Raw genomic sequence first — 113,762 nt, forward strand, 5'->3', positions numbered from 1 at the left:
CTTCCCCGGGCACGGCGACACGGCGGTCGACTCGCACCACGCGCTGCCCCGCATCGACGTGGACCTGGACACGTTGCACGCCCGTGAGCTGGTGCCTTTCCGGGCCGCCATCGCGGCGGGTTCCCGGTCGGTCATGAGCGCGCACATCCTGCTCCCCGCACTCGACCCGACCCGGCCCGCCACCCTGAGCCCGCAGATCCTCACCGGACTCCTGCGCCAGGAACTGGGGTACGAGGGCCTGATCGTCACGGACGGCATGGAGATGGACGCCATCGCCGGTACGTACGGCATCGAGCGCGGCTCCGTCCTCGCGATCGCGGCGGGCGCCGACGCCATCTGCGTCGGCGGCGGGCTCGCCGACGAGGAGACCGTACTGAGGCTGCGCGACGCGCTCGTCACGGCGGTGCGGACGGGTGAACTGCCCGAGGAGCGGCTGGCCGACGCCGCCGCACGTGTACGGGCTCTCGCGTCCTGGACGCAGAGGGCCAGGGGGGCTGCCTCGGCGCCGGGCGCGGACACGCAGGAGGGGACCGCGCCCGGCACCGGAGCCGGCATCGGGCTGATCGCGGCCCGCCGCGCCGTGACGGTCACGGGCGCCGCCGAACCGCTGGACGCACCGCCCTACGTCGCCGCCCTCACCCCGGTCGCGAACATCGCGGTCGGCGAGGAGACCCCGTGGGGTGTCGCGGCGGAGCTGGCCCGGCTGCTGCCCGGCACCGCGACGGACACCTACGGCGGTGAGCACGGTTCACCCGCGGCCGAGGTGCTGCGGACGGCGGGGGAGCGGCGCGTGGTCGCCGTCGTCCGCGACGCCCACCGGCACGCGTGGATGGGCGAGGCGCTGGACACGCTGGTGGCGGCGCGCCCGGACACGATCGTGGTCGAGATGGGCCTGCCGGTGGCGCCGCCCCGGGGCGCGCTCCACATCGCCACCCACGGCGCCGCACGGGTGTGCGGGGTCGCGGCGGCGGAGACGATCACGGGTACCCGCGCCGGATAGCCCGCGGACCGCACGAGGGCCGGGCCACCGAAGACGGTGACCCGGCCCTCTCGCGTGCGGGGAGGTCCTACAGGCCCTGCCACCGCGGCTTCGCCGCGTAGGTGGCACGGAAGTAGTCCGCCAGCTTCAGCTTCGACGCGGCGGCCTCGTCGACCACCACCGTGGCGTGCGGGTGCAGCTGCAGGGCCGAGGCCGGCACGATCGAGGCCACCGGGCCCTCGACGGTGCGGGCCACCGCGTCGGCCTTGCCCTCGCCGGTGGCCAGCAGGATCGGGTGACGGGACTCCAGGATCGTGCCGATGCCCTGGGTGATGACGTGGTGGGGCACCTGGTCGATGTCGTCGTCGAAGAAGCGCGCGTTGTCGATCCGGGTCTGCTCGGTCAGCGTCTTGATGCGCGTGCGGGAGGCGAGCGACGAGCAGGGCTCGTTGAAGCCGATGTGCCCGTCGGTACCGATGCCGAGCAGCTGGAGGTCGACACCGCCCGCCTCGGCGAGCGCCCTGTCGTACGCCTCGCAGGCGGCCTGGACGTCCTCGGCCGTGCCGTCCGGGCCCATGAAGGACTTCTCGGACAGGCCCAGCGGCTCGACGACCTCGCGCAGGACGACCGAGCGGTAGGACTCGGGGTGGCCGGCCGGCAGCCCGACGTACTCGTCGAGCTGGCAGATGCGGGCACGCGAGGCGTCCACCGCGCCGGATCGGACCTTCGCCGCCAGGGCCTGGTAGACGGGCAGCGGGGTCGATCCGGTGGCAACGCCGAGAAGTGCGTCGGGCCTGCGGCTCAGCAGGGCGCCGATGGCCTCCGCGATGAGCTCGCCGCCTGCCGTGGCGTCCGGGACGATGACAACTTCCACGCTGTGCCTGCCGATCTGAAGAGTGGCGTCATGTGGTATAGACCAATCTCGGACCAATCTAGCAGAACGGGGCGGCCGGGAGGTGAACCGTCCGGCTTCGCGTCGATGACTGTCGCCCCGTCGGCGGACATCCGGCCCGCGCGCGCGGAATGCCCCCGGAAACACCCGCGGGCCGCGGCGCCGGGACGGGACCCTCAGCCCGTCCGGCACCGCAGCCCGGAGCTTCCTGGCCGGCGGTGTGCGGTGCCTCCGGCCATGTGGGGCACCGGCGCAGTCAGGGCAGAGAGCGCCGGGTACCCCGGTCCGCCCTCCTGTGCGGGGAGAGCGGAGGTCTTGTCGCGTACGGATCATGTCCTGTGCATGGCGTCCGCACCTCGCATTGTGGACTAGACCAATAGGCCCTGTCCATCCGTGAGGACGGACATTCTCCGCGGCCCGTCCCCCCGCCCAGTGTCACGCATCGGCGGCCCGATCGGTTCGGAACCTCGTCATCCGCGCGGGTACGCTCGCACACGTGCCCTCCATGAACGACCTCGTCCACCAGCACACAGCCCTGAGTGACACCGACCTCGAGTGGCTCCATCTGCTGGTCTCGGAGTGGCAGCTGCTCTCCGACCTGTCCTTCGCCGACCTCGTCCTGTGGGTGCCCACCCGCGACGGGACCCGCTATGTGTCCGTGGCGCAGATGCGGCCCAACACCGGCCCCACCTCCTACCAGGACGACATGGTCGGGCACCTGGTGCCGCGCGGCCGCCGCCCGCTGCTGGACGCCGCCCTGGACGAGGGCCGGATCGTGCGGGAGGGCGACCCCGAGTGGCGGGAGGAGGTGCCCGTACGGGTCGAGTCGATCCCCGTACGGCGCGAGGGCCGGATCCTCGGGGTGATCGCCCGCAACACCAACCTGCTCACCGTGCGGACCCCCTCCCGGCTGGAGCTCACCTACCTCCAGTCCGCGTCCGACCTGGCCCAGATGATCGCCGCCGGCACCTTCCCCTTCCCCGGCCAGCAGGTCGACATGGACGCCTCGCCACGCGTGGGGGACGGACTGATCAGGCTCGACGCGGACGGCGTGGTCCAGTACGCCAGCCCGAACGGCCTCTCGGCGTACCACCGGCTCGGTCTGGCATCGGACCTCGTCGGCCACCACCTGGGCGCGACGACCGCCGAACTCGCGCCGTCGCGCGGCCCGGTCGACGAGGCCCTGGTCAAGGTGGCGAGCGGATACGCCCCCAGGGAGTTCGAGGTGGAGGGCGCCGGCGGGGTCATCCAGCTGCGGGCCATCCCGCTGAAGCCCAAGGGTGTGCGCATCGGTTCGCTGGTGCTCCTGCGCGACGTCACGGAACTCCGGCGCCGCGAGCGGGAATTGATCACGAAGGACGCCACCATCCGGGAGATCCACCACCGGGTGAAGAACAACCTCCAGACGGTGGCCGCCCTGTTGCGCCTCCAGGCGCGCCGGATGGACTCCGAGCGGGGCCGCGAGGCGCTCAACGAGGCGGTGCGGCGCGTCGGCTCGATCGCGATCGTCCATGAGACGCTGTCCCAGAACCTGGACGAGCGGGTGCAGTTCGACGAGATCGCCGACCGCGTGATCGCCATGGTCGCCGAGATCTCGCCCGGAAAGGTGACCTGCCGACGATCGGGCCGCTTCGGGATTCTCGACGCCGAGGTGGCGACGCCGCTGTCGATGGTGCTGACCGAGGTGCTGCAGAACGCACTGGAACACGCGTTCACCGTGGCCGAGCAGGGCACGGTCGAGGTCTCCGCGGTGCGCGGCGGGTCACCCTCCGAGGGCCGGCTGCTGATCACCGTCACGGACGACGGACGTGGGCTGCCCGAGGGATTCGACCCGCAGCGCGCCGGGAACCTGGGTCTCCAGATCGTGCGGACGCTGGTCGAGGGCGAGTTGGGCGGCACGTTCGGCATGGTCCCCGCGCCGGAGCGTGGCACCCAGGTGGTCCTGGACGTCCCCGTCCGGAACGACAAGTAGCGGCGCGGCCGTCACCGCACAGCAGTGGGCCCGGACCGTGGTGACGGTCCGGGCCCACTGCGTGGTGCTCACGGTGCGATGCGCTTCGGGGGTACTGCGCGCTGCGACTCGAAGGCGGGGCTGTGCGTACGCTCTGTACGCGCCGCCGGGCTGAGGCTCGTCGTGCGGGGGGCGTCGGTCAGGCGCTGGCGTTACGCGCCCGGTTGCGAGCGGCGCGGCGCTTCATTGCGCGGCGCTCGTCCTCGCTGAGGCCACCCCAGACGCCGGAGTCCTGACCGGACTCGAGCGCCCACTGCAGGCACTGCTCCATGACGGGGCAGCGACGGCAGACGGCCTTGGCTTCCTCGATCTGCAGCAGCGCAGGACCGGTGTTGCCGATGGGGAAGAACAGCTCGGGGTCTTCCTCACGACAAACGGCGTTGTGACGCCAGTCCATGGCTGCTACCTCTCCTTGGTATTACATGCTGGTGCTTGTGAATGTGAACGCTTTCACGAATCCCCCCGCGGCCGAAGGTCCGACGTCCAGAAGAACTGGATGTGGTCCTGTTGTGGTGAGGAGGGGTTCTGGCTCTCAGTGGAGGCCGATGTTGCGGGCCGTCCCGATCGCCATGTAGAGATTCCCAAACCTCGGCGACGGATACAACCCCTTCTGGAAAGTTTTTTTTGATTCCTCGGTGTCGACTAGGTCACAGCCGTACTTCTAAGGGGTGGGGGCCAGCCCAAACGTTCGAGTTAAAGGACTTTCGCCCCTTCCACTCACACAATCACACGCAGTGCACGGCGAACGCCTGTGAACGTCACGCTCGTACGCAGTCCGAGGTGGTCACCGTCCATCTGGAAGGGCAGCGGGACCTTTGAATGCAAGGTGAAGTCCGTGAGGTCATGCATGGAGACGGCGTGCTTACCGTGTGGACCCTTTTCGGGACTGGAAGTGAGCAACTGGGTGGCGTACCGGGTAACGGCAGGCGTCGAAAGACGCTTCAGGCCGAGGATGTCCAGGGCGGTGTCGAACGAGGCCCTCGGGGACGCGTATATCGGGCGGTTTCCCAGGTAGGTCCAGGGTGCGGTGTTGCAGATTATCGACAGCGCGAGGTCCGTGACCGGGTCCTGGCCGGGCACCTCCAGGGTGATCTGGCCGCTGCGCCGGTGCGGCTCGTCCAGGAACTGCTTCAGGACCTGCCGCACGTACAGCGCGTGGGTCGAGCGTTTGCCCAGCTCGCGCTTCTGTTCGACCCGTCCGATGACGCCCGCGTCGAACCCGAGGCCCGCGCAGAAGGTGAACCAGCGGCCCGGGACCGCCTCGTCCGCACTGCCCGGGGTGCCGGCCGCGAGGCCGAGGCCCACCGTGCGCTCGCTGCGGGCGGCCAGGGCGTCCAGGATCGCGCCGGTCGCCTCCACGGCGTCGTTGGGGATGCCCAGGGCGCGGGCGAACACATTGGTGGAACCGCCGGGCACCACCGCGAGACTCGGCAGGCCCTCGGGGTCGGGACCGTGGTGGAGCAGGCCGTTGACCACCTCGTTGACCGTGCCGTCGCCGCCCAGGGCGACCACCAGATCGACGTCGTCGGAGTCCGCGGCCCGTCGCCCCAGGTCCCGGGCGTGCCCCCGGTACTCCGTGGTCACGGTCTCGATCTTCATCTCGCTCGCGAGGGCGTGGATCAGCACGTCACGCGTCCGCGCACTGGTAGTGGTGGCAGCTGGGTTGACCACGAGAAGTGCGCGCATGCAGGCCAGGGTACCCACCACGCCGTACGGCCCCGAAGCCGCGCTCCACCGGGTCCGCGTACGGTCACCGAGCGTGACGGCGCGGGAATCGCCGCGGCCCCGGCTTCACGGTCCGATGCCCGGGATGTCAGTCTGAAAGACGTGAGCACTCAGCAGAACATCCCCCCGTCGTCGCCCCCGGCCGGCCCGGAGAAGCCCGCCCGGATCGCGCTCGTGGCCGCGCTCTGCGGTCTGGAGGCCGCCGCGCTCGTCGTCGGCGGGATCTACATGCTGGTCATGGGCCTGCTCGGCCGCCCCGACAGCCCGCAGCAGGCCGAGACGGGAGGGCTGACGCTGATCGTGCTCGGTCTCATCCCGCTCCTCGCCGCCCGGGGTCTGCTGAGGCGGCGCAGCTGGAGCCGGGGACCCGCGCTCATCACCCAGCTCATGGCGCTGCCGGTGGCCTGGACCCTGCTGAGGGCGCAGGGCGCGCTGATCCCGGCCGGGATCGCCCTCTCCGTGGTCGCGGTGACCGCGCTCGTGCTGCTGCTCGCCCCGGCGACCACCAAGGCCCTGGGGATCCGGGTGCAGCGGACGACGCCCGACGCCTGAGCCCTCGCGCGGCGACCCCACGGGGCCGCCGCGTCCGGCCTCCGGCTCTCGCTACTCCTCGACGAGCAGCCGCTCGCGCAGCTGCGCGAGCGTGCGTGCCAGGAGGCGCGAGACGTGCATCTGGGAGATGCCGACCTCCTGGGCGATCTGCGACTGGGTCATGTTGCCGAAGAAGCGCAGCAGCAGGATCCGCTTCTCGCGCGGCGGGAGGTCCTCCAGGAGCGGCTTGAGCGACTCGCGGTACTCCACGCCCTCCAGGGCCTCGTCCTCGGAGCCCAGGGTGTCCGCCACGGCCGGCGACTCGTCGTCCGTGTCGGGCACGTCCAGCGACAGGGTGCTGTACGCGTTGGCGGACTCCAGCCCTTCCAGCACCTCCTCCTCGGAGATGCCCAGGCGCTCCGCCAGCTCGTGCACGGTGGGCGAGCGGCCGTGCTGCTGGGAGAGCTCCGCGGTAGCCGTGGTCAGCGACAGCCGCAGCTCCTGGAGACGCCGCGGAACGCGTACCGCCCAGCCCTTGTCGCGGAAGTGGCGCTTGATCTCACCGACGACCGTGGGGGTCGCGTACGTCGAGAACTCCACCCCGCGGTCGGGGTCGAACCGGTCCACCGACTTGATCAGGCCGATCGTGGCGACCTGGGTCAGGTCGTCGAGCGGCTCGCCCCTGTTGCGGAACCTGCGGGCCAGGTGCTCGACGAGCGGCAGGTGCATCCGCACCAGCCGGTTGCGCAGCTCGGCCTTCTCCACCGAACCGTCGGGGAGCGCCCGCAGCTCGATGAACAGCGCCCGCGCCCCGCTGCGGTCCCGTGGATCGTGGTGCCCGTGCTCGCTCATCTGGCCCGCCCGCTCCGCCTGCGACTGCTCCACCGCGACCGGACGGCCCTGAACCCCGTCCGCACCGTCCGCGTCCGCACCGTCCACCGGATGCGGCCGGGCCTGCTGCTCCGGGACGGCTGCTGGGCGCACCGCCCCGGACCGGATCGTCTCGTCCCGCACAGGACCGTCCCCGTTCCCCTCGCTCACGCCGGCCCGGGTCCCGCGCCGCGCTGTTTGTAGAGGCTGATACTGACCGTCCGGTCGTCCGCGACCGTCGAGTCGACCTTGCCGGCCAGTGCGGAGAGCACCGTCCAGGCGAAGGTGTCGCGCTCGGGCGCACGACCGTCGGTCGTGGGCGCCGAGACGGTCACCTCGAGGGAATCCCCCACGAGGCGGAAGACGCAGCTGAGGACGGAACCCGGCACGGCCTGCTGGAGCAGGATCGCGCAGGCCTCGTCGACCGCGATGCGGAGATCCTCGATCTCGTCGAGAGTGAAGTCCAAGCGCGCTGCGAGGCCGGCCGTGGCCGTACGCAGCACCGACAGGTAGGCACCCGCAGCGGGCAGCCGGACCTCAACGAAGTCCTGGTTCCCGGGCTCGCCTGCGATCTGGGACACCCTCACCTCCAAGGTGGCACAAACTCGTTCGGGGCTCCGGGGTGTGTGCCCGGGGCCGTGCGGTCCGTCGTCGGTCCTGTGGCTCGGCGACGCTATCGCGCCCCATGATGCCGTGTCGCCGGGACCTCCTACCCACCGTTACGCATGGTAGGCATGCGCGTACACACGGTGGCTAGAGGTCTGCGGCGGTCAATTGAGAAGAACCGGCGCCGGTTTGACGTACCCAGACGTCAGACGATCGAACCGTCCACGAAGCACCAGCGCCAGCTGTCCATGCAGTCGAAGCTGCGCATCACCGGATGTCCGGTCTCCTCGAAGTGCGCCGTGGCGTGTTTCAGGGGCGACGAATCGCAGCAGCCCACGTGCCCGCACTCGAGGCAGAGGCGCAGCTGCACGGGATGGGTACCCGCGGCCAGACACTCCGGACAGGTCTTGTCGAGCGGGGTGGGCTCGGGGCGCGGCAGCTCGTCAACATGGAGGCACTCACTCATGATGGCCACGGTACGTCGGATACGAGGACGGTGAGATGGACGCATTGCCGCTGGTGGCGCTTGTCGCTGTCAGTGCGGTGGTCGCGGGGGCGGCGCGCCGGACCCCTGTGCCCGCGCCCCTGCTGCTGGTCGCCGCCGGGCTGGTGGCCTCCTATCTGCCCGGGGTGCCGAGCTACACGCTGGACGCGCACGTCGTGCTGCCCCTGCTGCTTCCGCCGTTGCTGTACACGGCCGCCGTCGACAGTTCGTACCTGGACCTGCGGGCCAATGTGCGGCCCGTCGCGCTGCTCTCCGTGGGGTACGTCCTCTTCGCGACGGTCGCCGTGGGCTGGCTGGCCTATCTGCTGGTCCCGGACCTGCCGCTGACCGCCGCACTGGTCCTGGGAGCCGTGGTGGCCCCGCCGGACGCGGTCACCGCCGCGGCGATCGCCCGGCGGGTGGGCCTGCCCGCCCGGATCACCACGATCCTCCAGGGCGAGTCGCTGGTGAACGACGCCACCGCCATCACCGCCTTCAAGGTGGTCCTCGCCGCCGCGGTCGGCGAGGGCATGAACTGGGGCGAGGGCATCGGCGAGTTCCTGGTGGCGTCCGTCGGCGGCGTCGGGGTCGGCCTCCTGCTGATGGTCCCGCTGCACTGGCTGCGCACGCACCTCAAGGAGGCGCTGCTCCAGAACACCCTGTCGCTGCTCATCCCCTTCGTGGCGTACGCCGCCGCCGAACGGGTGCACGCCTCCGGAGTGCTCGCCGTGGTCGTCGTCGCGCTGTACCTGGGGCACCGCTCCTGGCAGGTCGACTTCGCGACCCGGCTGCAGGAGGCCGCGGTATGGAAGATGGTGGCGTTCATCCTGGAGTCCGCCGTCTTCGCGCTGATCGGCCTGCAGCTGCCCTTCGTCCTGCGGGAGCTGGGGGAGTACAGCGTGGGCGAGGCGCTCCAGTACGCGGTCCTCGTGTTCATCGCCGTGGTCGCGGTCCGCTTCCTCTGGGTGTACCCCGCGAGCTACCTGCCGCTGTGGCTGTCCCGGCGTGTCCGGGAGCGCGAGGGGCCGCTGCCGTGGACGTCCCCGCTGATCATCAGCTGGGCGGGGATGAGGGGCGTCGTCTCGCTCGCCATCGTGTTCTCCATCCCCCTGCTCACCCCCGACGGCGAGAAGTTCCCGGCACGCAACCTCGTGCTGTTCCTGACCTTCACGACGGTCATCGGGACCCTGGTCCTCCAGGGGCTCAGCCTGCCCCTCCTGGTACGTGTGCTGAAGCTGCCGGGCCGGGACACGCGCGGGGAGACGCTGGCGGAGGCGCAGGCCCAGAGCGAGGCGTCCACGGCCGCGGACTCCAGGCTGGACGCGCTGCTGACCGACCCCGCCAACGAACTGCCCGATCCGCTGACCCAGCGGCTGCGCGCCGTGATGGAGCGCCGCCGCAACGCCGTCTGGGAGCGCCTCGGCCGGCCCAATCCGGTCACCGGGGAGTCCGCCGACGACACCTACCGGCGGCTGGCGAGGGCGATGATCGACGCCGAGCGCGAGGTCTTCGTGCGGCTCAGGGACGAACGGCGGATCGACGACGAGATGATGCGTGCCCTGCTGCGCCGGCTGGATCTGGAGGAGGCGGCCGCCTACCGGGAGTCCGACCGCGACTGAGGGCCGTCCCGTGTCTCCGGCCGACGCCACGAGGCGGCCCTAAGGGCCGTCGGACTCCGGTGCGGGACGGCCGGTGATGACGGCGGTCACCGAGGAACCGGCGGCGAAGGCGCCCTCGGCCGCGAGGACGGTCAGCCCGTACAGGAGTTTGGCCACATAGAGCCGCTCCACGGGCAGCCCGTGCCGGTCCTCGAACGCGTCGGCGAAGGCGTGCAGCTCCGGAGTCGTACGGGCGTACCCGCCGAAGTGGAAGCGCTCGTCCAGCGACCACCGCCCGGCCGGGCCGCCGAACGCCTCCTGCTGGAGGCCGCGCACGGTCCCGGCCAGGAAGCCGCCGCGCAGGACCGGGATGCCGAGGGCGCGCCGGCCCGGTCCGAGTCCGGCGGCGAGGCCCGCCAGGGTGCCGCCCGTGCCGCAGGCGACGGCGGCCGTGCCGCCCACGCCGCGCAGTTCGCGGCCGAGCTCCGTGCAGCCCTGTGCGGCGAGGGCGTTGCTGCCGCCCTCCGGGATGACCGCGCAGTCCCCGAAGAGGCTCAGCAGGCCGTCCAGGACGCCCGGAGTGGTCTTCGCGCGGTAGGTCGCCCGGTCCACGAAGTGCAGGCGCATCCCGTCGGCCGCGCAGCGCGCGAGGGAGGGGTTCAGCGGGCGCCCGGCCAGCTCGTCGCCCCGTACGACGCCGACGGTGGGGAAGCCCAGCAGGCGTCCCGCGGCGGCGGTGGCGCGCAGGTGGTTGGAGTAGGCCCCGCCGAAGGTCAGCACGGTACGCCCGGCCGCGGCCCGGATGTTGGGGGCGAGTTTCCGCCACTTGTTGCCGGGCAGGTCGGGGTGGATCAGATCGTCGCGCTTGAGCAGCAGCGTCACGCCGTGCCGGGCGAAGCGCTCGTCCTCGACCGGCTGCAGGGGTGAGGGGAGTACCGGCCGCAGCCGGTCGGGGTCGAGTGCTTCGCCGCGCATGACGTCATTGTGTGCCGCCCCGCGCCGGTCTACTTCAGCCGGTCGTGGATCCGGTTGCGCATCCCGGTCATCGAGAATCCGAGCGGGTCGACCTTGCCGGGCTGCCACTCCCGGTGCCCGATGACCGACGGGGCGTCCCAGCCGTGGAATCTGCAGACCGCGGCGGCCGCCTTCTCGACGGCCTCGAGCTGGACGGCGGGCCAGGGGTCCTCGCCGTCGCCGAGGTTCTCGCACTCGAAGCCGTAGAAGTGCCGGTTGCCGTCCGTGTTCGACTCGTTGTCCGACGGCAGGTGCTTCTCGGCGATCACGGCGCGCAGGACGTCGTCGTCGCCGAGGCCGGCGTGGTTGGCGCGGCCGTAGCCGACCAGGTGGACCCGCCCGTCCTTGGCGATCACGCCGTGGCAGAGCGGGCCCGGGAGACCGGAGTAGCCGTCCCGGCAGATCTCGACGGTGCGGGCGGTGCCGCGGGTGACGGTGTGGTGGAGCATCACCCCGTGCACCGGCCCCCACGGGCCCTTGTGGTTGCGGTTGTGCGTGCGCCAGTCGCCGACCTGGACGACGGTGAGTCCTTCGTCCTTCAGGGCCTTGAGGAATTGGCTCGCGGACATCGGTGAGGACATGGCCGGCTCCTTCGGTGCGGGGGAGTGGATCCGTACAGCGCTTGTACCGGAACATGAGGCTCCGCCAAACCTGTTCGGGAAATGTGCGAGCGGATCCGGACATTCTCCGGGTGCCGGCCGGCGCGTGCCTCAGTCCTGGGCGAGCCACATGTCGGGGCCGAACACCTCGTAGTGGATGTCGGCAGCGGCCACCCCCTTGGCCAGGAGCTGGGAGCGGACGGCCCTCATGAACGGCAGGGGGCCGCAGAGGTAGGCGCGGGTGCCCGGGGCGACCGGCAGGGCGCTCAGGTCGACGCGTCCGGTGCGCTCGGCGGGGTGGCCGGGCTCCGGGTCCTCGTACCAGAAGTGGGCGGCGGCGTCGGGGAGCTTTTCGGTCAGCGCCGCGTGGTCGGCGCGCAGGGCGTGGTCCGCCGGGGTCCGGTCCCCGTGCACGACGGTCACCCTCGCCCGGTGCCCCTCGGCGGCAAGGTGCTCCAGCATCGACAGGACCGGGGTGCAGCCGATGCCGGCGGAGGCGAGCAGCAGGGGCGCACCGGAGTCGTCGAGCACCAGATCGCCGTACGGGGCCGAGAGCCGCAGCCGGTCGCCCTCACGCAGCCTCGCGTGCAGGTGCGCGGAGACCTCGCCGTCGGGGCCCTCCCCGCCCCGTACCCGCTTGACGGAGAAGGAGCGCGGGCCGGTGCCGGGTGCCCCGGTGAGGCTGTACTGGCGGATCTGGCGGGCTCCGTCCGGGAGTTCCACCTGTACGGAGACGTACTGGCCCGGCCGGAAGGCGGGTGCGGGCGAGCCGTCGGCGGGGGTGAGCCGGAAGGTGGCCACGGCCGGGGTGTCCTCGGTGCGCGAGAGGACCGTCCACTCACGCCAGACGTCACCCGCGAGCACGCCCTGCTGTGCGTAGAGGCGTTCCTCGATGGCGATGAGGGCGTTGGCCATCAGCCAGTAGACCTCGTCCCAGGCCGCGGCGACCTCCGGGGTGACCGCGTCGCCCAGCACCTCGGCGATCGCGGCGAAGAGATGGGTGTGCACGATCGCGTACTGCGGGGCCGTGATGCCGAGGGACGCGTGCTTGTTCGCGATGCGGCCGAGCATCGCGTCCGGCCGGGTGCCCGGGTGCTCGACGAGCTGGGTGGCGAAGGCGGCGATGGATCCGGCGAGCGCGCTGCGCTGGGTGCCGGAGGCCTGGTTGCCCCGGTTGAAGAGGTCCCGCAGCAGCTCCGGGTGGGCGTCGAACAGCTTCCGGTAGAAGAGGTCCGCTATGTCCCCGATGGCCGCTCCGACGGCGGGGAGCGTGGCGCGGACGGTTGCGGTCGACGTCTCGGAGAGCATCGGGTGACTCCTCGTGTACGTGGGGCGGTCGTGGCCGTCCCGGCTTTATTGGAATATGAGATGCGTATTTTTGTTCGCGCGGGAGGGGGTGTGCGGGAGCAGGTCGGCGCAGGTCGTGGAGAAGTGCCCGCGGTGTGCGCGGTGCGGTCGGTGGGGCGTGGTCCGCGGTTCGGGGAGGTGTGCTTCTTCGAGACGTGTGGGGGGTCAGCCGGGCGCCGGCCTGCCGGCGCTGATGCCGACCAGCAGCGGTCCGGTGGGGGAGGAGACGAGGTCGCCGACGGTCAGGGGGTCGAGCGAGGCGTAGAACGCCTCTTCGGCCCGGCGCAGCGCGGTGCGGAGCCGGCAGGCGGACCGCAGGGGGCAAGGGGTGCTCCCCTCGCACTCCACGACTTCCCCCGGTCCCTCCAGTTCGCGCACCAGGGTGCCGACCGAGGCGGAGCGTCCGGCCTGGGTGAGGGTGAGGCCGCCGCCCCGGCCGCGCCGTGCGTCGACCAGGCCGAGGTGCTGGAGGCGGGCGACGACCTTCGCCGCGTGGGTGTACGGCACCTGCATGGTGGCCGCCACATCGCGGGTGGTCGGCGGGTCCTCGCCGTCCTTCGTGACGGTCAGGCGCATGAGCACCCGGAGTGCCACGTCGGTGAATCGCGTCAGCCGCATGGCGGTCAGCCTAGGTAAGTTGCATCGTGGATGCAACTTAAGGGCTGGGTTAGATGCCGTCCTCCGTGACGGTGCGCGCTCCCCCGGGACGGTGCCCGCCCTCCCACGGCCTGCGCCGCCCCCCGGGGCTACGCCTGCCTCCTGTGGCGGGGCGCTTGCCTCCGGGGCCGGGGGTCGCTTCCGGGGCCGAGGGCCGCCTCCGGGGAGCGCGCGCCATGATGGAGGGTGCGGCTCCGCGGCAGGTGCGGGGCTCGCAAGCGCACGAAAGGTGGTCAGCGGCCGTGCCGAAGCCGAACGCAGCCGACGGGATACCGGCGAGCCGGGTCATCACGGACCCGGACAGTCTGGGCCGCTACGCGCACGACGAGGCGGAATGGGCTCCGGCCGGATCGCCCCTCGCCGTCGTGCGGCCCCAGGACACCGCCGAGGTGGCCGCCGTCGTCGCCCACTGCGCCGAGCACCGCATCCCGGTCGTCCCGCGCGGCGCGGGAACCGGCCTGTCGGGCGGCGCCAACGCGGTCGACGGGGCGGTCGTCCTCTCCTTCGAGGACATGAACAGCATCCTGCGCATCGACCCGGTGGAGCGCCTCGCCGTTTGGTCCAGCCGGGAGTGGTGAACGACGACCTGCGCGCGGCGTGCGCCGAACAGGGCCTCTGGTATCCGCCGGACCCCGCCAGTTCCCCCTGGTCGACGATCGGCGGCAACGCCGCCACCAACGCCGGCGGCATGTGCTGCGTCAAGTACGGCGTGACCCGGGACTACGTGCTCGGACTGGAGGCCGTCAACGGGCTCGGCGAGGTCGTGCGGGTGGGCCGGCGGACCGCGAAGGGGGTCGCGGGCTACGACCTGTGCGGGCTCCTCGTCGGCTCGGAGGGCACCCTCGGTGTGATCACGGAGATCACCGTGAAGCTGCGGGGGGCCCGGCCCGCCGAACGCACCGTGGCCGGGTTCTTCGATTCGGTCGTGGCCGCCGGGGACGCGGTGAGCCGGGTGACGGCGGCGGGCATCGTGCCCTCCGCCCTCGAACTCCTCGACAAGCACTGCCTGAAGGCCGTCGACGCGTGGAAGAACATGGGGCTGTCGGCGGACGCGGACGCGATCCTCCTCGGCCGCGTGGACACCCCCGGAGCCGCCGGCGATGCCGAGGCGGAGGCCATGCGGGCCTGTTTCGCCGAGGCGGGCGCGGCCTGGGCCGAGGTCTCGACCGACCAGGCGGAGGCGGACGCGCTCTTCCAGGCCCGCCGCCTCGCCTACCCGGCGCTGGAGCGGCTCGGCCCGGTACTCACCGAGGACGTGGTGGTCCCGCGGTCGCAGGTGCCGCGGATGCTGGCGCGCGTCGAGGAGATCTCCCGTGAACACGACGTCCTCATCGCCAACATCGCCCATGCCGGTGACGGCAACCTCCACCCGCTCATCATCACCGAACCGGGCGACGAGGCGGCCCGGAGCCGCGCCCAGCTCGCCTTCGAGGACATCCTCGACGCGGCGATCGCCCTCGGCGGCACGGTCACCGGCGAACACGGCGTGGGGCTGCTGAAGATGGGCGGCATGAACCGCGAGATCGGTGCCGTCAACCTCGCCATGCAGCGCGCGGTCAAGGCGGCCCTGGACCCCCACGGCATCCTCAACCCCGGGAAGGTCGTCGACTCGGGGGCACCGCTGGCCGTCTGAGCCCGGCGAGTGAGGTCACCGCCGCATGGTCGGGCCGGCGCCCGGCCGTGCCTGGCGGTGCCCTGCCGGGTCCGACGGTGCCCGGAGCCGCCGTCGAGGCCGTTGCGCCGGCCGAGGTGAGGGCCGATCCGGGCCGACCGCGATCACCGGGTGTGTCGGTCCGCCGGCCACCCCGGCCATCCCGGTCGTCCCGGTCGTCCCCGCCGTCCCGGCCGTCCCGGTCGTCCCCGGCAGGCCGACAGGGCCGCCGCCGGAGGGGTGCCTCGCGCGAGGGGGCCGGTGCAGGGGGGCGAAGTCCTGCTCCCTGAGGCCCGGTTGCGCCGGACCGGCTCCGCGCCGGGCCGCCTCCGGCCGGCGGCGCCATGCCCGTACGCGCGTCCGCGGAGCGGTGACGTGCCCCGACCGTGGCCCGATTAGTCACACTCTTTTGTGTAATAGCGCGCGGTGTACTCGTGCTGGAAGTGTTCCTCTCGCAGGTCAGCCCATGATCGAGAGGATGTCGGATGTCCGTTGGTGAAGAGGTTCGCGACACGCAGCCGCCGCAGCAGAGTCTCGGCACAGCGGCTGCGCGGAACCTCGCGACGACGACCAAATCCGCACCGCAGATGCAGGAGATCACCTCCCGCTGGCTGCTGCGGATGCTGCCCTGGGTGCAGGTGCAGGGCGGGACCTACCGGGTGAACCGCAGGCTCAGCTACTCCGTCGGGGACGGCCGGGTGACCTTCGTCCAGACCGGCGACCGGGTCGCGGTCATCCCCGCCGAGCTCGGCGAACTCCCCGCCCTGCGCGACTTCGCGGACGAGGAGGTGCTGGCCGAGCTGGCGCGCAGGTGCGAGCAGCGCGACGTCGCGGCCGGCGAGGTGCTCGCCGCGTCGGGCGACGCCGCGGACCGGGTCCACCTGCTGGCCCACGGCAAGATCGAGAAGGTCGGCACCGGCCCGTACGGCGACGAGACGGTGCTGGGCGTCCTGGCCGACGGCGCCTACTTCGGTGACCAGGCGCTGATCGACGGCGACGCGACCTGGGAGTACACGGCACGTGCCGTCACCGCCTGCACCCTGCTGACCCTGCGCAGGTCGGACGTGCTCAACCTCGCGGCCCGCGCCGACTCGCTCCGCGACCACCTCGCCGGACTGCTCGCGATCCCGCACCAGCGCACCAACACCTACGGCGAGGCGGAGATCGACCTCTCGGCGGGGCACGTGGGGGAGGCCGTCGTCCCGCACACCTTCGTCGACTACGAGTCGGCGCCGCGCGAGTACGAACTGAGCGTCGTCCAGACCGTGCTGAAGGTGCACAGCAGGGTGGCCGACCTCTACAACCAGCCGATGAACCAGACCGAGCAGCAGCTGCGGCTCACGGTCGAGGCGCTCCGCGAGCGCCAGGAACACGAGCTGGTCAACAACCGCGAGTTCGGGCTGCTCAACAACTGCGACTACGGCCAGCGGCTCCAGCCGCACGACGGAGCGCCCGGCCCCGACGACATGGACGAACTCCTGTCGCGGCGGCGCGGATCCAACCTGTTCCTGGCCCACCCGCGGGCGATCGCCGCCTTCGGCCGTGAGTGCAACAAGCGCGGGCTCGTCCCGGAGAGCGTGGAGGTCGGGGGCCATCACGTCCCGGCCTGGCGCGGGGTGCCGATCTTCCCGTGCAACAAGATCCCGGTCACCGACGCCCGCACCACGTCGATCATCTGCATGCGGACGGGTGAGGCGGACCAGGGAGTCATCGGCCTCCAGCAGAGCGGCATCCCGGACGAGATCGAGCCGAGCCTGTCCGCCCGCTTCATGGGCATCGACGAGCAGGCGATCATCTCCTACCTGGTCACCGCGTACTACTCCGCCGCCGTCCTCGTCCCCGACGCGCTCGGCGTCCTGGAGAACGTGGAGGTCAGCCGCTGGCGGTGACGCTTCCCCGGGCCCGGGTGACAGTCCGCCCGGGCCCCGCAGGCGAGTACCGGGATCAAGGTGCCCTGTGGCGCCCGGGAAGGAGTGACCGTGACCATGATGAGTACGGACGCCGCGATGGGGGAGCACAAGGCCGCAGCCCTCCTGGAGCGGACCCGTGACGCCGTCGACCCGCACCTGCGAGCAGCCGTGGAGACGCTGCCCGGGGCCATGCGCCGGGTCGCGAAGTACCACTTCGGCTGGCAGAACGCCGACGGGACCCCCGCCTCCGGCCAGGCGGGCAAAGCCATCAGGCCCGCCCTCGTCCTGGCCGCCGCCCAAGCTCTCGGGGGCGACCCGGACGCGGCCGTACGGGCGGCCGTCGCCGTCGAACTCGCCCACAACTTCACCCTGCTCCACGACGACGTCATCGACGAGGACACCACGCGCCGCCACCGGCCGACGGCCTGGGCGGTGTTCGGGGTGCCGGACGCCGTGATCACGGGTGACGCCATGCTCGCCCTCGCGCTGAGACTGCTGGCGGACGACCCGCACCCCGCGTCCGCCCACGCCTCGGTCCGGCTCGCCACCTGTGTCGTCGAACTCTGCGCGGGACAGCAGGCGGACTGCGCGCTGGAGGACCGCGGCCCCGACGACGTCACGCTGGACGAGTGCGTGGCCATGGCCACGGCCAAGACGGGCGCCCTGCTCGGCTGCGCCTGCGCCCTGGGCGCGCTCTACGCCGGGGCCGGGGAGCGCGCGGTCGTGGCCATGGACGGTTTCGGCAGGGAGGCGGGCCTCGCGTTCCAGCTCATCGACGACCTCATCGGTATCTGGGGGGACACCGAGCGCACGGGAAAGCCGGTCGGCGCGGACCTGATCGCGCACAAGAAGTCGCTGCCGGTGGTCGCGGCCCTCACCTCGGGAACCCCGGCCGCCGCCGAACTCACCGCGCTCTACCGGGGCGCGATGAACACTCCGGAGGAGGTGCGTGCCGCGGCCGACGCGGTCGACCGGGCAGGGGGCCGGGACTGGGCGCAGATGACCGCGGGGGACCGGATGGCCCGTGCCGTCCACCACCTGTCCCGCGCGGTGCCCGGCGCCGCCGACGGTGGCGACCTGCTGGCCCTCGCGGAGTTCGTCACCCGCAGAACACACTGAATCGCAGTGGCTCAGGACCGGGCCCTCGACTCAACTCTAGTATTCAGTAGGTCGGTTGAGATCATCACGGGTGCGAGGGGGCGGGGCCGGTCATGGGCGTACGCATACGGCAGGCGGACCAGGGCGACAGGGACCAGGTCGTACGGATACTGGACGAGGCGTTCCACGACGATCCGGTGAGCAGTTGGGTCTTCCCCGACGAGGACCACCGGCGAGCCGTGCACGGCGCGTTTCTGGGCGTGTTCGCCGACATCACGCTGGCGAACGGCCGCATCGACATCCTGGAGGACGGCACGGCCACCGCCCTCTGGCTCCCCGTACCCGCCGGAGCGCCGGAGGGCACCGACGACACCCCCGCGCTCATGCGGGAGACGGCCGACCCGGACAACGAACGGGCGGAGCTGGTCGGCAGGCTGACGGGCGCCGTGCACCCGCACGACCGCGCCCACGAATACCTGCTGATGATCGGGGTCAGCCCGCAGAGGCAGGGGGAAGGCATCGGCGAGGCGCTGATGAGCGGAGTCCTGGAGCGGTGCGACCGCGAGGGCGTCCCCGCCTACCTGGAGGCGAGCAGCGAGCGCAGCCGCCGGCTGTACGAACGGCTCGGATTCCGTTTCATGGGCAAGGCCGTGGAACTCCCCGAGGGTCCCTTGATGTGGCCCATGTGGCGTGAGCCGCAGGAGGGCTGATCACCAATCGGCCCTCAGGCGGAGCGAAGGGGAGGGTGGCACCGGGCTGGTGCGGGGCACGGACTACAGTCCCTGCTCATGACAGATGAGTCGTGGGCAGGCTGGTACCGGGACCGGCAGGGTTCCGAGGCCGTCATTCTCACCACGGACGGACAGCAGCTCCGCATCCGCGTACGCGGGACGGACTTCGAGGGCACGAGCTTCGACGGTCTCGCCCCGGCGGCCGGTGTGACGGTCCGGGACGGTGCGTTCGACCTGACGGACGGTGTGCTCGGCGACTGCGTACTGGAGTGGGACCTCCCGCTTCCGGTGCTGGTGTCCGGGACGGTCCGCCAGGCCACGCTCGGCTGTCTGCTGTCCCTGCGCAGGGCCGACCCCGACCTGTATCTCGCCCTCCACCTGGACGGCGCCGTGTACGAGTCGAATCGCGCGGAGGGCGACTTCGCCGCAGCGATGGCCACGATCCAGCGGATCCTGCCGCCGGACATGCACCTGCAGACCTGCATAGCCTGCGCCTTCTCCGACTACTTCCCGGCGCCCGTCCGCGGGCTCTCCGGCGGACTCGCCTGCTTCCGGGGCGCCAAGGACGCCTACCGGGACGTGGCCGGCGGGGAGGAGGTCGCGGGTCTCTGGGACCGGCGCACCGGATTCGTCCAGGAGATCTGGAGCTGCCGGGAGTTCGAACCCCGTCCGGCCCACGGTGCCGGTACCGGTCACCGGGGCGCGTTCCCGCTGGAGCTTGCCTGACCGCTCATGCCTCAGGGGCCGCCCCGCGACGGCGGGACGGCCCCTGAGCGGTGCGCCGGGTGTCAGGAGGTGGTGCGGGCGAGCGCGGCCGCGAGGCCGTTCTGCCAGAGGGAGTTCACCCGGGAACGCTCGGTGGCGTTCGGGTAGGCGTTCGTGCAGGACGTGCCGGGACCGCCGCCCGACATGAGCTCGCTGCACGGGCCGGTGTAGTGGTCCGGCAGCCCGAGGACGTGGCCGGTCTCGTGGGCGGTGACACGGGTCGAGTTGTACTGCCGGTTCTGCGCGTAGTCCAGGAAGATGTAGCCGCTGCCGTGCCCGTTCGTGCTCGCGTACGAGCCCCGGGAGTCGTTGCCCTCGCGGTAGGTGAAGTCGGGGTTCGAGCCCTCCTGCAGCTTGACGTTGGAGACGGAGCTGTTCCAGATGCTCGTGCTGCTGGCTATCTGACTGCGGAAGCTGGGGGCGTTGGTGGTGCTGTAGACGACGGTGACGGCCGCGGCGCCCGGGTTCGCGGCCCGCTTCTGCGCGACCGACGCCATGACGGCGTCGAAGAACGCCTTGTTCGCGGCGGCGTTCTCGCTCGATCCGGCGTAGGCGGCGTAACCCGCCTGGGCGGCGGCGGTGCTGGTGGGAGCGGCAGGTGCCGGTGCGGCGGCGACCGCGGGGGTGGTGCCGAGCGCCGCGGCGAGTCCGAGACCGGCCACGGCCGACATCACGGCAGTCCTGAGGTGTCTCATGGGGGGTTCTCCTACCTGTCCGATGAACCCCGTCCGGCGGCCGGACGGGTAACGGGTGGGGGGTACGGAGAGAGTGTCGGGGCAGCAGGGGGCCCGGCGGATGATGTCAACCGGCGATAGCGCCGCCCTATCGCCCCCACGGGAACCCCACACAACCGGCACCCGAAGGTCGCCCCAACAGCACCTGAATGACGGTGTTTAGCGGGGTTGCGCCATCTGGTGCTCGGCGTGCGAACAGCCATACGCTCCCCGTCATGGACCTCGAGGTGAGACACCTCAAGGCGCTCTGCGCCATCGCCGACACGGGCAGCCTGCACCAGGCGGCACGGCGGCTCGGCGTCAGCCAGCCCTCCCTGACCACCCAGCTCCAGCGCATCGAGCGGACCATGGGGGCGGAGCTGTTCCGCCGCGAGAGGACCGGTTGCCGGCCCACCCTCCTGGGCCGCGTCCTCCTCAGCCGCGCCCGCCCCCTGGTGGACGGCATGTCCACCCTGGTGGGTGCGGCGATGGCCGAGGCCGAAGCGGCCAGGGCCGGAGCCCCCGGGCTGCGCATCGGCTCCACCGCCAGCCGCGTCATCGGCGACTGGCTGCGCAGGCTGCGGATCCTGCTGCCCGGCACGGACATCTCGCTGCGGGTGGACGTCTCGGCCCGGGAGCTCCTGGGGGCGGTGGCCGCCGGCCGGCTGGACGTGGCCTTCGTCCACGAGGTGGAGGGCTGTCCGATCGTCGTCCCCGACGGTCTGAACAGGCGCGTACTCCTCGACCGGGAACCGCAGTTCATCTCGCTGTCCAAGGACCATCCGGCGGCGGACCTCCCCGTGGTGGACCTCCGCGACCTCGCCGCCGACCGCTGGATGGTCGATCCGTCGGTGGACGGCGAGTGGGACGGGGTGCGCCGGGTCCTCGGCGACGCGGGGCTCGATCCGCCCGTGCTGCACGGTGACTACCTCACGGCCGCCTCCCTCGTCGTGCTCGGCGAGGCGGTCGCTCCCTGCCAGCCGACCACGGGCCCGCGTGACGACATGGTGATCCGCCCCCTGCGCGGCGATCCGCTGGCGGTACGGCTGCTGCTCGTCTCGCGCCCGGAAACGGACATCGAGGCGGTCTACGGGGAACTGGAGGCGGCTTACCGGGACGCGGCCGGACGCGCCGAGGAGTACCACCGGTGGCTGCTGCGGCACCGCAGTCCGCTGGCGCAGGCGGCCTGACCCGGAAGGTTCCCCGTTCTGCCGACAGCGAGCCGCCGTTTCCCGCTCCGAGGCCGGCGGGCAGGGTCATGGCATGAGGCTACTGATGCTGGGCGGCACGGAGTTCGTCGGGCGCGCGGTCACGGATGCCGCGCTCGGCCGGGGGTGGGAGGTCACCGTGTTCCATCGCGGCCGGCACCCTGCCCCGAGCGGCGTGCGGATACTGACGGGTGACCGGACGACGGGCGCGTCCGGTCTCGCCGCGCTGGCCGGCGGCACCTGGGACCTGGTCGTGGACACCTGGAGCGGCGCACCCTCGGCGGTGCGGGACGCCGCGAGGGCGCTGGCGGCCCGAGCCGGGCACTACAGCTACGTCTCCAGCAGGTCGGTGTACGCCCACCCGGCCCCGGCCGGCCTGCCGGAGGACGGCCCGCTGGTCGCGGGAGCCTCGCCCGACGCGGGCCCGGACGTCCCGTACGCCCTGGCCAAGCGGGGCGGGGAGCTGGCGGCGCTCGACGCCTTCGGGGACCGCGCGCTGCTGGCCAGGGCCGGGCTGATCCTCGGCCCCGGAGAGAACATCGGCCGCCTGCCGTGGTGGCTGGCCCGCACGGCCCGGGGCGGCCCGGTGATCGCACCGGGACCACCGGACGCCGCACTGCAGTACATCGACGCGCGCGACCTGGCGGACTGGCTGCTCGACGCGGCGGAGAAGGGCCTGCAAGGGGCCTACAACACGGTGAGCCGCCCCGGGCACACCACCATGGGCGAGCTCCTGGAATCCTGCGTCAGGGTCACCGGTTCGGACGCCGAACTGCGATGGACCGCACCGGAGGTGCTCCTCGCGGCGGGGGTGGAACCCTGGACGGACCTGCCGGTCTGGCTGCCCGCAGGCGAGGACTACGACTCCCTGCACCGGGGCGACGTCACCAAGGCGCACGAGGCCGGGCTGCGGTGCCGGCCCGTCGGTGAGACCGTGGCCGACACCTGGGCATGGATGCGCGGCCTGGGAGGCACCGTCCCCCACCGGCCGGACCGGCCGGCCGTCGGCCTCGACGCGCGGACGGAGGCGAAGCTGCTCGGCGCCCCGGGCAGCGCTTAGCGTGGACGGATGACCGAACAGCTGCTGCACCTCACGGAGAAGCCCCTCTGGGACGCCGCCCGATGCGCGGGCATGTACGAGATGTCGACCCGCGGCAGGACCCTGAGGGAGGAGGGGTTCATCCACTGCTCCCTGCTCCACCAGCTGCCGGCCGTGGCTCGGGCGTTGTACGGACCCGACCCCGCAGACCTGGTGGTCCTGGTCATCGACGGCGAAAGGCTCGGGTCGCCGGTGCGCTTCGAGGCCATGAAGCCCGGTGGTGAGGAGTTCCCGCACATCTACGGACCGATCCCGGTGGACGCGGTCGTGGAGGTGCGCCCGTTCGGCGCGCACACGGCGGGCCAGGGGGGCGAGGCGCCGTGATCAGCCCTCTCGTCGCGGTGACCGGAGCGAGCGGGGCGGTGGGAGGCCGGGTCGCCGCCCGCCTGGCCCGGACCGGGGTCCCCGTACGCCTCCTGGGCCGGGATCCGTCCCGGCTGCCCCGGCTGCCCGGCGCGGTCCTGGCTCCACCGGCTCCCTACGGCGACGGCGAGGCCATGCGCCGTGCGCTCGACGGGGCGCACACGCTGTTCCTCGTCTCGGCGCACGAGAGCCCCGGACGGGTGCTGGAGCACACGACCGCCGTCGGCGCGGCGGTCGCGGCCGGCGTCGAACGCATCGTGTACGTGTCGTTCCTCGGGGCGGCCCCGGACGCGACGTTCACGTTCGCCCGCGACCACTGGCACACGGAGGCGCACATCCGGGTGGCCGAGGTGCGGCACACCTTCCTGCGCGACAGCTGGTACCTGGCCGGTCTCCCCGCGATGACGGGCACCGACGGCGTCCTGCGCGGTCCCGGCGGGGACGGGCGGGTCGCGGCCGTCGCGCACGAGGACATCGCGGACGCGGCGTCAGCCGTCCTGCTGGACGAGGGAACCGGCCACGACGGCGTGACGTACGACCTGACCGGCCCCGAGGCGTTCACCCTCGCGGAGGCGGCGCAGGAGCTGAGCCGGATCACAGGCCGGCCCGTCCGGTACGTCCCGGAGACCAGGGAGGAGGCCTACGCGTCCCGCGCCCACTACGGGGCGCAGGAGTGGGAGGTGGCGGGCTGGGTCACGTCGTACGAGGCCATCGCCGCCGGTGAGATGGACGTCGTCTCGGACGCGGTCCCGCGGCTCACCGGCCGCCCGGCCGAGGGCCTGGCCGCGTACCTGCGGGAGAACCCTGACAGCTGGCGGCACCTCCTCCCGGAGGCGTGACACCTGCGGCCCGGAGCGGTGAGGGCCGGAAGTACGCCGGTACGTACACCGGGGCAACGGCCCGTGTGCTCCGCGCTGGGCAGGTCAGGTGCCGGTCCCGCTGCGTGCGGCTTCCGGGACCCGGGCCCCGCCGGCCCCCGTCCTGGGCCGGACACGACCGCACCCGGCCCGCCGCCCCGCGGGGGAGGCGGCGGACCGGGTGCGGACACCACGGCAGCGCGAGGGCGCGGACCGTGGATCAAGCCTTCTTGGTCTCCCAGAAGATCGTGTCGATCTGGGCGATCAGGTCCAGAGCCTTCTGGCCCGTGGCCGGGTCGTTCGAGCCCTTGGCCGCGGAGAGCGCCTTCAGGGTGTCGTTGACCAGCTGGTGCAGCTCCGGGTACTTCTCGAAGTGCGGGGGCTTGAAGTAGTCGCTCCAGAGCACCGAGACGTGGTGCTTCGCGAGCTCGGCACGCTGCTCCTTGATCAGAACGGCGCGCGTGCGGAAGTCCGCGTCCTCGTTGGCCTGGTACTTCTCCTGGACGGCCTTGACGGACTCCGCCTCGATGCGGGCCTGGGCCGGGTCGTACACACCGCAGGGCAGGTCGCAGTGCGCGCTGACCTTCACCTTGGGGGCAAACAGGCGGGAAAGCATGGGGCTGTCCTTCCTCGTGATCGTCTTCTCAGGTGGGACATTACTCCGTGGGAAGCCGCTTTTTGCGGCTGCCCCCTGGGGCTTAGGCCAAAAGTCCAAGGCGGGAATGCGACCAGTGGCCGAATGCACGGAGCGGTGTACTGGAGGATGGACCGGGAGGTGCCACTGATGCCGGAGCCGGCGCAGGAGCCGTTGAGCGGGCGGACGGCGCGTAAGTCGTTCCAGGTCGTGGAGGTGACGGGGCCTTCGATGGTGCCCACGCTCTACCACGGGGACTGGCTGCTCGTGCAGCACGGGGCACCGGTGCGCCCGGGGGACGTGGTCATCCTGCGCCACCCGTTGCAGCAGGACCTGCTGGTCGTGAAGCGTGCCGCCGAGCGGCGCGGGGCCGGGTGGTGGGTCCTCGGCGACAACTCGTACGCGGGCGGGGACAGTACGGACTACGGGACCGTGCCCGAGGAGCTCGTACTGGCGCGTGCGCGGGCCCGCTACCGGCCGCTGAGGAAGGATCAGCGCTCGGTGCTCGGGCTGCTGGGCTGGGCCGTGTCCGCGGTACGCAGGGTTTCTCCCGACCGCTCCGTCTCCTGGCGCTTGCGGGCCCGGTAGGCGGCCACGTTGGCCCGGGTCGCGCAGCGGTCCGAGCAGTAGCGCCGTGAGCGGTTGGTGGAGGTGTCGAGGTAGGCGTTGCGGCACGGCGCGGCCTCGCACAGGCCGAGCCGGTCCACCCCGTGCGACGTGAGGTGGAAGGCGAGCCCCATCGCCGCGATGGCCGCGTACCCCGCCGTCGCGTTCGACGGATGGTCGGCCAGGTGCATGTGCCAGTCCGGCTTCCCGTCGTCGTCCCGCGTGTCATGTCCGGAGATCTGCGGGCTGACGGGGAACTCCAGCAGCAGCGAGTTCAGCAGGTCGACCGCGAGCGTCTCGTCCCCGCCGTCGGCCGCCTCGAAGACCGTCCGCAGCCGCGCCCGCACGGCACGGAAACGGGTGACGTCCGTGTCCGTCGCCCGTCGCGCCGCCTGGGCGTTGGCGCCGAACAGCTCGCGGACGGACTCGACCGTCGTCAGTGAGTCCTTGCCGCGGGCCGGCTCCTCGGTGTTGACCAGACGCACGGCGTAGTCCGAGTAATAGGCCAGTTCCACTTGTAGTCCTTACGGCGTCGGTCTATGGTCGGGGTGGCGATCAGTGTAATGGGTGGTTGCCGGTAATGAGTATTACGACGTGATCGATGCTGACGGAGGTCGGAGTGACGACGACGGGTACCGACTGGCAGTCCTGGCAGGAGAGCTGGGACCGGCAGCAGGAGTGGTACATGCCGGACCGCGAGGAGCGGTTCCGGGTGATGCTGGACATGGTCGAGGCCGTGGTCGGGCCCGAACCGAGAGTGCTCGACCTCGCGTGCGGTACGGGCAGTATCACGGACCGCCTCCTCAGGAGGTTCCCGAAGGCCACCAGCACGGGCGTCGACCTCGACCCCGCACTGCTCGCCATCGCCCGCGGCACCTTCGCCGGCGACGACCGGGTCACCCTCGTCACCGCCGACCTCAAGGACGCGGCCTGGACCTCACGGCTCCCGCACACCTCGTACGACGCGGTCCTCACCGCCACCGCCCTGCACTGGCTGCACAGCGAGCCACTCGCCGCGCTGTACGGGCAGATCGGCGGCCTGGTCAGGGACGGCGGCGTGTTCATGAACGCCGACCACATGATCGACACCGGCACCCCCCGCATCAACGCGGCCGAACGCGCCCGGCGGCACGCCGTCATGGACCGGGCCAAGGCCGCGGGCGCCGTGGACTGGAGCGAGTGGTGGGCCCTGATGGCGAAGGACCCCGCCCTCGCGGCCCCCACCGCCGAACGGTTCGAGATCTACGGCGAGCACGCGGACGGTGACATGCCCTCCGTCCACTGGCACGCCCGCACCCTCCGCGAGGCCGGCTTCGGGGAGGCCCGGGCGGTCTGGGCCTCACCCTCGGACAGCATGGTCCTGGCCGTGAAGTAGGCCCCGGCGAGGCGGCCTCGGGCCGCGATGCGAGGAGGGCGGTACGGACCAGGTCCGTACCGCCCTCCTCGCATCGCTCCTGCCGGAGCTACAGCACCTTCGACAGGAACGACTTCGTGCGGTCGTGCTGCGGGTTGGTCAGGACGTCGCGCGGGTGGCCGGACTCGACCACGACGCCGTCGTCCATGAAGACCAGCGCGTCGCCGACCTCGCGGGCGAAGCCCATCTCGTGCGTGACGACGACCATCGTCATGCCCTCCTCGGCCAGTCCGCGCATGACGTCCAGGACGTCGCCGACCAGCTCGGGGTCGAGCGCCGACGTCGGCTCGTCGAAGAGCATCAGCTTCGGCTCCATGGCCAGCGCGCGGGCGATCGCCACGCGCTGCTGCTGGCCGCCGGAGAGCTGGGACGGGTAGTTCTTCGCCTTGTCGGACAGGCCGACACGGTCCAGGAGCCTCTCCGCACGAGCCCGGGCGACGGCCTTCGCCTCGCCCTTGACCTGGATCGGGGCCTCCATGACGTTCTCGATCGCCGTCATGTGGGGGAACAGGTTGAAACGCTGGAAGACCATGCCGATGTCCCGGCGCTTCAGCGCGACTTCGCTGTCCTTGAGCTCGTAGAGCTTGTCGCCCTTCTGGCGGTACCCGACCAGCTCGCCGTCGACGTACAGCCGGCCGGCGTTGATCTGCTCCAGGTGGTTGATGCACCTCAGGAACGTCGACTTGCCGGAACCGGACGGACCGATCAGGCAGAACACCTCCCGGGGGGCGACCTCGAGGTCGATGCCCTTGAGGATGTGTGCGGGGCCGAAGGACTTGTGCACGCCCTCGGCCTTCACCATGGCGGTCATGCGGCGCCTCCCTTCGGGCGGCCCAGCGACAGCATGTTGGCCCTGATCTTCTGGAACGGGGTGTCCGGCAGGCTGCGGCTGGAGCCGCGTGCGTAGTAGCGCTCCAGGTAGTACTGGCCGATGCTCAGGATCGAGGTGAGCACCATGTACCAGGCCGCCGCAAGGAACAGCATCTCCACGGTGGCACCCGAGGTCTGCGAGACGTTCTGGGTGGAACGCAGCAGCTCGGTGTACTGGACGGCCACCGCGAGCGACGAGGTCTTCAGCATGTTGATGACCTCGTTGCCGGTCGGCGGCACGATCACGCGCATCGCCTGGGGAACGACGATCCGCCGCAGCGTCTTGCCGTGGCTCATGCCCAGCGCGTGCGCCGCCTCGGTCTGCCCCTCGTCCACCGACTGGAGGCCGGCGCGGCAGATCTCCGCCATGTACGCCGCCTCGTTGAGCCCGAGGCCCAGCAGCGCGCAGAGGAACGGAGTCATGAAGGACGACCACTCGTCCTTGTAGATCGGCCCGAGGTTGATGTACTCGAAGACGATCCCGAGGTTGAACCAGACCAGCAGTTGTACGTAGACCGGGGTTCCGCGGAAGAACCAGATGTAGCCCCAGGCTATGGACGTGGTCACCGGGTTCTTCGAAAGCCGCATCACGGCCAGCACGATGCCCAGCACCACGCCGATGATCATCGAGAGGACCGTGATGATGACGGTGTTCTTGACGCCTTCGAGGATCTGGTGATCGAAGAAGTAGTCCGGGATCGCGCCCCAGTTGATGTCGCCCTGTGCGAACGCGTACACGAGCGCGGCCAGCAGGCCTATGGCGACGACGGCCGAGACGTACCGGCCGTAGTGGCGCACCGGTATGGCCTTGATCGCCTCCGGCCCCGCCGACGGGGTGGGCGGGGTGTCCGCCGGGCCCGCTTCCTTGGTTTCAGTCACAGCTGATGCCTTTCAGCGCCGGTCCCGGTTCAGGACCCGCCGTTGATCTTGGCCTCGGTGACCGCGCCCTCGTCGACGCCCCACTTGGAGATGACCTTCGCGTAGTCGCCGTTCTTGATGACCGCGTTCAGAGCCGCCTCGATCGCCTTGGTGAGCTCGTCGTTGCCCTTGGCCACGGCGATGCCGTACGGGGCCGCCTCGACCTGCTCGCCGACCAGCTGGAAGTCCTTGCCGCCGCCCGAGGTCTTCACCGCGTAGGCGGCGACCGGGAAGTCCGAGGAGCCGGCGTCGGCGCCGCCGCCGCGCAGGCGGGTCTGGGCCTCGAGGTCGTTGTCGAACGCCTCGATGGAGATCTTGCCCTTGCTGCCGCACTTGGTGCTCTCGGCCTTGGCGAGGTCGTGGGAGACCGTGCCGCGCTGGACGACCAGCTTCTTGCCGCAGAGGTCCGACCAGGTGCTGATGCCCTTGTCGTCGCCCTTCTTGGTGTAGATGGAGACGCCCGCGGTGAAGTAGTCGATGAAGTCGACGCCCTCGCCGACCTTCTTCTTCGTCTCGGAGTCGACTCCGTCCTGGCGGTCCTTGGTGTCGGTCATGGCGGACATCGCCAGGTCGTAGCGCTTCGAGCGCAGGCCGGTGAGGAGCGTGTCGAACGTGCCGTTCTCGAAGACGAACTTCACGCCGAGCTGCTTGCCGAGGGCGTCCGCCAGGTCGGGGTCGATACCCACCGTCTTGCCGGACTTGTCCTTGAACTCGACCGGCGGGTAGGCGATGTCGGATCCCACCTTGATCTCGCCCTTGTCCTTGATGGACTGGGGGACGAGGTCGGCGAGGGGGGCGTCCTTGGTCGCGGAGGCGCCCGAGTCCTTCTTGGTGGCGCTGTCGGTCTGGTCGCCGCATGCGGTCAGCAGCAGGGTGCCCGCGACCGCGACTGCGCAGACCGCGGCAATCCGGGACGTTGCGGTCGAACGACAGAGGGTGCTTGCGGTCATGGTCGGAATCCTCCGGCGGTGAGAAGTGCAGGTCAGGTGGTTACGCACGCACCTTCGAGTGTCGCCACCTTGTGTGATTAGGGCATCTTGCCATTCGGACTCACCCATTCAGGGGGCTGGTCATGTCAAAATCGGGTAACGGGAGACCCCCGAACCCCAACGGGCCGGTGCCGCAAGGCGGGACCTTCTGCAGGGAAGTGAGCGTTACTCCGGAGAATCTCCGGTGCGTCTCAACCGACGGACGACCTTTGTGGCCCTTAGTGGACTTGTCCAGATTTTCGGCTATGAGTCATCTCACCGAGTCGATACCGACTCGTAAGAGGCTGGGTCCGTCCGGTAAGAAAGACCTTTACACCCCTCATCCGGGGCTCAGGGCGCGTGTGCGGCGCGCCCGCGCGTATGTGTCTCCCCTGCCGGAGCGGGCCAACCGCTCGGTGCCGGGAACGTACGCGGTGCCCGCCCACCCCTCCTCAACCAGGAGTGGCCACCCTCAAATGATGAAGACTTAAGGGGTCAACACAATGGCAGCGGAGATCGTCAATCCTCGCAGCGACAGCAAGACGCCCGGCCCGGCCGGTGCGGACGGACTCACCGGTGCGGACGAGCCCTTCGACCCGGCCTTCGCCCTCCACCGCGGCGGGAAGATGGCCGTGCAGGCCACCGTTCCGATCCGCGACAAGGACGACCTGTCCCTGGCCTACACGCCCGGCGTCGCGAAGGTGTGCAGCGCCATCGCCGAGCATCCCGAACTCGTCCACGACTACACCTGGAAGTCGCAGGTCGTGGCGGTCGTCACGGACGGCACCGCCGTCCTCGGCCTCGGGGACATCGGCCCCGAGGCGTCCCTCCCGGTGATGGAGGGCAAGGCGATCCTCTTCAAGCAGTTCGGCGGGGTCGACGCGGTGCCGATCGCGCTGGCCACCACCGACGCCGACGAGATCGTCGACACCGTCGTGCGCCTGGCGCCGTCCTTCGGCGGGATCAACCTGGAGGACATCTCGGCACCCCGGTGCTTCGAGATCGAGCGCAAGCTCCAGGAACGCCTCGACATCCCGGTCTTCCACGACGACCAGCACGGCACGGCCGTGGTGACGCTCGCGGCCCTGCGCAACGCCACGAAGCTGTCCGGCCGGACGCTCGGTGACCTGCGCGCTGTCATCTCCGGCGCGGGCGCGGCGGGTGTGGCCATCGCGAAGTTCCTGCTGGAGGCGGGCGTCGGCGACGTCGCCGTCGCCGACCGCAAGGGCATCGTCAGCAGCGACCGCGACGACCTCACCGAGGTCAAGCGCGAGCTGGCGGAGATCACCAACCGGGCCGGGATCACGGGATCCCTGGAGAAGGCGCTCGCGGGCGCCGACGTCTTCATCGGCGTCTCCGGCGGTACGGTCCCCGAGCCGGCCGTCGCCTCCATGGCACCCGGCGCGTTCGTGTTCGCCATGGCCAACCCGAACCCCGAGGTCCACCCCGACATCGCGCACAAGTACGCGGCCGTCGTGGCGACCGGGCGGTCGGACTACCCGAACCAGATCAACAACGTGCTGGCGTTCCCCGGCATCTTCGCGGGTGCGCTGCAGGTCCGCGCCTCGCGGATCACCGAGGGCATGAAGATCGCCGCGGCGAACGCCCTGGCGGACGTCGTCGGGAGCGAGCTCGCCGCGGACTACGTGATCCCGTCGCCGTTCGACGAGCGGGTCGCCCCCGCCGTCACCGCGGCCGTCGCGGCGGCGGCCCGGGCGGAGGGCGTCGCCCGGCGCTGACCCCGGAGAGCGGAGGGCCGGGGCCGCCACGGAACCGCCACGCGCGGAACCGTGGCCCCCGGCCCTTCGCGTTCCCCCCGACCTCCGGTTCTGGGGCGTGTGTCACACCATCGAACGGTTACGTCACGACGCGTCACGGCCTATCGTCGTGGCCATGTTCGCCGCCTATGCAGCCCGCATCGACCGTGACCGGCCCCTCGACGGACTCGAGCTGGGTGAACGCCCGGCCCCCGAGGCGCGGTCCGGGTGGACCACCGTCCAGGTCAGGGCCGCGTCGCTCAATCACCACGACCTCTGGTCCCTGCGCGGCGTGGGGCTCGCCGAGGACAAGCTTCCGATGATCCTCGGCTGCGACGCGGCGGGCGTCGACCAGGACGGCAACGAGGTCGTCCTGCACTCCGTCATCGGCCAGACCGGGCACGGGGTCGGCCCGGGCGAGCCCCGGTCCATCCTCACCGAGCGATACCAGGGCACCTTCGCCGAACAGGTCACCGTCCCCAGCTGGAACGTGCTGCCCAAGCCGAAGGAGCTCACCTTCGAAGAGGCCGCCTGCCTGCCCACCGCCTGGCTGACGGCCTACCGGATGCTGTTCACCAACGCAGGTGTACGGCCCGGCGACTCCGTCCTCGTGCAGGGTGCGGGCGGCGGTGTCGCCACCGCCGCGATCGTGCTCGGCAAGGCCGCCGGTCTCCGCATGTTCGCCACCAGCCGCGACGAGGCCAAGCGCAAGCGGGCGATCGAACTGGGCGCTGTGGACGCCTGTGAGCCCGGGGCGAGGCTGCCCCAGCGGGTGGACGCCGTCATCGAGACGGTGGGGGCCGCGACCTGGTCCCACTCCGTCAAGTCGCTGCGGCCGGGCGGGACCCTGGTCATCTCCGGGGCCACCAGCGGAGACCGCCCCTCGCACGCCGAACTGACCCGCATCTTCTTCCTGGAACTCAAGGTCGTCGGTTCCACCATGGGCTCCAAGGACGAGCTGGAGGACCTCCTCTCGTTCTGCGCGGCCACCGGCGTGCGGCCCGTCATCGACGGGACGCTGCCGCTGGACCGGGCCCGCGAGGGCTTCGAACGCCTCGCCGCTGGGGACCTGTTCGGGAAGATCGTGCTCACCACCTCGTGAGCCCGGCCGACGCGCTGCCCACGCCGGAGGGTCTGCTGCTGCGGCCCTGGCGGTCCGGTGACGCGCCCGCCGTACTCCGCGCCTTCGCGGCGGAGGAGATGGCCCGTCAGGCGGCGCGGCCGGTCACGACCACGGCCGAGGCGCTGGACTGGATCGCCGGCCGGGCCGCCGAACGGGCCGCGGGCACCGGATTCGCCTGGGCCGTCGTCCGGGACGGAGAGGCGCTGGGGTCCGTGGCCGTCACGGCGGTCAGTCACGTCCACGACACCGGCTGGGTGTCGTACTGGACCGCCGGATCGGCCCGGGGGACAGGGGTCGCGGCGGCCGGCGTACGCGAACTGGCGCGCTGGGCCTTCGCCGAACTCGGTCTCCACCGGCTCGAACTCGGGCACCGAACGAACAATTCCGCCTCCTGCTCCGTCGCCCTGCGGGCCGGCTTCGCCCCGGAGGGCGTCGAGCGCGCGAAACTCCGCTACGGGAGTGAGCGCTACGACGTGGAGCGGCACGCCCGCCTCGCCACCGACCCTGTCAATCTCGGTTGACGCGCCCTCTGGTGTCAACGTATGTTGACACCATGACCGAAGCAACGGACCTCGCCGCCCGTGCCGGCGACCACGACCCGCGAGTCGGGCTCCGCGCGGTCGCCGCGCTGCGGCGGCTGCTGGAACAACTCGAAGCCGTCCAGGTGAGAAGCGCCCGCGCGAAGGGCTGGTCGTGGCAGGAGATCGCTGCCGAGCTGGGTGTCAGCAGGCAGGCCGTGCACAAGAAGTACGGGAGGCATTGATGTTCGAGCGATTCACCAAGGGGGCCCGGGCCGCGGTGACGGGCGCGGTGACCCACGCCGAGCGGGCCGGAGCGGACGCGATCACGGAGGAGCACCTGCTGTTCTCCCTGCTGGACCAGGAGGGCAGCCGGGCCTCGTTCGCCGTGGCCGCACTCGGGCTCACCGACCGCAGGGCCTCCATCGAGGCGGCGTTCGCGGAGACCCGCCGCCGCGGCGGGCTCACCAAGGCCGACACGGAGGCGCTGGCGGGCCTGGGCATCGACGTCACCGAGATCGTGGCCCGGGTCGAGGGCGCGCACGGTGCGGGCGTCCTCGCGGGCGACCGCAGGAGCCGGCGGTGGTGGTCGGGTCAACGGCCCTTCACCACGGGGGCGAAAGGCGTGCTGGAGAAGTCGCTGCGCATCGCTCTGGGCCGCCGCGACCGCTTCATCGGCGAGGAACACCTCCTGCTCGCGCTGACGGCCTGCCCCGGATCGGTCGCAGAGGTGCTCGCCGACCACGGCGCGACCTACACGGCGGTGGAACGGGCGCTCTACGGAACCGGCGGGCACGGGCAGGCCCTCGCCGGCTGACCCGGCTGACCCGGCTGACCCGGCTGACCCGGCGGGCACGGCCGGCACGGGGCAGGGCCTGGCCGGTCGACCCGGCCCGGCCGGCGGGAGGCGGCCTGACCGACCGCGCCCACCGGCGAAGCACGGTGTGCCGGGGACCTGCCGGGCGTCAGGAGCGGGGCGCGGCCGGGCACCCGCCCCGGGCTGCAAACCGCACCCCGGGGCGGCGTGCCGCTCACCGGTCCTGCCGGGGCGTCAGGACCCCTTACGGTCCCGGGGCGCCCCGTCCGCGCCCGCAGGTCTCCGCAGAAGCGCCTCGATGCGCGTCGCGGCCGCAGACAGGTGGCCGCGGGCCTCGGTGAGCTGGGCCTCGGTGACGCCCCGGTCCCGCGCCGCGTCCCGGATGTCGTCGCGGAAGCGGTCCAGGAGCCGGTCCAGGTCCCGGGCGGGATCCCCGGTGGACGCGGCATCGGCCGCCCACTCGACGTGCGGCTCCTCGGGGGCGGGCCGGGTGTAGTGCGACCAGGTGCCCGTGCCCGCGAAGCTGCCGAGCCGGCCGGTGATCTCGGCCAGCCCTTCCTGCACGCCCTTAGGCCAGTCGCCCCGCGCGAAGTGCTCCTGCACCTGCCGGGCGGCGTCTCGCATCTGCTCCCGCGCCTTCTCGTGCGCCTCCTTGGCCTGGCGGCGGGCCTGCTCGGCCTCCTCGCGGGCCCGGCGGGACTCGTCCTTCGCCCGGCGGGCCTGCTCCTTCCACTCCTGCTTGGCCTTGCGGAGCTCCTCCTTGGCCGTCCGCCAGGCCTCCTTGTCGGCCGGGCCCGGGTCCCAGCCGGACCGGCCGCCGCCGGAGGGGCGGCGGGACTCGGAGGCCGCCGCACGCATCTCGCTGCGGAGCTGCCCCGCCGCGCCGCGTACGTCGTCGCGTATCTCGGCGGCCAGCTCGGAGACCGAGTCGCGGATCTCCAGCTCCAGATCGGCCAGCTCGCCGCCCCGGCCCGCCAGTTCGGCCCGCCCCGCGTCGGTGATCGAATAGACCTTGCGGCCGCCCTCGGTGGCGTGGGTGACCAGGCCCTCCGCCTCCAGCTTCGCGAGCCGCGGGTAGACCGTGCCCGCCGACGGCGCGTACAGGCCCTGGAAGCGCTCCTCCAGGAGCCTGATCACCTCGTAGCCGTGGCGGGGGGCCTCGTCCAGCAGCTTGAGGAGGTAGAGGCGCAGACGGCCGTGGGCGAATACGGGGGGCATGTCAGAGCACCTTTCCGGTCGGCTCGCCGTCGTGTGGGGCGTCCTGCGCGGGTGGGCGGCGCAGGAGCGCGATGGAGCCCGAGACGGTCGTCGCCTTCAGCTTGCCGGTGCCCGCCCCCAGCGTGCCGGTGATCTTCTTCGCTCCCCACTGCCCGCCGACCCGCAGGTCCTCGAAGGCGTTGGAGACGGTGCCGCTCGCGGTGTTCGCCTCGACCTTCGCGTCCGCCGGGTGCGGCAGGCGGATGGCGATCTCGCCGGAGACCGACGTCAGCCTGATGTCCGTCGGCTTGGGCGAGGTGTCCAGGTCGAGCACCATGTGGCCCGTGACGGACTCCGCCCTCACCGAGGTGCCGGCGCCGTCGACGACCGTCAGATCCCCCGACACGGACTGGAACCGGAGGTCACCGGTGACGTTCTGCGCTTCGAGGCCGCCGGACACGGTCTCGGCGCGGACGCCCCCGTCGAGCCCGACCAGGGTGCTGTCGCCGGAGATGCCCCGGAGCTCCGTGCGTCCCCGGATGCCCGAGACGACGGCGTCGGCGCCGACCACGCCCACCTCCACCGCCGCGCCCGCCGGGACGGCGAGGGAGACGGCGGCGCTGCGCCGCGAGGACCGGCGGTCGAGCCAGGTGAGGAGTCCCTGCCAGGGCAGATCCTCATAGGCGACGGTCAGGACGCCGTCCCGTTGCGTGACGATCAGGGGAGGGCCGTCGATCCCGGACACCTCCAGCCGGGCCGTCGGCCCGTCGGTGCCGACGACATTGACCACGCCGTCGACGATGCGCACCTTGAGTACGGTGACCGGCTCGTCGAAGGCGAGCTTCTGGGGCTCGGCGACGGTCCACGTCGACTCGGGCATGGATCTGACCTCCCGCTGTGCGGCGCGACGCAACATATCGCGTCTTCTGGACAACACGATATATCGCGGATCGGAGAAGTCAAGGGAAAGGCGTCGAGGGGGGACGGTGTGAGGTCGCGGAGTCTCGCTATTCGTTCATATCTGGGCAAATTGCCCTAGCGTATGGGGCATGACCGCGACATCCGTGGGCGCCTTGCTGCTGTGCCGGGCCGCCCCCCTGAGCGTTCGGCCCGTGGCCCACCTCCTGCAGGAGGGCATGTCGCTCGTGCCCGCGGGGGACGGCTGGAGCGTGCTCGTCCCCGAGGGGAAGCCCTGGCGCAGGGACGGGTCGCCGGGTGACGGGGGTGTCGGGGCCGAGCCCGTCGACCGGGTCGTCGGCGGCTGGGCGACCGCCCTGGCTGTGGGATCCACCTGGCCGGTGCTCGCCCTGTGGTGGGACGGCGACCGGTCCGGATACACCCTCGCCGCCGGTTTCCGGCGTCCGGTCGGCTACACCTGGCTGGCCGACGGCACGCCCGTCGGTGAGGACGAGGCCATGCGGACGTTCGGCGTCCGGCTGGGCCTCGACCCCGTCCTCGACGTCCAGGCGCTGGAGGGGCTCACCCGTGCGGACCCGGAGGCGGACGCCGACATCCGGCTGCGCGGGCTGCTGGCCGTGCTGAGCCGGACCGGGGTGGAGCTGCCGCCCGGGCTCACCCCCGGCGAATCCGCCGACCGGCTGCGCTCGGTCGCCGGAATCCTGCCGCAGGCGGAACAGATCGAATGGGCCGGCTGGCGGGACGCCGTCCGCGTGGAACTGGACACCGTGGAGAGCGGGAGCCTCGGCCCCTGGGTGCTCGGACCGAGGGCCCGGGCGATCGCCTCGGCGCAGGTGGCCGCCGGACTGCCGCTCACCCTGTGGGGCGCGCGCCGGCGCAGCGGTGGCTGGGCCGCGGCGGGCCTGCTCCTGCTGGTGCAAGGGCTGCTCGGCTTCGCGTACGACCGTCTCAGGGGGAGCGCGGGAGGCTCCTGGAGCTCCGGCCGGTGAGCGGGGGCGTCAGGCGCCGGTGACTACTCGTCCTCGTCCTCGTCGTCCAGGCGCGCGAGCCAGGTCGCGAGACGCTCGACGGGAACCTCGAAGTCGGGATTGAGGTCGACGAACGTACGAAGCTGCTCGGCGAGCCACTCGAAGGTGACCTCCTCCTCGCCGCGCCGCTTCTCCAGTTCCTCGATGCCACGGTCCGTGAAGTACATGGGACAAGAATAACGAGGTCCGGAAACCCGGGAGCCCGGCCCCGCGCAGATCTCGCGGAGCCGGGCCCTCGGTTGCGTACAGCGGCTGATCAGGCCTCGAAGACCTCGTTGACCAGCTGGGTCTGCTCGGCCTGGTGACGCTTGGCCGAACCGACCGCGGGGGACGAACCGTGCGGCCGCGAGATGCGGCGCAGGCGCTCGCCGTGCGGCACGTCGGCGCCGACGGCCAGGTCCAGGTGGTCGATCAGGTTGAGCGCGATGAACGGCCACGCACCCTGGTTCGCCGGCTCCTCCTGGGCCCAGAGGTACTTCTCGGCGTTCGGGTACTTGGCGATCTCGGCCTGGATCTCCGCACCCGGCAGCGGGTACAGACGCTCCAGACGGATGATCGCCGTCTCCGTGTCACCGCGCTTCTCGCGCTCGGCGTCCAGGTCGTAGTAGAGCTTGCCCGCGCAGAAGACGACCTTGCGGACCGCCTCGGCGTTGACCGACTCGTCACCGATGACCGGACGGAAGCCGCCGGTGGTGAACTCCTCCGCCTTCGAGGCCGCGGCCTTGAGACGCAGCATCGACTTCGGGGTGAAGACGATCAGCGGCTTGTGGTGCGGGTTGTGCACCTGCCACCGCAGGAGGTGGAAGTAGTTCGACGGGAGCGTGGGCATCGCGACCGTCATGTTGTCCTGCGCGCACATCTGCAGGAAACGCTCGGGGCGGGCGGACGAGTGGTCCGGGCCCTGGCCCTCGTAGCCGTGCGGCAGCAGCAGGGTGACGCCGGACGTCTGGCCCCACTTCTGCTCGGCCGAGGAGATGAACTCGTCGACGACGGTCTGGGCGCCGTTGACGAAGTCACCGAACTGCGCCTCCCAGATGACCAGCGACTCCGGGCGGGCCAGCGAGTAGCCGTACTCGAAGCCCATCGCCGCGTACTCGCTGAGGAGCGAGTCGTAGACGTTGTAGCGGGCCTGGTCGTCGGCCAGGTACAGCAGCGGGGTGTAGTCCTCGCCGGTCTTCTGGTCGACGAGGACGGCGTGGCGCTGTCCGAACGTGCCGCGGCGGGTGTCCTGGCCGGCGAGCCGGACCGGGGTGCCCTCCATCAGCAGCGAGCCGATGGCCAGGGTCTCGCCCATGCCCCAGTCGATCGTGCCGTTCTCCACCGAGGCCGCGCGACGCTGCATCTGCGGCATCAGACGGGGGTGGACGGTGATCTCGTCGGGGATGTTGACCTGGGACTCGGCGATCAGCTTCACGACCTCCGAGGAGATCGCGGTGTTCACCGCCACGGGGAACTCGGCCTGGACGTCCGGGACATGCGGCTGGGAAGGCGCCGAGGTGGCCTCGCGGACCTCCGCGAAGACCTTCTCCAGCTGGCCCTGGAAGTCCTGGAGCGCCTGCTCCGCCTCTTCCAGCGTGATGTCGCCGCGACCGATGAGGGACTCGGTGTAGAGCTTGCGCACCGAGCGCTTCTTGTCGATCAGCGTGTACATCTGCGGGTTGGTGAACTCCGGGTTGTCGCCCTCGTTGTGACCGCGGCGGCGGTAGCAGATGAGGTCGATCACGACGTCCTTGTTGAACGTCTGCCGGTACTCGAAGGCGAGCCGCGCGACGCGGACCACGGCCTCCGGGTCGTCGCCGTTGACGTGGATGATCGGCGCCTCGATCATGCGCGCCACGTCCGTGGCGTACATGGACGAGCGCGAGGACTCCGGGGCGGCGGTGAAGCCGACCTGGTTGTTGATCACCACGTGCACGGTGCCGCCGGTGCGGTAGCCGCGCAGCTGGGACATGTTGAGCGTCTCGGCGACGACACCCTGGCCCGCGAAGGCCGCGTCGCCGTGGAGCGCGACGGGCAGGACGGTGAAGTCCGTGCCGCCCTTGTTGATGATGTCCTGCTTGGCGCGCGCGATGCCCTCGAGGACCGGGTCGACGGCCTCCAGGTGCGAGGGGTTGGCGGCCAGCGAGACCTTGATCTGCTCGCCGTCCAGACCGGTGAAGGTGCCCTCGGCGCCCAGGTGGTACTTGACGTCGCCCGAGCCGTGCATCGACCGCGGGTCGAGGTTGCCCTCGAACTCCCGGAAGATCTGGGCGTACGACTTGCCCACGATGTTCGCCAGGACGTTCAGGCGGCCGCGGTGGGCCATGCCGATGACGACCTCGTCGAGGCGGGCCTCGGCGGCGGAGTCGATGACCGCGTCGAGCAGCGGGATGACGGACTCGCCGCCCTCCAGCGAGAACCGCTTCTGGCCGACGTACTTGGTCTGCAGGAACGTCTCGAACGCCTCGGCGGCGTTGAGGCGGCGCAGGATCCGCAGCTGCTCCTCGCGCTCCGGAGCGGGGCGCGGACGCTCCACCCGGTCCTGGAGCCACTTGCGCTCCTTCGGCTCCTGGATGTGCATGAACTCGATGCCGGTGGTGCGGCAGTACGACTCACGCAGGACGCCGAGGATGTCGCGGAGCTTCATCATCGTCTTGCCGGCGAAGCCGCCGACCGCGAAGTCGCGCTCCAGGTCCCACAGGGTGAGGCCGTGCTCGGTGATGTCCAGGTCGGGGTGCTTGCGCTGGCGGTACTCCAGCGGGTCGGTGTCGGCCATGACGTGGCCGCGGACCCGGTAGGAGTGGATCAGCTCGAAGACCCGCGCGGCCTTGGTGACGTCGTCGTCGTGCGAGGCGTCGATGTCCCTGAGCCAGCGGACCGGCTCGTAGGGGATGCGGAGCGCCTTGAAGATCTCGTCGTAGAACTCGTTCTCGCCGAGCAGCAGCTGCGACAGGACGCGGAGGAACTCGCCGGACGCCGCACCCTGGATGACCCGGTGGTCGTACGTCGAGGTCAGCGTCATGACCTTGGAGATGCCCAGCTTGTTCAGGGTGTCCTGCGAGGTGCCCTGGAACTCCGCGGGGTAGTCCATCGCACCGACGCCCATGATGAGGCCCTGTCCGGGCATCAGGCGGGGCACGGAGTGGACGGTGCCGATGCCGCCGGGGTTGGTCAGCGAGGCGGTGACCCCGGAGAAGTCGTCCATGCCGAGCTTGCCGACGCGGGCACGGCGGACGATGTCCTCGTAGGCCTGCCAGAACTCGAAGAAGTTGAGGGTCTCGGCCTTCTTGATGGCCGCGACGACGAGCTGGCGGTCGCCGTTCGGCTTCACCAGGTCGATGGCCAGGCCGAGGTTGACGTGCTCCGGCTTGACCAGGGTCGGCTTGCCGTCCTTGACCGCGAAGGAGTAGTTCATCGACGGCATGGCCTTGAGGGCCTGCACCATCGCGTACCCGATGAGGTGCGTGAAGGAGATCTTCCCGCCGCGGGCGCGCTTCAGGTGGTTGTTGATGACGATGCGGTTGTCGAAGAGCAGCTTCACCGGGACGGCGCGGACGGACGTGGCCGTCGGCAGTTCCAGGGAGGCGTTCATGTTCTTCGCGACGGCGGCCGAGGGGCCGCGCAGCGTCACGTACTCCGGACCGGCGGGGGCCTCGGCCGGGGCGTCGCTCTTCGCCGCGGCCGGAGCGGGCGCGGGGGCTGCCTTCGCGGGAGCGGCGGGAGCCTGCGCGGGAGCCGCGGCCTTGGCCGCGGGAGCGGCCGGAGCCTGCGGCGCGGCCTTCGCGGGTGCGGCGGCGGGTGCTGCCGGAGCCTGCGGCGCGGCCTGTGCCGGAGCCGTGTGGTCGACGGTGTTCGCCACGGTGGTCGCCGGGGGCGGTGTCACCGCTCCCGCGGGTGCCGGGACGGGCTTGTCCGCCGTGCCGGACGCGCCCGGCTTGTAGTCGGCGAAGAAGTCCCACCAGGCGCGGTCGACCGAACTGGGGTCCTGGAGGTACTGCTGGTAGATCTCGTCGACGAGCCACTCATTGGGGCCGAAAGCGGCGGCCGGGTTGGACCCGGAGCCTGCTTCTTGGTCGGTCGAGATACTCGAGTTACTGGGGGACTGAGACGACACGGCGGCAACCGCCCTCTTCCGCTTCACAAGGTGATGGACAGCGGAAATCAAGGCTACGCCTCCCCAGCCGTTACGTGCAGGCCGGGCCGGTCTTCGTCGTGCACATCACATCGGAAGCCGGGTTTCGGCGCATGAAATGGCGGGAAACAAGCAGAGTTCCGCTGCCCTTCGGGTACGAAGGCCAGCGCTGTGGCCCCTTGGACCGTATCTCTTTTCCGGGCAGGGGGAGAACGCGCTCCTCCGCTTCGAACGCGGAGTCAACTACGAGGTCGCGTACTCCCCGGGAGGGTGACCCGGATCCGGCAACCGCGGGCGGATTCGGCCACACCGATCCTCCCGCCGTGCAGATCCACCGCCCAGCGGGCGATCGCCAGCCCCAGCCCCGTGCCGCCGTCGCTCCCCGGTCCGTGCGGGGACGGCGCCTGGCCGCGGTTGAAGCGCTCGAAGACCCGGTGGCGCTCCGCCTCCGGGATGCCGGGCCCCTCGTCGATGACCTCCAGCTCGAGCGACTCGGGGTGCGCCCCGCGCCGCGCGAGCACCGTGACCCTGCCGTGCGGCGGGCTGTGCTTGACGGCGTTGTCGATGAGGTTGGCCACCACCTGATGCAGCCGTTCCGCGTCCGCGTGGGCCGTGAGCTCGGGCGGCGAGACGTCCAGGTGGAGGTGGACGTCCGTACGGGAGTGGTTGCCCGAGCCGGAGGAGAGCCGCCGCTGCGAGGCGGCGAGGTTCGCCTCCTTGAGTACGCCGGAGAGGTACGGCCAGACCTCGAACCGGCGTGCCTTGATCTCGACCACGCCGTTGTCGAGCCGGGACAGGTCGAGGAGTGTCTCCACCAGCCGGCCCAGGCGCTCGGTCTGCTTCAGCGCCGTACGCATCGTCTCCGGGTCGGCGGCGGACACCCCGTCCACCACGTTCTCCAGGACGGCTCTGAGCGCGGCGATGGGGGTGCGCAGCTCATGGGAGACGTTCGCCACCAGCTCCTTGCGGTGCCGGTCCTCCGCCTCCAGGTCCTCCGCCATGCGGTTGATCGTCTGCGCCAGGTCGCCGAGCTCGTCCCGCCGCCCGGCGCCGCTCACCCGCGTCGTGTAGTCGCCGTGCGAGATCGACCGTGCGACGGAGCGCATCTCGTCCAGCGGCGCGGTCAGGCCGTGGGCCACGAACTGCGTGATCAGCAGCGTGGCGATCACGGAGAAGACCGTGATGAACCGGAACTCGGTCCGGGTCCGCAGCGCGACGATCAGCAGTCCGGTCGTGATGAACACCGAGATCACGACCAGTGCGCCCAGCTTGGCCTTGATCGAGAAGGGCCGCAGTCCGGAACCGGGCCTGGTCATGGCGCGGGGGTCTCCAGGGCGTAGCCGACACCGTGCACGGTGCGGATCCGCTCAGCGCCGATCTTCCGGCGCAGCGCCTTGATGTGGCTGTCGACCGTGCGCGTCCCGGAGGCGTCCGCCCAGTCCCAGACCTCGGCCAGCAGCTGCTCCCGGGAGAGCACCGCACGCGGGGTGTTGGCCAGGCAGACCAGCAGGTCGAACTCGGTCGGCGTGAGGTGGACGTCGTCGGCGCGCACCCGGACGCGGCGCTGCGCGTGGTCGATCTCCAGCTCACCCAGGCGCAGGATGCCGCTGCGGGGCGTCACCGCGGCCAGGGCGGCCCGCTCGACCCGGCGCAGCAGGACGTGGACCCGCGCAGCCAGCTCCCGCATGGAGAACGGCTTGGTCATGTAGTCGTCGGCGCCGACCCCGAGCCCGACCAGCATGTCGGTCTCGTCGTCGCGCGCGGTCAGCATCAGCACCGGCACGGGGCGCTGGGCCTGCACGCGGCGGCAGACCTCCAGGCCGTCGAAGCCGGGAAGCATGATGTCGAGCACCATCAGGTCGGGCTGCCACGCCTCGGCCGCGTCCACGGCCGCGGGCCCGTCCAGCGCGGTCTGCACCAGGAAGCCCTCGGCCCGCAGACGGGCGGAGATGGCGTCGACGATCGTCGGGTCGTCCTCGACCACCAGCACCCGGCGCTGAGCCCCGGGGGTGGCCGCGACGCCGTTGTGGGTGGTGTGTGTCTGTTCCATCGCCCCGCCCCTGCCCGTTCTCGCGGAGGCCATTCCCCCGGAGGCACGGTTATCGCTTGTGGATGTCGTCGGTGATCCCTTGTGCCGGACAGAGCGTAAAGGCAGAAGAGGCCTCCCGGCTACGCAGGGTGTTGTCCGTCGTGAAGGTGTTACCCACGGAAAGGGTGTGGATCACCGGCCTCACCGCGTACGTCCCTTGGCGGGGCGGGGCCGCGTATACCGGGAGGGGGTTCACTCGCCCCGGAGTGCGAGATGGACCACGTCCGGCACACCTCGGGCAACGGCTACTTCTTCGGTCGTTACGGCGTGGAATCCGGCATTCCGCAATGCCGGCCCGAACTCCGCGGACGGCTGCGCGGACCACACGGCGAGCACTCCACCGGGGTTCAGACGCGCTCGGCACGCTGCCAGGCCCGTCGGCGAATAGAGGTTTCCGTTGTCCTCGGTGACGGTCCAGTCGGGGCCGTTGTCGATGTCCAGGCACAGTGCGTCGTAACGCTCCGTGGCCGTGCGGAGGTGGGCGATCAGGTCCGTGCGCAGGATCTCCGTACGCGGGTCGGCGAGCGCCGCGCCGGAGATCCGGCCGAGCGGCCCGTCCCGGTGCCAGTCCACGACCGCCTGTTCCCGCTCGACGACCGTGATCCTTCCCCAGCGGGGTTCGGCAGCGGCCCGCACCAGGGAGAAGCCGACACCGAGCCCGCCGATCAGGACCGACGGGGCGGGCCGGTCCGCGGGCAGGGCGGCGAGCGCCGCGTCGACGAGGAGGCGCTCGGAGCGTCCGTCCGAGGTGTCCATCAGGAAGCAGCCGTTCGCGATGATCTCGAAGTCCTCGCCGCGCTCGCGCAGGACGACTTCACCGAACGGTCCGTCCCGGCGGTCGAGCACGACGGGGCGGGGCGTGTCTGTGGTGGACATGTGTGCGGGTCTCCGTTTCTCCGGCAGGCGGCGGCCGGCCGCCGATTCTCCCCGCCGCGACGCCTCCGGACCACCGGATTCCCGCCGCCTCACTCCTGTGCCAGGTGCGCCCTCACCCTCCGCGGACCTCTCGTGCGGCGGCACTTCGGGGTGCGGGGAATGGCGACGGCCCGGGAAGTGCTGCTGTGGAGACGGGGACCGGTGCCGCGGGGGGAGTGGCGCCGTATGCGGCCGGCCGGGGTTCCGGCGGGAGCATCCGGTCTTCACCGGTTCTCCGCAGGCGGGACGGGCTCCGAGGAGTGATCGCCCAGAGCGAACAGGGCGGGGGGAACATTCCCGGGCTCACAAGCATTGAGTGCACATAGCTCAACTTGGCTGCCGAAGGGAAGATCATGACTGCTGAGTCCAAGTCCGAGGCGTTCGCGCCGGTCGACCTGCCCGTGCTGCCGCTCGACGACGAGGTCGTACTGCCCGGCATGGTGGTGCCGCTCGACCTGTCGGAGGCGGAGGTACGCGCCGCCGTGGAGGCCGCGCAGGCCGTCGCCCGGGCCGGCAGCGGAAAGCCCCAGGTGCTGCTCGTGCCGCGCATCGACGGCAACTACACCGGGATCGGCGTCGTCGGCACCGTCGAGCAGGTCGGCCGCCTGGCCGACGGCGACCCCGGGGCGATCATCAGGGCCCGCCACCGCGTGCGCATCGGCGCCGGTACGAGCGGGCCCGGGAACGCGCTGTGGGTGGAGGGCACCCGGATCGACGTGTCCGCACCCGACCCCCTGCCCGGATCCGCCGCCGAGCTGGCCAAGGAGTACAAGGCCCTCGCCACCAGCTGGCTGAAGAAGCGCGGCGCCTGGCAGGTCGTGGACCGGGTGGAGCAGATCGAGGACATCTCCGCGCTCGCGGACAACTCCGGTTACTCGCCCTTCCTCACCATCACCCAGAAGGTCCGGATGCTGGAGACCGCGGACCCGGTCGCCCGGCTGAAGCTCGCCATCCAGTGGCTCGGCGAGCACCTGGCCGAGCAGGACGTCGCCGAATCCATCGCCAAGGACGTCCAGGAGGGCGTCGACAAGCAGCAGCGGGAGTTCCTGCTGCGGCGCCAGCTCGACGCCGTGCGCAAGGAGCTCTCGGAGCTCAACGGCGAGTCCGGCGCCGACGAGTCCGACGACTACCGTGCCCGCGTCGAGTCCGCCGACCTGCCGGAGCACGTCCGCGAGGCCGCGCTCAAGGAGGTCGAGAAGCTGGAGCGCTCCTCCGACCAGAGCCCCGAGGGCTCCTGGATCCGGACCTGGCTGGACACGGTCCTGGAACTCCCGTGGACCGAGCGGACCGAGGACGCCTACGACATCAAGGGCGCCCAGGAGGTCCTGGACGCCGAGCACGCGGGCCTGCAGGACGTGAAGGAGCGCATCACCGAGTACCTCGCGGTGCGCAAGCGGCGCGCCGACCGGGGACTGGGCGTGGTCGGAGGCCGCCGGGGCGGTGCGGTGCTGGCGCTCGTCGGCCCGCCCGGAGTCGGCAAGACCTCCCTCGGCGAGAGCGTCGCGCACGCCATGGGACGCAAGTTCGTCCGGGTCGCCCTCGGCGGCGTCCGGGACGAGGCGGAGATCCGCGGTCACCGGCGTACGTACGTCGGCGCGCTGCCGGGCCGCATCGTGCGCGCCATCAAGGAGGCCGGGTCGATGAACCCGGTCGTCCTGCTCGACGAGATCGACAAGGTCGGCTCGGACTTCCGGGGCGACCCGGCCGCCGCCCTGCTCGAAGTGCTCGACCCGGCACAGAACCACACGTTCCGCGACCACTACCTGGAGGTCGAACTCGACCTGAGCGACGTGGTCTTCCTGGCGACGGCCAACGTCCTCGAAGCCATCCCCGAGGCCCTGCTCGACCGCATGGAGCTGGTCAGGCTGGACGGCTACACCGAGGACGAGAAGGTCGTCATCGCACGCGACCACCTCCTCCCGCGCCAGCTGGAGCGGGCGGGCCTGGAGACGGGCGAGGTCACGCTCGACGAGTCGGCCCTGCGCAAGCTGGCCGGCGAGTACACGCGGGAAGCCGGAGTCCGGAACCTGGAGCGCTCCGTCGCCCGGCTGCTGCGCAAGGTGGCGGCCCAGCACGAGCTGGGGGACCGGGAACTGCCGTTCACGGTGTCCGAGCAGGACCTGCGGGGTCTGATCGGCCGGCCGCACCACGTGCCGGAGTCCGCGCAGGACCCCGCCGAGCGCCGTACCGCGGTGCCGGGCGTGGCGACCGGGCTCGCCGTCACCGGGGCGGGAGGGGACGTGCTCTTCGTCGAGGCGTCGCTCGCCGACCCGGAGACCGGGGCGTCCGGACTGACCCTGACGGGCCAGCTCGGCGACGTGATGAAGGAGTCCGCCCAGATCGCGCTGAGCTTCCTGCGCTCGCACGGCGCGGAACTGGAACTCCCCGTCGCGGACCTCAAGGACCGGGGGGCGCACATCCACTTCCCGGCGGGCGCGGTCCCGAAGGACGGTCCGAGTGCCGGCATCACCATGACGACCGCGCTGGCGTCCCTGCTCTCGGGGCGTCTGGTCCGGACCGACGTGGCGATGACCGGTGAGGTGTCGCTGACCGGGCGGGTGCTGCCGATCGGCGGGCTGAAGCAGAAGCTGCTGGCGGCCCACCGGGCCGGGATCACCACCGTGGTGATCCCCAAGAGGAACGAGGCCGACCTGGACGACGTCCCGGCCGAGGTCCTCGACACCCTGGAGGTCCACCCGGTGACCGACGTCCGCCAGGTCCTGGAGATCGCGCTCGTCCCGGCCACGGCCAGGGCGGGGACAAGGATCCCGGCCGCGGCATAGGTGCCATGGCGTGACGGGCGTGGCACCGCGCGCACGGCCGGTACGGACGGCCCGCTCTCCTCGGAGGGCGGGCCGTTCCGCGTGCGGCGGGGGTCAGGGGCGGTACACCGTGCCGGGTTCCGGCTCGGCCGGGGCCATCAGCTGGGGCACGGTCACGAAGGTGTAGCCCCGCTTCTTCAGGGTGTGGATGATGCCCGGCACCGCGGGGACCGTGCCCTTGTATATGTCGTGCAGGAGGATGATCCCGTCCTTGCCCGCCTGGTCGAGTATCCGCTTCCTGATCAGCGCGGAGTCCGTCGTGGAGTAGTCCTTGGCGGTGGCGCTCCACAGGATCTGCGAGAGCCCGAGCTCCTTCGAGACCTTCGAGACCTCGTCGTCGGTGCGGCCCTGCGGCGGACGCATCAGCCGCGGCTTCCTGCCCGTGACGCTCTCGATCGCGTCCTGGGTCTTCTCCAGTTCGGCGCGTATCTCTCCGGGCTCCTTGCCGGTCAGGATCTCGTGCGACCAGGTGTGGTTGGCGACCTCGTGTCCCTCCGCCCCGATGCGCCGCACGGTGTCCGGGTGCTTCAGGACGTGGTCCCTGCCCAGCAGGAAGAAGGTGGCCGGCACCTTCTCCTCCTTGAGCACGTCCAGCAGGTGCGGGGTGTCGTCGGACGGGCCGGCGTCGAAGGTCAGCGCGATGCACTTGGCCTTGCGGCAGTCAGCCGGGCCGAAGGACCCCTTGGCGTCCGGTGCGGCGTCGGCGCGCGCGGATCCGGGCGCGGTGGTCTGCATCGAGCACCCGCCCAGCGTGAAGGTGAGCACGGTCACAAGGGCCGCGGCCAACCCCGCTCCGAGCGGCTTCGTCCTCACGGATACAACAGACACGACAGGTCCCTCCCCAGTGGCTCGGCGGCACTCCGGCGGTGCGGCACCCAGCGACTATACATAGTGCGTATACGTGGAGTGCATAGAGGGGCCTGGGGCTGAGCCGGGTTCCGGGGCCGGAGGATCCCTCCCGGGACGTGCCGGACGGGCGGACGCCGGCCGGCCGTGCGCCGGTGACATCGAGCGGTCCGGGAGGGCCCGCGTCACCTGGGCGGTCGCCGGCCGTGCCGTGCGGGAGGAGTCCGGTCGGCGCCGGAGGCCGGCGCCTGCGAAATACTGGCCCCGCTGCGGTCATCACCGGAGTCGAGGCAGAAGTCATTCGCGGGGAAGCGTGAGGGGTGCGGACGTGCACGGCAGCGGAAGCGGCGACGGGCCCGGCGTGAGCGGCACAAGCGCCGTGGACCACGAGTTCCTCGCGCTGGAGCGCGAGTTGGCGGTCTTCCTGCGCCGGGCACGCGCCAGCTCCGGGGAGATGGCGCGCGAGGTCCACCCGGATCTGGAGTCCGCCGCGTACGGACTCCTCGTGCGGCTGGAGTCGACCGGGCGGCAGCGGGCCACCGAGCTCGCGGCGTACTTCGGAGTCGGCAAGGCGACCATGAGCCGTCAGCTGCGGGCCCTGGAGGTCCTCGGCCTGGTGGCACGGGAGGCCGATCCGGCGGACGCCCGCGCCTCGCTCGTCCACCTCACCGACGAGGGTCTGGCGCGCTTCCGCACGGTCCGTGACGCGCGGCGCGGCCGGTACGCCCGCAAGCTCGCGGGCTGGGACCGCGCCGAGGTCGCGGAGCTGGCCAGACTGCTGCACCACCTCAACGAGCGCACGGAGAACTGAGGGACGGCCGGCCGACGGGCGGCCCGGGCGCCCGGGCCGCCGCTCACGCGAGCCGGTCCGGCGCGCCTACAGCTCCACGAGGACCGCGGTCGCGTCGTCGTGCCTCTTCGCCCGGCGTAGGTGTACGCGCTCGGCGTCGGCCAGTTCCAGTTCCCGCACCCGGTCGATCAGGCCCTGTGGTCCGGCCTTGCGCAGCAGACCCAGAGCGGCCGTCCAGTCGCCCTGCCGGAACGTCTCCGTCCATCTGCTCGCCCCGTCGGTCATCGCCGCGAGCGCCCGCACCTCGGCGAGGGGGGTCTCCCCGGTCACCGCGCGTGCGGCCACCCCGGGGTCCGCGGCGGCCGTGAAGAAGCCGCCCTCCTTGTTCCGTACGCGCGCGTCCGCGATCTGGTCCGAGGCGAGCGAGCCGGGCGGCAGCCGGTCGAGACGGTCGTCGAGCACGGGGCGCACACGACCGTCGGGTGCCTCGATGAGCAGGGCCGAGTCGGAGAGGACCAGGTGCTCGACACGCCGGCCGTCCCAACGCGCCAGGACCACGGTCGCCTGCGGGGTGCGCGGGTGAGAAAGGTCACACCCGGAACGGTGAACGTCGGCGGTGTGCCGAATGGACAGGGCGAGAATCTCGGGAAGCGTCAGATCCCGCCGCGAAGCGGACAGTTCGACCAGCGATCCACCCAGGCGCGCGGTGAACCAGGGAACCGAGTGCACACAGCCGTCGTCGTGCCGCGGAGGTGTGACTCCGTCCAGCATCACGAGGGTGCCGCCCTGGCCGGCGGCAGGAGCCGCGACCGACACCCAGTCCTCATTGGGGCGTTCGGGGCTTCCTGACCGGGTGGCGAGGTCGATGCGCATCCGGCCAGTCTGCACGATGCCTTCACGGGCCCTGCACGACGGCGTTGTTGGGCCGTACCGGCAGGTCAACGGCGTCACACCGACCGGACGGGATGCCCTGCGCATATGCGGGCGGGCATCCTGCCAAAGCCGGGCCGGAAGTTCCACCCGGCAGTCCGCGCATGGCCCGTGCGGCCCGTGGGGAGACTTGTTCGCCAACTCCGGATTGATGTTCACTCGTTCGAGTGGCGGAGCGGTTGATGCGCGGCCCCCTCCCAAACGCGCTGGAATGGTCGGAAGCCGTACGGCGCACACCAGGGTGGGGTGTTCCACACACGTGACCGTGCGTCACCTCTGCTTCAAGGCGGACGAGTCAAGATTGCGAGCACCGGTGCAGAAGAAGCGGCCTCGGAGCAAGGACGGCACGCGCGAGGAGTCCGGGGCCGTGCCCCAGGAGGCGAGTGCCACCAAGCGGACCGTACGCGTGCGCAACCGGCTCGTCGCCGGTGTCGCCGTCGTGGGGATCACCGTCATAGCCGCGGGTGCCCCCGCGGCCCTGGGCGCCTCCGCCGACCTCAACGAGTCCCAACGGCTGGTCACACTCGCCGCGCTGAACCAGCAGGCCATCACCCTCGCGCACTCCCTGGCCGACGAGCGTGACGGTGTCGTCGCCCACATCGCCGCCGGGCGCGACGAGGCCGGCAAGGACGACACGGCGAGCCTCGCGGCCCGTGTCGACCAGCAGGTCGACGAGATCCGGGAGGCCGCTCCGGCGGCCCTGCGCCGCGAACTCTCCGACATCCCGTCGCTGCGCCGTACCGCGCTCACGGGCAAGGGCTCGGCGACCGAGGCCTACCAGGCGTACTCCGAGGTCCTGGCCAAGCTCCACGACCTCGCGGACGAACTCGCCGAGAAGACCCCGCCGCGCGCCGCCGACGCCACGAGGGCGCCGCTCGCCCTGGGTGCCGCCGTCGAGCAGGCCTCCGCCACCCGCGGTCTCCTGCTGGCCGCACTCGCCGTCCCGGGCACGGAACCCCAGCAGCCGCAGATCGACCCCTTCACCGGCCTGCCCGTCCAGACCCAGGACGAGAGCAGCGGCGAGGACGACCGCACGCGCGACGAGCTGAGTGCCGCCGCCCAGCAGGCCCGGGTACGTGAACTCTCCTCCCTCGCCGACTTCGACCAGGCCGCCGGCGCCTCCGCCAGGGACCGGCTCGCCTCCACGGTCACGGGTCCCCAGGTCACCAGCGCGGAGAAGTACCTCACCCGGTTGACCGACCGGCCCGAACTGTCGGACGCGGACCGGTCGGCCGACCCCAAGAAGGTCGAAGCGGCGCTCTCCGGCCGGATCGACCGCATGCGCGGCGTCGAGTCCGCCCTGGGCACCGCCCAGGTCGAGCGCCTGGAGGCACTGCGCGACGACGACGTCACCGCGCTCGAACTCCGGCTGGCGCTGCTCGGCGGCTGCCTGCTCATCGCCGTGGGCGTCTCCACCGCCGTCGCCCGCACCCTCACCCAGCCGCTGGCCGTCCTGCGCATCGGCGCCGGCCGCATCGCCGCCGAGCCGGAGACCGCCGAACCGGTCCGCTACACCGGGCGCAACGACGAGTTCGCCCAGGTCGTGCGGTCCATCAACGCCCTGCACGGCAGGCTGCACGGGCTGCACCACGACGTCACGGGACGGCTGGAGAGCCTCCAGACCGAGCGCGGGAAACTCGTCGCCGGCCGTGAGGCCCTCACCCTCCAGCGCGCCGAACTGCAGGCGCAGGTCACCGAGCTCGGCTCCCAGCTGGAACGGCTGCGGAACACCGTCCACCACACCTTCGTCAACCTCTCGCTGCGCACGCTCGGCCTCGTCGAGCGCCAGCTCGGCGTGATCGAGGGCATGGAGGAGCGGGAGCAGGACCCGGAGCGCCTCGCCACGCTCTTCAAGCTGGACCACATGGCGACCGTGATGCGCCGGCACAGCGAGAACCTGCTGGTCCTCGCCGGAGCCGACCACGGCCAGGGCCACGTGAACCCGATCCCGCTGGTCGACGTGCTGCGCGCCGCCGTCAGCGAGATCGAGCGGTACGAGCGGGTCACCATCCAGTCCCTGCCGCCGCACGCCCAGATCGCCGGCTTCGCCGCCGACGACTTGAGCCACCTCGTCGCCGAACTGCTGGAGAACGCGACCTCCTTCTCGCCCCCCGACTCCCATGTCGAGCTCTCCGGCTGGCTGCTGGAGACCGGAGAGGTGATGCTCTCGGTCCAGGACGAGGGCATCGGCATGTCGGCGGTCCGGATGGGCGAACTCAATGCCAGGCTGGCGGACCCGGCCTCCTTCGAGGCCGGTGAACAGGCCGCGGACGGGGCAGGTCTGGGGCTTCAGGTGACGTCGCTGCTGGCCGCCCGCCACGGTGTGCGGGTCCAGTTGCGCGAGCAGAAGGGGAACGGGGTGGCAGCGGTCGTGGTGCTTCCGCAGGCCCTGCTGCCCAAGGCCCCGCCGACCGCGACCCCGCCGCCGGTCCAACTGCCGGGCGACGCACCCACGCTGAACCTCCCCGGGTCGGTCGCCGAGGCCAACTCGAATACGCTGCCCGCCCGTTCCGCCCTCCCCGGGGGCGACCCGCTGATCGCCGCCGCCGAGGAGACCCTGCGCACGACGGCCCCCGAGCCGTCGCCCGCGGAACCGGCGCCCGAGGTGTCCGCCCAGCCGACGTCCGAGGCGTCCGCCCAGGCGGGACCCGAGGCGACCACCCCGGCCGAGGCCGCCCCCGAGGTGGCCGCACCGATGGGCGACCCCGCTCCCGGGACCCCGGCCCCCACGGGCGACCCCGCCCCCGAGGCGACCGTCCCGGCCGAGGCCGCTCCCGAGGCCCCCGCCCCGGTGCTGCCGGCCGACGGTGCCGCGCCCGTCGCGGCCCAGGCGGGCCCCGTACGCGAGGAGTCCGAGGCCGAGACCACGATGCAGGTCCGGCTCCCCGTGCAGAAGGACGCGCCGGGCCCGTACGCCATAGGGCCCGACAGCCACGAGCGGGCCGCCGACGCGGCCCCGGCCACCGCGGACGCCGTCCCGGCTCCCGCGGCGGACGCCGTACCCGGCCCCCGGCAGCCGCTGACGGGGCTCGGCGAGGAGGTGCCCGACCCGGCGCCCTTTCCCGAGCGTCTGACCGACAAGGGACTCCCCAAGCGCACGCCCAGGATCGCGGCACCCGCACCGGCCGCGCCCGTCGCGCGTCCGGGCGGCCTGGACAAGGAAGCCCTGCGCCGCCGGCTCGGCGGATTCCACCAGGGAGCCAAGGACGGCCGGCGCGACGTGGAGAGCGAGATCGCCGAGGGCGGCCCGCAGACCGACCACCACGAGCCGGAAGGCCGTACCGACGGCCGCATCGATGAGACGGGGGACACAGTCGAGGAGGCACGCAGTTGACTGCGCCCAGCACGTTCGGGCTGAGTTCCGAGGCCCGTAACCTTCACTGGTTGCTGAGCAATCTCGTGGAGGAGGTGCCAGGGGTCCACTCGGTCACCGTCGTCTCGTCCGACGGACTGATGCTGCTCTCCTCCGATCCGGGACTCGCGGCGGCCAAGGCCGCGGGCGGGCACCGTGGCCCCCGGGGATCGAGCGCCGATCTCGCCACCATCGTCTCCGGCATCGGATCGCTCACGATCGGCGCCGCGAAGCTGATGGACGGCGGCGGCGTCAAACAGACCATGGTCGCGATGGACGAGGGAAGCGTCTTCGTCATGTCGATCAGCGACGGTTCCCTGCTCGGTGTGCACGCCACCCCCGACTGCGACATGAGCGTCATCGCCTACCACATGGCGCTCTTCGTCGGCCGCGCCGGACACGTACTCACCCCCGAACTCCGCAGTGAGCTGCGCAAATCGATGGAGAGCACCCAGTGACGTCAGCTGCTGAACCCGTACGGAAACTGCCGGTCCGGGGCGCCGACCGAAAGGCCGCACGGGTCCGCCCGTACTCCCTGACCGGTGGGCGCACCCGCTTCGGACACGTGCTGCTCGTCGAGACGTTCGTCGCCGCGCTCGAGGCGCCCGAGGAACGCCGGGAGCTCACGAACGGCAACCTCGCCTCGCGGGTCATGCCCGAGCTGCGCGCCATCGTCGAACTCTGCCGCCGCATGCGTACGGTCGCGGAGATCTCGGCCCTGCTGAAGATGCCGCTCGGTGTGGTCCGGGTGCTCCTCAGCGACCTGGCCGACCAGGGAAAGATCCGCGTGTACGGGACCGGTCACGGCGCCGGCCAGCCCGACCGCGCACTGCTCGAAAGGGTTCTCAATGGACTCCGCCGTCTCTGAGGCGCCGCTCTTCACCCCCCGTCAGCCGGGCCCGCGCGAGCAGCCCGAGGAGCCTCCGCAGGACTGGCAGCTCGACCACACGCGTGCGCCGATCGCCACCAAGATCGTGGTCGCGGGCGGCTTCGGCGTGGGCAAGACGACGTTCGTCACCTCGGTCTCCGAGATAACCCCGCTGCAGACCGAAGCGCTGATGACCCGGGCCAGCGAGGAGACCGACGACCTCACGGCCACGCCCGACAAGGTCACCACGACCGTGGCGATGGACTTCGGCCGTCTCACCCTCGACGACGACCTCGTCCTGTACGTCTTCGGCACCCCCGGGCAGCAGCGGTTCTGGTTCATGTGGGACGACCTCGTACGCGGCGCGATCGGCGCGGTCGTCCTCGCCGACACCCGGCGCCTCGCCGACTGCTTCCCGGCCCTCGACTACTTCGAGAGCTGCGGCCTTCCGTACATCGTCGCCGTCAACCACTTCGAGGGCACGGAGGGGTTCGAGGAGGCCGACGTGAGGGAAGCCCTGTCCATTCCGCCGCACGTACCTGTTGTGATCATGGATGCGCGTAACAGGATCACGGTCGTCGAGTCCCTGCTCGCCCTGGTGGGCCACGCATACGACGTCGCGCCCGCGTAACCGCCCACGCACCCAGCACACGTAACGGAGAACCGCGATGCGGAAGATACTGATAGTCGGAGCCGGTCAGTCCGGGCTCCAGCTGGCCCTCGGACTGCAGTCCAACGGCTACGAAGTCACCCTGATGTCCAACCGCACGGCGGACGAGATCCGGTCGGGCCGCGTCATGTCGACGCAGTGCATGTTCCACACGGCTCTCCAGCACGAGCGGGACCTCCAGCTCAACTTCTGGGAGTCGCAGGCGCCGCGGATCGACGGACTCGGTGTCTCGGTCGCCGGGCCCGACTCGTCGCGCGTCATCGACTGGGTGGGCAAGCTCGACGGCTACGCGCAGTCCGTCGACCAGCGCGTGAAGATGGCCGGCTGGATGGACACCTTCGCCCAGCGCGGCGGTCAGCTCGTGATCCACGGCGCGGCCGTGTCCGACCTGGACTACTTCTCCCGCACGTACGACCTGGTGATGGTCTCGGCCGGCAAGGGCGAGCTCGTCTCCATGTTCGGGCGGGACGCGTCCCGTTCGCCGTACGACACCCCCCAGCGGGCGCTGGCCGTCGCGTACGTCCACGGCATGGGCCCGCGCCCGGAGCACCCGGACTTCGACGCGGTCCGCTGCAACCTGGTCCCGGGCGTCGGCGAGCTGTTCGTCATGCCGACCCTGACCACGTCGGGCCGAGCGGACATCCTGTTCTGGGAAGGCGTCCCCGGCGGCCCGCTGGACGCCTTCCAGGGCATCAAGGACCCTTCGGAGCACCTGGCCAGGACGCTGGAGCTCATGGAGAAGTTCACCCCGTGGGAGTACGCGCGCGCCACCAAGGTCGAGCTGACCGACGCCAACGCCACGCTGGCGGGCCGTTACGCCCCGACCGTGCGCAAGCCCGTCGGCCGGCTGCCCGGCGGCGGTCTGGTGCTCGGCGTGGGGGACGTGGTGGTCGCCAACGACCCCATCACCGGGCAGGGTTCGAACACGGCGTCGAAGTGTGCGCACTCCTACCTGAACTCGATCCTCGAACACGGCGACCGCGAGTTCGACGAGGCGTTCATGGAGGCCACCTTCGAGCGGCACTGGGAGAACACCCAGCACGTCGTGAAGTGGACGAACGCGATGCTCGGCCCGCCGCCGGAGCACGTGCTGAACCTGATCGGCGCGGCCGGTCAGCTCCAGCCCGCCGCCGACCGGTTCGCCAACGGGTTCGACAACCCGGCGGACTTCGACAACTTCTTCTTCGAGCCGGAGAAGACGAACGCCTACCTCGGCTCGCTCACCGGCGGCCAGTAGGTCCGCCCCGCGGAGCCCCGTCCGCCCGCGGCCGTCCGTGAGCGGTTCCCGAAGCTCACGGACGGCCGGAACGGACGGGGCTGCCGGCCGTCAGCTCGCCTGCGAGCGCCCCGTCACACGCTGCGTGTCCGTGGGCTCCGCGCCCGCTTCGTCGACGACCGCGTGCTCCATCACCGCGTTGCTCGACAGCAGGGTGCCGCTCGCGCCGTACGCCGTGTCCCGGATGAGGTAGCTGCGCGAGCCGAGGAACGTGAGGTCCTGCTTGTCGAAGACCCATTCGGTGCGGGCGCCGAACGTCTTGTCGTCGCGGGCGATGCCCATGCCGTGGCGGCCGATGGCGTCGTGGGCCGTGGGGGCTTCGGTGACACCCGGGATGGCTGCGGCGGCCCGGTAGAGGGCGGCGGCGGTCTCGGGCGGCATCACCTCACCGACGAGGCCGCCGATCCGGTCGAAGACCGCCTGGTCGCGCTCCTGTCCCTTCACTTCGGGAGTCTTGGCGTACAGGTACGTGAGGAGCTTGTCCGGGTCGGAGGGAAGGGCAGCCAGCCAGCGGTAGGTGGGCCGGGTGAGGCCGGCCGGCGTGCCCTTGGTGTCGCCGAGTTCGGCGTTGACGACGGACGTCTCCCCGTCGGTCCTGACCACGCCGAGCTTGTGCTGCGGCCCGGGCTTCTGCGACGACCAGGCCTCGCGGTTCTCCAGGGGGCCGACCACGGCCTTCCCGCTGGTCAGATCCGCGCCCCTGCCCTTGGACCTGGTGTACGTGAACTGGTCGTCCGCCACCGGCAGGGTGTCGCCCTTGAGCGCGGCGGTCGAGATCTGCTGCAGGAGTACCACGGCGGGCCGCGCCGTGCCGGTGGTCTGGACGGTGTCCGTGGCCTGAGCGGTGGCGGGCTTGCTGTCGTCGGCGGTGAACGCGATGCCCGCGGCGAGCACTCCGCCCAGGGCCAGTGCGGTGACCGGCAGGAGGACGGCGGGGCGCAGCAGCCGTCGGGCGGGGCCGCCGGCCTCGCGGCGGTTCTCGGTGGCCAGATCGTTGTCGATGTGCTGCATCAGGGATTCCTTGTGGCGCAGGTGCTGCTCGTGCGGAAGATCCCACCGGCCCGGGGCCGGCAGGAGCCGGGCAATCTCGTCGGCGTCGGTGCGACGGGGGGCCGAGGCGTTGTCGTTCTTCATGTCGTTTCCTCCCGCATGGGCAGGGCCGCGAGTGCGGCTTCACCTGTCATCTCTCCGTGGCGGGTGCCGGGTTCCGTCCGGGACGGAGTTTTTTCGTCGGCGAGCCTCGCCAGCCTGGCACGGGCGCGCGAGAGGCGTGAGCGCACCGTCCCGACGGGGATGCCGAGCGCGTCGGCGGTCTGCTGGTAGTCGAGCCCGGACCACACGCACAGGGTCAGCACCTCCCTCTCGTGGCGCCGCAGCCGGTCCAGAGCGCCCTGGACGGCCTGGAGCCGGCGGGCGTCGTCGACGCGTCCGGCGACCTCACCGGCGAAGTCCGCGACCACGGGGACCTGCCGCTGCCGGCCGAGGAAGGCGAGCCGGCGTCGTATGCCGCGCCGGGCGTTCTCCGCCTTGTGGGTGGCGATCCCGAGAAGCCACGGGGTGAGCGGGCCCCCCTCGGGTTCCAGGTGCTCCCGTGCCCGCCACGCGGTCAGGAAGGTCTCGGACATGACGTCCTCGGCCGTCGCCCAGTCTGCGGTGAGCCACAGGGCGTGCCGGTAGACGGCCCCGGAGTGCTTCTCGTACAGCTCGGCGAACGCGTCACGGTCGCCCGCCCGTATCCGCGGGCGCAGCTCGTTCTCTGATTCCCTCACACCACTACCTCTCCGCCACGGCAGGGAAGTTCCTGTGACGCGCACCACGGCCGTGGAGCGGGACGAGGAGGGGCCGGGGCGCCGGTGCGCCTCGGATCAGCCGGGAAGGCGAAAAGGGTACCTCGTGGAGGATTTCGGGCGCTTCTCCCCGTCCTTGCGCGCAGGACCGGGCCGGCACCGGCCGTCATCGGGGTCGACGCACATGCCGCCCGGTGCCACGGCCCTCCCGCTCAGCCTTCCGGAGCGTCGTACCCGGTGTCCGTGCCCGCCGTGGCGTCGTCGGGCAGCTCGGGGCGCGTGTAGGCGCTCAGCGGCGAGCCGTCCGGGTCGGGGCGGACCGCCCCCAGCAGCGGGTTGGACGCGAGGGGCGAGACCTTCACCGTGGCGCCCGGCCTGGGTGCCTGCACCACCAGCCCGTCGCCGATGTACAGCGCGACGTGCGTGGCCTTCGGGAAGTAGACCACCAGGTCGCCGGGGCGCAGCGAGGAGACCGGCACCTTCCGGAGCTGCCGCCACTGCTCCTGGGAGGTGCGCGGGATGTCCAGCCCCGCCGCCGACCACGCCTGCGAGGTGAGCCCGGAGCAGTCGTACGACTCGGGTCCCTCGGCGCCCCAGACGTACGGCTTGCCGATCTGCTCGACGGCGTACCGGACGGCCTCCCCGCCCTCCCGGGTCGGCGGGCGGACCGAGCTGAGGGCCCCCGACGCGGTCAGCGCGTCCTGGGCCTCGCCGATGTTCTTCCGCTCCAGCGCCTCCAGTGCGGCGAGCTGTCCCTCCGAGAGAGAGGCGAGCATCGCCTCGATGCCCCTCATCCGGGACCGCACGGTGTCGTGCTGCTTCTTCTGCCGTGCGACCAGCACCCGCTGCCGGTCGCGGAGTGCGCGGGACCTGGCCGCGAGCGCCTCGGCGCGCTTCTCCGCCCCGGTCAGCCGGTCGACCGCGGCGGCCCGTCCCGCCTGGACGCGCTCGATGACGTGGCTCTGTTCCAGGGCGTGCTCCGGGTCCTCGGCGAGCAGCAGCCGCAGGTACACGGAGAAGCCGCTGCCCCCCTGGTACTGGTCGCGCGCGATCCGGCCCGCCTCGCGGCGCCCCGAGTCCAGCGCGGTGCGTGCCCCGGCGAGCCGGGCGTCCAGCTCCGCCGCTTCGGCGGTGCGCTTCCTGAGTTCCTCGGAGGTGCCGGTGTAGAGCTCGCCGGCCTCCTCGGCGCCCTGGTAGAGCGTCTGCAACTGCCTGAGGAGTCCGGCGAGGCCCTGTGGCGCGCCGGCGGCCGGGCCGGGAGCGGGTTCGGGTCCTGCGGGGTCCGCGACCGCGGGGGAGGCCGCGAAGGCCGCGGCCAGCACCGCGGTGCAGAGGGTCCGCGCGAACCTGCGTGCCACGACATCACCTCCGGTGACGGGGGTGATGCCGATTAATCGGACTACCCCACAAGTGCTCGGATCTGGTCCATCCGGTCACTCGGTGCCGTGCGATGCAAGGACCGCCCGGCACGCCGCCGGGAGGATGCCCCGAACGGTGGACGCCGGGACGTCACGTCGCGGTCACTCCACGGGGAAGGCGTAGAAGGCGCGTTCGCGCTGGACGACGGCCGTCCTCCCGGTGGCCAGCACCCGGTACGGCGCGGTCACCGTGGCGCCCTTCGGGTCCTGCGCCCCGATGTCCTGGAACTTCCACAGCCGGCGGCCGTCCGCCGCCCTGAACGCGGTCACCTGCGTGGCGTCGGCGGTGAACAGCGTCCTGGCGCCCGTCCCGAGGGTCAGGGCCGGGATGCCCGAGCCGAGTGGCGCCTCGGTGGAACGCCGCCAGATCAGCCGTCCGGTCGACGGCTCGACCGAGGCGACCTCCTGGTTGCGGTTCGTGACGTGCAGCACCGGTCCCGCCGGCATGGGGGTGCCGAACACCGACGACGCCGTGCCGCCGAGCGTCCAGAGCGGCTTTCCGCTCGCGGTGTCGAAGGCCTGGAGGCCGTCGCCGACCGCGCCGTACAGCCGCCCCTCCTCGTCGCCCGCGGCCGCCCCGGCGGGCGCGAGCGCGCCGAACTGGCGGGCCCAGAGCAGTTTCCCGGTGGCGCGGTCGAAGCCGCGGAAGAGCGCCCTGCCCTTGCCGGCGGTGACGTCCGCGGGGGTCAGCGTCGCGGCGTCCTGGCGCACCACGATGTCGGTGTCACGGACCGCCGCCAGCCGGTAGACGGGGGTGCCGGGCGCCCGCCCCGCGGGCACGGCGACGCGCCAGAGTTCCCTGCGGCGCACCACGTCGTACGCGAAGAACCAGGCCTTGGCGACCTGGACGTCCTTGCCGGGCTTCTTGCCCTTCTCCGGCTTCGGCGCCTTCACGGTGACGGTGTTCGACCCGGTGAACCAGACGACGTCGCCCGACCCGCCGGTGAGCGGGGCGACCTTCATGCCGGGTACGCCGGTGAACTGGTCCAGGAAGCGGACCCGGTGCACGACGCGCCCGTCCTCGGACGACAGCCACAGGAACTCGGCCGGACCCGCCAGGAAGCAGAGGTCCTCGCCCGCGGCCCGGACGGTCTGGGCCCCGGCGGCGTCGGCACGCTGCCAGACCTTCCGACCGGTCCGCAGGTCGACGCCGGTGGCGCCGGCCGCGTCCGTGAGCACCAGCAGTTCGTCCCGCCACACCCCGGCGGTGAGCGGAACGGGTGCGGCCGCGGGGTGGCGGTACACCCAGCGGGGCCGGGGTGCCTGGCCCGGCAGTGGGGGACGGGGTGCCGGCGCGGGCTTGTCGTCGGAGGCGGACGCGCTGTCGTCGCCGGAGCCCAGAGCGGCGACGGCGGTTCCGCCGAGCACCAGGCCGGCCACGCCGGCGCCGGCCGCGGTGAGCAGGGCCCGCCGGCCGGTGGCCGGCGCGGGGGCCGCTGCTGCCGGGGGTGCGGCGGGCAGGGCGAGAGGGCCTGGCGCCGCTGCGTGCCGGGCGTACGGATACGGCTGTGCGGGTGCGGGTGCGGGCGCGGGCGGCAGGGCCGGGGCCTGGGGCGGTACGGGTCCGGTCGCCTCGCGGGGGAGTGCCAGCTGGGTGGTGACCCGGTCGGTCTGCGGCGGGCGCGGCACGGTCCCGAGGAAGTGCGTGGTCCCGCTGTCCCCGCCGGAGGTCCCGCCCTCGGCGGGGAGGGCGGCCGTCCCGTCCCGGGACGCACCGGCCGTGGCCGTCCCCGCCCCGTCCGGTGCCGCATCGCCCACCGCCGCCCCGCCCGGTGCCGGGGTCGGCTCCGTGGCGCGAGCCCGTTCCGCCTGCTCCGACACCGCCGCCGCCAGCGGCCCGGGGAGCCAGCCACCCCGGGCGAGGCCCGCGGCGCCTTCCAGCGCCAGCTCCGCCGCGACGGACCCCGCACTCGGCCGGGCGGCCGGGTCCTTCGCCAGACAGCCCGCGACCAGCGCGCGCAACTCATCGGGTACGGAGCCGAGTTCGGCCGAGCCGTGCGCGATCCGCTCCGCCGCCTCGTCGACGGGGCCGTCGGCCAGCGGGGTCGAGCCGGTCGCCGCGTAGGCCAGCAGCAGTCCCAGGACGAACAGGTCGGAAGCGGGGCCCGCCTCCGCGCCCTCGATCTGCTCGGGAGTGAGGTAGCCGAGCCGTACGGAGAGCTGACCGCCCTCCCTGGCCTCGGCCGCGACCGCCGCACCGAGGGGCCCGAAGGCCGCCAGCCGGGGGCCGTCCCCGGCCAGGAGCACCGTCTCCGGCGCCAGCCCCTGGAGCACGCTCCCCGTCGCGTGGACCCGGGAGAGGGTCTCGGCGAGCCCGGCGCCCAGTATCCGCACGGCACGCTCCGGCAGCGGCCCGGCGAGGGCGATCGCCTCGGCGAGCGTCAGCGCGGGCACGTAGGCCGCCGCCGTCCACAGACCCTCGTCGTCCGGCGGGGTGAGCGGCGGCTGGACCCAGCCGCCGGCCAGCCGCTCGGCGGTGCGCGCCTCGGCGACGAAACGGCGCCGGAACGCGGGCACGGCGGCCAGGGCGGGCCGCGCGGCGGTCACCACCACGAGGCCGTCGCCGTCCGCGTCACGCGCCAGGAAGTGCACCGCGCTCGCACGCTCCCGGAGGCGGGCCAGTGCGGTGTACGGGCCGAAGTGGCGTGGATCGTCCTGACGCAGCGCCTCCATGGCGCACCCCCCTTGTGACCGTCCTCGGCACGTGAGCGCCGATCTTACGGCGACGGGTGCACGCCGGTGTTCAGGACCCGCTCCGGGGCTTCCTCCAGGGCCACTTGGGCTGGAAACGCTCCCGGCCCCCGGGGGCGTACTCGTAGACCCAGCCGCGCTGCAGGCCGAGCCGTTTCGAGTACCCGGCCGGGGTGCGCCGGTAGGCGTGGACGGTGGCGGGGCCGCCGCCGGCGTCCGGCACCGGGACCTCGTACCACTTGGGCGGGTGGCCGGTCGGCCCCAGCAGGATGGGCAGCACCCGCCCGTCCAGGGGTCCGCCGCGGAAGGTCGTGTTCTCGCTTTTCACCCGGCCAGTCTGACCCAGGAGGGCTCAGAGGGGCGGCAGCAGGTGCGCCGCGTGCCCCGCGACGGGGACGACGAGGGCGGCCAGCCGTCCTGCCGGGCCCTCCGCGGTCTCCTGGGCGAGCAGCTCGGCCACCACGGCGGCGGTCTCCTCGTCCGAGGCCGCGGTGGCCGCGAGCAGCGCGATCAGGTGATCGACCAGCCAGCCGCGCAGCTCGGCGGCCGACGGCAGCTTCTCCTCGTCCAGCCAGATCAGGGACGCGGCCTCGACGGCGGCGATCCAGGTGCGCACCATCATCCGCAGCCGGGGCCCGGCGGGCTCCTGCCCCGGGCCGGTGCCACGGCCGAGGTGGAGCAGGATCTGCTCGGCGGCGGCCCTGCGCACCCCGTCCACGATCGCCGTCGTGCGGGAGGTCTCCGCCACGCTGCCGCCGCGCAGCAACGCGCTGAAACCGGCGTCGTGCTCGTCCACGAAGCCGAGGTAGCGGTCCAGGACCCGGCTCACCCGCTCGGTCGGCGGCCCGGCGGCGGGCTCCGCGAAACAGAGCGTGAGCCGGTCGGCGGCCGACCCGAGCGCGGCCTCGTACAACTGCTGCCTGCCGCCCGGGAAGTAGCGGTACACGAGCGGGCGGGAGACCCCGGCCGCAGCCGCCACCTCGTCGATCGAGACGTCGTCCGGCGCCCGGTGCGCGAAGAGAGTGAGTGCCGCGCCGAGCAGTTGGGTGCGGCGCTCCTCGACACCGAGCCGTCGGTACGCGCGGGCCGGCGGTGCTGCGGGTGCGGGGGTCATACTCCGAAGCCTAAGCGCTCCCTCCGGAAGGGGGAGCGGCCTCAGGCCAGCAGACCCGAGCTCTTCCACAGCCTGCGCCCCACTCCGTTGAGCACCCCGATGTCGTCGAAGAAGTCGGTGAGCCGCTTCGCCCCCGTCTGCATGACCTCGGCCCGGTGCCCGCTCGCCTTCACCTGGGCGACGGCCTCGTGGCGGTCCAGGCCGACGTGGTCGTACACCTGCGGGTTGACGAAGCAGACGGAGAAGACGCGGGCGGCCTCCCCGCAGCTCAGCCTGGTCATGCGCCGTTCCCAGGCGGGCGCTGTCACCATCTGGCGGCGCAACTCCTCGCGTGCGTACCGCACATGGCGGGCCTCCTCGACGACGTGGATGCGGGTCACTCCGCGTACGAGCGACTGGACGCGCTCGTCGGGGAAGGTGAGCCGCTGCATCCAGTCCAGGATCTCCTCGCCGAGCAGCGTCGCGGCGAAGGAACCCGGGGTGGTGGAGACCGTCTTCAGTACCCGCGCCAGGTTGTGGTAGCGCGCGGGCACGGGGTAGGCGGGGGCGCCGCCCCACTCGATCATGCGGGCGAACATCATCGAGTGCCGGCACTCGTCGGCTATCTCGGTGAGGGCGTAGCGGACGTGCTTGCTGGTCACGGACTTGTCGTAGATGTGCCGGACGAGCAGCTGCATGAGGATGATCTCGAACCAGATGCCGAGGGAGGCCAGTGACGCCGCCTCGTGGCGCGCCAGTTCCATCCGCTGGTCCTCGGACATCCTCCGCCACAGCGGGGTGTCGTAGAGGGAGACCAGCTCCGGTGGCCAGAACCACTTGCCGTCCTCCACGGCGGAGTCCCAGTCGAGTTCGGTGTCCGGGTCGAAGGAGTGCTTGGCCGAGGCCTCCAGCAGCCGGGCGGCGACCTGTTCGCGGTCCTTGAGCGGGCCGAGCGCGTCGCGCAGGGCCTGGATGTCCTCGTCCGTCACTGTCGTCATGGCTGTGGGCCCCTCGCACCTGGGTTACCGGCGGTCGATTCTCTGCTCAGGATTATGAGACTGCCTGTCAGCAAGCCAGTCAATCCCTTGTGCGCGACTTGTTGACCGCGTGTCTACCAACGTGTGAACCTGCCAACTGACCGCAGCACCACGGAACATACGATCCTCGCCAGGCGAAGGAGCTGTCCGTGTCGACACACGACCTCTACATCACCCCGCCCCCGGCCCCGACGTGGCAGGTCCCTGCCAGCGGCGCCGCCCGGTTCAGCTGGGACTACGACGACGGCCGCGCACGCCTCCTCGCCCTCTACCAGAAGGGCAAGGACAAGCAGTGGGACGGCAACAAGCGCATCGACTGGAGTCTGGAGGTCGACCCCGCCGACCCCCTCGGCACCCCGGACGAGGCCCTCACCCTCTACGGCACGCCGCACTGGGCGAAGATGACCGAGCGGGACCGCGGTGAACTGCGCAAGCACTACACCTCCTGGCAGTTCAGCCAGTTCCTGCACGGCGAGCAGGGCGCCATGGTGTGCGCCGCCCGCATCGTCGAGTCGGTCCCCGACCTGGACGCGAAGTTCTACTCAGCCACCCAGACGATGGACGAGGCGCGGCACGCGGAGATCTACGGCCGCTTCCTGCACGAGAAGATCGGGATGCTCTACCCGGTCAACGACAACCTCCAGGGGCTGCTCGGCGACACCCTGTGCGACTCCCGCTGGGACATGCCCTACCTCGGCATGCAGGTGCTCATCGAAGGGCTCGCGCTGGCCGCGTTCGGCATGATCCGCGACACCACCACCCGGCCGCTGCCCAAGCAGATCCTCGCGTACGTCATGCAGGACGAGGCCCGGCACGTGGCCTTCGGCCGGATGGCACTGCGCGACTACTACAAGCAGCTGAGCGACGCCGAACTGCGTGAGCGCGAGGAGTTCGTCATCGAGGGCTGCCACCTCATGCGCGACCGGCTCAGCGGCGTCGAGGTCCTGGAGAACTTCGGCATCGGCAAGCAGGAGGCCAAGGACCTCTCGGAGCACTCGGAGTACCTGCAGCTCTTCCGCAAGCTGCTCTTCAGCCGGATCGTCCCGTGCGTCAAGGACATCGGTCTCTGGGGCGAGCGGCTCCAGAAGGCCTACGTCGACATGGGCGTCTTCGAGCTGGGCGACTCGAACCTGGACCTCCTGATGGCCCAGGACGAGGAGATCGCCGAGCAGCTCGACCGGGACCGCTTCGCGGTGGAGGAGCGGGAGCGGGTGGCGGAGGTCGCCGACGCGATAGCGGAGGGCCGCGCGCAGGGGTGAACTCCTCGGCGCGCCCCGCATGCCGGGGCGGCGGCGGAGGTGCCGTTCACGGTGGGGCCGCTGATCCGGCGGCACGGGATCACCCCGCCCGCCGGGGCCGGTGGACGAGGCGGCGCAACGGCCGGGTCAGGTGGGCGTGCCGGGCGGCACGTCAGCCGAGCGCGGCCTCCAGGGCGCGCGCGATGCCCAGGAGTCCGACGTCCGTGCCCGGGGCGGACACCAGTTGCAGACCCGCCGGGCAGCCGTCCGGTGTGAAGCCCGCGGGCAGGGTCGCCGCCGGATGACCGCTGAGGTTGAACGCCCAGGTGAGAGCCGTGGAGTACACGTCGCCCGGGCCGTCGTGCCCGTGCGGGCGGTTGGGGGTGACCGGGGTGAGCAGCAGGGGCGTGCGGGCGAAGAACGCGTCGAGGGCCCGGTCGTTGGCGGCGCGCAGACGCGCCGCGGACGCCGGGCGGCCCGCTCGCACCGCCGCCCAGGCGTCGGCGGGGTCGAGCAGGTCGCAGCTTCCCGGCACCAGACGCACCGCCCCCGCCGCCACCAGCCGGTCCACCGCATTCCGGGTCACCTCGGCCACGTCCGGGTCGACGTCGGCGAAGCCCAGGTCCGGGCTGTGGACGGCGGGGACCGGGAGCCGCGCGGGCCGGGGGACGTAACCGTCGAGGACATGGCGCAGGAACGTCTCCGCCCGTGCGGCCGAACTCGCGATCACCCCCGGGGACGCGAGCCCCGTGCGGTCGGGGGAGGGGAGCAGGCCCGCCGTGGTCTTGAGGCCGAACACCCCGCACCAGGCCGCCGGGATGCGCACCGACCCCGCGCCGTCGCCGCCCGTCGCCAGCTCCACCATGCCGGCCGCGACCGCCACGGCCGCTCCCGCCGACGACCCGCCCGGAGTCCGGTCGGCGCGCCACGGGTTGACCGTACGGCCACGCGCCCCCTGCCCCCAGGTCTGCCAGGCCGTGCCCGGGCCGGGGACGGAGGTGGCGCCCACCGGTATCCCGCCCGCCGCCACGAGGCGCCGGGCCGCGTACGAGCGGATGCCGGTGCGGCCCTTCACCGCGAACGGCAGTCCGGCGAGCGGGAGACGGGCCGCCGACTCCGCACGGGCACGCGCCTCCTCGTGCCACACCTCGGTGAACGCGCACAGTCCGGGGTCGAGCAGGTCGATCCGGGCGAGGGCCGCTTCGAGGGGCGAGGTCATGGCCCCAGTCTCAGTCCTCCAGTGCGGCCTCCATCACCGCCCGGGCGATCGGGGCGGCGTCGCCGCCGCCGCTGACGTCCGCCCGGTCGGCGGACGCGTCCTCCACGACCACCGCGACGGCGACCGCCGGCCTGCCGGAGTCCGGTGCCTGCGCCCAGGAGATGAACCAGGCATAGGGGATGCCCGAGTTGCCGACGCCGTGCTGGGCGGTGCCCGTCTTGCCGCCGACCGTCACCCCGTCGACGGCCCCGTTCGTGCCCGTGCCGTTCTCCACGACGTCGACCATCATCCGTTGCAGCTGCTGGGCCGTCGTGGGGTTCATCGCGCGGTGGTACGACTCGTTGCCCTCCTGCCGGACCGTGTCGCCGTCGTCCGTGGTCACCCGGTCCACCAGCCGGGGGCGCATGAGTTCGCCGCCGTTGGCCACGGCCGAGGCGACCATCGCCATCTGCAGCGGGGTCGCGGCCGTGTCGAACTGGCCGATGGAGGACAGGGCCAGCTGGTCGTCGGTCATCTCCGAGTCGAAGTTGCTGCGGGCCACCCGGGAGGGGATCTTGAGGTCGTTGTCGTTGAAGCCGAACCTGCCCACGGTCTCCAGCATCCCCTCCAGCCCCACCTCGACGCCGAGGTGCGCCATCACCGTGTTGCAGGACACCCGGATCGCCTCCGCCAGGGAGGCCTTGCGGCAGCCCCTCGCCTCGTCGGGCAGCACGGTGGACGTGCCGGGCAGGATGTACGGCGACGGGGTGTCGGTGCCGGCTTCCGGGTCGGTGACCACCCGCGCGTCGAGCGCCGCCGCGGCGGTCACGATCTTGAAGGTGGAACCGGGCGGATAGGTCTCCCGGAGCGCGCGGTTGAGCAGCGGCTGGCTCGGCGCGCCGTTGAGACGTACCCAGGCGTCGGTCACGGACGAACCCGTCCCGGAGAGCACCTCGGGGTCGTACGACGGGGAGCTGACCAGGGCCAGGATGCGGCCCGTGGCGGGTTCCAGCGCCGCGACCGCCCCGCGCCGGCCGTCCAGCCCCTCGTAGGCGGCCCGCTGCGCCGAGGCGTCGATCGTGGTCACGACGTCTCCGCCGGGCTGCCGGCTGCGGGTGACGTCGCCCCACAGCGGGAGCGGCGCGAGGATCGGGTCGGTCCCGGAGAGGATGCCGTCCTCGGCGTTCTCCAGCAGCGTGGTGCCGTAGGTCTGCGAGGCGTAGCCGGTCACCGGCGCGTACATCGGACCGTGCCGGTAGGTGCGTTCGTACGCGAGCTGCTCCCCGGTGTCCCGGGAGCCGGTGACGGGGTCGCCGCCCACCAGGATGTTGCCGCGCGGCCGGTCGTAACGGTCGATCGTGGTGCGCCGGTTGGCGGCGTTGGAGTTGAGCTCGTCCGCCTCGAAGATCTGGACGCGGGCGGCGTTCGCGAGGAGGGCCACGAGCAGGAGCAGGCAGAATCCGGCGGCCCGCCGGATGTAGCGGATCACGGTTCCTCCCGCGCGGCGGCGACGGCATCGGGGTCGGGGGTGCGTGCCACGTCGCTGACCCGGATCAGCAGGGCCACGATGATCCAGTTGGTGACGACCGACGACCCGCCCTGCGCCAGGAACGGCATCGGCATCCCGGTCAGCGGGATCAGCCCCATCACCCCGCCCGCGATGACGAAGACCTGGAGCGCCAGGATCGAGGCGAGGCCGATGGACAGCAGCCGTCCGAAGGGGTCCCGCAGGGCCAGGCCGGCCCGGAAGCCGCGGGCCACGAGCAGGGCGTAGAGCATGAAGACGGCGGTCAGGCCCGCTAGGCCGAGTTCCTCGCCCGCGGTGGCCAGGATGAAGTCGGACTTGGCCGCGAAGCCGATGAGGATGGAGTGGCCGAGCCCCAGGCCGGTGCCGAACAGCCCGCCCGCGGCGAACGCGAAGAGGGACTGGGCGAGCTGGCTGGGCCCCTGCCCGGCCTCGATCGTGGCGTACGGGTTCAGCCAGTCCTCCACCCGGCTGTGCACATGGGGTTCGAACGAGCCGACGACGAACGCGCCCGCGGCGGCGAGCAGCAGGCCGACGGCGATCCATCCGGTACGGCCGGTGGCGACGTACAGCAGGATCACGAACAGGCCGAAGAAGAGGAGCGAGGTGCCGAGATCCCGTTCGAGGACGAGGACGCCGACGCTGAACAGCCAGATCGCGACGATCGGGCCCAGTACCCGGCCGGTGGGCAGCTGGAGCTTCCACACCCTGCGCCCGGTGTACGCCAGCGCGTTGCGGTTGGCCGCGAGGTAGGCGGCGAAGAACACGGCGAGCAGGATCTTGGCGAACTCGCCGGGCTGGAAGGAGAGTCCGCCGATCCGGATCCAGATCTTCGCGCCGTTCACCGCGGGGAAGAAGATCGGGACGATCAGCAGCACCAGCGCCACCGCTACCGACAGGTAGGCGTAGCGCTGGAGCACCCGGTGGTCGCGCAGGACGACGACCACGGCGATGAAGAAGGCCACCCCGAGCGTCGACCAGATCAGCTGGGTCGTCGCCGCCTGGTTCCTGGGTGTCTCCAGGTCGAGGCGGTAGATCAGCACCAGGCCGAGACCGTTCAGCAGGACCGCGATGGGCAGCAGCAGCGGATCGGCGAAGGGCGCGCGGAAGCGGACCGCGAGATGGGCGAGCAGGGCGAGGAGACCGAGACCGGCGCCGTACCCGGCGACATCGGGGGGTACGGCGTCGTTCCGGGCGAGGCCGACGGCCGCGTAGCCGTAGACGGAGATGAACACGGCCCCGATCAGGAGCGAGAGCTCCACCCCGCGCCGCTTGGGCAGGCGTAGCTCGGGCGGTCGTGCGTCCGCCGTCGTTGCGGTCATGCCCCGCAACGTAGCAAGCGCCGGGTGTTATTTCCCTTATGTCAGCTTCGTGGCACCCTTCGGCGGGTGTACGGGCCCGGGCTCAGTGCTGGTACGGGTTCTGGCCGGGCGGAGGCGCGAAACCGGGCTGCTGCTGCGCCGCGCCGTACGGATTGCCGTCCTGCCCGCCGTTGCCCGCCTGGGCCAGGAGCCGGTCGGCCTCCTCCTTCGCTATCTTGCGCTCCCCGCCGCAGAAGGTGCACTGGGTCGCGTACTTCGTGGAAAAGGGGAACAGCGGGACGAAGAACAGCGTGAACTTGGTGACCCGCTTGCGCAGGGTGTGCGCGGCGGGGTTCCCGCACCAGCCGCACACCATCGTGAGCACCGCCAACTGGTAGAGGTAGCCCTTGGTGCCGAAAATGATCATGATGTGGATCCCTTCCCCGTGTCTTCCCGAAGTGCCCGCCGGCACAGCGCCAGCAGCTTCTCGTCCTCAAGTGTGTCGTGACTGCCGTAGCCGCCGTCCATCGCGTTGTGACGGCGTACGGAGAGGAGCTCCGCACGCAGCACCCGCGTCGCGTCCGACCCTGCACCAGCGGGCCCCATCCGCGCCAGGCATTCCGCGACCCGGACCCTGACGTGACGGTTCTTCTCCCACGCCGACAGCAGCACCGGCACCACCTCGGCGGTCCGGCCGGAGACCTTCCACAACGCGATCGCCGCCTCGACGCGCAGCCACAGCTCCTCGTGCGCGAGCAGGGCCCTCAGCCGTGGTGCCACCACCCCGGCGCTGCCGCCCAGCGCACCCAGCGCACTCGCGGCCGCCCGGCAGTCGTGCACCTGCTCGGTGCGCAGACCCTCCGCCAGCACCGGGAGCACCGCCCGGGTGTCCCCGGTGACCGCCCACAGGGCCTCGGCCGCCTCCGTCGCGGCCGCGGTGCCCGGCCGGACGATCAGGCGGCGCAGCTCCGGCACGGCGCACTCCGCACCGGGGCCGAACGACCCCAGCGCCCGCAGCGCGGCGGTCCGCAGCCACTCGCCCCGGTACTCGGGAGCCCCCCGCAGCACCCGCAGCACCTCCGGCGCGGCCTCGGCCGCCCGGAGGGCGGTCAGCCCGCCCAGCAGCGGACTCGCCCGGTCGTAGGCGCCCTCGTCCAGGCCGACCTCGCCCAGCCGCCGCCGGAGCACCCCGGCGAGCGGCGCCGCCGCCACCCCGAGGTGACCGATCGCGAACCCGACGTCGTGGGGGACCTCCGGCCGGTCCAGCGCCGCCGCGAGGGCGGGCAGGACGCGGGCGTCGCCGAGCCTGGCCAGCGCCTTCACCGACGAGCCGAGGCCGGGCGGCCCGCTCGCCCACTCCTTCACCCAGGCCCCCGGATCGGCCGCCACCCGCGCGGCCAGCGCGTCGGCCGCCGGCGCCGCCAGGGCGAAGAGTTCCTCCAGCACGTGCGAGGCGGCGTCCGCGAGGCGCGGCTCCGGATCGGCCAGCTGCACACCGACCAGCCGCACCAGGTCCTCGTACGAACCGCGCCAGGCCCGCATCAGCCCGCCGCTCATCCGCACGGCGTCGATGCGCTGCCAGGGATCGGGGCTGCCCAACTGGTCCGCCAGGAGCGCCGTGCGGTCCGCGACCCGGTCGTCCAGGCCGCTGTGCAGGGTCCGCAGCAGGTCGGCGGCCCACGGGGTGCTGCGGCCCGCCGGCTCCTCGGCGGACAGGGCCCGCAGCTGCCCCACCAGGGTGGGCGCCGTGGTCCGGTCGCCCGCCGCGTCGTCCGCGCCCGGCGTGGGTGACGGCGACGGTTCCGGGGCGGCGGGGCGGGAGCGCAGCTCGCGCAGCAGCCCCGACACCACCCGTACGACGTCTCCGGGCAGCGCGTCCGGCGCGCACCTGGCCAGCTGGGCGAGGGCCGCGAGCCGCAGCCCCGGCGGGTGGGCCTCGGCGGCGAGCCTGCTCAGCCAGTCCGCGGCCTGGTCCGCGAGCGGCCGGTGGCGCAGCGCGACCCGGCCCGCGGCCTCGACGAGCGCGAGCCGCACCTCGTCGTCCGTCTCCACCGGGAGCCGCTCCCGCAGCAGGGCGAGCACCCGAACCGGCCGGCCGTGCAGAGTGGCGAGTGCCAGCGGGGCCGCGAGGCGCACCCCGGGGTCCTCGTCGGCGACGAGCTCGAAGAACACCGAGGAGCCGGCGGACACGGCGGCCGCCGCCATCGCGTAGTTCGCGACCCCCTCGATCTCGTCCTCGTCGAGCTCGGCCAGTTCGTCCTCGTCGGTCTCGTCCAGGTCGATGCCGCCGATGCTCGTGAGCAGCTCGACTATGCCGCCCCGGTCGCGTATCGCAGGCTCCGCGGCCAGCTCGAAGAGGAAGGGGATGCAGGCGAGCGTGCAGGCGTACACGTCGCCCTGGTGGTGCACCGCGCCGTACATCCCGTCCAGCGCGCTCTCCCGCTCCGCCGGATCGGCCGAGGCGAGCCCGCGGAGGAGGTCCGGCACATCGTCCGCCGGGCCGTAGGCATGCTCCATCGAGGCCCAGTCGACCTCGTCGATCCCCGCGAACACGCCACACCCTCCCCGTGTCTTGCCTCCGCTCCCGGGAACCGAGTCCGGGAAGCAGCGTCTGGGCAGAGTGTGCACCACCGCCAGGACAGTCCACCCCTCACTTGCGGCGTTTCCCCGCCGCGTCCGCAAGGGCTGTGAACAGGCTGTGTGCGTCCTGCTCCCCTCAGTCGCCGGGCAGGGGCCGGGCCTGCCCCGGATCGTTCAGCGGGGCGAGCAGATCGCCGTACCGGTCCAGCCGCGCGGGCATGTCGCCCGCCAGGAAGACCAGCTCGTCCGGGTCCCGGCACGCCTCGATCTCCTCCCAGGTGACGGGCGCGGACACGGCCGGGCTGCCCTTCGCGCGCAGGGTGTACGGGGCGGCGGTGGTCTTCGCGGCGGCGTTCTGGCTGAAGTCCACGAACACCTTTCCGGGCCGGAGCGCCCGGGTCATCCGGTACACGGCCAGCTCGGGCAGAGCCCCCTGCGCCTCCACTGCCAGGCCCTTCGCGTACGCCGTCACCTCCTCCGAGGGCGTGGGCTCCAGCGGGACGAGCAGATGCAGCCCCTTGGAGCCGGAGGTCTTCCCGTACGAGGACAGCCCGTCGGCGGCGAGCCGCTCGCGCAGCCAGAGGGCGACCGTCCGGCATTCGAGGATGCTCGCGGGCGGTCCGGGATCGAGGTCGAACACCATCAGGTCGGCGCGCGCCGGGGAGTCCTGACGCCACTGATGCGTGTGGAACTCCACCACCAGGTTGGCCGCCCACATCAGCGAGGGAAGGTCCTCCACGAGCACCTGGCGGGCTTCCGGCTCGTCGTGGCGCGGGACGGGGGCCGTACGCACCCAGTCGGGTGTACCCGGCGGTGGATTCTTCGTGAAGAAGCGCAGGCCCTCCGGTCCGTCCGGATATCTGAGGAAGGACAGCGGGCGGCCGCGCAGGTGCGGGAGCATCGCCTGGGCCGCGGTGGCCGCGTAGTAGTGCAGGACCTCGCCCTTGGTGGTCCCGGTCGCCGGGTACAGCACCTTGTCGAGGTTGCTGAGCGCCAGGCGCCGCCCCTCCACCTCCGTGATCGGCGTCATACGATAAGAATCACATGAAATCGTGATGATGCGGTCAGTGCGGGCGTAAGGGGTGAACGGTGAGGTCCATCTGGAACGGCGCCATCTCCTTCGGGCTGGTCAGCATCCCCGTCAAGCTCATGAACGCCACGGAGAACCACGCCATCTCCTTCCGGCAGATCCACCTCTCCGACGGCGGCCGCATCCGTTACCGCAAGGTCTGCGAGCTGGACGAGGAGGAGGTGCCCGCCTCCGAGACGGTCAAGGCCTACGAGGGCGAGGACGGCACGGTGATCCCCGTGACCGACGAGGACCTCGCCTCGCTCCCGCTCCCCACCGCCAAGACCATCGAGATCGAGGGCTTCGTGCCCTCCTCCGCGATCGACCCCCTCCAGCTGGACTCCGCCTACTACCTCCAGGCCAACGGCGTCCCCGCCTCCAAGCCCTACGCCCTGCTGCGCGAGGCGCTCAGGCGCAGCGGGAAGGTGGCCGTGGCGAAGTACGCGCTCCGCGGCCGGGAGCGCCTCGGCATGCTGCGGGTGACCGGTGACGTCATCGCCATGCACGGGCTGCTCTGGCCGGACGAGATCCGTTCCCCCGAGGACATCGCGCCGGACTCCGGAGTCAAGATCCGCGACGCCGAACTCGACCTGGCCGACGCGCTGATGAACACGCTCGGGGAGGCCGACCTCGACACGCTCCACGACGACTACCGCGAGGCGGTCGAGGAACTCGTCGCGGCGAAGGCGGCCGGTGAGCCCGTCACCGAGGAGGAGGCGGAGGAGACCGGCGGCAAGGTGATCGACCTGATGGCGGCGCTGGAGAACAGCGTGCGGGCCGCCGAGGAGTCCAAGGGGGAGCGGGAGGACGGCAAGCACGCCGACGTCCACCCGATGGAGGGCCGCACCCCCCGCTCGGGCGGAAGCGGCGGTGCGGCCGGGAAGAAGGCGGCGCGCGGCGGGAGCGCGCGGAAGAGGAGCACACCCGCGACGTCCGGGGCGAAGAAGGCCGCGGCGAAGAAGGCGCCGGCGAAGAAGGCGGCCACCGGTCGGACGGCGGCGAAGAAGGCCCCGGCCGAGAAGGCGGCCGCCGGGACGGCGGGGAAGAAGACGACGACCGGGGCCGCGGCGAAGAAGGCCGCCACGGGCACCCGGAAGCGTTCTCCCGCCTGAGCCCCGGCACCGGACGGGGAGTCCCGTCGGAGTGCGGTCCCCTCAGCGGAGCAGCGACGCGGGCTTCAGCAGGTCCGGCAGCGACGGAAGGTCCAGCCCGTACTTGTCCCTCTCGACGACGTACGTGCAACTCGTGTACGAGTAACCCGGCTTGACCTTCGAGCCGGAGGCGTAGCTGTCCACCTCGGTCGACACCCCCGTGTCGTGTTTGTACAGGAAGTGGTATTCGCCCGCCGGGAGCCGCAGCCTGGCCTTGGGGTACGAGGTCCCGCCCGCCCGGCAGGCGCGGGCCGCTCCGGTGGCCTCGCTGCTGTACCGGCGGCAGCTTCCGCACGGCTTCAGTTTCACCGTGCCGGTGACCGGGCCGGTGTACAGCACCTCCACGCCGTTGGGTGCGTCGTTGCTGATGACGAGTTCCATACGGGTGCCGCCCGCCCCGCCCGACGGCGGCAGCCGCTTGCCGGCCGCCGGGCGGACCCCGGCTATCTCGGCGGCGACGGCGATGTCCTCGGCGTGCCCACGGCGCTTGTCGCTCCTGTACGCGTCGGCGAAGTCCGTCAGGGTCTGCCGCGCCTCGCCGAACTTGCCGTCCTCGAACTCGTCGACCCCGCAGGCGTACACACCGTCACGCACCCCCGCGGCCGCCTGCGCGCCCAGGGCGGTCGTGGACGTGCCGGGAAGCCCGGCGACCAGATTGCTCGTGCGGCGCAGCCCGTCGGTGACGGCGCACGGGTCCTCGCCCTTGAGGTCCGCCACCTGCTGCCGGATCTTCCCGCTGACCGCCGGAGCCACCTGACCGGCCTGGGCGGACTCGGGGAACGTGCGCAGCAGGGCGGTCAGTTCCGTGCCGCCGGACTCCGTCCCCGAACCGTTCAGCCGGGAGACCCCGCACGCGTACAGCGACTCGGCCAGCGGCGCGTCGGCCCTGCCGGGCAGGTCACCGAGCAGCTTCCGGTCCACCCGCTCGGGCAGGGTCCGCAGAAAGGCCAGCGGGTCGACCGCCGTGCAGTAGTTCTTCGCGCGGTACGGGGTGGAGACGGCGGTGTAGTAGGCCCGCAGGCGCTCGGGCACCAGGGCGGCGGCCCGCGAGCCGGGGTGGTCCTCGCCCAGTTCCCGGTAGATCGCGAGCGCGCTGCGGTAGTCGGGCCCGGACAGGACGAACGCGTTCTTCGAAGCCTTCGTCACCAGCTCGTCCCCCTCCTCCAGGCGGTCGAGCAGCTCCTGCTCCCGCGCCTCGTCGCGTGCCGAGCCGTACGCCGAGGTCGCGGCGACCGGGACGGCGAGCAGCGCCAGCCCCACCGCCGCGGCCACGACCGGCCGGGCCCACCCCGCGAACTCCGTGCGCAGGGCGATGCGGGCCGCGTCGGCGCCCGCGAGGACGAGCAGCACGACGTAGGCGGCCACGAGGAGCGCGGGCACGCCGTCCGGATCGGCGGGCAGCGCCACCAGGAGGAACGCGGCGGTCGCCGCCCAGCTCACCGCGGCCCGAGCCCGGCGCCGCACCAGGACGTGGCCGAGCCCCAGCCCCGAGAGGCTGAGCAGTCCCGCGGCGACGGCGCGGAGCGGGGCCCCGGGGGGCGGCGGTCCGGCCGTCGGGGGCCGGGACGGGGGAGGCGGCGGCCGCACGTCCCCCGCGGCGTCCCGGGGACCCGGCCACGCTCCGGGTCCGGTTTCGGGCATGTCCGACTGATCGCGCGACTCCATCACGGTCCCCCACCGTCGAATCCCGTCAGGTCCCGGGGTAGCTGCCCACTTTCGTCCCCGTTCACGCCTGCTTCCGGCCGTCCGCACAGTAAGGTGCGGATTGCCGCGACTGGCGCGCACCCCGGCAGGGTGCTCCGTGGAAACGACCACGAGGGAGCGGCACTCCCCGGCCCGTTCGGGGCGTCACCGCCGGAGGGCCGTCCGCCTGGGCAATCCGGGTCCACGTCGCCTCCGTGCGACCGACCCGGGAGGATCCCCGTGTCCGTAACGCCGTCCGACGACCGCCGCCCCGCCCTCGGTGCGACCGACCCCGAGCTCGCCGCGCTCGTGAACGCCGAGGAGCGCCTCCAGGCGGACACCCTGCGGCTGATCCCCAGTGAGAACTACGTGTCCGCCGCCGTGCTGGAGGCCTCCGGCACCGTCCTGCAGAACAAGTACTCCGAGGGCTATCCCGGGAAGCGCTACTACGAGGGCCAGCAGGTGATCGACCAGGTCGAGACCCTCGCCGCCGAACGCGCCGAGGCGCTCTTCGGGATGGACCACGCCAACGTGCAGCCGTACTCCGGCTCACCGGCCAACCTCGCCGTCTACCTGGCGTTCCTGAAGCCCGGCGACACGGTCCTCGGGATGGCGCTGCCGATGGGCGGGCACCTCACGCACGGCTGGGACGTCTCCGCCACCGGCACCTGGTTCAAGGGCGTGCGGTACGGCGTCCGCCGCGACACCGGACGGGTCGACCTGGACGAGGTGCGCGACCTGGCCCTCGCCGAGCGGCCCAAGGTGATCTTCTGCGGCGGTACCGCCCTGCCCCGGGTGACCGACTTCGCCGGGTTCGCCGAGATCGCCCGGGAGACCGGCGCGGTGCTGGTGGCCGACGTCGCGCACATCGCGGGGCTGATCGCCGGCGGCGCGCACCCCTCGCCCGCCCCCTATGCGGACGTGGTGTCCACCACCACCCACAAGACCCTGCGCGGCCCGCGCGGGGCCATGCTGCTGACCCGTGCCGAGCACGCCCGGGCGATCGACCGCGCGGTGTTCCCCGGCCTCCAGGGCGGACCGCACAACCAGACCACCGCGGCCATCGCGGTCGCCCTGAAGGAGGCGGCCGGCCCCGGATTCGCCGCGTACGCCCATGAGGTGGTCGCCAACGCACGCGCGCTGGGCGACGAACTGGCGGCGCGCGGCTTCGACCTCGTGTCCGGAGGTACGGACAACCATCTGCTGCTGGCCGACCTCACGGCCAAGGGGGTCTCCGGCAAGGTCGCCGCGAAGGCGCTCGACCGGGCGGGGATCGTCGTCAACCACAACACGGTCCCGTACGACCCCCGTAAGCCCTTCGACCCGTCCGGCATCCGCATCGGCACCCCGGCGCTCACGTCCCGCGGCGTCCCCGGGTCGGAGATGGGCGCGGTCGCGCAGTGGATCGATCTCGTGGTCGAAGCCGCCCGTACAGGTGACGAAGCGACCGTTTCCAAGGTCAGGGGCGAGGTGAAGGCCATGATGGACGCCTATCCGGCGCCGGGCCTCCCCCTGGTCTGAGCGGACGGCCGGAGCCGGTCCGGGGCTTTCCGGCCCCGGACCGGCTCCGGAAATGCCGTGCCCCCGATTCCGCGCGCCCGCTCTGCGCCCTGTGCGGCGGCCGGACCGCCGTACAGGCTGGGGGAGACAGGATGGCCGGAGCGGTGAACAGAGGGGGCACGATGCAGGATCTCAAGGTCACGTCATGGCAGCTCTTCGGGCACGACCGGCTCTACGTGAATCTTCCGGACGGCACCGCGATCGGCTGGGCGGATCTGGGCAACGGCACCATCACGGTGCTGCACCCGCGCTACCGCGACGCCGTGCTGGACGCGCTCGCCCGCCAGGTCCCGGACATGCCGGCGCTCGTCGGCGAGGACGCCCCGGCCGGGCCGCCGGCGCCCCGGACCCCTCCGCAGGTCCCGCGCATCCCGCCCATGCGCGGGATGCGGAAGCGGGCGGCCGCACCCGAGGCAGGGAGCGACGACGGGAGCGGGGAGGCGGTTGCGGAGGCCGGTCACGCGCCCGGTCCGCCCGAGCCGCCCGCGTCCGGCCCGGAGGCGGCGACGGCCCCAGGGCGGGAGGCGGCGCGACAGGCCGTGCGCGCGCCCGGGATGCCGGAGGACCCCTTACCCGCCGCGCCCGAGGAGCGGCAGGAACAGGAACAGGCGCAGGAACAGGCGCAGGAGCAGGAGCCGGGCGGCGCGCGGCGGGCCGCGCTGCCCGCACTGACGCCCGCCGGCGACCTCGCCACCCGGCGGGCCGGTGAGGAACTCCGGGAGCAGCTGGGGGAGTCCTCCGCGGGCACCCTCGTACGGGCGGCCACCGGCGCCCTGCGCCGGCACAAGGAGGCCGATCCGCGCCGGACCGCACTGGCGGGGGAGCGGCGGGTCGGGGCCGAACTCCGCCGGCTGACCCGGCACGGCTGGCGGGTGCTGCACTCCGTGCCGCTGCCCGACGGCACCTGGATCGGGCACCTGCTCATCGGGCCGGGCGGCGTGTTCGCCGTGAGCACCGAGCACCACCCCGGGGAGTCCGTACGCATCGCGGACGGGACCCTGCGGGCCGGGGACGGCGAACCCCGGCCCTTCGTACTCGAAGGCCGTCCCGCCGCCCGGCGCGCCAGGACGGTGCTGGAGGGCCACTGCGCCTTCGACGTACCCGTGCGGACCGTGATCGTGTTCACCGGCGTCACGGAGCTGGAGGTGGTCACCACCCCCGCGGGCGTCCGGGTCTGCCGGGAGCGTCAGCTGTCCGCGCTCGCCCCGCTGACGGGGGTGCTCACCGCCACCCAGGTGGAGCGGGTCTACGACGTGGCACGGAACAGGGAGGCCTGGCGGGAGGCCTGAGCAGCCCCCCACGGAGAGGCGCGCGTCCGCCCGTCCGGCCCGGGCGATCACGAGCGCCTCTCCAGCGGCACTGCAGCCGCCCCCGGCAGGCTGGTGTGCAGGGCGGGCAGCCGTGAGGGCCGCCGCCGCGAAGGGAGTTCGCCATGTCTCAGCCGGTCGGGACCCTCCGTCAGCAGGTCACGGGTGACCTGTACGCGGAGGTGCAGACCTTCTACGCCCAGCAGATGCGACGGGTCGACGCACTCGACATCGAGGGGTTCGCCGACACGTTCACGGACGACGGGGAGGTCGTGCACGCGGGCGGGCACCGCCAGAGCGGCCGGGCGGAGATGATCGCCGGGATGCGGGCCAGCCTGCCCCGTTACCAGGACATCGCCGTACGCCACTGGTTCGGCCACCTGATCATCGAACCCGACGCCACGGACGCGGACGTCCTGCGCGTCTCGTACTACACGCTGGTGACCCAGACCGACCGTGAGGGCAAGGTCGCCTTCCAGCCGACCTTCACCGTGGACGACGTGCTGGTGCGCCGCGACGGCGGTCTGCTGACCCGGTCGAGGGTCATCCACCGTGACACCCCGGTGGCCCCGCCCGCGCTCTGAGCGGTTCTCCCGATCGGTCCGCCACCCGGCACGTGGACGAGGGGCCCTGCGCGCAGGGCCCCTCGTCCACGTGCCGGGAACCGTCCGGCGGCCGTTCAGTCGATGCCCCGGCAGATGTGCGGCTCGCTCCCGTCGTCGTCGGGGTCCCCGGCCAGCAGCAGCGGCGCCCACAGGGGTACGACGGCGAGGGGAAGGGCGGGAAGAGCAGGAAGGGGCACGGGCGGTGACTCCACCGTCGCGCGGTCCAGCAGCATCGTCTCCATCGACGAGTCCTCCTTCTTCGGGATGTGCGGTGTGTGCGGTCAGGCGTGGCAGGCCGGCAGCCCGCCGTTGTAGGCGACCATCTCCTTGAACGAGGCGGCCACGTCGATGCGGGCCCCCGGGGCCAGGCCCTCCAGTTCCGCGTAGGCGCGGTGCAGGTTGCCGACCAGCCGCTCGGGGTCCAGCAGACCGCCGAACCCGCCGAGGTCCGCCTCCCGCGCGGCCCGCAGCGGGCCCATGCCCCGCCGCAGGCCGTCCTCGGCCAGTTCCCGGACCCGGACGAGGTAGGCCCGGGTCGCGTCGATCAGCTCGGGGCCGCCGACCGGGCCGTGGCCGGGGACCACCACCGCGGGCCCCAGCGCCCGCAGCCGGTCCAGGGCCGCCAGCGAACCGGTCACGGACCCCATCAGGATGTACGGAGTGACTCCCGACCAGACGACGTCCCCGGTGAACAGCACGGACCGCTCGGGCACCCACGCCACGACGTCGTTCGCCGTGTGGGCGGGGCCCACGTGCAGCAGCTCGGTGCGCATGTCCCCGTGGTGCAGGGTGAGTTCGTCGCGGAAGGTGAGCGTGGGCAGGGTCAGGGGGGTCTCGCCCCACGCCACACCGGGCCACAGGTGGCGGAGGCCGAGGCCGGCCTCCGCCGTGTCGGACCTGGTCCCCTCGTGGGCCACGATCACCGCGCGCGGGACGAACTGGCCGTTGCCGAAGGTGTGGTCGCCGTGGAAGTGCGTGTTGACGACGTGGTCCGGCCCGCCCGGCACGACGCGGGCCACCTCCTCGCGGAGCCGCCGGGTCCGGGACTCCGTCGCCGCCGTGTCCACGAGGACGGCGGAGTCCCGGCCGGCGACCAGTCCGGCGTTGTTCAGGCACCAGCCGCCCCCGGGCTGGACGAACGCGTACACCCCGTCGGCGACCGGCAGCAGCGAGCCCGGCGGTGCGACGTCCGGAGCGGTGGCCGTGCTCATGCGGCGGCCCCCGCTGCGGGCAGGCGGCCGAAGCGGCCCTGGTGGAAGAGGAGCGGGTCGGCGGCCGACAGACCGCCGGACAGGGCGACGACCCGGCCGACGAGGAGGGTGTGGTCCCCGGCGGCGTACTCCGCGTCCAGCACGCACTCGAACGCCGCCTCCGCGTCGGGGAGCACCGCGTTGCCCGTGACACCCTCCTCGGCGGAGAGCCGCAGCATCGCCTCCCTGCCCTCCGAGCGGTCGGGGCGGCAGAACTCCTGGGCCAGGTCGCGCTGCGACTCGGTCAGGACGTTCACCGCGAAGCTCCCGGCGCGCGAGATCCGCGGCCGCATGCGGCCGTCCGCCTTCACGGACACCAGGATCAGCATGGGGTCGAGCGACACCGAGGTCAGGCTGTTGAGGGTCATCACGATGGTGCCGTCGCCGCTGCCCTGGGTGAGCAGCGTGACGCCCGTCGGGAAACGGCCCATCGCGGCGCGGAAGGAGGCCACGTCGGGCTCGGCCAGCAGCGCGCCGGCGGTCACAGCGGTCATGTCAGATTCTCCGATTCCGCCCGTGACAGCAGGGCGTTGTGGTCGGTGGTGGCCGGAACTGCCCGTCGGGGCGTCCGGGTCAGTAGTTGCCGAGGCCGCCGCAGACGTTCAGCGCCTGCGCGGTGATGGACGCGGCGGTGTCGGAGGCCAGGTAGCCGACCAGGCCGGCGACCTCCTCGGGGGTCGAGTAACGCCCGAGCGGGATCTTGGAGTTGAACTTGTCCTGGATCTCCTGCTCGCTCACCCCGTAGTGGCCCGCGTAGCCCTGGCGCACCCGCTGCGCCATCGGGGTCTCCACATAGCCGGGGCAGACGGCGTTCACGGTGATGCCCCTCGCGGCGAGCTCCTTGCCGACGGCCTTGGTGAAGCCGATGACACCGTGCTTGGACGCGGAGTACGGCGCGGCCAGCTCGACGCCCTGCTTGCCGCCCGTGGAGGCGATGTTGATGATCCGCCCCCAGTCGCCGTTTTGCATGAGACCGGTGCTCAGGACCTCGCGGGTCACGCGGAAGGTGCCGTTGAGGTTCGTCTCGATCACGTCGTCCCAGAGGGAGTCCTCGATCTCGGCGGTCACCCCGCCGCCGCCCCGGCCGGCGTTGTTGACGAGGATGTCGATGCGCCCGTACTCCGCCACGGCGGCCCGCACGGCCTCCCTGATCTGCTCGACGGAGGTCACGTCGCAGACGGTCCCGGCCACCTCGAGGCCCTCCTCGCGCAGCTCCTTGACCACGGTGCGCACGCTCTCGGCGCTCCGGGCCACCCCGAACACCGCGACCCCCCGGCGGGCCAGCAGCTCGGTCACCGCGAGGCCGATCCCGCTGGTCGCGCCGGTGACGAAGGCAACTCGTCGTCCCGTGTCTGTCATCGTGCTCTCCCCATCGCTCGTCCCGATCCGGTCCACGCTGGGTCGACGGTGGGCCCGTCTCCTTGCGGGGTTCTCGGACGGCGGTGGAGCCGGGGTGGACGGCACGTGTTCGAGCCGCGCTCGACACCCGGCCTAGCGGGAGCGGTCAGCGTGGACGCCATTCGATGCGGCGACCGGGCGGACACCCGGCTGGAGCGAGGAGACCCCGTGCCCGAGCAGACGCAGACCCTGCCCGACGTCAGGAAGTCGGTGACCGTGGCGGCGACGCCCGACCAGTGCTTCAAGGTCTTCACCGAGCGCCCCGCGGACTGGTGGCCGCCGAGCCACATCCTGGTCCGCAAGGAGCGCGCCGGACTGGCCTTCGAGGCCGGCGTGGGCGGGCGCTACTACGAGTGGGACGTGGAGGGCACCGAGATCGCCTGGGGCCGGGTGCTGGAGTGGGTGCCGGGCCGGCGGGTCGCGATGACCTGGCGGATCGACCCCAACTGGCAGTCCATTCCCACGGACGACGGGGCCAGCCGGATCGAGGTCGACTTCGAGGCCGTCGACGCCGAGCACACCAGGGTGTCGCTCGCGCACGTCGAGCTGGACCGGCACGGCCCGGGTGCCGAGCGGATCTTCAGGGCACTCGACGGCCCGAGCCCGGGCGAGACGCTGGAGCGCTTCGCGCAGGCCGTCGCGGACGGGGCCGGAGCATGAGCGTGGACACCGGTGTCATCGAGGCCCCCGCCGCCGCGGGCACCGGGCTCGTCGAGGCCGCCGACCGGCTGCGCCTGCTCGCGGCGGTGCACGCCGGCGACGCGGACACCGGACGCGTCCTGTCCCGCGAGGTCACCGACGCGATGCGGGAGGCCGGCTTCGCCCGGCACTTCGTCGCCGCCCGGTTCGGCGGCGCGGAGGGCTCCTTCGACGAGCTGACCCGCGCCGTCGTGTCCGTCGGCCAGGGCTGTGCCGCCTCGGCGTGGTGCGCCTCGCTCGCCGCGTACTCGGCGCGCTTCGCCGCCCACCTGCCCGAGGAAGGGCACCAGGCGCTCTGGGGGACGAGTCCCGACACCGTCGTGGCGACCGGGCTGATGCCCGCCGGGCGGGCCAGGCCCGTCGACGGCGGCTGGCGCGTCACCGGCCGGTGGGCGTACGTCAGCGGGATCGACTTCGCCGACTGGGTCATGCTCTGTGCGGCCGTCGGAGGCGGCGAGGGGCCGCCGCAGCTGCGCTTCTTCACCCTGCCGCGCGGTTCGTACGGCGTGCAGGAGACGTGGGACAGCGTCGGCATGCGGGCCACCGGCAGCCACACGGTCGTCGTCGACGACGTGTTCGTGCCGGGCCACCTGTCCTTCGACCGGACCGACATGCTCACCGGCCGCAACAGCACCTCCGGTGTGCCCGCGCACAACGTCCCCTTCCAGGCCGTCGGCGGGCTCACCTTCATCGCCCCGGTCGTCGGGGCGGCGACGGGAGCCCTGGAGGCCGCGGCCGGGTCGGTCACCGGGCGGCGGCGGAACCAGACCGCCGAGCTGACCTTCGTCCGGGCCTCCGGCCGGATCGACGCGGCGCGGGCCCTCGTCGAGCAGAACGCCCAGGTCCTGGACCGGCGGCTCTTCACGCCCGAGCACATGGCGCGCAACGAGCGCAACGCCACGTACGCCGCGGAGAGCCTGCGCGAGGCGGTCGCCCTGCTGGTGGGCGCGGCCGGCACCGGCGGCCTCGGCGAGGGGCATGCCCTGCAGCGGTTCTGGCGGGACGTCACGTCCGCGACCAGCCACGTGGCGCTCCAGTACGACACGGCGGCCCGCAAGAACTACTCGGCGGTGCTGCTCGGCCCCGCGGAGTAGCCGGGTCCGCCGCGACGGCGGAAGGGGGCGTCCGGGAGGTCCCGGGCGCCCCCTTCCCCGTACCCCGGCGCGGGGCCGGATCGCTCCAGTTGCGGGCGACCTGGCCTCCATCTGCGGTACGTACGTTGGCCCCGACCGGTAACGCCTAGCGGAGGTTTCATCGTGACAGTCACCCAGGAGACAGCCACTCAGGAGACGGCGCCCCAGGGCACCGGCTGCCCGGTGGCGCACACCTTCCCCTTCGAAGGATCCAGCTACCGCGGTCCGGCCCCCGCCTACGGAAGGCTGCGGGCCGAGCAGCCGGTGGTGAAGGTGCCCACGGCGGGCGGTGTCGACGCCTGGCTGATCACACGCTACGAGGACGTCCGGCGACTGTCCGCCGACCCCCGGCTCAGCCGCGCCCAGGCCTGCGGCGAGGGCGCCCCGCGGGTGGGCGGCACCATGCACACCACCCCCGAGATGATCATCTCGCTGGACGCGCCCGAGCACTCCCGGCTGCGCAAGCTGGTGGCGGGCGCCTTCACCATGCGCCGGGTGGAGCGGATGCGGGAGAACGTCCAGCGGGTCACGGACGAGCTGCTGGACGACATGGAGGCCAAGGGCGGGACCGTCGACCTCGTCCAGCAGCTCGCGGTGCCGCTCCCGCTGACCGTCATCGGTGAGCTGCTGGGCGTACCCGCCGAGGACCTGCGGGAGTTCGAGCAGTGGGCGCGCGCCTTCGCCACCGTCGACGACCGGGCCGGCGGCGAGGCGTCGCTGCACGCGCTGGGCAAGCTCAGCGAGTACATCGTGGGGCTCATCGCGGAGAAGCGCGCCCACCCCTCCGACGACATGCTGTCCGAGCTCATCGCGGCCCGCGACGACGATGACCGCCTCAGCGAGCCGGAACTCGTCACCTTCGGATTCACCCTGATCGGCGCGGGCTTCGACACCACCGCCAACCAGCTGGCGAACTCCGTGCTCGCCCTGCTGGTCGACCACCAGGAGCAGTGGCGCTACCTGGTCGAGGACCACTCCCGCATCCCCAAGGCCGTCGAGGAGCTCCTGCGGCACGTCAACCTCTTCGCCACCGACACCTCGGGCTTCCCCCGCATCGCGGCCGAGGACATCGAGGTCGGCGACGTGACGATCCCCAAGGGCGACGCGGTCCTGCTGTCCCTGGCGTCCGCCAACCGCGACCCCGAGGTCTTCGACGAGCCCGACCGGCTCGACCTCGGCCGCGAGCGCAACCCGCACATCTCCTTCGGCCACGGGATGCACTACTGCCTGGGCAAGCACCTGGGGCGCATGGAGATGGAGATCGCCATCGAAGGCCTCGTGCGGCGTTTCCCGGACCTGAAGCTCGCGGTGCCGGAGAGCGAACTGCCATGGCACACAGGGGAGATCAACCACACGCTGACCAGCCTCCCGGTCGTCCGGGGCAACTGACCCGGCGGACACACCGGAACGGTCCCGGCCCCCTCGTCCTCCTTCACGGACAAGAAGAAGGACGAGGGGGCCGGGACCGTTCCGTGCCCGCGCACCTCCGCGCGGCACGAGCCGCGCCCGCCTTCCGCTCGTGGGAGCGGGAGGCGGGCAGGAGGCCGGAGCCGGGTCAGCCGGCCGCGGAGGACACCCGGACGGCGGTGGCGTCCACGTCGATCGGTCCCTGGGGGCCGGCGGTCGCGTCGGGGGTGACGAAGGCGTACGCCCGGGAGACGAACCGCTGCCCCGATATCCGCCCCATGTGCACCGCCTCCACCTTGCCCGGGTACGGGGATCCCGGCGGACCCGGCGGGTGCGTGACGTAGAAGGCGAACGTGCCGTTGTTCTTGTCGCTCCAGAAGCCGCTGCCGGCGAACTGGGGCGCGCCGTTCTCGTCGGCCGGCCCCTCGACCGTCAGCTGGTGGTCGGCGCGGAAGACGAAGCGGGAGTGGGCGACGGAATCGCCGTCAGGCGTGTGGACGGTCACCGTGAGGTCCCAGGTTCCGGCCAGCGACACGGCTCTGACGTGGTGCCTGGACGTCTCGCCGGCCGTGGCCGACGCGGTGCCGACACCGGCCAGGACCGCGAGCACGGCCAGCCAGACGCCGAGGACTCTCAGGGTGATCGGACGCGGAGGCCGACGCCGGGCGGTATCGGCCCCGGTGGTCGCGCCCGCGGGCGCCGACGTGGTTTCAGGCATGGACGGACAGCCTTTCCTGGGTGGTTGTGCGGGACGGTGAAGCCGTGGGGGTGCGGGGGAGTCTCTTGAGGTCGAAGCCCGGCTCGCGGACGGTCCCGGGTGACAGATCGGTGCCGGCCGTGAGCAGGCGCCGGGCGATGCCGTGGTCCGCGGGACGGTTCACCGACTCGACGCCGGTCAGCCGGCCCCCGCGGAAGCAGAAGACGGAGAACCTCCCCTCGGCGGGGTCGCCGACGGTGACCGTCTCGTCGTGGGGCGCCGTCAGCCCCGCGATCTGCAGCCGCAGCGCGTACTGCTCGGACCAGAACCAGGGCACGGCGGTGTACGCGTATGGCTCGCCGCAGACAGCGGCGGCCACGCACTTGGCCTGGTCGGAGGCGTTCTGGACGGACTCGATCCGGACATGGCGGCCCGCGTGCGGGCTCGGGAAGCGCGCGCAGTCACCGAGGGCGAAGACGTAAGGGTCGCTGGTGCGCAGCTGCGCGTCCACGACGACGCCGTCACCGACGAGCAGGTCCGCGGCGAGAGCCAGTTCGACGTTCGGCAGGACGCCGACGCCGACCACGACGAGGTCCGCGGCGATCCGCTCTCCGCCGTCCAGCTCCATGACCTGGACCCGGCCCTCGGCGTCGCCGAAGAGTGCGGTCACCTCGCGCCCCAGCAGGACGCGTACGCCCCGCTCGCGGTGCTCGGCGACGATCCGGTCCGACACCGTGGGGGTGAGCGCGCGGGCCAGGGCCCGGGGCTGGGCCTCCACCACCGTCACGTCGTGGCCGAGGCCGCGGGCGGTCGCCGCCACCTCCAGGCCGATGAAGCCGGCGCCGACCACGACGAGTCTGCGGGGCGGCCCGCTGAGCCGCAGCCGCAGGTCCTCGGCGTCGGCCAGGCCGCGCAGCGACAGCACCCCGGTCAGCGAGGCGCCGGGCACGGGCAGGCTACGGGGCCGGGAACCGGTGGCCAGGACGAGGTTGTCGTACGGCAGCCGCAGTCCGGACTCCAGGAGGACGGTGCGCCGCTCGCGGTCGAGGGAGGCCACCCGGTCGCCGGGCAGCAGCTCGATGTCCTGTTCGGTGTAGAACGACGGGGGCCGCAGCGCGATCTCCTCGGCCGCCACCGTGCCCGCCAGGTAGCCCTTGGACAGCGGCGGCCGGTAGGACGGCCCGGGCGGCTCGTCGCCGACAAGCGTGATCCGGCCCCGGAAGCCCCGGCTGCGAAGGGCGCAGGCCGTGTCGAACCCCGCCTGGCCCGCGCCGACCACGACGACCGCGTGCGAGGCCATCAGCTCTGCGCCTCGGGCAGGTGGACCAGCAGTCCGTCGATCTCGTCACCGACGGGCAACTGGCAGCTCAGCCGGCTGAACTCGGTGCGCTCGCAGGCGGTGCCGTACAGCACGTCGTCCTCGACGGAGTCCATCTCGGGCAGCGGCAGCGTGTTCGCCTCGTCGACGTACACATGGCAGGTGCCGCACTGGGCGGAGCCGCCGCACTGGGCCTCGATGCCGTCGACGTTGTTGAGCTTCGCACCGCGCATGACCGTGTTGGGCGCCTGGACGTCGACGATGGTGACGGTACCGTTCGGATGCTTGTAGGTGATCTTGGCCATGGCGAGCTCTCCTCGTGGAATGTCGGCCAGCCGTGCGGAAGTACGGCACCGGACTGTGGGATACGTCCCTGCATTCCCGGTGGAGGGGATCTCGACCGCGCCGGCCCGCGCGACCCCGGCGCCCCTTGGGGGCGGACCGGCGCTCGAGCGCGCGTCGACACGCGGTCCGGCGGCAGTCCATCGAAGGGGCGCAGCGTGCCCGCATGACTGTGACCGATCGGACGCGACAGACGCCCGCCCCGCCCGGCAGGGCCGCCCCCCGGACCGGACTGGTGCTCGTCGCCTGCTGTCTGGGCCAGTTCATGAACGTGCTCGACGCCTCGGTGGTGAACGTGGCGCTGCCCGTCATCGCGGGGGACCTGGACTTCGACCGGCACAACCTGCAGCTCGTCAACAACGCCTACACCGTGGTGGTCTGCGGCTTCCTGCTGCTGGGCGGACGGCTCGCGGACCTGTTCGGCCAGCGCAGGATCTTCCTGTGCGGAGTCGCCTTGTTCACGCTCGCCAGCGCGGTCGGCGGAATGGCCGACGCCCCGGGCACGCTGATCCTCGCCCGCGCCTTCCAGGGCCTCGGAGCCGCCGTCATGGCGCCCGCCACGCTCACCGTGCTCGGCACGACCTTCACCGAACCGGGCGCACGGGCACGGGCCTACGGCTGGTGGAGCGCCGTATCCGGGACGGCCGGGGCGATCGGGGTGCTGGCCGGCGGTGTGATCACCGAGTGGTTCTCCTGGCGGTGGATCTTCCTGATCAACGTCCCCGTCGGGATCGCCCTGCTCGCCGCCGTCCGCTGGGTCGTACCTGAGACCCGGCCGAAGGGCGAGGGGCGTGCCCACCGCAGGCTCGACCTCCCCGGTGCCGTCACGGTCACGCTCGGGCTGATGGGCACCGTGTACGGGATCTCGGAGTCGCATGTGCACGGCTGGGGTTCCCTGCGGGTGCTCGGACCGCTGCTGGCCGGCGCCGCGCTGCTCGCCGCCTTCCTGGTGATCCAGGCACGGTTCGCCCGGCACCCCCTGGTGCCGCTCAAGATCTTCCGCAACCGCTCCGTGGCCGCCGCCAACCTTGTCGCCTTCTTCGGCATCGCCGCGCTCTTCAGCACCTTCTACTTCTTCACCCTGCTGCTCCAACAGGTGCTCGGCTACAGCCCGCTGGTCACCGGTCTGAGCTATCTGCCCCTGTCCCTGGGCATGGCGCTCGGCGGCTGGGGCATCGCCTCGGTCGTTCCCCGCACCGGACCGCGCCCGGTCCTGCTCGGCGGCCTCGGGCTGTCCGCCGTCGCACTGTTCTGGCTCGCCCGGCTGGACGCGGGCGCCGCGTACACCGTGGACGTGCTGGGCCCCGCCGTGCTCCTCGGCCTCGGCATGGGCGCGGTGCTCAACGCCACGACGAACGCCGCCACCGCCGGACTCCCCGCCCATCAGGCCGGGCTCGCCTCCGGGCTGCTCAACACCACCCGGCAGCTCGGCAGCGCGGCCGGTCTGGTGACCCTGGCCGCGCTGTCCGCCGCCCGCGCCGACGCCCGCGTCTCCGCCGGGGCGGACACCACGGACGCCCTCGCCTCCGGCTACGGACTGGCGCTCACCTGGGCGGCCCTGTTCGCCGTGGCCGGACTGGTGGCGGCCCTGTTCGTGCCGGTCCGGGAACGTTCCAGTACCCCTCAAGGCACAGCTACGAGTCTGGCGGCCTGACGAGAACGGAGGTTTGCGGTGGTGAGCGAGTTCCACACACAGCGGCCGGCATGGTCGCCCGCACCGGACGACGACCGGACCGAGCATGCGACGATCGAGGTCCCCCGCGACTACACCGACCCCGGGGGCGAGCGGATCACACTCGCCCTGAGCCGCCGCCGCGCCACCGACCCGGCGCGCCGGCGCGGTGTCCTGCTGGCCGTCAACGGCGGCCCCGGCGGTGACTGGGGGCACGGCCTCGGACTGCCCGGCAAGTTCGCCGGAACCCCCCTGGAGGAGGTCTACGACCTCATCGGCTTCGACCCGCGCGGCACCGCCGGATCGACCCGGCTGTACGCCGAAGTGTCCGTCCCCGCCCAGCCGTTCGACTCCCGGCCGCCGGACACCGTGTTCGCCGGACTGGCCGAGGACATGCGGCTGCGCGAGGAGGCCTGCGCACGGGGCGGCGGGGACCTGCGCCCGCACATCAGCACCCCCAACACCGCCCGGGACATGGACGTGATCCGTGCCGTGCTCGGTGAGGAGCGGATCAGCTTCGTCGGGTACGCGTACGGCGCCTACGTCGGTGCCGTCTACGGCAGCCTCTTCCCGGCCGGCCTGGACCGGCTGGTCCTGGACTCCTGCGTCGGCCCGCAGTGGACGTGGCGCGAGCAGTTCCTCCAGCAGGGCGACGCCGTCCAGCGCAACGTCGACCTGTGGGCCCGCTGGACCGGCGAGCGGCACGCCGGCTTCGCCGTCGGCGCCTCGGCCGAGCAGGTGCTCACCACCGTGGAGGAGGCGGTCGCCGCCCTGGAGTCGCTGCCGCAGGACGCCGTGAGGCTGCGGACCCTGTTCGACGGGGCCGTGGGCAACCGGGCGGCCGACCGCGGCCAGTGGGCCACCCTCGCCGTCCTGGTCGCCGGCGTGCACCGGGCGGCCCGCGAGGGCGACCCGGACGCCTGCCGCGAACTGCTCGCCGAACAGGGCACCTGGCGGCCCGCTGACAGCGAGGGCGACCTGCGCGTCGGCGTCCTGGAGGCCATCACGCTGGAGCACGCCTGGCCGTCCGACCTGGAGGTCTACTACCAGGACATGCGGGAGTTCCGTAAGCGGTTCCCGTACGGCTACGGGGTGCTCCGGGCCTCGCCGTGGGTGGGTGCCTTCCGCACCTTCGAGGCCGCCGAGGAGCCGGTGCGGATCACCCGCGACGGCTACGCCGCCGGTCTGATCGTGCAGGCCGACGGCGACCCCATGGACCACTACGAGGGCGGTGTGGCCATGGCCGAACTGGTCGGCCACCACCTGCTCACCGTCCAGGACTCGGGAGAGCACGAGGTGTACGTGCTGGGCGGCAACCCGCACGTCGACGCCGTCGTGCACCGCTATCTCGTGGACGGCACCCTGCCGCCCGCACGCTCCTGCGTCCCGGGCCGCACCCCGCGCCCGGACGTCCCGGCGGACGCGGCCTGAGCGGGTCGAGTCCGAAGCAACCCCGTGTCCAGCAGCGCCTTCTACGGTGCCGCGCAACCGTGTCAACTGTGGAGGTGCTGTTGTGTCCGTGACCGAGTACGGGAGCGAGTCGGTGACCGATGAGGACCGGGACATGAAGGTGTTCCCCCTCGCCGGGTCGTCCTACCGCTGCCCCGCCCCGCAGTACGCCGGGCTGCGGGCCGGGCAGCCGGTCGTACGGGTGCGTACCGAGGGCGGCGTGGACGCCTGGCTCGTGACCGCCTACGACGAGGCCCGGGAGGCACTGGCGGACCCCCGGCTGAGCCGGGCCGAGACCGTGAAGCCCGGCGCGCCCCGGATCGGCGGGGCGATGACCTCGACGCCCGAAATGATCATTTCCATGGACGGGTCCGAGCACGCCCGGCTGCGCCGGCTCGCGGCCGGGGCGTTCACCGCACGGCGCATCGAGCAGATGCGGCCGGGCATCCAGCGGATCGCCGACGGGATGCTCGACGGCCTCGCCGCGTCCGGCGGACCGGTCGACCTGGTGGAGCGGTTCACCGTGCCCATGCCGCTGACCGTCATCGGTGAGCTGCTGGGTGTGCCGATGAGGGTCCTGCGGCTGTTCGCGGCCAACGCACGGGACTTCGTCACCGTCGACGACCAGGGCGAGGGCTCGGACTCCGTCAACGGCCTGGCCAAGCTGAACGAGTACATGGTCGAGGTCGTCGCGGAGAAGCGCGAGAACCCCACCCAGGACCTGCTGTCGGATCTGATCACGGCCAGGGACAGCGGGGACCGGCTCAGCGAGACGGAGCTGGTGACCTTCGCCTTCACCCTGATCGGGGCGGGCTTCGACACCACGGCCAACCAGCTCGCCAGTTCCGTCCTGGCGCTCATCGCGCACCACCGCGACCAGTGGAACTGGCTGGCCGAGGACCGCTCCCGGATCCCGAAGGCGGTCGAGGAACTGCTGCGGCACGTCAACCTCTTCTCCACGGACTCGGCCGGCAACCCGCGCATCGCCGTGGAGGACCTTGAGCTCGGCGGGGTGAGGATCGCCAAGGGGGACGCCGTGGTGATCGCGATCTCCTCGGCCAACCGTGACGAGAGGGCCTTCCCCGACCCGGACCGCCTCGACCTCGGCCGCTCCCACAACCCGCATCTCTCGTTCGGCCACGGCATGCACCTGTGCCTGGGCAAGCAACTGACCCGGATGGAACTGGAGATCGCCATCGACGGCCTGGTCCGGCGCTTCCCCGACCTCAGGCTCGCCGTGCCCGAGAGCGAGGTCCCCTGGCACCTGGGCGGGATCAACCACGCCCTGGAGACCCTGCCGGTCACCTGGGGAACCTGATCCAGGACCGCAGCAATCGAGCCCCCGCCCGTCACAGGGCGGGGGCTCGACTGCTGCGCGGGGGAACGCCGTCAGCCGACGGGCGCGTCCTGCTGCACCTCGGCGGGGTCGGCGCCGGCGATCCAGGCGTCCATGGACGGCTTCATCAGGGTGTTCAGCAGCTCGACCCGGAGGCCGCCCAGACCGCGGTGGTAGACCCACATCAGGGTGCCGTCCGCCTCGGTGTCGTTGGAGGCCTCCACCTCGAAGCCGAGTTCCACGAGCGCCGCTGAGGTGGCCTCGATCCGGTCGTTCTCGGCCCAGTAGCCCACGTGATGGGCCCCGTTGCTGCCGTCGGACACCCAGACGGTGCCCGGGATGGCCTCGACGAGTTCGAGCCGCGGCTCTTCCAGCGAGAGCACGAAACGCTGGTCGCCGTGCTGGAGGCCGCCCGGGGTGCGCGCCGTCACCTGGAGCTCCATCACGCTGGTCCAGCGGTAGCCCGCCAGCTCGGTCAGCGCCTTCATCGCCAGGTCCAGGTCCTCCACGACCAGACCGGTGTGGAACAGGGCCTCGGGGCTGAGCACCGGGCCGGGTGCGGGACTGCCGTCCTGCCGGTCCACTGTCTGCGACATCGGTGTGCCGTCCTTTCCTTCTTCGGGTTCGGTTCCGTGGGCCCGGATGCCCTCAGACCTGCTTCGCGCGTACGAGATCGGCGCCGCCGTCCATCGTGAGGATCTGGCCCGTCACCCACGCGCTGCTCGGCGCGGCGAGCAGCGTGATCCACTGCGACACGTCCTCGGGCACGCCCGTCACTCCCAGCGGCACGCTCTTCGCCGCCTGTGCGAAGAGCTCGTCCACCTGCTCGGGGGGCATGCCGTGGCTCTCGTACACCTCGGTGCGCACCCAGCCCGGAGCGACCGCGTTCACCCGGATGCCCTTCGGGGCCAGTTCCAGTGCCCAGGAGCGGGTGAAGGTGTTCACCGCGGCCTTGCTCGCCGCGTACACCGAGGCCATCGGAGTCGGGTTGTGGCCTGCCGGGCTGGTGACGAACACGATGCTGCCGCCGGGCGAACGGAGCGCCGGGAGGAGCCGGTTGGTGAGGATCACGGTGCCGAGCACATTGACGTCGAACAGCTCTCGGGCCGCGTCCGTGTCGATGCTGCCGGCCGCGCCGATGGTGTGGATCCCGGCGTTGTGCACCAGGACGTCGAGGGAGCCGCCCAGCTCGCCGACCGCCTCGGCGACCGCGTCCGCGCCGCTCCGCGTGCTCACATCGGCGCGGACCGGGACGATGGCCGGGTGCAGTGCCGCCACCTCGGCGAGCCGGTCGGCCCGGCGCCCGGTGACGATCACGCCCGCGGCACCCTGCTTGGCGAAGTCGAGAGCGGTGGCCCGGCCGATGCCGGTGGCACCGCCCGTGACGACGACGTACTGGTTGGTGAACGGGTGGTTGGTCATGCTCCGTCCTTTCGGATCGGCTCGGGAGAGGGGGATCAGACGTAGATGGACTTCGACGTCCAGTCGGGGGCGGGCAGCGCCTTGCGGTCCGCCTTGCCGTTTGCCGTGATCGGCAGCTCGGCCAGCGAGACGAAGGCCGCGGGGATCATGTGCTCGGGCACGCGCTCGCGCAGATACGAGCGCAGGGCGCGCCGGTCGAGGGTGCCGGCCTCCGGTACGACCCATGCCACCAGCCGGCGGTCGCCCAGGTGGTTCTCCCGGACGCCGACCGCGGCGCCGCGCACCTGCGGATGGCCGGCGAGGACGCTCTCGAGCTCACCGGGCTCGATACGGAAGCCCCGCAGCTTGAACTGGTCGTCGTTGCGGCCGAGGAACTCGATGACCCCGTCGGGGCGCCGCCTGGCCAGGTCGCCGCTGCGGTAGAACCGCCCGGCCGCGCCGTCCCAGGGGGCGGTGACGAAGGCCTTGTCGGTGAGGTCGGGGCGCCGCCAGTACCCCCGGGACACTCCCGCGCCGCCGATCCACAGCTCGCCGGAGACGCCGTCGGGCAGCGGCAGGCCGGAGTCGCCGACGATACGGACGTCGACGTTCTGCAGCGGGGTGCCGATCGGCACGGAGTGGCCGAGGTCCTCGTGTGCGCCGATCCGGTGGCAGACGGCGAACGTGGTGGTCTCCGTCGGCCCGTAGCCGTTGACGATCGCGCAGCCGGGCACCGCGGCCTGCAGTTCGCGGATGTGCGGGACGGAGAGCACGTCGCCGCCGGCCAGCACCGTGTGCAGCCCGCTGAACGCCTTGACGTCCACGTCGATCTGCCGGTGGAAGAGCGCGGCCGTCAGCCAGAGCACGGTGATGCCCTCGTCGCGCAGCAGGGCGCCGAGCTCCTCCGCCTGGATCTGCCGCGGCGGGGCGAGCACCAGCCGGGCCCCGTTGAGGAGAGCCCCCCAGATCTCGAACGTGGCGGCGTCGAAGGCGACGGGCGCGAGCTGCAGGATCCGGTCGTCGGCGCCCAGCTCCACGTAGTTGGGGTCCGTCACCAGGTTGGTGATGTTGCGGTGCTCGACCATGACGGCCTTCGGGCGGCCGGTGGATCCCGAGGTGTACATCAGGTAGGCGAGGTCGCCGGGCCGGACCCCGGCGGTCTCCGGCGGCAGGGGCAGGTCCGCCGCGGGACGGGACGGGACCCGCAGGACCGGGATGCCGTACGCCGAGAACCGGCCGGCATCGTCCGGCTCGCACAGGACGGCACGTACCTCCGCGTCCGCGAACACCTCGGCCACCCGTGCGGCCGGGTCATCGAGGCCGATGGGGACGAACGCCGCGCCGGCCCCCAGCACGCCGAGCAGCGCGGCGACGAGTTCGGGGGAGCGCTCCAGGCAGACCGCGATCCGGTCGCCCGCCGTCGCCCCCGCACGGTCCGTGAGCTCCCGCGACACCTCTCGCGCCCAGCGGTCGAGCCCGGCGTAGGTCAGGTGGTCGTCACCGGCGGAGACCGCCACGGTGCCGGGGGTGTCGGCGGCCCGACGGCGAAACGCTGCGACTACCGATGTCATCGGCCTGTCTCCTCTCGAGGTGCCCGGGGCGGCAGAGTCCGCGAACCGGCTCGAATGCCGGTGGAACCGGCCACGTCCTCGCCCGGGTCGAGGCACGCGCGAGGGCGGCCCTGTTCACTGAATTGCCGGCTCCGCTTAGGGCCCGTCCGGCCCCGTTCCGCCGGACACGCCCGTAGGGCCGACGGTCTCTCCGTCAGCCACCCCACCATCCGGGCCGGTACCGCACTCGACGGGAGTACCACCGTGACCATTCTCGTAACCGGGGCACGCGGCAACGTCGGCCGCCGCGTCCTCGACCGCCTGCACACCGCGGGCCACACCCTGCGCGCATCCGGCCGCACACCCGGGGAGTTGAGCGTTCCGGCCGGAGTGGACACCGTCCGGCTGGACCTGAACGAGCCGGACACCTTCGACGCCGCCCTCGACGGCGTGGAAAAGGTGTTCCTGTACGCCGAGTCCGAAGGCGCCAAGGACCTCTTCGCCGCCGCGGCCGGGGCAGGGGTCCGGCACGTCGTCCTGCTGTCCTCGTCCACGGTCGGCGGCCCCGACGCCGAGACCGACGCCCTGGCCCTGCTCCACGCGGCCGTCGAGGACGCGCTCGCCGAGTCGTCGCTGCCGGGCACCGTGCTGCGGCCGGGCGCCTTCGACAGCAACGCGTTCGGGTGGAGCGACGCCATCCGCAGGGGACAGCCCGTCGAACTGCCGTACACGCACGCCCACACCGCGCCCATCCACGAGGGCGACATCGCCGACGTCGCCGCGGCCGCCCTGGCCGACGAGACGCTCGTGGGCCGGACCCTCACCCTCTCCGGACCGCAGTCGCTGACCTTCCGCGAGCAGCTCGGCATCCTCGGGGAACTCCTCGGACGCGAGATCCCGGTACGGGAACTCACCCGGGACCAGGCGGTCGAGCAGATGGGCCGGTTCGTCCCCGCGCCGATCCTCGCCTCGCTCCTCGGCCAGTGGGCCGCGGGGGTCGGGCGGCCTGCCGCGACCCCGGACACCGTGGAACGCATCACCGGACGGCCGGCGCGGACCTTCCGCCAGTGGGCCGGGGAGAACCTCGGCGCGTTCGCCGCCCAGGACTGATCGAGCGGGTCTCAAGAAGGGACTGCGAAGGTGCCCTCAGATTGCTCCTAAGCCGGTGGGCCGGGCGTCGTCCGCCCGGCCCACCGTCGAACCGAGGGGCAGGTCCGTGACTTGGAGGTCCGGAATGTACGACGTCATCGTGGTGGGGGCTCGCGTCGCGGGTGCCGCCTCCGCTCTGCTCCTGGCGCGGGCGGGCCATCGGGTGCTGCTCGTCGACCGGGCGCGGTTCCCCAGTGACACGCTCTCCACGCACTACATCCACCAGCCCGGTATCGCGCGCCTCGCCCGCTGGGGGGTGCTGGACGCGGTCCGCGCAACCGGCTGCCCGGCGCTGGACAGGACCGTCTACCAGGTCGAGGACGTCCGGCTGGACGGCGGCACCGTCCCGCACGAGGGACAGTCGGCCGCGTACGCACCGCGCCGGTACCTGCTGGACCAGATCCTGGTCGACGCGGCCGTGGCCGCCGGTGCGGAGTTCCGGGACGGCTGCTCCGTGTCCGGTCTCGTCTTCGACGGGGACCGCGTCGTCGGGGTCAAGTGCCGCTCGGCGGAGGGCAAGCCGGTCGAGGAGCGGGCACGCCTCGTGGTGGGTGCGGACGGGATGCGGTCGGCGGTGGCCAAGGCCGTCGACGCCCCGTACACGGTCCAGGACCCGCTGATGTCCTGCATCTACTTCAGCTACTGGCAGGGCATCAAGTCCCAGTTCGAGCTGTACGAGCGCCCCGGCCGCTGGATCGGCGCGATACCGACCAACGACGACGCCACCCTGATCGCCGCCTACTTCCCGCAGGCGGAGTTCGACAAGGTGCGCGGCGAAGCGCTGGAGCACTACCTGGAGAACATCCGCACCACCGCGCCGGACCTGTACGCGCGGGCGATGGACGGCGGCGAACGCGTCGAACGGCTGCGCGGCACCGGGGACCAGCAGAACTTCTTCCGCACCCCGGCCGGCCCCGGCTGGGCGCTCGTCGGTGACGCCGCACACCACAAGGACTCGATCACCGCGCGCGGCATCAGCGACGCCTTCCTGCAGGCCGATCTGCTGGCCGCGTCGGTCGGCGGCGTACTCGATGACCCGGCGCGGCTCGCCGAAGGGCTGCGGAAGTACGGGGAGGAGCTCCAGGACGAGCTCTTCGAGGGCTACCGCAACACCCTGTTCGTGAGCCGTCTGGAGGTCACACCCGACCGGATGGCGATGCTCCGCATGGTCAGCGGTTCCCAGAACCTGACGGAGCGCTACTTCGCGGTGGCCGCCGGCGGCATGTCCGTCGACGAGCTGTACGACGAGGAACTGCACAGCCGGCTCGAGACCGAAGCGGCATGACGCCGACCGCGCCCCCGGACCGGGGCCGCCCACCGACGCAGAAGACAACGGAGGCACCAGTGACCGCAACGGAGTGGGAGAGGGAGCTTTGCCTGATGTTCGGCGAAGTCCTCGGCATGCCGGACGTCGATGTGGAGGACAGCTTCTTCGACCTGGGCGGGCACTCCCTCCTGGCGTCCAAACTGACCCGGCGCGTCCAGGAGGCGTTCGGGATCAAGATCCCGGTACGCCGCATCTACCAGGCGCCCACCCCCGCGACTCTCGCGGCGTACCTCTACGCGTCCTGAAGGAGAGACTGACATGCGCTGGAACAACCTCTACGTCGCCGGTGTGGGTGCGTACCTGCCCGAGCGGATCGAGACCGCCGAGGAGGCGATCGCCGCGGGCAGTTACACGGAGCAGAAGCGTTCGCTGAACGGCTTCCGCTCGGTCCACGTGGCCGCCGACAACGAGACCGGCCCCACGATGGCGGCGATCGCGGGGCGCCGGGCGGTGGCCAGGTCCGGACACGAGCACGACGAGTTCGGCCTCGTCCTGCACAGCTACATCGGGCACCAGGGGCTCGACTTCTGGACCCCCGCGAGCTTCGTGCAGCGCGAGACGGTCGGCGGCACGGGCCCGGCGTTCGAGATCAAGCAGGGCTGCAACGGCATGCTGGCGGCCTTCGAGGTCGCCTCCTCGTACGTGGCCTCCCGCCCCGATGTCACCGCGGCGCTCATCACGGGCGGCGACGCCTTCCGGATGCCCTACATCGACCGCTGGGGGTCGGACGAGCAGAACGTCGACGGCGACGGCGCCGCGGCCCTCGTCCTGTCCAGCCGCGGCGGGTTCGCCCGCGTCCGCGCCACGTACTCGCACGCGGACCCCTCGCTGGAGCCGATGGGCCGCAGCGGGGCCGGCTGGACGGACGCGCCGTTCTCCGGGGGAGCCCCGGTCGGGGTCAGCGAGCGCAAGTCGGACTACCTGCTCGCCGAGGACATGGACTTCGACGACGCCATCGAGAAGATCTCCGCCAGCGTGCAGCTCTCGATGAAGCAGGCCCTCCACGAGGCCGAGGTGGAGCTGCCCGACGTGCGGTACTTCCTCCACCAGAACCTCGCCCTGTCGATCGTGACCCACGGGCTCTACGGCCTGCTGGGCGTCGACCGGGAGCGGACGACGCACGAGTGGGGCCTGGGCACCGGCATGGTCGGCACCGCCGACCCCGTGCTCGGACTGAACCGGGTCATGGAGAGCGGCGAGGCGAAGCCCGGGGACATGGTGGTCCTCCAGGCGGCCGGCGCGGGATACGTGTGGACGACGACGGTGCTGGAGATCCTCGACACCCCGGACTGGGCGAACTGACCGCGTACGACGGCGGGGGAGAGACCGGGCCCTCCGGTCTCTCCCCCGCCGTCGTGAGCCCCTGAGGGCCGTCCCGCCATCCCTGGCGGGACGGCCCTCAGTCGAAGCGGAGGCCGCGCGTCGTCGCGGAGGCCGCCGCGAAGGCGAGCAGGGCGCTCCCCTCCTCGGCGACGGCGTCGCGGTCCTTCCTGCCCAGCGCGCCGAACGGCTCGATCACGAGGGTCGCCTCCTTGCGAGCCTGCTCGATCCGCCACAGCCCGCGTACGAAACCGTCCACGAGGAACGTCGACTTGATCAGGCCGTTACGGGTGAAGACCAGCTTGCGCTGCTCGTCCGTGAGGATGCGGCTGCGGTCGGCGTGCGACAGCAGGATGTTGTCGAACTCCGGCAGGAAGCGGACCGGCACGGGCATCCCCGGGTCGGGCAGGGGAGCGTCGGCGAGGTCGAGGAGCTCCAGCCCGTTCTCGTCGCGGAAGGTGCGCAACCGGGGCCTGAGCCGGTTCACCGAGTCGGCCAGCCGGGTCATTCCGGACCAGGTCTGGATGTCCTTGACGGTGGCGGGCCCGAAGGCCGCGAGATAGCGCTCGACCATCGCGTCGGGCGAGGTGCTCCGCGCGAGTGCCCCGCCGAGCCAGGACTCCGCCGTCGTGTGCACGGCCTGGCCGCTCTCGCCCCACAGTCCGCGCGGCGGCACCTGCACCAGCGGCACCAGATTGCGTACGGCATTGGCCAGGGCGAACGGATCCCGGTCCGGCCAGCGTTCGGCGAGCAGGGTGCCGAGACCGCCCAGCGTGAGCGGCTCCTTCTCGACCAGCTCACGGCCCAGCGCCACCACGGCCGCGGTGTCGAGCCCCGCCAGCTTCCGGCCGAAGGTGCCCTTCAGTCCCTGCTCCAGGGAGCCCTGGAGCACCGGCCGGAGCGCCAGGCAGTCCTGCGCCGTGACCAGGTGGATCGTGCCCCGCATCAGCACCAGCCGGACCACCTCGCGGTCCCTGAACCTGTCCGCCAGGTCCTCGGCACGGAACCCGGCCAGCCGGGTCCACAGCCCGATGTAGGGCGGGTTGGGCGCCTGGGCCTGCATCCCCACCAGGTGTCCGACCGCCTGCACGGCCGGCATGCCGGCGCGCTCCAGCAGCAGCTGCCGGGCCAGCAGGCTCCGGTTGAGCGCCCGTCGGTCCAGCAGGTTCGGGTCTCCTGTCACCATGACCGGATCCTTTCCTCGTATCCATGAAAAGACGGTGGTGCCCCGGGACACGCGGACCCCGGGGCACCACCGCAGCACAGAAGACCGCCGGTCTCAGCTCATCCTGACCAGGACCGTGCCGCTGTACTTCCGGCCGAGCAGCGCCACGAACGCCTCCGGCAGCTCCGCGACCCCGCCCTCGACGACCGTGTGCGGGAAGACGATGCGCTCCTCGCGCAGCCAGGTGCTGAACTGGGCGTTCCAGTCCTCGATCTGGTCGGGCGTGTGCAGCGTCGCGAAGCCGCGCAGCGTCAGGTCCTTGGTGATGGCGGACATCAGGGGCAGCCGGGGACTGCCGCCGTCACCCGCGCCGTGCTGCCCGGACAGGGCACCGCACAGCGCGAACCGCGCCCCGCGGGCCGCGACCTGGACCGCGGCCTCGAACTGTTCGCCGCCCACGTTGTCGAAGACCACGTCGAGGCCGTCGGGCGCCAGTCCGGCGAGCTGCTCGGCCACCGGCCCCTCGTGGTAGTCGAACGCGGCGTCGAAGCCGAGCTCCTCGACCAGGAAGTCGATCTTCTCCTTGGACCCGGTGCTGCCGATGACGCGCTTGGCGCCCCGCAGCTTCGCTATCTGCCCGGCCAGCGCGCCGACACCGTTGGTGGCTCCCGACACGAACACGGTGTCGCCCTCGGCGACCGCCGCCGTACCGACCATTCCGTGCCAGGCCGTCGGCCCCTGGGACAGGAAGTACTCCGGGCCCGGCAGGAGGGAGCGGTCACGCTTGAAGAACCCGTGGGCGTTGCCGACCGCGTATTCGCGCCAGCCGGAGAAGTGCTCCACGAGATCGCCGACGGCGAGGGTGTCGCTGTTGGACGCGACCACCGTGCCGACGGTGCGGCCCCACATCGCGACGCCCGGCTGGAAGACCGGGATCGGCAGCTTCGTGCCGGGGTTCATCTGGTCGCGGGCCACCGAGCCGAGCGTCATCCAGTCGTTGCGTACGACGACCTCGCCGTCAGCGGGCGCGGCCAGCTCGCTCTCGCCGAACTCGAAGTGCTCCAGGGTGACGTCGTCGACCGGGTAGGCCGCAAGGCGGACCTCCCTGCTGACGGCGGGAAGTTCGACGCTGCTCATGTGGTGCTCCTTCTCAGGTGGACGGGGAGGCTGACCAGGTTGTGGTTCACATCGCCGGCCCTCCAGAGCAGCTCGCTCTCCGGCACGGCCAGCCGCGCGTCGGGGTAGCGGCCGGTCAGTTCCTCCAGGGCGACGGCGAGCTCCACCCGGGCCAGCGGCGCGCCCAGGCAGTGGTGGATGCCGTACCCGAACGCGAGGTGGGGATTGAGGGTCCGGCCGAAGTCGGCGGTGTGGGGGTCGGCGAACACCGACCCGTCACGGTTGGCGGAGGCGAAGGAGAGGAACACGGCGTCCCCGGCGGGGATGACCGCGCCGCCGATCTCCACGTCCTCCGTGGCGATCCGCGGCAGCCCCGAGGTGTCGTTGCCGGTCAGGTTGACCGTACGCAGGAGCTCCTCCAGCGCCGCCGGTACGTCCTCCGGGTGATCGCCGAGCCGACGCCAGACGTCGGTGTGGCGGTCGAGCAGCGTCAGGGCGAAGTTGGAGATCTGGCCGGCCGCCGAGTCGAAACCGCCGCCCAGCAGCGTGTAGCCGAGCCCGACCAGCTCCTCGAAGCCGAGCCGGTCCTCGCCGTCACGGGCGGTGATCAGGGCGGAGAGCACATCGTCGGCGGGCTCCGCCTGCTTGCCGGCCACCAGTCCGGCGATGTAGGCACCGAGGTTCTCGCGGCCCTCGACGGCCAGCTCCTCGGGACCCGACACATCGGCGAACTGGCGTACCCACGTGAGGAACTGGTCCCTGTCCTGCTCCGGGACACCCAGCAGCTCACAGATGACGGCCATGGCCAGCGGAGCGGCGAAGCCCTCGACCAGATCCACCGGACCGCCGTCCGACTCCTTGTCCAGCGCGTCCAGGAGCCGGCCCGCAAGCTCCCGCACCCGGGGCCGCATCCCCTGGATCCGGGCCGGCGAGAACGCCTGCTCGGCCAGAACGCGCAGCCTGGTGTGGTCCGGCGGGTCGAGCGAGATGATCATTCCCGGCGGGGCCTGGAACAGCCCGCTGAAGGTGGGGGCGTCCGGCGCGTACGAGGCGGCGCGGCTGAAACGCGTGTCGTCCAGTACCGACCTGATGTCCTCGTGGCGGGTCACCAGCCAGGCATGACCGCCTCCGCTCCACCGCACCCGCGCGACGGGCCGCTCCGCGCGCAACTGCGTGAAGATCGGGTCGGGGCCCCGGTAACTCGTACCCGGGAACGGGAATTCGGGCAGGTCTTCACTCACCCCGGTCGTTCGGGCGGTCATGGGCAGTGCCTCCAGACGGAAGGTCTCGGGTCTCAGGTCAGCGTGCGGAAGAAGGAGCGCAGCTCCTCGACGATCAGCTCCGGCTGCTCCAGGGCGGGGAAGTGCCCGCCCTGCTCGTGGTCGGTCCACCGCCGCAGATCGGTGAAGCGGTGCGCGCACCAGGCGCGCGGCATCCGGGCGTCCTTGGGGAAGACGGAGCAGGCCGTGGGCACGTCGACCCGGCCGAGCGCCATCTTGTTGTGGCTCTCCCAGTAGATCCGGGCGGACGAGGTGCCGGTGCCGGCCAGCCATGCGAGCGTCACGGCGTCCAGCAGCCGGTCGCGGGGGATGACCTTCTCGACGTCGCCGTCGTGGTCGCTCCAAGCCCAGTACTTCTCGATCATCCAGGCCAGCTGGCCGACGGGCGAGTCGGAGAGCCCGTACCCGAGGGTCTGCGGACGGGTGGCCTGCAGCACGGAGTACGCACCTTCGTGCTGCTGGAACTCCTTGAGCGCGGCCAGGCCGGCCAGATCCCGCTCGTCCAGCTCCACCTGTTCCTGCGGCGGCCGGGCGAAGGGCATCGCCAGGTGGATGCCCACCAGGTGCTCCGCGTCGCTCTCGCCCAGGATCCCGGTCAGGAAGGAGCCCCAGTCGGTGCCGTGCGCCGCGTACCGCTCGTATCCGAGCCGGTGCATCAGCTCGGCCCAGGCGGCCGCGGTGCGCTCCACCGTCCAGCCCGTCTCGTCCGGCTTGTCGCTGAAGCCGAAGCCGGGCAGCGACGGGCAGACCACGTGGAAGGCGTCCGCGGGGTCCTCGGGGTCCGTCAACGGGCTGATGATGTCCAGGAATTCGACCACGGATCCGGGCCAGCCGTGGCTGAGCAGCAGCGGCTTCGCCTGCGGGTGGCGCGAGCGCACGTGCAGGAAGTGGATGCCGAGACCGTCGATCTCGGTGCGGAACTGCGGCAGCGCGTTCAGCCGCGCCTCGGCCGCCCGCCAGTCGTACGTGCTCCGCCAGTACTCGGCGAGCTCCTGGACGTAGGCCAGCGGCACACCCTGCGACCAGTCACCGACCGTCTCCTTGTCGGGCCACCGGGTCCGGGCCAGCCGCTCGCCGAGGTCGGCGAGATCCGCGTCGGGGAACCCGACGCGGAAAGGCGTGAGTGCCGTGCTCATACGTCTTCCTCCTTGACTGCCGCCGGGGTGTGGTGCCACGGCACGCTACGGATGGCTGCTCGAGCACGGGTCGACCTCACCACGTGACCGGCAGCTCCCACAGCCCGTAGATCACCGCGCCCTCCTTACGGGGTATCTCCAGGAAGGTCTTGGCGAGCTGCAGCGTCGGGATGCGCTGGAACAGCTTGCTCCACACGATCTCCAGCTCCAGACGGGCGAGGTCCGCGCCGATGCAGTGGTGCACGCCGTGCCCGAAGCCCAGGTGCTTGCGGCTGCCGCGCGTGATGTCGAGCTTCTCCGGCTCGGGGAACACCTCGGGGTCCCGGTTCGCGGCGAGACCGAGGCAGAGGATGCCGTCGCCCTTGCGGATGACCGAGCCGCCGATCTCGATGTCCTCCAGGGCGACCCGGGGCACCGCGGTGTCGCCGATGGTCGCGAACCGCACCAGCTCCTCGACGGCCGGCTTGACGAGCGAGGGGTCGTCCAGCAGGAGCTTCAACTGGTCGGGGTTCTCCAGCAGGCAGGCGGTGCCGAGCGAGATCTGGCTGGCGGTGGTCTCGTGGCCGCCGTTCATCAGGAGCCGGACCATGTTGAACAGGTCGCGGTCGGTGTACTCCTCGCCGGACGCCTCGTAGTCGGCCATCGCACGACTGAGCAGGTCCTCGCCCGGCTCCCGCTTCTTCAGCTGGATGAGGTCGCTGACGTACGCGTTCACCTCGACGATCGCGGCCTGGCGCTCCTCGGTGGAGCTGTGCCCGCCGAGCAGTGCCGTGCCGTGCTTGATGAAGAACTCGTGCCGGTCCTGCGGAATGCCCAGCAGCTCGCAGATGACGGTCATCGGCACCGGCAGCGAGAACGCGTGGTGGAAGTCCACCCCGGGCTCCATGGCCAGCAGCTTGTCGAGGTGGTCGTCGACGATCTCCTCGATCCGGGGCCGCAGCCGTCGCACCTGGCGGCTGGTGAACGTCAGGGCGGCCTTGCGGCGGGTGTCGCTGTGCGCCTTGCCGTCGTAGCCGATGAAGGACGTCTCGGTGCGGTACTCCGGCGGGGCGATGAAGTAGAAGGGGAAGTTGTCGTGCCGGCGCGAGGCGCTGACCCGGGGGTCCGTCAGCAGCTGCCGGATCGTCTCGTAGCCCGCGACCGTCCAGATGCGGAGGCCGGATCCGGACAGCGTGACCTGGGAGACGTCCTTCTCGACGATCTCCGCGTACTCCTTCGGAGGAGTGAAGGGGCACTGCCGTTTGTAGGGGAAGGTGCTGGTCTCCGCCTCGGCGGTGCCCGGCTCCGTAGCACTGGTTGTCACAGTGGATCCTTCCTCGTGGGGAATCGTTCCTCGTGAAGAACGTCGGGTTTCCGACGGCACAGAGTTCCCTGTGCACGGTGCCAGCGCCGGCTCGGGCACAGCTGGAGTCCGTGCGCCGCGGTGCGAGCCAGGCGCGAGCGCGGCCCGAGCCGGTTTCCGGACAGGCTTCCTAGCCTCCCGGGATGGGCATTGCAGCGAGTGAGGGCCGGTCCGTCGCGACCGGGCCCCTGAGCGGGCTGAGAGTGGTCGAACTGGCGGCGATCGGGCCGGCGCCCTTCGCCTGCATGGTGCTGGCCGACCTGGGCGCCGAAGTGATCCGGATCGACCGGGCCGACGGCCGCCGCTCCTTCGAGCAGTGGCACCAGGTCCTGGACCGCGGACGCCACCGCATCGCACTGGACCTGAAGAGCCCCGACGACGTCGCGGAGCTCCTGAGCCTCCTCGAGAGCTCCGACATCCTGGTCGAGGGCTTCAGGCCGGGGGTGGCCGAACGGCTCGGTATCGGACCCGAGGTGTGCCTGGACCGCAATCCCGCCCTCGTCTACGCCCGGATGACGGGCTGGGGGCAGGAGGGGCCGCTCGCCAGGACCCCCGGACACGACATCAACTACCTGGCGATCAGCGGCGCGTTGTACGCGATCGGCGAAGCCGGCGGGCCGCCCGTCGTCCCGGTGAACTTCCTGGGGGACTTCGCGGGCGGCTCGATGTTCCTGGTCGCCGGGGTCCTCGCGGCCGTGTACGAGCGGCAGCGGACCGGCCTGGGGCAGGTCGTCGACGCAGCGATCGTGGACGGTGCCGGGGCGATGCTCGGCATGCTGGTCGGCATGGAGGCGGCCGGCCAGTGGCGGCACGAGCGCGGCGTGAACCTGCTGGACGGCGGAGCGCCGTTCTACACCACCTACGCGTGCGCCGACGGCGGCTACGTGGCCGTCGGCGCCCTGGAGGAACGCTTCTACGCCGCGCTGCTGCACGGCATCGGGCTGGCGGGCGCGGCCCTGCCCGACCGGGACGAACCGCACAACTGGCCGGCGCTGCACCGGGAGTTCGCGAGTCGCTTCATCACCGGGGACCGGGATCACTGGGCGCAGCTGTTCGAAGGCACCGAGGCCTGTGTCACGCCGGTGCTGAGTGCCGCGGAGGCGGCATCTCACCCGCACCACCTGGCACGCGGAAGCGGTCCTGCCGCAGTGGCCCCGCGGTTCAGCCGCACTCCAGTGGAATTCCACTGACATCGGGCATCCTGCCGTCCGATGGTCCAAGGCTGTCCAGCCACCTGCGGAACCCCCCAAGGACTATCCCGGTCCCCCCAAGATCTGAGAGGTACACCATGGCTATTTCCTCCGAGCAGGCTCCGTCCACGGAGACGGAGGTGGCAAGGGACGAGACGGCTGCGGACAAGCGAACCGGTGCGGCGCCGCCCGACCCGAAGCGCTGGATGGCCCTGCTGGTTCTGCTCGTCGCCGCCTTCATGGACATGCTGGACGGCACCATCGCGAACGTGGCGGCCCCGGCCATCCAGCAAGGCATCGGAGGCGGCTACTCCATCATCCAGTGGGTGCTGGTGGGCTATCAGCTCAGCTTCGCGCTGATGCTGATCCTCGGCGGCAGGCTGGGTGACATCTACGGCCGCAGGCGGATGTTCCTCCTCGGCGTCGCCGGCTTCACGCTGGCATCGCTGGGAGCCGGAATCGCCCAGGAGCCCTGGCAGCTGGTCGCGTCCCGCATGATCCAGGGCGCCTTCGCCGGAGTCATGGTTCCGCAGATCCTCGCCATCATCCACGTCACCTTCTCCGCCAAGGAGCGGGCCGGCGCCTTCGCCATGTACGGCGGTGTGGCCGGTGTGGCCGCCGCGGTCGGCATGGGAGCGGGCGGACCACTGGCCGAGTGGGACCTCTTCGGCCTCGGCTGGCGTCTGATCTTCCTCATCAACATCCCGGTCGGCATCCTCGGGCTGATCTACGCCCCGCGCGTGCTCCGTGAGTCCAAGGCACCGCACGCCCTGAAGCTCGACGTCAGGGGCGTCGTCCTCGCCACCGCCGGTCTGCTCCTGCTGATCTTCCCGCTGCTCCAGGGCCGCGAACTGGGCTGGCCGCTGTGGGGCTTCGTGTCGATGGCCGCGTCGGTGCCGGTGCTCGTCGGCTTCATCCTGTGGCAGAAGAAGAAGACCCTCCTGGACGGCTCACCGCTCGTGGAGCTGGCGCTGTTCCGTATCCGCAGCTTCTCCTCCGGGCTCGGCGTGAACCTCGCCTTCTACATCGGCATCGGCATGTTCAACATCGGCTGGACCGTCTACATGCAGGTCGGCCTCGGCTGGTCGCCGATGCGCTCGGGGCTCACGAGCCTCCCGTTCTGCATCGGCGCCTTCCTCACCTCCTCGGCGGCCATGGTCGTCCTGGTGCCGAAGTTCGGTCGCAAGGTGCTGCAGTCCGGTGCGGTCGTCACCGTGGCCGGCGCGCTGGCCTTCCTGTGGGCGGCAGGCGAGTACGGCAGCGGCATCAGCTCCTGGCAGCTCGTGGTGCCGATGCTGCTGATCGGTCTCGGCTTCGGTCTCATCGCGGCCCCGCTGCCGCAGATCGTGATCTCCGAGGTGCCGCAGAAGGACGCGGGCTCCGCCTCCGGCATCGTCCACACCAACGCCCAGCTCGGCTTCGCCGTCGGCGGCGCCCTGGTCAGCGTCGTCTTCTTCGCCGGACTGGTGGGCAACACCGGAACGGCGATCGACGACCAGTCCGCTGAACTGCGCAGGGAACTCGTCGCCACCGCCGGGCTCACCCCGGGGGATGCGGACACCACCGTCGCGGCCTACCGGACATGCGCGGTCGACCGGGTCGAGGAGAAGGACCCGGCTGTCGTCCCGGAGAGCTGCGCCGTCCCCGCGCTCCAGAACCAGCAGGCGGCCCCGGTCCTGGCCGGCTACGCCAAGGACGCCACCGGAACCTCCTTCGCCGGCAGCCTGCAGACCACCCTGTGGGTCTTCGGCGGAGTCGTCGTCCTCGCCTTCCTCCTGATGCTCGCGATTCCGCGGCAGATGAGGCTGGAAGCCCCCGAGGACGAGGAGGAGGCCGGCAAGGCCCCCGAGGCCGCCCCGGCTTCCTGACCCCGTCACACCCCCGCTCACGGTGCGGCGGGAGCGGCCGGCCTCTGCCGTCCGCTCCCGCCGCACCGTCGTGTGCGCACGGTCCATCACCGCTCCAGCCTTTCTCCGGCCCGCCGCCGGACCGTGGGGGAAGTATCCGGACAGCGGCCGGCCATCGCCGGCGCACACAGGACAAGGGAGGGGCGATGGCCGAGCAGAGCTTCCAGCTCTACGACACGACCCTGCGCGACGGCACCCAGCAGGAAGGCATGGTGCTGACGGTCGAGGACAAGCTCGCCGTCGCACGCCGGCTCGACGACCTCGGGGTCGGATTCATCGAGGGCGGCTGGCCGGGCGCCGTGCCCAAGGACACCGAGTTCTTCCGCCGGGCCCGGACCGAGCTCCGCCTGAAGCACGCCGAGCTCGCCGCCTTCGGCGCCACCCGGCGGCCCGGGGTGCCCGCCTCCCTCGACCCGCAGGTCCGTGCCCTGCTGGAGGCCGAGACCCCGGTGGTGACCCTCGTGGCCAAGAGCCACACCGGTCATGTGCGCAACGCCCTGCGCACCACCCTCGCCGAGAACCTGGCCATGATCAGCGGCACCGTACGCCACCTCGTGCACGCGGGCCGGCGGGTGTTCGTCGACGCCGAGCACTACTTCGACGGCTACCTGCTCAACCGCGAGTACGCGCTCGCGGTCGTGCGGGCGGCGGCCGAGGCCGGCGCCGAGACCGTCGTCCTGTGCGACACCAACGGGGGCTCGCTGCCCGACGAGGTGGGCGCCGTGGTCGGCGAGACCCTCGCGCTGACGGGCGTGCCGCTCGGCATCCACTGCCACAACGACACCGGCTGCGCCGTCGCCAGCACCATGGCGGCGATCGACGCGGGAGCCGTCCAGGCGCAGGGCACCGCCCACGGCTACGGCGAACGCTGCGGCAACGCCGACCTGTTCACCGTGATCGCGAACCTGGTGCTCAAGCGCGGCCGGGAGGTCGTCCCGCTGGAGAAGCTGCGCGAGCTGGCGGCGACCGGGCGGGCCGTCACCGAACTGACCCAGGTGCCGGGCAGCGCCGCCGCACCGTACATCGGCGGCTCGGCCTTCACGCACAAGGCCGGCCTGCACGCGTCCGCGCTGCGCGTCGACCCCGACCTCTACCAGCACACCACGCCGGAGTTCGTCGGCAACACGATGCGCACCCTCGTCTCCGACATGGGCGGCCGCTCGTCGGTCGAGCTGAAGGCACGGGAGCTCGGTTACGACCTCGAAGCGGGCTCCGACGAGGTGGCCCGCGCCGCCGCGCGGGTGAAGGAACTGGAGAACGGCGGCTACAGCTTCGAGTCCGCCGACGCGTCCTTCGCCCTCCTGCTGCGCGAGGAACTGGCCGGCGGCCGGGGCCCCGTGCCCTTCGAGGTCGAGTCGTGGTCCGTCGGCGTCTCCGGCACCAGCGGCGGGGAGGTCAGCACCGAGGCCACCGTACGACTCGTGGTGCAGGGCCGTGCCGTCACCGCCACCGGCCGCGGCAACGGTCCCGTCAACGCCCTCGACACGGCCCTGCACACCGCCCTCGACCCCTGCTTCCCCGCCCTCGCCCGGCTCGAACTCGTCGACTACCGGGTGCGGGTGCTCAGCGGGGAGACCGGGAGCGGGGCCGCGGCCCGGGTGCTCATCTCCTACCGGGACGGGCAGCGCCACTGGGGCACCGTCGGCGTGGACGGCAACACCACGGCGGCCAGCTGGCAGGCCCTCCTCGACGCCGTCCACTACGTCCTGCTCGACGGGCCGCCCGGACGGGTCGACGACGCCCCGCCCCTGGCCGCCGCCACGGGCTGAGCCCGCGACCTCATCTGGAGTGACAGTGCGCCTGGAAGACGTCTACATACGGGGGACCTCCACCCGGCTCCCCTCCCGCATCGCGGTCGCCGACGCGGTCGCCTCCGGGGCCTGCCCGCCCCGGGTGGCCGCGGCGACCGGCATGGAGTCGGTGGCGTACTCGCCGGACGAATCCGCCGCGGAGATGGCCGTGGCCGCCGCCAGGACCGCGCTGGAGCGGTCCGGCAGCCTCGGCGGTGACGTCGGTCTGCTGCTGCACGCGGACACCTACCACCAGGGCCAGGACCTGTGGCCCGTCGCCTCCTACATCCAGCGCGAGGCGCTCGGCAACACCTGCCAGGCCATCGAGATCCGGCAGATGTCCAACGGCGGGCTCGCCGCCCTGGACCTGGCCACCGCCTACCTCACGGCGGGCCACGGCCACGGCGACGCCCTCCTCACCACCGCCGACCGGTTCTGCGCCCCCGGCATCGACCGCTGGAACACCGACCCGGGCACGCCGTACGCCGACGGCGCCACCGCGCTCGTCCTCTCCCGGCGCGGCGGCTTCGCCCGGCTGGTCTCGCTCGCGCTGTACGCGGACCCCGAGCTGGAGCCGCTGCACCGCGGCGACGACCCGTTCACCACGGCCCCGTTCGGTCACCGGATTCCCGTCGACTTCGAGGCCGCCAAGCGCGCCTTCGTCGGCCGGGCCGGGATCTCGTACGCCATCACCCGCGCCCACAGCGGCCAGCAGACCGTCATCAAGCAGGCCCTGGCCGACGCCGGGTCCGAACTCGCCGACGCCGACTGGGTGGTGCTACCGCACTTCGGCCGCCGCCGGCTCGACTCGATCTACCACAAACCGTTCGGCATCGACCCGGACCGCACCACCTGGGAGTGGAACCGGACCGTCGGACACCTGGGCGCCGGCGACCAGTTCGCGGGCCTGGACCACCTCACGGCCTCCGGCCGGGCCAGGCCCGGCGACCGGATCGTCCTGGTCAGCGTGGGCGCCGGCTACAGCTGGGGCTGCGCCGTCGTCGACGTACTCGAACCCCCCGGCGGGGCCGCCTGAGGGCCCGCCCCGCACTCCCCGGCCGGTTCCACCGTTTCTCCAGTTCCGCTTGAGCAATTCATGTCAGCCTTGTGATCCGCCCTGCTGCGGACTGTCCGAAGGGAAGGTTTGCCGTGGCGCCGACCGCTACGTCCGAGACCGAAGCACTCCATGTCACGGAGCACTCCATCACCGTGGCGGCGCCCGCCGCCGCCGTCTACGCACTCGTGGCCGACGTCACCGGGTGGCCCCAGGTGTTCGGGCCCACCGTGCACGTCGAGGTGCTGGAGGAGGCCCCCGCCGAGGGCGGCGACCAGCTCCTGCGCATCTGGGCCGTCGCCGGCGACAAGGTCCGCACCTGGACCTCACGCCGCCTCCTCGACCCCGTTGCCCGCACCATCACCTTCCGCCAGGTCGTCACCGCCGCGCCCGTCGCCTCCATGGGCGGCGAATGGCGCGTCCAGGAGCTCGAGGACGGCACCACGCGCGTCACGCTCCTGCACGACTACCGTGCCGTGGACGGCGACCCGGCCGCCGAGGAACTCATCGAGGCCGCCGTCGACGGGAACAGCCGCGCCGAACTCCTCGCCCTGAAGAACACCGCCGAACTCGGCGACGCCCGCGAGGAACTCCACTTCACCTTCAGCGACTCCGCCACCGTCTTCGGCGCCGCGGGTGACGTCTACGCCTTCCTGGACCGCGCCGACCTCTGGCCCGAGCGGCTGCCGCACGTGGCCAGGCTCGACCTCACCGAGGACGAGCCCGGCATCCAGCACATGGACATGGACACCCGCAGCCCGGACGGCTCCACCCACAACACGACGTCCGTCCGGGTCTGCTTCGAGGACCGCGACGTCATCGTCTACAAGCAGCTCCGCGTCCCGGTCGCCATGGCCGGCCACACGGGCCGCTGGGTCATCGAGTCGCTGGGCGACGGCACCGTCAGGGCCACCTCCTGGCACACCGTGACCCTGGACCCCGAGGGCGTACGGACCGCACTCGGCCCCGAGGCCACCCTCGCCGAGGCACGGGCGCTCGTGCGCAGGTCCCTCGGCACGAACAGCTCCACCACCTTGCAGCATGCCAAGCAGTTCGCGGAGGAAGCGCGTGCACAGTCGTAGTCAGGACACCCCTCTCACGGTGGTCAACCGGTTCGAGGTGAAAGGCGACACCGAACGGTTCGAGCGCGAGTTCAGGGACCATTCCCAGTACCTGCGCAGACGCGAGGACTTCGACTTCCTCGTCACCGTCCAGCTCGTCGAGCGCCCCGAGGTGTACGTGCACCTCGGCCACTGGCGGACCACGAGAGGCTTCCTGGACACCGTCCACGACGACACCTTCCAGGCCCACGTCAAACAGCTCGGCCCGCTGGTCGACACCGAGGTGGACCAGGCCGTCAGCGTGGCGCGGGTGCTCAGGGCGGACGCCGTGGTCGGCTCCGCGAACGTCCTGCTGACCCGGGCCAGGGTCTTCGGCGACCGCGCGGTCTTCGAGCGGTACTTCGCCGAGTCGGGCGAGCACTTCGCCCGGCTCGGCGGCTACGGCGGGAGCGACCTGCTGCGCTCCACGCTCCGCCCCGACGTGTACACCGGGCTGCAGTGGTGGCAGGACTCCGAGGACTGCGAACGCGCCCTGGCCGACGACGGCCGCCGCGCGCTCGCCGAGCAGATGCGCCGGACGGCGGACGTCGTCGAGGAACGCACCCGGCACGTGGCCTACGAGCGCGTCCTGACCTGACACCCCACCAGCACCACCGGAGCCGAGGGCCGCGGGCCCCCGCCCGGCCCCCGGGCCGGGCGGGACCCGGGCCCTCGGCTCCGGCGCGTCCCGGACGCGAGCCCGCTTCGAGCAGCTGCGCGCAGTCTGTAGGCATGGCGAATCCGATGCGCATCACCGTGGTCCGCGGCCGGCCCGACGAGGCGGAGCTGGCGGCTGTGACGGCCGTGCTCCTCGCTCTGGCCCGCCGCTCCGGGGAACCGGACGAGGAGACCCGGGCGGCCTACGCGGGCTGGACCGTCAAGCGCGGCGGCCACCGGCCCGCGGTCACCTGGGCCGCGCCGTGAGGCGGAGTTCGCCGTACATCCGGGGGCGGGGTCGAGGAACGCTCGAGTGCACACCCCCGCCTTGCCGACAGCAGAGCCCGTCGCGGCCCGTTTTTGACGGAGCCACGACACGGAAGGGGGAGGCGTGAACGGTCACCAGACTTTTACGGAACACATCCAGGCCCAGGCCGCCGGCACGCCGGACCGGGAGGCCCTCATCCTCCTCACCGAGCGGGACGGCGCGCTGCGGCCCCGCACCGTCGCGTACGGCGAACTCGACCGCGCCGCCCGCACGCTGGCCGCCGCGCTGCGCCGGCACGTCGCGCCCGGTGAGCGGGTGCTGATCGCGCACCGCTCGCGCGAACTGTTCACCACCGGCTTCCTGGCGTGCCTGTACGCCGGAGCCGTCGCCGTGCCCGTCGCCCCGCCCGGCGGCCGGGGACACCACGACGACCGGATCGCGGGCATCGTCAAGGACTCCGCGGCGGCGTGCGTCCTCACCTCCACCGAGGAGGCGGCCGAGGTCTCCCAGCTGCTCGCGCGCACCGGCCACGGCCACGTCGTCTGCCTGCTGGCCGACGGCCCCGCCGCGACCACCGCCGGAACCCCGGCCGAGCCGTTCGCGGCCACCCCGGACACGGTCGCCTACCTCCAGTACACCTCCGGCTCCACACGCGATCCGCGCGGGGTCGTCGTCACCCACCGGAGCCTGCTCGCCAACCAGAGGGCCATCACCGACGCGCTCGGCACCCGGCCCGGGACCCGGATGGGCGGCTGGCTGCCCCTCCACCACGACATGGGACTCGTCGGCCAGCTGCTGCACGCCCTCTGGCTCGGCGGCACCTGCGTGCTCATGACCCCGGGCTCCTTCGTCAAGCGGCCCGCGAACTGGCTGGAGACCGTATCCCGCTACGGCCTGACCGTCAGCGGGGCACCCGACTTCGCCTACGAACTCTGCGTACGCCGGATCAACGACTCGCAGCTCGCGGGCCTGGACCTGTCCCACTGGGAGGTCGCCGTCGACGGAGGGGAGCCCGTCACCCCGCACGTCCTCGCGGAATTCGCCGAGCGCTTCGCCCCCGCGGGACTGCGCCCCGGGGCGCTCACGCCCTGCTACGGGCTGGCCGAGGCGACTCTCCTCGTCTCCGGCACCCCCACCGCCCCGGCCGCGGCCACCCGCACCGTCGACGCCGCCGCGCTGGAGACCGGTGTGCTCACCGCCCCCGCCGGCCGGGCCCGGACCCTCGCGCACTGCGGACCCGCGGCCTCGGCGGAGCTGCGCATCGTCGACCCGGAGACCTGCCGCGCCCTGCCGGACGGCCGGATCGGTGAGATCTGGGTCCGCGGCGAGAGCGTCGGCCCCGGCTACTGGGGCCGCCCCGCGGAGACCGCCGCGGCCTTCGACCGCCGGATCGAGGGCGGAGGCGGGGGATACCTGCGCACCGGCGACCTCGGCACGCTGAGCGAGGGGCTGCTCCACGTCACCGGCCGGCTGAAGGACATGATCGTCATCGCCGGACGCAACCTCTACCCGCAGGACCTGGAACGCACCGTGCAGCAGGTCAGCGGCCTCTTCGGCGCGGCCACCGCCTTCGCGGTGCCGGGCGAGCGCGAACGCGTCGTCATCGTCCAGGAACTCCGCGCCCGCAGCCGGTACGACGTCGACCTGGCGGCCCTCGCGACCGCGGTCCAGCGGCGGCTGGGCGAGGAGTACGAGATCCGGACCTCCGCCGTCCTGCTCGTCCGCCCCGGCACGGTGCGCCGCACGACCAGCGGCAAGGTCGAACGGGCCGCCATGCGACGGCTGTTCCTGCGGGGCGAACTGACCCCGCTGCACCAGCGGATCGAGCCCGAGATCGAGGAACTGCTGGCGTCGGGGAGGCAGCGATGACCACATCGGAGGAGCGGATCGACGCCCTGGAGCAGGCGTTCGGCCCCCTCGA

At 72.2% G+C, this 113,762-nt stretch carries 105 protein-coding genes and 1 pseudogene (2 of these 106 running past the window's edge); 52 read left to right on the forward strand and 54 right to left on the reverse strand.

From position 1 onward, the window contains the following. Positions 1-1,000 carry the 3' portion of a glycoside hydrolase family 3 protein gene (locus OHT61_RS21610; protein ID WP_329040475.1) on the forward strand. It extends 527 nt beyond the left edge of the window, so 1,000 of the gene's 1,527 nt are visible here — the last part of the coding sequence; the start codon falls outside the window, past its left edge; the stop codon is at positions 998-1,000. A 67-nt stretch (positions 1,001-1,067) separates the two neighbouring features. Here the strand turns inward: OHT61_RS21610 and nagB are convergent, their stop codons facing one another. Further along, positions 1,068-1,853, reverse strand: coding sequence for a glucosamine-6-phosphate deaminase (gene nagB, locus OHT61_RS21615; protein WP_327114842.1), 786 nt, complete (start codon positions 1,851-1,853; stop codon positions 1,068-1,070). A gap of 523 nt (positions 1,854-2,376) precedes the next feature. Between nagB and OHT61_RS21620 the strand changes: the two genes are divergently transcribed. Further along, on the forward strand, positions 2,377-3,843 hold the full coding sequence (locus OHT61_RS21620) for a sensor histidine kinase (protein WP_329043360.1): 1,467 nt from the start codon (positions 2,377-2,379) through the stop codon (positions 3,841-3,843). 178 nt (positions 3,844-4,021) lie between these two features. Here OHT61_RS21620 and OHT61_RS21625 read toward each other — a convergent pair whose 3' ends face one another. Next, positions 4,022-4,279, reverse strand: a complete 258-nt coding sequence (locus tag OHT61_RS21625; protein ID WP_003953983.1) for a WhiB family transcriptional regulator — start codon at positions 4,277-4,279, stop codon at positions 4,022-4,024. A 320-nt stretch (positions 4,280-4,599) separates the two neighbouring features. Then, positions 4,600-5,568: a diacylglycerol/lipid kinase family protein gene (locus OHT61_RS21630; RefSeq protein ID WP_329040476.1), complete on the reverse strand. Its 969-nt coding sequence runs from the start codon at positions 5,566-5,568 to the stop codon at positions 4,600-4,602. Between the two features lie 141 nt (positions 5,569-5,709). On the opposite strand from OHT61_RS21630, the gene OHT61_RS21635 reads away from it, so the two are divergent. Next, the gene (locus OHT61_RS21635; protein ID WP_329040477.1) at positions 5,710-6,159 is read left to right on the forward strand and encodes a hypothetical protein; all 450 of its coding nucleotides are present in this window, start codon (positions 5,710-5,712) and stop codon (positions 6,157-6,159) included. A 51-nt stretch (positions 6,160-6,210) separates the two neighbouring features. Here OHT61_RS21635 and OHT61_RS21640 read toward each other — a convergent pair whose 3' ends face one another. From OHT61_RS21640 to OHT61_RS21650, 3 genes are all read right to left on the reverse strand, one after another. Continuing rightward, positions 6,211-7,152, reverse strand: coding sequence for an RNA polymerase sigma factor SigF (locus OHT61_RS21640; protein ID WP_329043362.1), 942 nt, complete (start codon positions 7,150-7,152; stop codon positions 6,211-6,213). A gap of 23 nt (positions 7,153-7,175) precedes the next feature. Further along, positions 7,176-7,589 (reverse strand): anti-sigma regulatory factor, encoded by a 414-nt coding sequence (locus OHT61_RS21645; RefSeq protein ID WP_014154139.1) that lies wholly within the window; start codon positions 7,587-7,589, stop codon positions 7,176-7,178. A 230-nt stretch (positions 7,590-7,819) separates the two neighbouring features. Beyond that, positions 7,820-8,080, reverse strand: coding sequence for a UBP-type zinc finger domain-containing protein (locus OHT61_RS21650; protein ID WP_327114836.1), 261 nt, complete (start codon positions 8,078-8,080; stop codon positions 7,820-7,822). Positions 8,081-8,115: 35 nt separating this feature from the next. On the opposite strand from OHT61_RS21650, the gene OHT61_RS21655 reads away from it, so the two are divergent. Further along, positions 8,116-9,717, forward strand: a complete 1,602-nt coding sequence (locus OHT61_RS21655) for a Na+/H+ antiporter (protein WP_329040478.1) — start codon at positions 8,116-8,118, stop codon at positions 9,715-9,717. Positions 9,718-9,756: 39 nt separating this feature from the next. Here the strand turns inward: OHT61_RS21655 and OHT61_RS21660 are convergent, their stop codons facing one another. The 4 genes from OHT61_RS21660 to OHT61_RS21675 form a co-directional block, all read right to left on the reverse strand. Further along, on the reverse strand, positions 9,757-10,671 hold the full coding sequence (locus OHT61_RS21660) for a 1-aminocyclopropane-1-carboxylate deaminase/D-cysteine desulfhydrase (protein WP_329040480.1): 915 nt from the start codon (positions 10,669-10,671) through the stop codon (positions 9,757-9,759). 29 nt (positions 10,672-10,700) lie between these two features. Beyond that, positions 10,701-11,291 carry an N-acetylmuramoyl-L-alanine amidase gene (locus tag OHT61_RS21665; protein WP_329040482.1) on the reverse strand — a complete coding sequence of 197 codons (591 nt, stop codon included), beginning with the start codon at positions 11,289-11,291 and terminating at the stop codon, positions 10,701-10,703. A gap of 129 nt (positions 11,292-11,420) precedes the next feature. Next, positions 11,421-12,617 (reverse strand): globin domain-containing protein, encoded by a 1,197-nt coding sequence (locus OHT61_RS21670; RefSeq protein ID WP_329040483.1) that lies wholly within the window; start codon positions 12,615-12,617, stop codon positions 11,421-11,423. 204 nt (positions 12,618-12,821) lie between these two features. Then, a complete protein-coding gene (locus OHT61_RS21675) occupies positions 12,822-13,274 on the reverse strand; it encodes an RrF2 family transcriptional regulator (RefSeq protein WP_329040484.1) in 453 nt (150 codons plus the stop codon). A gap of 281 nt (positions 13,275-13,555) precedes the next feature. On the opposite strand from OHT61_RS21675, the pseudogene OHT61_RS21680 reads away from it, so the two are divergent. The 5 genes and pseudogenes from OHT61_RS21680 to OHT61_RS21700 all read left to right on the forward strand — a co-directional run bounded on the left by OHT61_RS21680 (position 13,556) and on the right by OHT61_RS21700 (position 19,429). Then, positions 13,556-14,946 (forward strand): annotated as a pseudogene (locus tag OHT61_RS21680) (FAD-binding oxidoreductase). A gap of 503 nt (positions 14,947-15,449) precedes the next feature. Beyond that, positions 15,450-16,853 carry a family 2B encapsulin nanocompartment shell protein gene (locus tag OHT61_RS21685; protein WP_329040485.1) on the forward strand — a complete coding sequence of 468 codons (1,404 nt, stop codon included), beginning with the start codon at positions 15,450-15,452 and terminating at the stop codon, positions 16,851-16,853. Positions 16,854-16,949: 96 nt separating this feature from the next. Continuing rightward, complete coding sequence (locus tag OHT61_RS21690; protein WP_329043363.1) at positions 16,950-17,993, forward strand: family 2 encapsulin nanocompartment cargo protein polyprenyl transferase; 1,044 nt, start codon at positions 16,950-16,952, stop codon at positions 17,991-17,993. Positions 17,994-18,085: 92 nt separating this feature from the next. After that, positions 18,086-18,682 (forward strand): GNAT family N-acetyltransferase, encoded by a 597-nt coding sequence (locus OHT61_RS21695; RefSeq protein ID WP_329040487.1) that lies wholly within the window; start codon positions 18,086-18,088, stop codon positions 18,680-18,682. A gap of 78 nt (positions 18,683-18,760) precedes the next feature. Beyond that, positions 18,761-19,429, forward strand: a complete 669-nt coding sequence (locus OHT61_RS21700; protein WP_329040489.1) for a DUF6304 family protein — start codon at positions 18,761-18,763, stop codon at positions 19,427-19,429. A gap of 62 nt (positions 19,430-19,491) precedes the next feature. Here the strand turns inward: OHT61_RS21700 and snpA are convergent, their stop codons facing one another. Continuing rightward, entirely contained in the window at positions 19,492-20,163 is a 672-nt protein-coding gene (snpA, locus tag OHT61_RS21705; RefSeq protein ID WP_329040490.1) for a snapalysin, read from the reverse strand. A gap of 254 nt (positions 20,164-20,417) precedes the next feature. Here snpA and OHT61_RS21710 point away from each other — a divergent pair, with 254 nt between their 5' ends. From OHT61_RS21710 to OHT61_RS21725, 4 genes are all read left to right on the forward strand, one after another. Next, positions 20,418-21,371: a LysR family transcriptional regulator gene (locus tag OHT61_RS21710; RefSeq protein WP_329040491.1), complete on the forward strand. Its 954-nt coding sequence runs from the start codon at positions 20,418-20,420 to the stop codon at positions 21,369-21,371. A gap of 73 nt (positions 21,372-21,444) precedes the next feature. Then, the gene (locus tag OHT61_RS21715) at positions 21,445-22,449 is read left to right on the forward strand and encodes an NAD-dependent epimerase/dehydratase family protein (RefSeq protein WP_329040492.1); all 1,005 of its coding nucleotides are present in this window, start codon (positions 21,445-21,447) and stop codon (positions 22,447-22,449) included. Positions 22,450-22,458: 9 nt separating this feature from the next. Further along, positions 22,459-22,812, forward strand: coding sequence for a DUF952 domain-containing protein (locus tag OHT61_RS21720; RefSeq protein WP_329040493.1), 354 nt, complete (start codon positions 22,459-22,461; stop codon positions 22,810-22,812). Then, positions 22,809-23,690: an NAD(P)H-binding protein gene (locus OHT61_RS21725; protein WP_329040494.1), complete on the forward strand. Its 882-nt coding sequence runs from the start codon at positions 22,809-22,811 to the stop codon at positions 23,688-23,690. The genes OHT61_RS21720 and OHT61_RS21725 overlap by 4 nt, the downstream gene beginning before the upstream one ends. A gap of 238 nt (positions 23,691-23,928) precedes the next feature. On the opposite strand, the gene sodN is transcribed toward OHT61_RS21725, so the two are convergent. Then, positions 23,929-24,324, reverse strand: coding sequence for a superoxide dismutase, Ni (gene sodN, locus OHT61_RS21730; RefSeq protein WP_014154121.1), 396 nt, complete (start codon positions 24,322-24,324; stop codon positions 23,929-23,931). Between the two features lie 168 nt (positions 24,325-24,492). On the opposite strand from sodN, the gene sodX reads away from it, so the two are divergent. Beyond that, positions 24,493-24,930 carry a nickel-type superoxide dismutase maturation protease gene (gene sodX, locus OHT61_RS21735; RefSeq protein ID WP_329040495.1) on the forward strand — a complete coding sequence of 146 codons (438 nt, stop codon included), beginning with the start codon at positions 24,493-24,495 and terminating at the stop codon, positions 24,928-24,930. Here the strand turns inward: sodX and OHT61_RS21740 are convergent. Further along, positions 24,834-25,463: a CGNR zinc finger domain-containing protein gene (locus tag OHT61_RS21740; RefSeq protein ID WP_329040497.1), complete on the reverse strand. Its 630-nt coding sequence runs from the start codon at positions 25,461-25,463 to the stop codon at positions 24,834-24,836. The genes sodX and OHT61_RS21740 overlap by 97 nt on opposite strands. 86 nt (positions 25,464-25,549) lie before the next feature. Here OHT61_RS21740 and OHT61_RS21745 point away from each other — a divergent pair, with 86 nt between their 5' ends. Then, positions 25,550-26,323 carry a class I SAM-dependent methyltransferase gene (locus OHT61_RS21745; protein WP_329040498.1) on the forward strand — a complete coding sequence of 258 codons (774 nt, stop codon included), beginning with the start codon at positions 25,550-25,552 and terminating at the stop codon, positions 26,321-26,323. An 88-nt stretch (positions 26,324-26,411) separates the two neighbouring features. Here OHT61_RS21745 and OHT61_RS21750 read toward each other — a convergent pair whose 3' ends face one another. From OHT61_RS21750 to OHT61_RS21760, 3 genes are read right to left on the reverse strand one after another with little or no spacing between them, the layout of a single operon-like run. Then, a complete protein-coding gene (locus OHT61_RS21750; RefSeq protein WP_329040499.1) occupies positions 26,412-27,173 on the reverse strand; it encodes an amino acid ABC transporter ATP-binding protein in 762 nt (253 codons plus the stop codon). After that, entirely contained in the window at positions 27,170-28,111 is a 942-nt protein-coding gene (locus OHT61_RS21755) for an amino acid ABC transporter permease (RefSeq protein ID WP_329040500.1), read from the reverse strand. The genes OHT61_RS21750 and OHT61_RS21755 overlap by 4 nt, the downstream gene beginning before the upstream one ends. A gap of 29 nt (positions 28,112-28,140) precedes the next feature. After that, positions 28,141-29,100, reverse strand: coding sequence for an ABC transporter substrate-binding protein (locus OHT61_RS21760; RefSeq protein WP_329040501.1), 960 nt, complete (start codon positions 29,098-29,100; stop codon positions 28,141-28,143). A 521-nt stretch (positions 29,101-29,621) separates the two neighbouring features. Here OHT61_RS21760 and OHT61_RS21765 point away from each other — a divergent pair. The 5 genes from OHT61_RS21765 to OHT61_RS21785 all read left to right on the forward strand — a co-directional run bounded on the left by OHT61_RS21765 (position 29,622) and on the right by OHT61_RS21785 (position 33,333). Continuing rightward, complete coding sequence (locus OHT61_RS21765; RefSeq protein ID WP_329040503.1) at positions 29,622-30,857, forward strand: NAD(P)-dependent malic enzyme; 1,236 nt, start codon at positions 29,622-29,624, stop codon at positions 30,855-30,857. 154 nt (positions 30,858-31,011) lie between these two features. Continuing rightward, positions 31,012-31,977, forward strand: coding sequence for a zinc-binding dehydrogenase (locus OHT61_RS21770; RefSeq protein WP_329040504.1), 966 nt, complete (start codon positions 31,012-31,014; stop codon positions 31,975-31,977). After that, a complete protein-coding gene (locus tag OHT61_RS21775; protein WP_329040506.1) occupies positions 31,974-32,519 on the forward strand; it encodes a GNAT family N-acetyltransferase in 546 nt (181 codons plus the stop codon). Before OHT61_RS21770 ends, OHT61_RS21775 begins: the two co-directional genes overlap by 4 nt. Positions 32,520-32,551: 32 nt before the next feature. Continuing rightward, on the forward strand, positions 32,552-32,761 hold the full coding sequence (locus tag OHT61_RS21780; RefSeq protein ID WP_073745141.1) for a helix-turn-helix domain-containing protein: 210 nt from the start codon (positions 32,552-32,554) through the stop codon (positions 32,759-32,761). Next, entirely contained in the window at positions 32,761-33,333 is a 573-nt protein-coding gene (locus OHT61_RS21785; RefSeq protein ID WP_329040508.1) for a Clp protease N-terminal domain-containing protein, read from the forward strand. The genes OHT61_RS21780 and OHT61_RS21785 overlap by 1 nt, the downstream gene beginning before the upstream one ends. Positions 33,334-33,567: 234 nt before the next feature. Here the strand turns inward: OHT61_RS21785 and OHT61_RS21790 are convergent, their stop codons facing one another. After that, positions 33,568-34,551 (reverse strand): PadR family transcriptional regulator, encoded by a 984-nt coding sequence (locus OHT61_RS21790; protein WP_329040510.1) that lies wholly within the window; start codon positions 34,549-34,551, stop codon positions 33,568-33,570. A gap of 1 nt (position 34,552) precedes the next feature. Further along, a complete protein-coding gene (locus tag OHT61_RS21795; protein ID WP_329040512.1) occupies positions 34,553-35,410 on the reverse strand; it encodes a DUF4097 family beta strand repeat-containing protein in 858 nt (285 codons plus the stop codon). A gap of 169 nt (positions 35,411-35,579) precedes the next feature. Here OHT61_RS21795 and OHT61_RS21800 point away from each other — a divergent pair, with 169 nt between their 5' ends. After that, a complete protein-coding gene (locus OHT61_RS21800; protein WP_329040513.1) occupies positions 35,580-36,437 on the forward strand; it encodes a hypothetical protein in 858 nt (285 codons plus the stop codon). A gap of 23 nt (positions 36,438-36,460) precedes the next feature. Here the strand turns inward: OHT61_RS21800 and OHT61_RS21805 are convergent, their stop codons facing one another. The 5 genes from OHT61_RS21805 to OHT61_RS21825 all read right to left on the reverse strand — a co-directional run bounded on the left by OHT61_RS21805 (position 36,461) and on the right by OHT61_RS21825 (position 43,552). Further along, positions 36,461-36,643, reverse strand: coding sequence for a DUF6104 family protein (locus OHT61_RS21805; protein WP_003961784.1), 183 nt, complete (start codon positions 36,641-36,643; stop codon positions 36,461-36,463). Positions 36,644-36,732: 89 nt separating this feature from the next. Then, positions 36,733-40,569, reverse strand: coding sequence for a multifunctional oxoglutarate decarboxylase/oxoglutarate dehydrogenase thiamine pyrophosphate-binding subunit/dihydrolipoyllysine-residue succinyltransferase subunit (locus OHT61_RS21810; RefSeq protein ID WP_329040514.1), 3,837 nt, complete (start codon positions 40,567-40,569; stop codon positions 36,733-36,735). Positions 40,570-40,826: 257 nt separating this feature from the next. Continuing rightward, complete coding sequence (locus OHT61_RS21815) at positions 40,827-41,903, reverse strand: HAMP domain-containing sensor histidine kinase (RefSeq protein ID WP_329040515.1); 1,077 nt, start codon at positions 41,901-41,903, stop codon at positions 40,827-40,829. Further along, a complete protein-coding gene (locus OHT61_RS21820) occupies positions 41,900-42,637 on the reverse strand; it encodes a response regulator transcription factor (RefSeq protein WP_056794186.1) in 738 nt (245 codons plus the stop codon). Before OHT61_RS21820 ends, OHT61_RS21815 begins: the two co-directional genes overlap by 4 nt. A 231-nt stretch (positions 42,638-42,868) precedes the next feature. Then, on the reverse strand, positions 42,869-43,552 hold the full coding sequence (locus OHT61_RS21825) for a spermidine synthase (protein ID WP_329040516.1): 684 nt from the start codon (positions 43,550-43,552) through the stop codon (positions 42,869-42,871). Positions 43,553-43,944: 392 nt separating this feature from the next. Here OHT61_RS21825 and lon point away from each other — a divergent pair, with 392 nt between their 5' ends. Next, positions 43,945-46,374: an endopeptidase La gene (gene lon / locus OHT61_RS21830; RefSeq protein WP_329040517.1), complete on the forward strand. Its 2,430-nt coding sequence runs from the start codon at positions 43,945-43,947 to the stop codon at positions 46,372-46,374. A gap of 93 nt (positions 46,375-46,467) precedes the next feature. On the opposite strand, the gene OHT61_RS21835 is transcribed toward lon, so the two are convergent. Then, positions 46,468-47,148: a polysaccharide deacetylase family protein gene (locus tag OHT61_RS21835; RefSeq protein WP_329043364.1), complete on the reverse strand. Its 681-nt coding sequence runs from the start codon at positions 47,146-47,148 to the stop codon at positions 46,468-46,470. A 439-nt stretch (positions 47,149-47,587) separates the two neighbouring features. Here OHT61_RS21835 and OHT61_RS21840 point away from each other — a divergent pair, with 439 nt between their 5' ends. Then, entirely contained in the window at positions 47,588-48,070 is a 483-nt protein-coding gene (locus OHT61_RS21840) for a MarR family winged helix-turn-helix transcriptional regulator (protein WP_443049509.1), read from the forward strand. A 66-nt stretch (positions 48,071-48,136) separates the two neighbouring features. Here the strand turns inward: OHT61_RS21840 and OHT61_RS21845 are convergent, their stop codons facing one another. Continuing rightward, entirely contained in the window at positions 48,137-48,922 is a 786-nt protein-coding gene (locus OHT61_RS21845) for a hypothetical protein (RefSeq protein WP_329040519.1), read from the reverse strand. 370 nt (positions 48,923-49,292) lie between these two features. On the opposite strand from OHT61_RS21845, the gene OHT61_RS21850 reads away from it, so the two are divergent. The 5 genes from OHT61_RS21850 to OHT61_RS21870 are packed head-to-tail and all read left to right on the forward strand — an operon-like array spanning position 49,293 to position 55,106. Then, positions 49,293-52,313, forward strand: coding sequence for a sensor histidine kinase (locus OHT61_RS21850; RefSeq protein WP_329043365.1), 3,021 nt, complete (start codon positions 49,293-49,295; stop codon positions 52,311-52,313). Beyond that, the gene (locus OHT61_RS21855; protein WP_329040520.1) at positions 52,310-52,789 is read left to right on the forward strand and encodes a roadblock/LC7 domain-containing protein; all 480 of its coding nucleotides are present in this window, start codon (positions 52,310-52,312) and stop codon (positions 52,787-52,789) included. Before OHT61_RS21850 ends, OHT61_RS21855 begins: the two co-directional genes overlap by 4 nt. Further along, on the forward strand, positions 52,786-53,199 hold the full coding sequence (locus OHT61_RS21860; RefSeq protein WP_145803226.1) for a DUF742 domain-containing protein: 414 nt from the start codon (positions 52,786-52,788) through the stop codon (positions 53,197-53,199). Before OHT61_RS21855 ends, OHT61_RS21860 begins: the two co-directional genes overlap by 4 nt. Next, a complete protein-coding gene (locus OHT61_RS21865) occupies positions 53,180-53,830 on the forward strand; it encodes a GTP-binding protein (RefSeq protein WP_329040523.1) in 651 nt (216 codons plus the stop codon). Before OHT61_RS21860 ends, OHT61_RS21865 begins: the two co-directional genes overlap by 20 nt. A gap of 37 nt (positions 53,831-53,867) precedes the next feature. Further along, positions 53,868-55,106: a styrene monooxygenase/indole monooxygenase family protein gene (locus OHT61_RS21870; RefSeq protein WP_329040525.1), complete on the forward strand. Its 1,239-nt coding sequence runs from the start codon at positions 53,868-53,870 to the stop codon at positions 55,104-55,106. Positions 55,107-55,196: 90 nt separating this feature from the next. On the opposite strand, the gene OHT61_RS21875 is transcribed toward OHT61_RS21870, so the two are convergent. From OHT61_RS21875 to OHT61_RS21905, 7 genes are all read right to left on the reverse strand, one after another. Continuing rightward, positions 55,197-56,279, reverse strand: a complete 1,083-nt coding sequence (locus OHT61_RS21875; RefSeq protein WP_329040528.1) for a CU044_5270 family protein — start codon at positions 56,277-56,279, stop codon at positions 55,197-55,199. After that, positions 56,276-56,914: an RNA polymerase sigma factor gene (locus tag OHT61_RS21880; protein ID WP_329040529.1), complete on the reverse strand. Its 639-nt coding sequence runs from the start codon at positions 56,912-56,914 to the stop codon at positions 56,276-56,278. The genes OHT61_RS21875 and OHT61_RS21880 overlap by 4 nt, the downstream gene beginning before the upstream one ends. 230 nt (positions 56,915-57,144) lie before the next feature. Next, positions 57,145-58,290 carry a C40 family peptidase gene (locus OHT61_RS21885; protein ID WP_329040530.1) on the reverse strand — a complete coding sequence of 382 codons (1,146 nt, stop codon included), beginning with the start codon at positions 58,288-58,290 and terminating at the stop codon, positions 57,145-57,147. Positions 58,291-58,452: 162 nt separating this feature from the next. Next, complete coding sequence (locus tag OHT61_RS21890; RefSeq protein WP_329040531.1) at positions 58,453-61,023, reverse strand: outer membrane protein assembly factor BamB family protein; 2,571 nt, start codon at positions 61,021-61,023, stop codon at positions 58,453-58,455. Positions 61,024-61,093: 70 nt separating this feature from the next. Beyond that, positions 61,094-61,369: a hypothetical protein gene (locus tag OHT61_RS21895; protein ID WP_329040532.1), complete on the reverse strand. Its 276-nt coding sequence runs from the start codon at positions 61,367-61,369 to the stop codon at positions 61,094-61,096. A gap of 24 nt (positions 61,370-61,393) precedes the next feature. Further along, a complete protein-coding gene (locus tag OHT61_RS21900) occupies positions 61,394-62,155 on the reverse strand; it encodes a TetR/AcrR family transcriptional regulator (protein WP_329040534.1) in 762 nt (253 codons plus the stop codon). Positions 62,156-62,196: 41 nt separating this feature from the next. Beyond that, positions 62,197-63,132, reverse strand: a complete 936-nt coding sequence (locus OHT61_RS21905; protein WP_329040536.1) for an AurF N-oxygenase family protein — start codon at positions 63,130-63,132, stop codon at positions 62,197-62,199. A 188-nt stretch (positions 63,133-63,320) separates the two neighbouring features. Here OHT61_RS21905 and OHT61_RS21910 point away from each other — a divergent pair, with 188 nt between their 5' ends. After that, a complete protein-coding gene (locus OHT61_RS21910; protein WP_329040538.1) occupies positions 63,321-64,430 on the forward strand; it encodes a ferritin-like domain-containing protein in 1,110 nt (369 codons plus the stop codon). A 151-nt stretch (positions 64,431-64,581) separates the two neighbouring features. On the opposite strand, the gene OHT61_RS21915 is transcribed toward OHT61_RS21910, so the two are convergent. The 6 genes from OHT61_RS21915 to ligD all read right to left on the reverse strand — a co-directional run bounded on the left by OHT61_RS21915 (position 64,582) and on the right by ligD (position 72,043). After that, the gene (locus OHT61_RS21915) at positions 64,582-65,628 is read right to left on the reverse strand and encodes an amidase (RefSeq protein ID WP_329040539.1); all 1,047 of its coding nucleotides are present in this window, start codon (positions 65,626-65,628) and stop codon (positions 64,582-64,584) included. 10 nt (positions 65,629-65,638) lie between these two features. Further along, entirely contained in the window at positions 65,639-67,096 is a 1,458-nt protein-coding gene (locus tag OHT61_RS21920) for a peptidoglycan D,D-transpeptidase FtsI family protein (protein WP_329040540.1), read from the reverse strand. Next, the gene (locus OHT61_RS21925; RefSeq protein WP_329040541.1) at positions 67,093-68,454 is read right to left on the reverse strand and encodes an FtsW/RodA/SpoVE family cell cycle protein; all 1,362 of its coding nucleotides are present in this window, start codon (positions 68,452-68,454) and stop codon (positions 67,093-67,095) included. The genes OHT61_RS21920 and OHT61_RS21925 overlap by 4 nt, the downstream gene beginning before the upstream one ends. Positions 68,455-68,536: 82 nt before the next feature. Further along, a complete protein-coding gene (locus tag OHT61_RS21930) occupies positions 68,537-68,860 on the reverse strand; it encodes a zinc-ribbon domain-containing protein (RefSeq protein ID WP_329040543.1) in 324 nt (107 codons plus the stop codon). Continuing rightward, complete coding sequence (locus OHT61_RS21935) at positions 68,857-70,986, reverse strand: HEAT repeat domain-containing protein (protein WP_329040544.1); 2,130 nt, start codon at positions 70,984-70,986, stop codon at positions 68,857-68,859. Before OHT61_RS21935 ends, OHT61_RS21930 begins: the two co-directional genes overlap by 4 nt. Before the next feature lie 163 nt (positions 70,987-71,149). Next, the gene (ligD, locus tag OHT61_RS21940; RefSeq protein WP_329040546.1) at positions 71,150-72,043 is read right to left on the reverse strand and encodes a non-homologous end-joining DNA ligase; all 894 of its coding nucleotides are present in this window, start codon (positions 72,041-72,043) and stop codon (positions 71,150-71,152) included. 59 nt (positions 72,044-72,102) lie between these two features. Here ligD and ku point away from each other — a divergent pair, with 59 nt between their 5' ends. Further along, complete coding sequence (gene ku, locus OHT61_RS21945) at positions 72,103-73,194, forward strand: non-homologous end joining protein Ku (protein WP_329040548.1); 1,092 nt, start codon at positions 72,103-72,105, stop codon at positions 73,192-73,194. A 42-nt stretch (positions 73,195-73,236) separates the two neighbouring features. On the opposite strand, the gene OHT61_RS21950 is transcribed toward ku, so the two are convergent. Beyond that, positions 73,237-74,874, reverse strand: coding sequence for a hypothetical protein (locus OHT61_RS21950; protein WP_329040550.1), 1,638 nt, complete (start codon positions 74,872-74,874; stop codon positions 73,237-73,239). Between the two features lie 282 nt (positions 74,875-75,156). Here OHT61_RS21950 and glyA point away from each other — a divergent pair, with 282 nt between their 5' ends. The 3 genes from glyA (at position 75,157) to OHT61_RS21965 (ending at position 78,367) form a co-directional block, all read left to right on the forward strand. Then, a complete protein-coding gene (gene glyA / locus OHT61_RS21955; protein WP_329040551.1) occupies positions 75,157-76,437 on the forward strand; it encodes a serine hydroxymethyltransferase in 1,281 nt (426 codons plus the stop codon). 161 nt (positions 76,438-76,598) lie between these two features. After that, on the forward strand, positions 76,599-77,765 hold the full coding sequence (locus OHT61_RS21960; RefSeq protein WP_329040553.1) for a nuclease-related domain-containing protein: 1,167 nt from the start codon (positions 76,599-76,601) through the stop codon (positions 77,763-77,765). A 143-nt stretch (positions 77,766-77,908) separates the two neighbouring features. After that, positions 77,909-78,367, forward strand: a complete 459-nt coding sequence (locus OHT61_RS21965) for a nuclear transport factor 2 family protein (protein WP_329040555.1) — start codon at positions 77,909-77,911, stop codon at positions 78,365-78,367. A 95-nt stretch (positions 78,368-78,462) separates the two neighbouring features. Here the strand turns inward: OHT61_RS21965 and OHT61_RS21970 are convergent, their stop codons facing one another. The 4 genes from OHT61_RS21970 to OHT61_RS21985 all read right to left on the reverse strand — a co-directional run bounded on the left by OHT61_RS21970 (position 78,463) and on the right by OHT61_RS21985 (position 80,997). Beyond that, positions 78,463-78,630, reverse strand: coding sequence for a hypothetical protein (locus tag OHT61_RS21970; protein WP_329040556.1), 168 nt, complete (start codon positions 78,628-78,630; stop codon positions 78,463-78,465). 39 nt (positions 78,631-78,669) lie between these two features. After that, positions 78,670-79,599, reverse strand: coding sequence for an MBL fold metallo-hydrolase (locus tag OHT61_RS21975; protein ID WP_329040557.1), 930 nt, complete (start codon positions 79,597-79,599; stop codon positions 78,670-78,672). Then, positions 79,596-80,132, reverse strand: a complete 537-nt coding sequence (locus OHT61_RS21980) for a flavin reductase family protein (RefSeq protein WP_329040559.1) — start codon at positions 80,130-80,132, stop codon at positions 79,596-79,598. Before OHT61_RS21980 ends, OHT61_RS21975 begins: the two co-directional genes overlap by 4 nt. Before the next feature lie 79 nt (positions 80,133-80,211). Further along, positions 80,212-80,997: an SDR family NAD(P)-dependent oxidoreductase gene (locus OHT61_RS21985; RefSeq protein WP_329040561.1), complete on the reverse strand. Its 786-nt coding sequence runs from the start codon at positions 80,995-80,997 to the stop codon at positions 80,212-80,214. 150 nt (positions 80,998-81,147) lie between these two features. On the opposite strand from OHT61_RS21985, the gene OHT61_RS21990 reads away from it, so the two are divergent. The 3 genes from OHT61_RS21990 to OHT61_RS22000 all read left to right on the forward strand — a co-directional run bounded on the left by OHT61_RS21990 (position 81,148) and on the right by OHT61_RS22000 (position 84,257). Next, on the forward strand, positions 81,148-81,696 hold the full coding sequence (locus tag OHT61_RS21990) for an SRPBCC family protein (protein ID WP_329040562.1): 549 nt from the start codon (positions 81,148-81,150) through the stop codon (positions 81,694-81,696). Further along, the gene (locus OHT61_RS21995; protein ID WP_329040563.1) at positions 81,693-82,829 is read left to right on the forward strand and encodes a hydrolase; all 1,137 of its coding nucleotides are present in this window, start codon (positions 81,693-81,695) and stop codon (positions 82,827-82,829) included. The genes OHT61_RS21990 and OHT61_RS21995 overlap by 4 nt, the downstream gene beginning before the upstream one ends. A 162-nt stretch (positions 82,830-82,991) precedes the next feature. Further along, complete coding sequence (locus tag OHT61_RS22000; RefSeq protein ID WP_329040565.1) at positions 82,992-84,257, forward strand: cytochrome P450; 1,266 nt, start codon at positions 82,992-82,994, stop codon at positions 84,255-84,257. Between the two features lie 166 nt (positions 84,258-84,423). Here OHT61_RS22000 and OHT61_RS22005 read toward each other — a convergent pair whose 3' ends face one another. From OHT61_RS22005 to OHT61_RS22015, 3 genes are read right to left on the reverse strand one after another with little or no spacing between them, the layout of a single operon-like run. Continuing rightward, complete coding sequence (locus OHT61_RS22005; protein ID WP_329040566.1) at positions 84,424-84,993, reverse strand: hypothetical protein; 570 nt, start codon at positions 84,991-84,993, stop codon at positions 84,424-84,426. Beyond that, on the reverse strand, positions 84,986-86,272 hold the full coding sequence (locus tag OHT61_RS22010) for an NAD(P)/FAD-dependent oxidoreductase (RefSeq protein WP_329040567.1): 1,287 nt from the start codon (positions 86,270-86,272) through the stop codon (positions 84,986-84,988). The genes OHT61_RS22005 and OHT61_RS22010 overlap by 8 nt, the downstream gene beginning before the upstream one ends. Beyond that, positions 86,272-86,595 carry a 2Fe-2S iron-sulfur cluster-binding protein gene (locus OHT61_RS22015; RefSeq protein ID WP_327114700.1) on the reverse strand — a complete coding sequence of 108 codons (324 nt, stop codon included), beginning with the start codon at positions 86,593-86,595 and terminating at the stop codon, positions 86,272-86,274. Before OHT61_RS22015 ends, OHT61_RS22010 begins: the two co-directional genes overlap by 1 nt. A 203-nt stretch (positions 86,596-86,798) precedes the next feature. Between OHT61_RS22015 and OHT61_RS22020 the strand changes: the two genes are divergently transcribed. From OHT61_RS22020 to OHT61_RS22030, 3 genes are all read left to right on the forward strand, one after another. Beyond that, complete coding sequence (locus OHT61_RS22020) at positions 86,799-88,286, forward strand: MFS transporter (protein WP_329040568.1); 1,488 nt, start codon at positions 86,799-86,801, stop codon at positions 88,284-88,286. Between the two features lie 21 nt (positions 88,287-88,307). Next, complete coding sequence (locus OHT61_RS22025; protein WP_329040569.1) at positions 88,308-89,735, forward strand: alpha/beta fold hydrolase; 1,428 nt, start codon at positions 88,308-88,310, stop codon at positions 89,733-89,735. A gap of 88 nt (positions 89,736-89,823) precedes the next feature. After that, entirely contained in the window at positions 89,824-91,071 is a 1,248-nt protein-coding gene (locus OHT61_RS22030) for a cytochrome P450 (protein WP_329040570.1), read from the forward strand. Between the two features lie 71 nt (positions 91,072-91,142). Here OHT61_RS22030 and OHT61_RS22035 read toward each other — a convergent pair whose 3' ends face one another. From OHT61_RS22035 to OHT61_RS22045, 3 genes are read right to left on the reverse strand one after another with little or no spacing between them, the layout of a single operon-like run. After that, a complete protein-coding gene (locus tag OHT61_RS22035; protein WP_329040571.1) occupies positions 91,143-91,685 on the reverse strand; it encodes a VOC family protein in 543 nt (180 codons plus the stop codon). A gap of 52 nt (positions 91,686-91,737) precedes the next feature. After that, positions 91,738-92,511, reverse strand: a complete 774-nt coding sequence (locus OHT61_RS22040; RefSeq protein ID WP_329040572.1) for an SDR family NAD(P)-dependent oxidoreductase — start codon at positions 92,509-92,511, stop codon at positions 91,738-91,740. Positions 92,512-92,546: 35 nt separating this feature from the next. Beyond that, positions 92,547-94,061, reverse strand: a complete 1,515-nt coding sequence (locus OHT61_RS22045; RefSeq protein ID WP_329040573.1) for an amino acid adenylation domain-containing protein — start codon at positions 94,059-94,061, stop codon at positions 92,547-92,549. 243 nt (positions 94,062-94,304) lie between these two features. Here OHT61_RS22045 and OHT61_RS22050 point away from each other — a divergent pair, with 243 nt between their 5' ends. The 4 genes from OHT61_RS22050 (at position 94,305) to OHT61_RS22065 (ending at position 97,818) form a co-directional block, all read left to right on the forward strand. Beyond that, the gene (locus OHT61_RS22050) at positions 94,305-95,150 is read left to right on the forward strand and encodes an SDR family oxidoreductase (protein ID WP_329040575.1); all 846 of its coding nucleotides are present in this window, start codon (positions 94,305-94,307) and stop codon (positions 95,148-95,150) included. 124 nt (positions 95,151-95,274) lie between these two features. Beyond that, the gene (locus OHT61_RS22055; RefSeq protein ID WP_329040576.1) at positions 95,275-96,474 is read left to right on the forward strand and encodes an NAD(P)/FAD-dependent oxidoreductase; all 1,200 of its coding nucleotides are present in this window, start codon (positions 95,275-95,277) and stop codon (positions 96,472-96,474) included. A 95-nt stretch (positions 96,475-96,569) separates the two neighbouring features. Next, entirely contained in the window at positions 96,570-96,761 is a 192-nt protein-coding gene (locus OHT61_RS22060; RefSeq protein WP_329040577.1) for an acyl carrier protein, read from the forward strand. Between the two features lie 13 nt (positions 96,762-96,774). Then, complete coding sequence (locus tag OHT61_RS22065; RefSeq protein ID WP_329040579.1) at positions 96,775-97,818, forward strand: ketoacyl-ACP synthase III family protein; 1,044 nt, start codon at positions 96,775-96,777, stop codon at positions 97,816-97,818. A gap of 97 nt (positions 97,819-97,915) precedes the next feature. Here the strand turns inward: OHT61_RS22065 and OHT61_RS22070 are convergent, their stop codons facing one another. From OHT61_RS22070 to OHT61_RS22090, 5 genes are all read right to left on the reverse strand, one after another. Continuing rightward, positions 97,916-99,022, reverse strand: coding sequence for a winged helix DNA-binding domain-containing protein (locus OHT61_RS22070; RefSeq protein ID WP_329040580.1), 1,107 nt, complete (start codon positions 99,020-99,022; stop codon positions 97,916-97,918). A 93-nt stretch (positions 99,023-99,115) separates the two neighbouring features. After that, entirely contained in the window at positions 99,116-100,138 is a 1,023-nt protein-coding gene (locus OHT61_RS22075; RefSeq protein ID WP_329040581.1) for an NADP-dependent oxidoreductase, read from the reverse strand. Next, entirely contained in the window at positions 100,135-101,379 is a 1,245-nt protein-coding gene (locus OHT61_RS22080; RefSeq protein ID WP_329040582.1) for a cytochrome P450, read from the reverse strand. Before OHT61_RS22080 ends, OHT61_RS22075 begins: the two co-directional genes overlap by 4 nt. A 32-nt stretch (positions 101,380-101,411) precedes the next feature. Beyond that, on the reverse strand, positions 101,412-102,533 hold the full coding sequence (locus OHT61_RS22085; RefSeq protein ID WP_329040584.1) for an epoxide hydrolase family protein: 1,122 nt from the start codon (positions 102,531-102,533) through the stop codon (positions 101,412-101,414). A 76-nt stretch (positions 102,534-102,609) separates the two neighbouring features. Then, entirely contained in the window at positions 102,610-103,836 is a 1,227-nt protein-coding gene (locus OHT61_RS22090; RefSeq protein ID WP_329040586.1) for a cytochrome P450, read from the reverse strand. Between the two features lie 182 nt (positions 103,837-104,018). On the opposite strand from OHT61_RS22090, the gene OHT61_RS22095 reads away from it, so the two are divergent. From OHT61_RS22095 to OHT61_RS22135, 9 genes are all read left to right on the forward strand, one after another. After that, positions 104,019-105,065 carry a CaiB/BaiF CoA transferase family protein gene (locus OHT61_RS22095; protein WP_329040587.1) on the forward strand — a complete coding sequence of 349 codons (1,047 nt, stop codon included), beginning with the start codon at positions 104,019-104,021 and terminating at the stop codon, positions 105,063-105,065. 98 nt (positions 105,066-105,163) lie between these two features. After that, on the forward strand, positions 105,164-106,933 hold the full coding sequence (locus OHT61_RS22100; protein WP_329040588.1) for an MFS transporter: 1,770 nt from the start codon (positions 105,164-105,166) through the stop codon (positions 106,931-106,933). Between the two features lie 185 nt (positions 106,934-107,118). Continuing rightward, positions 107,119-108,741, forward strand: a complete 1,623-nt coding sequence (gene cimA / locus OHT61_RS22105) for a citramalate synthase (RefSeq protein ID WP_329040589.1) — start codon at positions 107,119-107,121, stop codon at positions 108,739-108,741. A gap of 25 nt (positions 108,742-108,766) precedes the next feature. After that, a complete protein-coding gene (locus OHT61_RS22110; RefSeq protein WP_329040590.1) occupies positions 108,767-109,798 on the forward strand; it encodes a ketoacyl-ACP synthase III family protein in 1,032 nt (343 codons plus the stop codon). A 113-nt stretch (positions 109,799-109,911) separates the two neighbouring features. Next, entirely contained in the window at positions 109,912-110,898 is a 987-nt protein-coding gene (locus tag OHT61_RS22115; protein ID WP_329040592.1) for an aromatase/cyclase, read from the forward strand. After that, on the forward strand, positions 110,885-111,514 hold the full coding sequence (locus OHT61_RS22120; RefSeq protein ID WP_329040593.1) for an antibiotic biosynthesis monooxygenase family protein: 630 nt from the start codon (positions 110,885-110,887) through the stop codon (positions 111,512-111,514). Before OHT61_RS22115 ends, OHT61_RS22120 begins: the two co-directional genes overlap by 14 nt. A 134-nt stretch (positions 111,515-111,648) precedes the next feature. Then, positions 111,649-111,840: an acyl-CoA carboxylase subunit epsilon gene (locus OHT61_RS22125; RefSeq protein ID WP_329040594.1), complete on the forward strand. Its 192-nt coding sequence runs from the start codon at positions 111,649-111,651 to the stop codon at positions 111,838-111,840. A gap of 124 nt (positions 111,841-111,964) precedes the next feature. After that, entirely contained in the window at positions 111,965-113,710 is a 1,746-nt protein-coding gene (locus OHT61_RS22130; protein ID WP_329040595.1) for a fatty acyl-AMP ligase, read from the forward strand. Continuing rightward, a protein-coding gene (locus OHT61_RS22135; protein ID WP_329040596.1) for an acyl-CoA dehydrogenase crosses the window boundary here: on the forward strand, positions 113,707-113,762 show its start. Its footprint extends 1,678 nt past the window's final position; the window shows 56 of its 1,734 coding nt (coding positions 1-56); its start codon is at positions 113,707-113,709; its stop codon lies off the right edge, out of view. The genes OHT61_RS22130 and OHT61_RS22135 overlap by 4 nt, the downstream gene beginning before the upstream one ends.

The organism is Streptomyces sp. NBC_00178 (genome assembly GCF_036206005.1).
Classification (GTDB): domain Bacteria; phylum Actinomycetota; class Actinomycetes; order Streptomycetales; family Streptomycetaceae; genus Streptomyces.

Coding starts and splice junctions, on each gene's coding strand:
- OHT61_RS21780 (WP_073745141.1), top strand. CDS start 32,552: ATGACCGAAGCAACGGACCTCGCCGCCCGTGCCGGCGACCACGACCCG.
- OHT61_RS21765 (WP_329040503.1), top strand. CDS start 29,622: ATGGCAGCGGAGATCGTCAATCCTCGCAGCGACAGCAAGACGCCCGGC.
- OHT61_RS22125 (WP_329040594.1), top strand. CDS start 111,649: ATGGCGAATCCGATGCGCATCACCGTGGTCCGCGGCCGGCCCGACGAG.
- OHT61_RS21800 (WP_329040513.1), top strand. CDS start 35,580: ATGACCGCGACATCCGTGGGCGCCTTGCTGCTGTGCCGGGCCGCCCCC.
- OHT61_RS21870 (WP_329040525.1), top strand. CDS start 53,868: ATGCGGAAGATACTGATAGTCGGAGCCGGTCAGTCCGGGCTCCAGCTG.
- OHT61_RS21865 (WP_329040523.1), top strand. CDS start 53,180: ATGGACTCCGCCGTCTCTGAGGCGCCGCTCTTCACCCCCCGTCAGCCG.
- OHT61_RS21970 (WP_329040556.1), bottom strand. CDS start 78,630: ATGGAGACGATGCTGCTGGACCGCGCGACGGTGGAGTCACCGCCCGTG.
- OHT61_RS21655 (WP_329040478.1), top strand. CDS start 8,116: ATGGACGCATTGCCGCTGGTGGCGCTTGTCGCTGTCAGTGCGGTGGTC.
- OHT61_RS21805 (WP_003961784.1), bottom strand. CDS start 36,643: ATGTACTTCACGGACCGTGGCATCGAGGAACTGGAGAAGCGGCGCGGC.
- OHT61_RS21960 (WP_329040553.1), top strand. CDS start 76,599: ATGCAGGATCTCAAGGTCACGTCATGGCAGCTCTTCGGGCACGACCGG.
- OHT61_RS21650 (WP_327114836.1), bottom strand. CDS start 8,080: ATGAGTGAGTGCCTCCATGTTGACGAGCTGCCGCGCCCCGAGCCCACC.
- OHT61_RS21630 (WP_329040476.1), bottom strand. CDS start 5,568: ATGCGCGCACTTCTCGTGGTCAACCCAGCTGCCACCACTACCAGTGCG.
- OHT61_RS21835 (WP_329043364.1), bottom strand. CDS start 47,148: ATGCAGACCACCGCGCCCGGATCCGCGCGCGCCGACGCCGCACCGGAC.
- OHT61_RS22080 (WP_329040582.1), bottom strand. CDS start 101,379: ATGACCGCCCGAACGACCGGGGTGAGTGAAGACCTGCCCGAATTCCCG.
- OHT61_RS22100 (WP_329040588.1), top strand. CDS start 105,164: ATGGCTATTTCCTCCGAGCAGGCTCCGTCCACGGAGACGGAGGTGGCA.
- cimA (WP_329040589.1), top strand. CDS start 107,119: ATGGCCGAGCAGAGCTTCCAGCTCTACGACACGACCCTGCGCGACGGC.
- OHT61_RS21965 (WP_329040555.1), top strand. CDS start 77,909: ATGTCTCAGCCGGTCGGGACCCTCCGTCAGCAGGTCACGGGTGACCTG.
- OHT61_RS21790 (WP_329040510.1), bottom strand. CDS start 34,551: ATGCCCCCCGTATTCGCCCACGGCCGTCTGCGCCTCTACCTCCTCAAG.
- OHT61_RS21690 (WP_329043363.1), top strand. CDS start 16,950: ATGATGAGTACGGACGCCGCGATGGGGGAGCACAAGGCCGCAGCCCTC.
- OHT61_RS21675 (WP_329040484.1), bottom strand. CDS start 13,274: ATGCGGCTGACGCGATTCACCGACGTGGCACTCCGGGTGCTCATGCGC.
- OHT61_RS21745 (WP_329040498.1), top strand. CDS start 25,550: ATGCTGACGGAGGTCGGAGTGACGACGACGGGTACCGACTGGCAGTCC.
- lon (WP_329040517.1), top strand. CDS start 43,945: ATGACTGCTGAGTCCAAGTCCGAGGCGTTCGCGCCGGTCGACCTGCCC.
- OHT61_RS21900 (WP_329040534.1), bottom strand. CDS start 62,155: ATGACCCCCGCACCCGCAGCACCGCCGGCCCGCGCGTACCGACGGCTC.
- snpA (WP_329040490.1), bottom strand. CDS start 20,163: ATGAGACACCTCAGGACTGCCGTGATGTCGGCCGTGGCCGGTCTCGGA.
- OHT61_RS21930 (WP_329040543.1), bottom strand. CDS start 68,860: ATGATCATTTTCGGCACCAAGGGCTACCTCTACCAGTTGGCGGTGCTC.
- OHT61_RS22040 (WP_329040572.1), bottom strand. CDS start 92,511: ATGACCAACCACCCGTTCACCAACCAGTACGTCGTCGTCACGGGCGGT.
- sodN (WP_014154121.1), bottom strand. CDS start 24,324: ATGCTTTCCCGCCTGTTTGCCCCCAAGGTGAAGGTCAGCGCGCACTGC.
- sodX (WP_329040495.1), top strand. CDS start 24,493: ATGCCGGAGCCGGCGCAGGAGCCGTTGAGCGGGCGGACGGCGCGTAAG.
- OHT61_RS21975 (WP_329040557.1), bottom strand. CDS start 79,599: ATGAGCACGGCCACCGCTCCGGACGTCGCACCGCCGGGCTCGCTGCTG.
- OHT61_RS21820 (WP_056794186.1), bottom strand. CDS start 42,637: ATGGAACAGACACACACCACCCACAACGGCGTCGCGGCCACCCCCGGG.
- OHT61_RS21750 (WP_329040499.1), bottom strand. CDS start 27,173: ATGACCGCCATGGTGAAGGCCGAGGGCGTGCACAAGTCCTTCGGCCCC.
- OHT61_RS22020 (WP_329040568.1), top strand. CDS start 86,799: ATGACTGTGACCGATCGGACGCGACAGACGCCCGCCCCGCCCGGCAGG.
- OHT61_RS22045 (WP_329040573.1), bottom strand. CDS start 94,061: ATGACATCGGTAGTCGCAGCGTTTCGCCGTCGGGCCGCCGACACCCCC.
- OHT61_RS21625 (WP_003953983.1), bottom strand. CDS start 4,279: ATGGACTGGCGTCACAACGCCGTTTGTCGTGAGGAAGACCCCGAGCTG.
- OHT61_RS21760 (WP_329040501.1), bottom strand. CDS start 29,100: ATGACCGCAAGCACCCTCTGTCGTTCGACCGCAACGTCCCGGATTGCC.
- OHT61_RS21700 (WP_329040489.1), top strand. CDS start 18,761: ATGACAGATGAGTCGTGGGCAGGCTGGTACCGGGACCGGCAGGGTTCC.
- OHT61_RS21715 (WP_329040492.1), top strand. CDS start 21,445: ATGAGGCTACTGATGCTGGGCGGCACGGAGTTCGTCGGGCGCGCGGTC.
- OHT61_RS21980 (WP_329040559.1), bottom strand. CDS start 80,132: ATGACCGCTGTGACCGCCGGCGCGCTGCTGGCCGAGCCCGACGTGGCC.
- OHT61_RS21785 (WP_329040508.1), top strand. CDS start 32,761: ATGTTCGAGCGATTCACCAAGGGGGCCCGGGCCGCGGTGACGGGCGCG.
- OHT61_RS21815 (WP_329040515.1), bottom strand. CDS start 41,903: ATGACCAGGCCCGGTTCCGGACTGCGGCCCTTCTCGATCAAGGCCAAG.
- OHT61_RS21670 (WP_329040483.1), bottom strand. CDS start 12,617: ATGCTCTCCGAGACGTCGACCGCAACCGTCCGCGCCACGCTCCCCGCC.
- OHT61_RS22095 (WP_329040587.1), top strand. CDS start 104,019: ATGGGCATTGCAGCGAGTGAGGGCCGGTCCGTCGCGACCGGGCCCCTG.
- OHT61_RS21950 (WP_329040550.1), bottom strand. CDS start 74,874: ATGCCCGAAACCGGACCCGGAGCGTGGCCGGGTCCCCGGGACGCCGCG.
- OHT61_RS21915 (WP_329040539.1), bottom strand. CDS start 65,628: ATGACCTCGCCCCTCGAAGCGGCCCTCGCCCGGATCGACCTGCTCGAC.
- OHT61_RS22015 (WP_327114700.1), bottom strand. CDS start 86,595: ATGGCCAAGATCACCTACAAGCATCCGAACGGTACCGTCACCATCGTC.
- OHT61_RS22005 (WP_329040566.1), bottom strand. CDS start 84,993: ATGCCTGAAACCACGTCGGCGCCCGCGGGCGCGACCACCGGGGCCGAT.
- OHT61_RS21770 (WP_329040504.1), top strand. CDS start 31,012: ATGTTCGCCGCCTATGCAGCCCGCATCGACCGTGACCGGCCCCTCGAC.
- OHT61_RS21620 (WP_329043360.1), top strand. CDS start 2,377: ATGAACGACCTCGTCCACCAGCACACAGCCCTGAGTGACACCGACCTC.
- OHT61_RS21995 (WP_329040563.1), top strand. CDS start 81,693: ATGAGCGTGGACACCGGTGTCATCGAGGCCCCCGCCGCCGCGGGCACC.
- ligD (WP_329040546.1), bottom strand. CDS start 72,043: ATGACGCCGATCACGGAGGTGGAGGGGCGGCGCCTGGCGCTCAGCAAC.
- OHT61_RS22060 (WP_329040577.1), top strand. CDS start 96,570: ATGTTCGGCGAAGTCCTCGGCATGCCGGACGTCGATGTGGAGGACAGC.
- OHT61_RS22075 (WP_329040581.1), bottom strand. CDS start 100,138: ATGAGCAGCGTCGAACTTCCCGCCGTCAGCAGGGAGGTCCGCCTTGCG.
- OHT61_RS22065 (WP_329040579.1), top strand. CDS start 96,775: ATGCGCTGGAACAACCTCTACGTCGCCGGTGTGGGTGCGTACCTGCCC.
- OHT61_RS21905 (WP_329040536.1), bottom strand. CDS start 63,132: ATGACGACAGTGACGGACGAGGACATCCAGGCCCTGCGCGACGCGCTC.
- OHT61_RS21710 (WP_329040491.1), top strand. CDS start 20,418: ATGGACCTCGAGGTGAGACACCTCAAGGCGCTCTGCGCCATCGCCGAC.
- OHT61_RS21875 (WP_329040528.1), bottom strand. CDS start 56,279: ATGAAGAACGACAACGCCTCGGCCCCCCGTCGCACCGACGCCGACGAG.
- OHT61_RS21890 (WP_329040531.1), bottom strand. CDS start 61,023: ATGGAGGCGCTGCGTCAGGACGATCCACGCCACTTCGGCCCGTACACC.
- OHT61_RS21720 (WP_329040493.1), top strand. CDS start 22,459: ATGACCGAACAGCTGCTGCACCTCACGGAGAAGCCCCTCTGGGACGCC.
- OHT61_RS22010 (WP_329040567.1), bottom strand. CDS start 86,272: ATGGCCTCGCACGCGGTCGTCGTGGTCGGCGCGGGCCAGGCGGGGTTC.
- OHT61_RS21795 (WP_329040512.1), bottom strand. CDS start 35,410: ATGCCCGAGTCGACGTGGACCGTCGCCGAGCCCCAGAAGCTCGCCTTC.
- OHT61_RS21660 (WP_329040480.1), bottom strand. CDS start 10,671: ATGCGCGGCGAAGCACTCGACCCCGACCGGCTGCGGCCGGTACTCCCC.
- OHT61_RS22055 (WP_329040576.1), top strand. CDS start 95,275: ATGTACGACGTCATCGTGGTGGGGGCTCGCGTCGCGGGTGCCGCCTCC.
- OHT61_RS21925 (WP_329040541.1), bottom strand. CDS start 68,454: ATGACCGCAACGACGGCGGACGCACGACCGCCCGAGCTACGCCTGCCC.
- OHT61_RS22085 (WP_329040584.1), bottom strand. CDS start 102,533: ATGAGCACGGCACTCACGCCTTTCCGCGTCGGGTTCCCCGACGCGGAT.
- OHT61_RS21845 (WP_329040519.1), bottom strand. CDS start 48,922: ATGCGCATCGACCTCGCCACCCGGTCAGGAAGCCCCGAACGCCCCAAT.
- OHT61_RS21695 (WP_329040487.1), top strand. CDS start 18,086: ATGGGCGTACGCATACGGCAGGCGGACCAGGGCGACAGGGACCAGGTC.
- OHT61_RS22035 (WP_329040571.1), bottom strand. CDS start 91,685: ATGTCGCAGACAGTGGACCGGCAGGACGGCAGTCCCGCACCCGGCCCG.
- OHT61_RS21985 (WP_329040561.1), bottom strand. CDS start 80,997: ATGACAGACACGGGACGACGAGTTGCCTTCGTCACCGGCGCGACCAGC.
- OHT61_RS21825 (WP_329040516.1), bottom strand. CDS start 43,552: ATGTCCACCACAGACACGCCCCGCCCCGTCGTGCTCGACCGCCGGGAC.
- OHT61_RS21685 (WP_329040485.1), top strand. CDS start 15,450: ATGTCCGTTGGTGAAGAGGTTCGCGACACGCAGCCGCCGCAGCAGAGT.
- OHT61_RS21665 (WP_329040482.1), bottom strand. CDS start 11,291: ATGTCCTCACCGATGTCCGCGAGCCAATTCCTCAAGGCCCTGAAGGAC.
- OHT61_RS22070 (WP_329040580.1), bottom strand. CDS start 99,022: ATGGTGACAGGAGACCCGAACCTGCTGGACCGACGGGCGCTCAACCGG.